This is a genomic window from Cohnella sp. SGD-V74, assembly GCF_003001675.1.
In the GTDB taxonomy this organism is placed as follows: domain Bacteria; phylum Bacillota; class Bacilli; order Paenibacillales; family Paenibacillaceae; genus Cohnella.
This window is the reverse complement of record NZ_PVYW01000015.1, coordinates 1-115,343: the sequence shown is the minus strand read 5'-3', so window position 1 is coordinate 115,343 and position 115,343 is coordinate 1. Positions and strand designations below refer to the sequence as shown.

At 53.9% G+C, this 115,343-nt stretch carries 94 protein-coding genes, 1 rRNA gene, 3 pseudogenes and 1 riboswitch; of the genes and pseudogenes, 82 read left to right on the top strand and 16 right to left on the bottom strand.

Annotated elements, in window-relative coordinates; all coding sequences use genetic code 11:
• The first annotated feature begins 31 nt into the window (after nt 1-31).
• From B0G52_RS21990 to B0G52_RS21800, 41 genes and pseudogenes are all read left to right on the top strand, one after another.
• Nucleotides 32-2,638 carry a hypothetical protein gene (locus tag B0G52_RS21990; protein WP_094047541.1) on the top strand — a complete coding sequence of 869 codons (2,607 nt, stop codon included), beginning with the start codon at nt 32-34 and terminating at the stop codon, nt 2,636-2,638.
• Nucleotides 2,635-3,735, top strand: a complete 1,101-nt coding sequence (glf, locus tag B0G52_RS21985) for a UDP-galactopyranose mutase (RefSeq protein WP_094047540.1) — start codon at nt 2,635-2,637, stop codon at nt 3,733-3,735. Before B0G52_RS21990 ends, glf begins: the two co-directional genes overlap by 4 nt.
• A gap of 37 nt (nt 3,736-3,772) precedes the next feature.
• Nucleotides 3,773-5,086: a metallophosphoesterase family protein gene (locus tag B0G52_RS21980; RefSeq protein ID WP_094047539.1), complete on the top strand. Its 1,314-nt coding sequence runs from the start codon at nt 3,773-3,775 to the stop codon at nt 5,084-5,086.
• Nucleotides 5,083-5,811 (top strand): glycerophosphodiester phosphodiesterase, encoded by a 729-nt coding sequence (locus B0G52_RS21975; RefSeq protein WP_094047538.1) that lies wholly within the window; start codon nt 5,083-5,085, stop codon nt 5,809-5,811. The genes B0G52_RS21980 and B0G52_RS21975 overlap by 4 nt, the downstream gene beginning before the upstream one ends.
• Entirely contained in the window at nt 5,801-6,649 is an 849-nt protein-coding gene (locus tag B0G52_RS21970) for a LicD family protein (protein WP_094047537.1), read from the top strand. The genes B0G52_RS21975 and B0G52_RS21970 overlap by 11 nt, the downstream gene beginning before the upstream one ends.
• Nucleotides 6,650-6,675: 26 nt before the next feature.
• A complete protein-coding gene (locus B0G52_RS21965) occupies nt 6,676-8,241 on the top strand; it encodes a hypothetical protein (protein WP_143762614.1) in 1,566 nt (521 codons plus the stop codon).
• Nucleotides 8,210-9,376: a LicD family protein gene (locus tag B0G52_RS21960; RefSeq protein ID WP_106359410.1), complete on the top strand. Its 1,167-nt coding sequence runs from the start codon at nt 8,210-8,212 to the stop codon at nt 9,374-9,376. Before B0G52_RS21965 ends, B0G52_RS21960 begins: the two co-directional genes overlap by 32 nt.
• Nucleotides 9,366-10,739, top strand: coding sequence for a glycosyltransferase family 2 protein (locus tag B0G52_RS21955; RefSeq protein WP_094047535.1), 1,374 nt, complete (start codon nt 9,366-9,368; stop codon nt 10,737-10,739). The genes B0G52_RS21960 and B0G52_RS21955 overlap by 11 nt, the downstream gene beginning before the upstream one ends.
• 48 nt (nt 10,740-10,787) lie before the next feature.
• Nucleotides 10,788-11,930, top strand: a complete 1,143-nt coding sequence (locus B0G52_RS21950; RefSeq protein ID WP_158223818.1) for an FkbM family methyltransferase — start codon at nt 10,788-10,790, stop codon at nt 11,928-11,930.
• Nucleotides 11,931-11,957: 27 nt separating this feature from the next.
• Nucleotides 11,958-13,178, top strand: coding sequence for a glycosyltransferase family protein (locus B0G52_RS21945; protein ID WP_094047533.1), 1,221 nt, complete (start codon nt 11,958-11,960; stop codon nt 13,176-13,178).
• 2 nt (nt 13,179-13,180) lie between these two features.
• The gene (locus B0G52_RS21940) at nt 13,181-13,966 is read left to right on the top strand and encodes an adenylyltransferase/cytidyltransferase family protein (RefSeq protein ID WP_094047532.1); all 786 of its coding nucleotides are present in this window, start codon (nt 13,181-13,183) and stop codon (nt 13,964-13,966) included.
• Nucleotides 13,963-14,334: pseudogene (locus B0G52_RS36260) on the top strand (adenylyltransferase/cytidyltransferase family protein); the annotation flags it as partial. The gene B0G52_RS21940 and the pseudogene B0G52_RS36260, both read left to right, overlap by 4 nt.
• On the top strand, nt 14,329-15,309 hold the full coding sequence (locus B0G52_RS21935) for a Gfo/Idh/MocA family protein (RefSeq protein WP_255407504.1): 981 nt from the start codon (nt 14,329-14,331) through the stop codon (nt 15,307-15,309). The pseudogene B0G52_RS36260 and the gene B0G52_RS21935, both read left to right, overlap by 6 nt.
• 36 nt (nt 15,310-15,345) lie before the next feature.
• Nucleotides 15,346-16,662 (top strand): glycosyltransferase family 2 protein, encoded by a 1,317-nt coding sequence (locus B0G52_RS21930; RefSeq protein WP_094047530.1) that lies wholly within the window; start codon nt 15,346-15,348, stop codon nt 16,660-16,662.
• Nucleotides 16,663-16,666: 4 nt separating this feature from the next.
• On the top strand, nt 16,667-17,914 hold the full coding sequence (locus tag B0G52_RS21925; RefSeq protein WP_143762613.1) for a glycosyltransferase: 1,248 nt from the start codon (nt 16,667-16,669) through the stop codon (nt 17,912-17,914).
• 30 nt (nt 17,915-17,944) lie between these two features.
• Nucleotides 17,945-19,306 carry a glycosyltransferase family 2 protein gene (locus tag B0G52_RS21920; RefSeq protein ID WP_094047528.1) on the top strand — a complete coding sequence of 454 codons (1,362 nt, stop codon included), beginning with the start codon at nt 17,945-17,947 and terminating at the stop codon, nt 19,304-19,306.
• Complete coding sequence (locus tag B0G52_RS21915; protein WP_094047527.1) at nt 19,303-20,757, top strand: hypothetical protein; 1,455 nt, start codon at nt 19,303-19,305, stop codon at nt 20,755-20,757. Before B0G52_RS21920 ends, B0G52_RS21915 begins: the two co-directional genes overlap by 4 nt.
• Nucleotides 20,758-20,902: 145 nt before the next feature.
• Nucleotides 20,903-21,874, top strand: a complete 972-nt coding sequence (locus tag B0G52_RS21910) for a TylF/MycF/NovP-related O-methyltransferase (RefSeq protein ID WP_198960700.1) — start codon at nt 20,903-20,905, stop codon at nt 21,872-21,874.
• Between the two features lie 163 nt (nt 21,875-22,037).
• Nucleotides 22,038-22,901 carry an N-acetylneuraminate synthase family protein gene (locus B0G52_RS21905; RefSeq protein WP_094047526.1) on the top strand — a complete coding sequence of 288 codons (864 nt, stop codon included), beginning with the start codon at nt 22,038-22,040 and terminating at the stop codon, nt 22,899-22,901.
• Nucleotides 22,886-24,064, top strand: coding sequence for an N-acylneuraminate cytidylyltransferase (locus tag B0G52_RS21900; RefSeq protein ID WP_094047525.1), 1,179 nt, complete (start codon nt 22,886-22,888; stop codon nt 24,062-24,064). The genes B0G52_RS21905 and B0G52_RS21900 overlap by 16 nt, the downstream gene beginning before the upstream one ends.
• A 36-nt stretch (nt 24,065-24,100) precedes the next feature.
• Entirely contained in the window at nt 24,101-24,763 is a 663-nt protein-coding gene (locus B0G52_RS21895) for a TylF/MycF/NovP-related O-methyltransferase (protein WP_094047524.1), read from the top strand.
• Nucleotides 24,764-25,020: 257 nt separating this feature from the next.
• On the top strand, nt 25,021-26,076 hold the full coding sequence (locus tag B0G52_RS21890) for an FkbM family methyltransferase (protein WP_158223817.1): 1,056 nt from the start codon (nt 25,021-25,023) through the stop codon (nt 26,074-26,076).
• Nucleotides 26,077-26,222: 146 nt separating this feature from the next.
• Entirely contained in the window at nt 26,223-26,420 is a 198-nt protein-coding gene (locus B0G52_RS21885; RefSeq protein ID WP_094047522.1) for a cold shock domain-containing protein, read from the top strand.
• 199 nt (nt 26,421-26,619) lie between these two features.
• A complete protein-coding gene (hpf, locus tag B0G52_RS21880; RefSeq protein ID WP_094047521.1) occupies nt 26,620-27,177 on the top strand; it encodes a ribosome hibernation-promoting factor, HPF/YfiA family in 558 nt (185 codons plus the stop codon).
• Nucleotides 27,178-27,361: 184 nt separating this feature from the next.
• The gene (gene rfbG / locus B0G52_RS21875; protein ID WP_094047520.1) at nt 27,362-28,441 is read left to right on the top strand and encodes a CDP-glucose 4,6-dehydratase; all 1,080 of its coding nucleotides are present in this window, start codon (nt 27,362-27,364) and stop codon (nt 28,439-28,441) included.
• Nucleotides 28,438-30,000 (top strand): lipopolysaccharide biosynthesis protein RfbH, encoded by a 1,563-nt coding sequence (gene rfbH / locus B0G52_RS21870; RefSeq protein ID WP_198960699.1) that lies wholly within the window; start codon nt 28,438-28,440, stop codon nt 29,998-30,000. Before rfbG ends, rfbH begins: the two co-directional genes overlap by 4 nt.
• A gap of 154 nt (nt 30,001-30,154) precedes the next feature.
• A complete protein-coding gene (locus B0G52_RS21865) occupies nt 30,155-30,373 on the top strand; it encodes a hypothetical protein (protein ID WP_094047519.1) in 219 nt (72 codons plus the stop codon).
• A gap of 151 nt (nt 30,374-30,524) precedes the next feature.
• Complete coding sequence (gene secA / locus B0G52_RS21860; RefSeq protein WP_094047518.1) at nt 30,525-33,038, top strand: preprotein translocase subunit SecA; 2,514 nt, start codon at nt 30,525-30,527, stop codon at nt 33,036-33,038.
• 97 nt (nt 33,039-33,135) lie between these two features.
• Nucleotides 33,136-34,255, top strand: a protein-coding gene (gene prfB / locus B0G52_RS21855) for a peptide chain release factor 2 (RefSeq protein ID WP_198960698.1) whose coding sequence is annotated in 2 segments (ribosomal slippage) — nt 33,136-33,213 and nt 33,215-34,255 — 1,119 coding nt in all. Because the reading frame shifts where the segments join, the coding sequence is not laid out codon by codon here.
• 239 nt (nt 34,256-34,494) lie between these two features.
• The gene (locus B0G52_RS21850) at nt 34,495-35,424 is read left to right on the top strand and encodes a YitT family protein (RefSeq protein ID WP_094047516.1); all 930 of its coding nucleotides are present in this window, start codon (nt 34,495-34,497) and stop codon (nt 35,422-35,424) included.
• A 219-nt stretch (nt 35,425-35,643) separates the two neighbouring features.
• Entirely contained in the window at nt 35,644-36,696 is a 1,053-nt protein-coding gene (gene argC / locus B0G52_RS21845; protein ID WP_094047515.1) for an N-acetyl-gamma-glutamyl-phosphate reductase, read from the top strand.
• Nucleotides 36,697-36,744: 48 nt separating this feature from the next.
• Nucleotides 36,745-37,974, top strand: a complete 1,230-nt coding sequence (gene argJ / locus B0G52_RS21840; protein ID WP_094047514.1) for a bifunctional ornithine acetyltransferase/N-acetylglutamate synthase — start codon at nt 36,745-36,747, stop codon at nt 37,972-37,974.
• Nucleotides 37,975-37,987: 13 nt separating this feature from the next.
• Nucleotides 37,988-38,779 carry an acetylglutamate kinase gene (argB, locus tag B0G52_RS21835; protein ID WP_094047513.1) on the top strand — a complete coding sequence of 264 codons (792 nt, stop codon included), beginning with the start codon at nt 37,988-37,990 and terminating at the stop codon, nt 38,777-38,779.
• Nucleotides 38,780-38,810: 31 nt separating this feature from the next.
• Nucleotides 38,811-40,001, top strand: a complete 1,191-nt coding sequence (locus B0G52_RS21830) for an acetylornithine transaminase (RefSeq protein WP_094047512.1) — start codon at nt 38,811-38,813, stop codon at nt 39,999-40,001.
• Between the two features lie 57 nt (nt 40,002-40,058).
• Complete coding sequence (gene argF / locus B0G52_RS21825; RefSeq protein WP_233162919.1) at nt 40,059-41,018, top strand: ornithine carbamoyltransferase; 960 nt, start codon at nt 40,059-40,061, stop codon at nt 41,016-41,018.
• A 124-nt stretch (nt 41,019-41,142) separates the two neighbouring features.
• The gene (locus B0G52_RS21820) at nt 41,143-42,381 is read left to right on the top strand and encodes an argininosuccinate synthase (RefSeq protein WP_094047511.1); all 1,239 of its coding nucleotides are present in this window, start codon (nt 41,143-41,145) and stop codon (nt 42,379-42,381) included.
• A 147-nt stretch (nt 42,382-42,528) separates the two neighbouring features.
• Nucleotides 42,529-43,944, top strand: coding sequence for an argininosuccinate lyase (gene argH, locus B0G52_RS21815; protein WP_094047510.1), 1,416 nt, complete (start codon nt 42,529-42,531; stop codon nt 43,942-43,944).
• A 147-nt stretch (nt 43,945-44,091) separates the two neighbouring features.
• Nucleotides 44,092-44,646: an Rpn family recombination-promoting nuclease/putative transposase gene (locus B0G52_RS21810; RefSeq protein ID WP_094047509.1), complete on the top strand. Its 555-nt coding sequence runs from the start codon at nt 44,092-44,094 to the stop codon at nt 44,644-44,646.
• A 24-nt stretch (nt 44,647-44,670) separates the two neighbouring features.
• Nucleotides 44,671-44,886, top strand: a complete 216-nt coding sequence (locus B0G52_RS21805; protein WP_143762612.1) for a hypothetical protein — start codon at nt 44,671-44,673, stop codon at nt 44,884-44,886.
• Nucleotides 44,887-44,998: 112 nt separating this feature from the next.
• Nucleotides 44,999-45,226, top strand: a complete 228-nt coding sequence (locus B0G52_RS36255) for an AbrB/MazE/SpoVT family DNA-binding domain-containing protein (protein WP_233162917.1) — start codon at nt 44,999-45,001, stop codon at nt 45,224-45,226.
• A complete protein-coding gene (locus B0G52_RS21800) occupies nt 45,223-45,621 on the top strand; it encodes a type II toxin-antitoxin system PemK/MazF family toxin (protein WP_094047507.1) in 399 nt (132 codons plus the stop codon). The genes B0G52_RS36255 and B0G52_RS21800 overlap by 4 nt, the downstream gene beginning before the upstream one ends.
• Before the next feature lie 30 nt (nt 45,622-45,651).
• On the opposite strand, the pseudogene B0G52_RS21795 reads toward B0G52_RS21800, so the two are convergent.
• Nucleotides 45,652-45,837: pseudogene (locus B0G52_RS21795) on the bottom strand (helix-turn-helix domain-containing protein); the annotation flags it as partial.
• A gap of 78 nt (nt 45,838-45,915) precedes the next feature.
• Here B0G52_RS21795 and B0G52_RS21790 point away from each other — a divergent pair.
• The 8 genes from B0G52_RS21790 to B0G52_RS21755 all read left to right on the top strand — a co-directional run bounded on the left by B0G52_RS21790 (nt 45,916) and on the right by B0G52_RS21755 (nt 55,464).
• On the top strand, nt 45,916-46,971 hold the full coding sequence (locus B0G52_RS21790; RefSeq protein ID WP_094047505.1) for a LacI family DNA-binding transcriptional regulator: 1,056 nt from the start codon (nt 45,916-45,918) through the stop codon (nt 46,969-46,971).
• Nucleotides 46,972-47,265: 294 nt separating this feature from the next.
• Nucleotides 47,266-48,339: a LacI family DNA-binding transcriptional regulator gene (locus B0G52_RS21785; RefSeq protein ID WP_094047504.1), complete on the top strand. Its 1,074-nt coding sequence runs from the start codon at nt 47,266-47,268 to the stop codon at nt 48,337-48,339.
• A 131-nt stretch (nt 48,340-48,470) separates the two neighbouring features.
• The gene (locus tag B0G52_RS21780) at nt 48,471-49,538 is read left to right on the top strand and encodes a Gfo/Idh/MocA family protein (protein WP_094047503.1); all 1,068 of its coding nucleotides are present in this window, start codon (nt 48,471-48,473) and stop codon (nt 49,536-49,538) included.
• A 15-nt stretch (nt 49,539-49,553) separates the two neighbouring features.
• Nucleotides 49,554-50,390 carry a sugar phosphate isomerase/epimerase family protein gene (locus B0G52_RS21775; protein WP_094047502.1) on the top strand — a complete coding sequence of 279 codons (837 nt, stop codon included), beginning with the start codon at nt 49,554-49,556 and terminating at the stop codon, nt 50,388-50,390.
• 101 nt (nt 50,391-50,491) lie between these two features.
• Entirely contained in the window at nt 50,492-51,673 is a 1,182-nt protein-coding gene (locus tag B0G52_RS21770) for a substrate-binding domain-containing protein (RefSeq protein WP_094047501.1), read from the top strand.
• A 94-nt stretch (nt 51,674-51,767) separates the two neighbouring features.
• Nucleotides 51,768-52,757, top strand: a complete 990-nt coding sequence (locus B0G52_RS21765) for an ABC transporter permease (RefSeq protein ID WP_094047500.1) — start codon at nt 51,768-51,770, stop codon at nt 52,755-52,757.
• A gap of 5 nt (nt 52,758-52,762) precedes the next feature.
• Complete coding sequence (locus B0G52_RS21760; protein WP_094047499.1) at nt 52,763-54,265, top strand: sugar ABC transporter ATP-binding protein; 1,503 nt, start codon at nt 52,763-52,765, stop codon at nt 54,263-54,265.
• A gap of 194 nt (nt 54,266-54,459) precedes the next feature.
• Nucleotides 54,460-55,464 carry a Gfo/Idh/MocA family protein gene (locus tag B0G52_RS21755; RefSeq protein WP_094047498.1) on the top strand — a complete coding sequence of 335 codons (1,005 nt, stop codon included), beginning with the start codon at nt 54,460-54,462 and terminating at the stop codon, nt 55,462-55,464.
• Nucleotides 55,465-55,571: 107 nt separating this feature from the next.
• Here the strand turns inward: B0G52_RS21755 and B0G52_RS21750 are convergent, their stop codons facing one another.
• A complete protein-coding gene (locus B0G52_RS21750; protein WP_094047497.1) occupies nt 55,572-57,119 on the bottom strand; it encodes a VanW family protein in 1,548 nt (515 codons plus the stop codon).
• Nucleotides 57,120-57,450: 331 nt separating this feature from the next.
• On the opposite strand from B0G52_RS21750, the gene ftsE reads away from it, so the two are divergent.
• From ftsE to B0G52_RS21715, 7 genes are all read left to right on the top strand, one after another.
• Nucleotides 57,451-58,137: a cell division ATP-binding protein FtsE gene (gene ftsE / locus B0G52_RS21745; protein ID WP_094047496.1), complete on the top strand. Its 687-nt coding sequence runs from the start codon at nt 57,451-57,453 to the stop codon at nt 58,135-58,137.
• Nucleotides 58,127-59,044, top strand: a complete 918-nt coding sequence (ftsX, locus tag B0G52_RS21740) for a permease-like cell division protein FtsX (protein WP_094047495.1) — start codon at nt 58,127-58,129, stop codon at nt 59,042-59,044. Before ftsE ends, ftsX begins: the two co-directional genes overlap by 11 nt.
• A 44-nt stretch (nt 59,045-59,088) precedes the next feature.
• Nucleotides 59,089-60,258, top strand: coding sequence for a murein hydrolase activator EnvC family protein (locus B0G52_RS21735; RefSeq protein WP_094047494.1), 1,170 nt, complete (start codon nt 59,089-59,091; stop codon nt 60,256-60,258).
• Between the two features lie 131 nt (nt 60,259-60,389).
• Nucleotides 60,390-61,856, top strand: a complete 1,467-nt coding sequence (locus B0G52_RS21730) for a S41 family peptidase (protein ID WP_094047493.1) — start codon at nt 60,390-60,392, stop codon at nt 61,854-61,856.
• A gap of 150 nt (nt 61,857-62,006) precedes the next feature.
• Complete coding sequence (locus B0G52_RS21725) at nt 62,007-63,434, top strand: PDZ domain-containing protein (RefSeq protein WP_094047492.1); 1,428 nt, start codon at nt 62,007-62,009, stop codon at nt 63,432-63,434.
• Nucleotides 63,435-63,473: 39 nt separating this feature from the next.
• A riboswitch (guanidine-I (ykkC/yxkD leader) is annotated at nt 63,474-63,583 on the top strand.
• A 123-nt stretch (nt 63,584-63,706) separates the two neighbouring features.
• Nucleotides 63,707-64,045: a DMT family transporter gene (locus tag B0G52_RS21720; RefSeq protein WP_094047637.1), complete on the top strand. Its 339-nt coding sequence runs from the start codon at nt 63,707-63,709 to the stop codon at nt 64,043-64,045.
• A complete protein-coding gene (locus B0G52_RS21715; RefSeq protein WP_094047491.1) occupies nt 64,045-64,365 on the top strand; it encodes a DMT family transporter in 321 nt (106 codons plus the stop codon). The genes B0G52_RS21720 and B0G52_RS21715 overlap by 1 nt, the downstream gene beginning before the upstream one ends.
• A gap of 20 nt (nt 64,366-64,385) precedes the next feature.
• On the opposite strand, the gene B0G52_RS21710 is transcribed toward B0G52_RS21715, so the two are convergent.
• The 5 genes from B0G52_RS21710 to B0G52_RS21690 all read right to left on the bottom strand — a co-directional run bounded on the left by B0G52_RS21710 (nt 64,386) and on the right by B0G52_RS21690 (nt 69,494).
• Nucleotides 64,386-66,047: an alpha/beta fold hydrolase gene (locus B0G52_RS21710; RefSeq protein ID WP_094047490.1), complete on the bottom strand. Its 1,662-nt coding sequence runs from the start codon at nt 66,045-66,047 to the stop codon at nt 64,386-64,388.
• Between the two features lie 34 nt (nt 66,048-66,081).
• Complete coding sequence (locus tag B0G52_RS21705; RefSeq protein WP_094047489.1) at nt 66,082-66,774, bottom strand: SdpI family protein; 693 nt, start codon at nt 66,772-66,774, stop codon at nt 66,082-66,084.
• Nucleotides 66,758-67,045, bottom strand: coding sequence for an autorepressor SdpR family transcription factor (locus tag B0G52_RS21700; RefSeq protein ID WP_094047488.1), 288 nt, complete (start codon nt 67,043-67,045; stop codon nt 66,758-66,760). Before B0G52_RS21700 ends, B0G52_RS21705 begins: the two co-directional genes overlap by 17 nt.
• Nucleotides 67,046-67,307: 262 nt before the next feature.
• Nucleotides 67,308-68,423 carry a TFIIB-type zinc ribbon-containing protein gene (locus tag B0G52_RS21695; RefSeq protein ID WP_094047487.1) on the bottom strand — a complete coding sequence of 372 codons (1,116 nt, stop codon included), beginning with the start codon at nt 68,421-68,423 and terminating at the stop codon, nt 67,308-67,310.
• Between the two features lie 15 nt (nt 68,424-68,438).
• Entirely contained in the window at nt 68,439-69,494 is a 1,056-nt protein-coding gene (locus B0G52_RS21690; protein WP_094047486.1) for an SPFH domain-containing protein, read from the bottom strand.
• Nucleotides 69,495-69,830: 336 nt separating this feature from the next.
• Between B0G52_RS21690 and uvrB the strand changes: the two genes are divergently transcribed.
• On the top strand, nt 69,831-71,831 hold the full coding sequence (gene uvrB, locus B0G52_RS21685) for an excinuclease ABC subunit UvrB (RefSeq protein ID WP_094047485.1): 2,001 nt from the start codon (nt 69,831-69,833) through the stop codon (nt 71,829-71,831).
• Between the two features lie 197 nt (nt 71,832-72,028).
• Nucleotides 72,029-74,887: an excinuclease ABC subunit UvrA gene (uvrA, locus tag B0G52_RS21680; RefSeq protein WP_094047484.1), complete on the top strand. Its 2,859-nt coding sequence runs from the start codon at nt 72,029-72,031 to the stop codon at nt 74,885-74,887.
• Between the two features lie 74 nt (nt 74,888-74,961).
• Here uvrA and B0G52_RS21675 read toward each other — a convergent pair whose 3' ends face one another.
• The gene (locus tag B0G52_RS21675) at nt 74,962-77,232 is read right to left on the bottom strand and encodes a beta-glucosidase family protein (RefSeq protein ID WP_094047483.1); all 2,271 of its coding nucleotides are present in this window, start codon (nt 77,230-77,232) and stop codon (nt 74,962-74,964) included.
• A 157-nt stretch (nt 77,233-77,389) separates the two neighbouring features.
• On the opposite strand from B0G52_RS21675, the gene B0G52_RS21670 reads away from it, so the two are divergent.
• From B0G52_RS21670 to B0G52_RS21640, 7 genes are all read left to right on the top strand, one after another.
• Entirely contained in the window at nt 77,390-78,511 is a 1,122-nt protein-coding gene (locus B0G52_RS21670; protein WP_094047482.1) for a helix-turn-helix domain-containing protein, read from the top strand.
• 122 nt (nt 78,512-78,633) lie between these two features.
• Nucleotides 78,634-80,400 (top strand): sensor histidine kinase, encoded by a 1,767-nt coding sequence (locus tag B0G52_RS21665; protein WP_158223816.1) that lies wholly within the window; start codon nt 78,634-78,636, stop codon nt 80,398-80,400.
• 2 nt (nt 80,401-80,402) lie between these two features.
• On the top strand, nt 80,403-82,007 hold the full coding sequence (locus B0G52_RS21660; RefSeq protein WP_094047480.1) for a response regulator: 1,605 nt from the start codon (nt 80,403-80,405) through the stop codon (nt 82,005-82,007).
• Between the two features lie 111 nt (nt 82,008-82,118).
• Nucleotides 82,119-83,630 carry an ABC transporter substrate-binding protein gene (locus B0G52_RS21655; RefSeq protein WP_094047479.1) on the top strand — a complete coding sequence of 504 codons (1,512 nt, stop codon included), beginning with the start codon at nt 82,119-82,121 and terminating at the stop codon, nt 83,628-83,630.
• Nucleotides 83,631-83,778: 148 nt separating this feature from the next.
• Nucleotides 83,779-84,678 carry an ABC transporter permease gene (locus B0G52_RS21650; protein WP_094047636.1) on the top strand — a complete coding sequence of 300 codons (900 nt, stop codon included), beginning with the start codon at nt 83,779-83,781 and terminating at the stop codon, nt 84,676-84,678.
• Between the two features lie 18 nt (nt 84,679-84,696).
• A complete protein-coding gene (locus B0G52_RS21645; RefSeq protein WP_094047478.1) occupies nt 84,697-85,584 on the top strand; it encodes a carbohydrate ABC transporter permease in 888 nt (295 codons plus the stop codon).
• Between the two features lie 22 nt (nt 85,585-85,606).
• Nucleotides 85,607-87,259 carry a sulfatase family protein gene (locus tag B0G52_RS21640; RefSeq protein WP_094047477.1) on the top strand — a complete coding sequence of 551 codons (1,653 nt, stop codon included), beginning with the start codon at nt 85,607-85,609 and terminating at the stop codon, nt 87,257-87,259.
• 89 nt (nt 87,260-87,348) lie between these two features.
• Here the strand turns inward: B0G52_RS21640 and B0G52_RS21635 are convergent, their stop codons facing one another.
• Both B0G52_RS21635 and B0G52_RS35645 read right to left on the bottom strand, forming a co-directional pair.
• Nucleotides 87,349-87,873, bottom strand: a complete 525-nt coding sequence (locus B0G52_RS21635) for a hypothetical protein (RefSeq protein ID WP_094047476.1) — start codon at nt 87,871-87,873, stop codon at nt 87,349-87,351.
• A gap of 81 nt (nt 87,874-87,954) precedes the next feature.
• Nucleotides 87,955-88,107, bottom strand: a complete 153-nt coding sequence (locus B0G52_RS35645) for a hypothetical protein (protein WP_158223815.1) — start codon at nt 88,105-88,107, stop codon at nt 87,955-87,957.
• A 247-nt stretch (nt 88,108-88,354) separates the two neighbouring features.
• On the opposite strand from B0G52_RS35645, the gene B0G52_RS21630 reads away from it, so the two are divergent.
• The 4 genes from B0G52_RS21630 to B0G52_RS21615 all read left to right on the top strand — a co-directional run bounded on the left by B0G52_RS21630 (nt 88,355) and on the right by B0G52_RS21615 (nt 94,388).
• On the top strand, nt 88,355-88,564 hold the full coding sequence (locus tag B0G52_RS21630) for a hypothetical protein (protein WP_094047475.1): 210 nt from the start codon (nt 88,355-88,357) through the stop codon (nt 88,562-88,564).
• 124 nt (nt 88,565-88,688) lie between these two features.
• Nucleotides 88,689-89,738 carry a S1C family serine protease gene (locus tag B0G52_RS21625; protein ID WP_233162915.1) on the top strand — a complete coding sequence of 350 codons (1,050 nt, stop codon included), beginning with the start codon at nt 88,689-88,691 and terminating at the stop codon, nt 89,736-89,738.
• Nucleotides 89,739-89,762: 24 nt separating this feature from the next.
• Nucleotides 89,763-91,688 (top strand): stalk domain-containing protein, encoded by a 1,926-nt coding sequence (locus B0G52_RS21620; RefSeq protein ID WP_094047474.1) that lies wholly within the window; start codon nt 89,763-89,765, stop codon nt 91,686-91,688.
• A gap of 174 nt (nt 91,689-91,862) precedes the next feature.
• A complete protein-coding gene (locus tag B0G52_RS21615; protein ID WP_094047473.1) occupies nt 91,863-94,388 on the top strand; it encodes a U32 family peptidase in 2,526 nt (841 codons plus the stop codon).
• A gap of 96 nt (nt 94,389-94,484) precedes the next feature.
• Here the strand turns inward: B0G52_RS21615 and B0G52_RS21610 are convergent, their stop codons facing one another.
• Together B0G52_RS21610 and B0G52_RS21605 are read right to left on the bottom strand one after the other, a co-directional pair.
• Nucleotides 94,485-94,910 carry a hypothetical protein gene (locus B0G52_RS21610; RefSeq protein WP_094047472.1) on the bottom strand — a complete coding sequence of 142 codons (426 nt, stop codon included), beginning with the start codon at nt 94,908-94,910 and terminating at the stop codon, nt 94,485-94,487.
• Between the two features lie 36 nt (nt 94,911-94,946).
• Nucleotides 94,947-96,317, bottom strand: coding sequence for a S1 family peptidase (locus B0G52_RS21605; protein ID WP_094047471.1), 1,371 nt, complete (start codon nt 96,315-96,317; stop codon nt 94,947-94,949).
• 288 nt (nt 96,318-96,605) lie between these two features.
• On the opposite strand from B0G52_RS21605, the gene B0G52_RS21600 reads away from it, so the two are divergent.
• Nucleotides 96,606-97,961 (top strand): UDP-glucose dehydrogenase family protein, encoded by a 1,356-nt coding sequence (locus B0G52_RS21600; protein ID WP_094047470.1) that lies wholly within the window; start codon nt 96,606-96,608, stop codon nt 97,959-97,961.
• 22 nt (nt 97,962-97,983) lie between these two features.
• Complete coding sequence (galU, locus tag B0G52_RS21595; protein ID WP_094047469.1) at nt 97,984-98,859, top strand: UTP--glucose-1-phosphate uridylyltransferase GalU; 876 nt, start codon at nt 97,984-97,986, stop codon at nt 98,857-98,859.
• Between the two features lie 80 nt (nt 98,860-98,939).
• Here the strand turns inward: galU and B0G52_RS21590 are convergent, their stop codons facing one another.
• The gene (locus tag B0G52_RS21590; protein ID WP_158223814.1) at nt 98,940-99,803 is read right to left on the bottom strand and encodes a helix-turn-helix transcriptional regulator; all 864 of its coding nucleotides are present in this window, start codon (nt 99,801-99,803) and stop codon (nt 98,940-98,942) included.
• A gap of 272 nt (nt 99,804-100,075) precedes the next feature.
• Here B0G52_RS21590 and B0G52_RS21585 point away from each other — a divergent pair, with 272 nt between their 5' ends.
• From B0G52_RS21585 to B0G52_RS21550, 7 genes are all read left to right on the top strand, one after another.
• Nucleotides 100,076-101,095: a Gfo/Idh/MocA family protein gene (locus B0G52_RS21585; protein WP_094047467.1), complete on the top strand. Its 1,020-nt coding sequence runs from the start codon at nt 100,076-100,078 to the stop codon at nt 101,093-101,095.
• Nucleotides 101,096-101,361: 266 nt separating this feature from the next.
• A complete protein-coding gene (locus B0G52_RS36680; RefSeq protein WP_106359408.1) occupies nt 101,362-101,583 on the top strand; it encodes an AAA family ATPase in 222 nt (73 codons plus the stop codon).
• Between the two features lie 108 nt (nt 101,584-101,691).
• On the top strand, nt 101,692-102,267 hold the full coding sequence (locus B0G52_RS21575; RefSeq protein WP_106359407.1) for an AAA family ATPase: 576 nt from the start codon (nt 101,692-101,694) through the stop codon (nt 102,265-102,267).
• A 415-nt stretch (nt 102,268-102,682) separates the two neighbouring features.
• Entirely contained in the window at nt 102,683-103,402 is a 720-nt protein-coding gene (gene pcrB, locus B0G52_RS21565; RefSeq protein ID WP_094047465.1) for a heptaprenylglyceryl phosphate synthase, read from the top strand.
• A complete protein-coding gene (pcrA, locus tag B0G52_RS21560; protein WP_094047464.1) occupies nt 103,392-105,833 on the top strand; it encodes a DNA helicase PcrA in 2,442 nt (813 codons plus the stop codon). The genes pcrB and pcrA overlap by 11 nt, the downstream gene beginning before the upstream one ends.
• 46 nt (nt 105,834-105,879) lie before the next feature.
• A complete protein-coding gene (ligA, locus tag B0G52_RS21555) occupies nt 105,880-107,898 on the top strand; it encodes an NAD-dependent DNA ligase LigA (RefSeq protein WP_094047634.1) in 2,019 nt (672 codons plus the stop codon).
• A 235-nt stretch (nt 107,899-108,133) separates the two neighbouring features.
• The gene (locus B0G52_RS21550; protein ID WP_094047463.1) at nt 108,134-110,668 is read left to right on the top strand and encodes an outer membrane protein assembly factor BamB family protein; all 2,535 of its coding nucleotides are present in this window, start codon (nt 108,134-108,136) and stop codon (nt 110,666-110,668) included.
• A gap of 77 nt (nt 110,669-110,745) precedes the next feature.
• Here the strand turns inward: B0G52_RS21550 and B0G52_RS21545 are convergent, their stop codons facing one another.
• Nucleotides 110,746-111,168 carry a DUF4395 domain-containing protein gene (locus B0G52_RS21545; protein WP_094047462.1) on the bottom strand — a complete coding sequence of 141 codons (423 nt, stop codon included), beginning with the start codon at nt 111,166-111,168 and terminating at the stop codon, nt 110,746-110,748.
• Between the two features lie 71 nt (nt 111,169-111,239).
• Nucleotides 111,240-112,100, bottom strand: coding sequence for an AraC family transcriptional regulator (locus B0G52_RS21540; RefSeq protein ID WP_094047461.1), 861 nt, complete (start codon nt 112,098-112,100; stop codon nt 111,240-111,242).
• A gap of 131 nt (nt 112,101-112,231) precedes the next feature.
• Between B0G52_RS21540 and B0G52_RS21535 the strand changes: the two genes are divergently transcribed.
• Entirely contained in the window at nt 112,232-113,191 is a 960-nt protein-coding gene (locus B0G52_RS21535; RefSeq protein WP_094047460.1) for a phytanoyl-CoA dioxygenase family protein, read from the top strand.
• Between the two features lie 94 nt (nt 113,192-113,285).
• Here B0G52_RS21535 and B0G52_RS21530 read toward each other — a convergent pair.
• Nucleotides 113,286-114,113: pseudogene (locus tag B0G52_RS21530) on the bottom strand (amidase family protein); the annotation flags it as partial.
• A gap of 150 nt (nt 114,114-114,263) precedes the next feature.
• Here B0G52_RS21530 and B0G52_RS36675 point away from each other — a divergent pair.
• From B0G52_RS36675 to B0G52_RS21515, 3 genes are all read left to right on the top strand, one after another.
• Nucleotides 114,264-114,383 carry a sporulation protein gene (locus B0G52_RS36675; protein ID WP_094047458.1) on the top strand — a complete coding sequence of 40 codons (120 nt, stop codon included), beginning with the start codon at nt 114,264-114,266 and terminating at the stop codon, nt 114,381-114,383.
• A gap of 50 nt (nt 114,384-114,433) precedes the next feature.
• Nucleotides 114,434-114,910 carry a sporulation protein gene (locus tag B0G52_RS21520; RefSeq protein ID WP_158223812.1) on the top strand — a complete coding sequence of 159 codons (477 nt, stop codon included), beginning with the start codon at nt 114,434-114,436 and terminating at the stop codon, nt 114,908-114,910.
• 340 nt (nt 114,911-115,250) lie between these two features.
• Nucleotides 115,251-115,343: ribosomal RNA gene (locus B0G52_RS21515) — 16S ribosomal RNA — on the top strand; the annotation flags it as partial.

Below are 115,343 nucleotides of genomic sequence, written 5' to 3'. Positions count from 1 at the left end.
AATACTACACTCATACTGGGGCGAAAGTTTGATGAGGGCATACCAAAAAAAACAGATTCTCGATCTCCTAACAACGTTGCATGAAGCGACGGATGAAATACATAAACAATTTGTCAATCGAAATATCCCCGCTGTAATTAACCTTTTGGTTGACTGCCAAAATGCGGCGGTACATATTGGCGAGTTTATAGAGAGTATAGAAGGTGAAGATACACGAACGGTTGAATTGTTAACCGAGTACCATGAGAGCCTTTACCAAATCGCTGTGAAAATTGAAACCACCGATGCGGGCTTCGTGAAGCAGCTAAAAAGAGAGCTTGTCACGATCGAAAGCTGCATTCAGGATGAACTCAAGCCCAACAAAATTGAGGTTGTACTTTTCCCTTATAAGGCTTCCATGTGGGACGCTCTTGAATCGATTTGGCTGGCTGCCAAAGCGGATCCGCAATGCGATGTTTATGTGGTTCCGATCCCTTACTTTGACAGGCTCCCCGGGGGCAGGCTGGGACAGATGCAATATGAGGGACATCAATATCCCGACTACGTTCCGGTTGTAGATTGGCAAAACTATAATCTGGAAGAACGTCGTCCGGACGTGATCTTCATTCATAATCCCTACGACGATGGGAATATCATTACAACGGTTCATCCGAATTATTACAGCAGAAATCTCAAGAAATATACAGAGTTGCTTTGCTACTCTCCTTATTTTGTGACCGGGAATCACATAGAGGAGCATTTCTGCACCGTGTCGGGAATTATCCATGCCGATCGCGTGTTCGTGCAGTCGGAGCAGATTCGCGAGGGCTACATCCACGCAATTGACGCGTTTGAAAAGGCGCGCAATTGCGTCGGCCTTTTCGGAAATGTCAGGGAGAAGATTGTGGCGTCCGGTTCGCCTAAGTTTGATAAGGTCATAAACTCCAAGCCAGATGATTTCACGCTATCCGACGAATGGGAGAAGTTGATTGAGAAGCCCGACGGTTCGCGAAAAAAAGTGGTTCTTTATAACACGTCAATAGGTCCCCTTCTGAGGGGAAATGAAAAGTATATTGCAAAGTTAAGGGCTGTATTTAGAACTGTTCGCAACCGCGACGATGTAGTCCTTTGGTGGCGGCCTCACCCTTTGAGCGAGGCGGCTTATGTCACAATGCGTCCATTCCTTTTGGAGGAATATTCACGACTGATTGAGGAGTACAAGCTCGAAGGATATGGAATCTATGACGATACGGCGGATCTGCATCGGGCGCTGAGCTTAAGCTCAGCTTTTTATGGGGACGCTTCTTCTCTCATGCCGTTGTATCAATGTATGAAAAAACCTGTAGTGGTTCAAAATGAACAGCCACAAGATCGTCTATTAGTTGGAGGCTTGTGGGATACGGAAGAGGATCTGTGGTTTGTAACGCTGGAGCTCAACGGACTATTTCGATTAAATAAGAATGCTCGAAAAGTGGAGTACATCGGGAGCTTTGCTCAGGAGAAAGCTTTAGATTGGAGGCTCTACCACACCATCCATCAAAGCGGAAATAAGCTTTATTTTTCTCCGAGCTCTGCGGGGGCCATAGCCATATATGATTTGATCGATTCCTCATTTCGATATGTTGAGTTGCCCTTGCCCAAACAAAAAGAATATAACGATCAGAGCAAATTTTCAAAAATTATCGAATGCGACGGCTCGCTCTATTTTATTCCTTTACAGTTTCCCGGTATTGTCAAACTGAATCTGGAAGATAACAGTACAGAAATTATAGACGAATGGATAAAGCCCGTCAAAAAGCTGATCTTTGACTCTGAACTCGGCTACTTCCTTAACGGTGTTTACGATGAGCCGCGGGGTTCGCTGGTTTTAGCATGTTTCAACGCCAGTGCTTTGATAGAAATTGATTTGAAAACGAAAAAGACAAAATGGAAAGCCTTGAGCAGCGACAAATGCGGATACTCGGATATTTTATTGATTGATGAAACCTACTGGTTATTAGCTTTGCATAAGTCAGCTCTAGTCAGCTTTAATAGGGCAGAGGAGACGATTGCGGAGTATCCAATTAATCTCGAAGGAATACCCGCAGACGGATTTTGGCAATTTCAAAAACTTATGTATTCCAATGATTCTTTGTATTTAGTGCCTGCTGATACGCAACGCTTGGTTAAATTCGAATTAATCGATCATTCGTTTTCTTATGTGGATGATTTCCGTCTTGCTAGTGAACAAAATGATGTTCCACTATCCGTAAGCAATCCTATTGGTTATTTTTCTGTGTCTTCTAATACTACAGATAGAATTTATCTCAATGACAAGCAAAGCAGAAGTTTTATTGAATACGACCTGATTAACGGCTCTCTGCGTCAAGAGAGTATCGTAATTACGGATGGCGACAACTTGAGGGACTTGCAGAATTTCTTAATTAGAGCACAAGGCAGTGGAGTTGATGACGCGAATAGCTGTGCATTTGGAGAACATACTTATGGCGCATCGCTTGAAGCACTGCTGGACATGATCACAAAGCCTGATCATGAGCCTTGGCTGGATAAGCTCCTGGATCGCCAAGTGGAGCTCCTTATGTCGGAAATCTCTCATCCTAATGGCCAAGCGGGAATAGAAATCTATGATACAGCGAAGAGGGCGGTGTTGAAGCCATGAAGTATGATTACCTAATTGTTGGCGCGGGACCTTATGGAGCGGTTTTTGCACATGAGGCTATGAAGTGTAATAAAAGATGTTTAGTGATCGATAAACGGGATCATATCGGGGGCAACATCTATACAGAACAAGTAGAAGGCATCAATGTACATAAATATGGAGCGCATATTTTCCATACGAATGATCGAGAAGTATGGGATTATGTCAATCAGTTTGCGACGTTTAATCGTTATACCAATTCGCCGATCGCGAAATTTAAGGATGAAGTCTACAATTTGCCTTTTAATATGAATACTTTTTACCAGCTATGGGGCGTGTCCGACCCGGCAGAAGCAGAGAAGAAGATAGAATCTCAGCGTTTGCAGTGTGAACAGCCTCAGAACTTGGAGGAACAGGCGCTTTCATTGGTGGGACGAGACATTTACGAAAAATTAATCAAAGGCTATACGGAAAAACAATGGGGGCGAAGCTGCAAGGACTTGCCTGCGTTCATTATCAAGAGACTGCCTGTTCGCTTTACTTGGGATAATAATTATTTTAACGACCAGTATCAAGGAATACCTGTTGGAGGGTATACGCTAATCATTGAAAAGCTGCTTGAAGGCAGCGAAGTCAGGCTGAATACGGATTATTTCGCACAAAGAGAATACTTCGACAGCCTTGCCAACAAGATTGTATATACAGGGATGCTGGATGAGTTTTATGATTATCGTTTTGGGCCGCTGGAGTATCGCACGCTGCGATTTGATTCGGAAGTGCTGGACAAGCCCAATTTCCAAGGCAACGCTGTCGTCAATTACACCGATAAGGAAACGCCGTTTACCCGCATCATCGAACATAAACATTTTGAATTCGGCACTCAGCCCAAAACAGTCATCACACGCGAGTATTCAAAAGAGCACGAAAACGGGGACGAACCCTATTATCCGGTTAACGATCAAAAGAACAACGCCCGGTATTTAAACTACAAGGAGCTTGCTGAAAGAGAAGAAAACGTGATTTTCGGCGGCAGGCTGGCGGAATACAAATACTACGATATGTGGCAAATCTTCAGAAACTCGCTCGATCGAGTGAGAAAAGAGCTGCAACAAGCTTGAGGTAATCGTTAGAAATGAGAATGCCGGAGGGGTGAGCTTGAAGATCTCATTGACGGGGCTAGCAGGGATGAAAATACGTGCAGGTGATGGCTTGCAAGAGCCGGGACATCCCGAAATGCTTAGCACCCCTCTATATTATTGGGCGCAGCCTGGCGATCGGCTGGTGCTCCTGGACTCGGGGTATAAGTTTAATGTTGCCACCTACGTGCCGGAGGTAAAGGAAAGCTGGATTTACACCTATGACTATGCTCCGAACGAAAGCTGGACGGCCTATCGGCACGATTTAAGCGGGGATAGTTACAGACAAGACGATTATATTTTTACGGAAGGCGTTTACTTTCGAGTATGTCTGCGGAAAATGAACGGCGAACCGTTTGACGGCTCCGAGGATATTAACCGTATTCTTGCTTTTGAACAGCATACAGCTCCTATTCGAGAAATCAAATCTTGGATCACGAATGAAGTGGAGCAGGTCGCGAAGCGCGTTCAGGCATTGCGGGAAGAAGGAGAACTCATCTGTGCTTTATTGACGGATACGCACTTTACGGTAAACGGAACTTGGGAAGAAACGGCAGCTTCCATCCAACAATTGCATCAGGCTCTAGGTTTTGATGGGATTGTGCATCTTGGCGATTTTACGGACGGAATGGTCACGCGTGAAGTAACCCGCTATTACTCAGAAAAGGTGCTGGCAGATCTAAAACAGTGTGAAGTTCCTGTATGGGTGACGCTGGGCAATCATGACACGAATTATTTTCGGAATAATCTGGATCGATTTTCCCTGGAAGAACAGTGCGAGCTTTATTTAGGGAGGGAAGAGCCGAGATATTCCATTGATTTTGAAACGCAAAAGCTGCGCTTTATATTTCTGGATTCCTTCGACCCGGACGAGACGCTGCGTTATGGTTACAATGCTTCGTGTATCCAGTGGCTAAAGGAACAACTTGAACATACAGCTGATGACTGGCAAATTGTGATTTTTTCTCACCTTTCACCTGTTAGCCGCTTACAGTATTGGGCAAAGGCGTTGCGTGGAGAGAAGGAATTAATGAGCGTGTTGAACCCTTATGCCGGAAAAATTCTGGCTTTTGTTAATGGTCACAATCATGCGGACTTATTGGATAATGCCGAGAGCTTTCCTATTCTATCTATCGTAAATTCCAAGTGTGAAGCCTTTACGGAGTATAAGACAGAAGGGTTTATCACTCCCGACCGCAAGCTGGGCACTCCTTCTCAGGAAGCATTTGACATTATGCTTATCAATACCGAGAAAAGACAGATACGTTTTGTGAGATTTGGTGCGGGGAAGGACCGGATCGTCACAAGCGGGAAGGCGGAATGGCTGGAATGAAAATATGGGGTCATCGAGGGGCCTACTCTTCCGCGCCGGAAAATACGCTCAGCGCATTTCAACTGGCAGCTCAAATGGGCGCAGACGGAGTAGAACTAGACATACAGCTTACAAGAGACGGAGAAATCGTCGTCATTCACGACGAAACGGTGGACCGAACAAGCAATGGCCAGGGGTGGGTCAAAGACTTCACGCTTTCTGAAATCAAGAAGCTTAACTTTAATAAAAGAGGAATCGCAGAGCCACTGCACATGGAAGTGCCGACGCTCGCGGAAGTGTTGGAACTATTGAAGCCGACGAGCTTGACTGTCAACATCGAGTTAAAGACCGGTGTGGTCTATTACGAGGGCATTGAACGTCAGGCATTACAATTAGTTGATCAGTATGGGATGGCGGACCGAGTAGTATGGTCCTCTTTCAACCATTATTCCGTTCAAAAAATTAAGCAGCTTGAGCCATCTGCCGGAACTGCGCTGCTATGCGGCGGGGGAATCCTGGTCACCGGGGAACAATGCGAGAAGGTTGGAGCTGAGGCTCTGCATCCTCACGTCAAGATGCTGCGCTACCCAGCGCTCGCGGAGGATTGTCGTAAACGAGGCATACTCATACGCACGTGGACGGTAAATAGTGATGAGGAGCTTGAACTTGCCATGAATCTCGGCGTAGATACAGTGATCGTTAACCGAATTGACTGGGCGAAGGGTGTTTTGGCGCATGGGAATTGAAAGGCAGTACCATAACGCGAAAAAAGGCCCTCTTTCCCCGGAGGATTTAAGGGCCGTTCAGCTCATACAGCTTGAAATGTTAGCAGAGGTGGATAGAATTTGCCGCTTGCATCACATTAATTACGTGATGATCGGTGGTACCATGCTGGGGGCTGTGCGTCATCAAGGCTACATTCCGTGGGACGATGATGCGGATATTGGATTGCTTCGGGAGGAGTATGAGAGGTTTCGCGAGGCCTGTGCGACGGATTTGGATACAGATCGATTCTACTTTCAAGACATTAGGGCCACTCCCGGTTATCGATGGGGCTACGGGAAAATCAGACGCAAGAATACGTATTTTCTGAGGGAAGGACAGGCTCACATGCCATACGAGTCCGGGGTATTCATTGATATTTTCCCTTTTGACAATGTGCCTGACGGGAAGTTGGCCGAGAAGATCCACAATCTTCATTGTACAATAATCCGAAAGATTTTATGGTCGGAAGTCGGCAAGAAAACGGATAAAAATCCAATCTTGCGTGGCCTATACTGGCTGCTCAGCCTGATTCCGCTTCGAATGATCTCCAATCACCTGCATCGTTTTGCTGATAAGTGGAACCGAAAAAATAGCCAGCGTGTAAGAACGATCACCTTCCCTGCTCCCGATCGGTACAGCGAGGGGAAGAATGAGTGGTTTCAACAGGTTGCCGAATATGCATTCGAAAATTTGATTTTATTCGGACATCGTGACTATGACGCTTACTTAAAGCATAAGTTCGGCGACTATTGGACACTTCCACCAGAGAATAAGAGAAAGTCGCATCCCGTTGCTTACTATAAATTATTGGACGAATAGCCTGGCAATAAGGGGGTGATTTTTTGTTGAAGGATGCACTAAGACAATACTACGATAACTCCCCATGGAAAGATTCCGTCTTATGTTGGTATCCCTTTGCCGACGGGGTGACCTATGAAGTGGTTATGGATCCAAAGGACTTCTCGGTTGAAGCCTTAGCAACTTATAAAGAAAAGTTGGGTTCTCACGGTCGCTTGCTTTTAGTGTATGAAAACCCGTTTGCATTACGGTATTGGGCTGGCCAACGGGCCGCGAATACAGGGCTGCCTTATGATACGCTATACGGGTATGGAAATCAACCTCTCCCAAGCAAAGCTGAACTGCAAACACGCTTGAAGCTTGCGGGCTTTGAAGGGCAGAAGTGGTTCTACCCGTTGACCGATCATTACTTTACAAGGGAGGTGTATTCGGAGAATTATCTTCCCGATGAATTTTTGAACCAACGCTTTATTCCGTACATCAGTGATGATATTTCCTTGCAGTTCGACGAACGCCCTCTCTACCGCGAGGTCATTCGCGGCGGAGCATTTGAGTTTATGTGCGGGGCATATTTTGTGGAAGCGCGGGTCTGTGCAGACGATCCTTCATGCATAGTAGATTATGCGGCGATCACGATTTATCGTGATCCCGCCAAACGCTTTGCCACAACGGTTCGGGCTGACGGTACGGTGCGCAAAACACCTCTGCATCCCGACGGCAAGGCCAGCCTATTGAAAATCTTGCGTAATCATGAGGAACTAAGCAGCTTGGGCGTTAATGTCATTAAAATGAAAATAGAAGACGATTCGTTGGTTATGCCGCGCTTGAACTTGCCAACATTGTGGGATTATTGGGCACAGAAGCTCTCGGATGGAGCATTTGATGCGGATGAGATGGTTTCCCAGTTTGACCGTATTCGAGATGCTATTATGATGGCAGCAAAGACCGGGAAATGCTTTTGGGAGTTGATTCCGGCGAATTGTCTTTATGATAAAGAAAATGACGAGCTGCTCTTTATCGACCAGGAATACTTCTGGGAAAACGCTTCGCCCGATATTGCTCTTACTCGGGCGTTGTGGGCATTGATCTATTCGCCAGCGTTCGGCAGGGATCCTCGTACAAGAGCATGGCTCGAACTGCTCAAAGAGCGGTATGGGATTTCAGAACGGTTTGAGGCTTTATCTGAACAAGCGGAATTCAAAACACGTACGGAAGTGTTCGGTGACATGGCGCTTCCGCTGGAGCTGGAAACGGTACTGTCCGCAGAGAGGATTATGGAGAGGCGTCGATATTATAAGTTTCTTCCCGCCGTTCAAAAGCTGCAGGATATGGGACTTAAGCGTCCGGCGATTTATGGATTCGGGTTGCGCGGGAAGACTTTGAAACGCGTTCTGGACGACTGTGGAATCGACGTAACAGCTGTTATGGATAAGACGCTGCAAAATAACGAAAATATCGAAGGTTTGATATCGGACTGCAACTGCGATGTGTTAATTGTCAGCATTCTCAATAGCGATGAAATCGAAAAAGAACTATGCGGGAAAGTAAGCATACCCGTATATACCTTGGGAGAATTAATTGGTGAACAAACTAAACGAGTTGCAGGCCGTTGAACTTGATATTCTTAAAGAATTTATGCGGGTCGCTAAGCGCGAAGGGCTAACCTGGTTCGCCATGTTTGGAACCCTTCTTGGCGCGGTACGCCATAACGGATTTATTCCTTGGGATGACGATATTGATATTGCTTTGCCGCGCAAGGAATATGATCGTCTCAGGCTTTCGCAACATTGGTTTAGCGAACCCTATTTCCTGCAAACCCCACAAAACGATCCTGCCGCCGCGCCGCATTTCATAAGATTGCGACGAAGCGATACGGCTATTCTCATGAACTTTCCTAATGGATACACTCGAGGCGGTCACATGGGGGCCTATATCGATATCCTTCCGCTTGATGATATGCCAAACGGCGATGTGGCTAAACGTGTTCAAGAAACCGTCGCGAAAATGCAAGTTCAAATGTTCGCTTCCGCCGCTCTTGACGAATGCGAAGGGGCTGAAATCCCCGAAGGCAAGGAGAGATTCTGCTACGGTGCCGGTGGAATATCGGGCCAATACGACTTTCTTGCCGGGCGGTATGAACGTTTCTGTTCGAAGTATTCTAACCAGCTATATTACTCTATTCCCGTTCTGGGAGGAGAGAAGGGGGGGAAGGTGTATGACAAGAAATGGTTTTCGGAAGGCGTTGAAATGGACTTTGAAAATCTGAAAATTCCTGTGCCTGTCGGTTATCAAGAAACGCTAATTGTATCCTACCCCAACGGACTCTACGAGCCGGATGTAAAAGACCGCAAGCCCAAGCAAAGGGATCATTGCATTGTAGATTTGAATCGCTCATACCAAGAGTACATTCGCCGCTACACAGACATGCTCTGCGATATTGAGAGTAAGAAAGTGTATATCTTCGGTGCCGGCGACAGTCTGCGGATTTGGATGGAACGCTATAGCCAAGGTTTGAATGTCGTTTGCGCGTTTGATAATAGAAAAGAAGCATGGGGTAGCTCTGCTTATGGCGTGCCTGTGCGTTCTCCTTCGGAATTGCCCGCGCTAATGGATGAAAATTCGCGGCTCATTATCTCCAGCATTTATCATAAAGAAATAGCCAAGCAGCTTGAAGTCATGAAAATATTCGATTACTACTTTTTTATTGATGGCTTTAAGTATACGAGGTGTGTAAACAATGCAAAGTAAAGTGAGCATGGTTGTGCCCTGTTACAACAAAGTTAAAGAGATCGGGGCAATGCTGGAAAGCGTAATTGCCCAGGTATGGAACAACCTCGAACTCATTCTCGTCAATGACGGCTCCAACGATGGCACTCGTGAAGTGATCTCCGAATACGAGCCGAAGCTTCGTGCTCGGGGATATGAGGTTGTCATTGTCGATCAAATAAACTCAGGATGCTGTGCGGCCGTGTATGCCGGTCTTATTCGGATGACAGGACAGTACTTCTGCCTGGTTGACTGCGATGACAACATTGAACCGGAATATGTATCCACTATGGCAGGCTGGCTTGACGAACATGAGGAGTATGAATGGACGGCATGTTCATACAGACCTTATCGGATTAGAGACGGCAAAGTAGAACCGCAAGCCGTAACCAGTGCCGCAGCCATGTCGAATAACGAGCAACTGCTCGAACGGCATATTTTGCGGAAAATCATCACAACCTCGTGGGTATACATGGCGCGAGTAAGCTATATGAAACGTTGCCGTTTGATAGAAGTGTTCTGCGTTGAACGCAGGAAAACATATGAACCGCTATTCGCGGTTCCGTTGATGCTAGGCGGCGGAAAGCTGAAATGCTTTGAAGAACCGCTGTACCGCTTCAATCGGTTCGCTAGCGATATGTATTCTTTCGATACCTACGAAAAGGTTGAAAAGTACTATAGCGACTACTTTTATCTGTACAATTGGGCGATCGAACGTACGGATTTATGCCAAGACGACAAAAATAGATTATTCGCATTAGTTAAGCTAGGTAAAGCCAAGGACTGCTTATACCATCTAAACGATATGGACCCAATCGCACAAGCTGTAAGTGACAGGGAGCAGTATATAAATGAAGTTGCTGCAAGTACGACTGTTTTAATCGATGAATTATTTGGCCCGCCTCTCCGTTTAAAACCTGCCGTATTCAAATCAAAGCAGTACATGGAGATCATGAATTATCTAGACAAACTGATTCTAGATCCGGATAAGTTAACCGATGTTCAACTAAGCGAGGGCTCCAAGGTCATCGCGTACGGGGCGCTTGGGAAAATAGCAAGCTCTGTGCTTCCTCAGCTCAGGGGAACGGTCTTGGAACCAGAGCTTTTGTGGGATATTGGTGCCGAATCGGAAAACGAGATTGGAGGTCATGTCGTCATGAAGCCTAAGTTCGACGAGCTTCAAAAGGAGGATATTGTGCTTGTTTTACCGAAATCCGCCGAGGTATTGCGGTTCGTGCAGCAGAACTGCCCTGGTGTTAGGACAGTGGGCGTAGAGTTTTTACGAGAATTTATTATCCGGAATAGGTATTCTGGAATCAAGCCCGATTGCAAGTTTGCTTATTGATATGGACCATAGGGGCACTTGATTGCAATGCGGAGAGGAAGCTCTAATATGATATTTGAAACTAAACTGAAAAGCCTTTTGGATACGCCGATCGGTTTTCTTATTGCGCCTGCATTACTTCATTTGACCAGAAACGCATTTTCGGACGAAAAACAAATTGCGTTATATGGTGCGGGAGAGTGGGGGATTAATTGGCTTAACTATTTTCGTCATAATGGAGTAAAAATCGACTTCTTTATTGACGCCGGAATTGGCGGTAAGGACGTTGTACGCGAAGGACTCCCGGTCTATCTCCCCAACGAGACAGTTAAGTCCAATGTTTTACTTTTCGTTACTCCTGCAGTGCTTAATCAAAACCTTCAGGTGAGAAAAAAATTTCTCAATGAAATGGTGGAAAAAGGGTTTGCCGCAGAGGATGTCCTTTTTGTTCCTTTTGAGGTTTCTAGAGCGCTTGAGATAGGCAATTCATGCATAACAAACGCTTCAAAGTGCATAGAGGTCATGTCTATGCTGCAAGATAATTTGTCCAAATGCTGCTATTATGATTTTATCGAAAGCGGATTGAAAATAAAGCCATTATCAGCTCCATGGATGGATGTGAAATGGCAATATATCGCACCCGAGTTGTTCGAGCTTACAGAGTCTGATTATGTAGTCGATTGCGGAGCATATACAGGCGATACGGTTCTGCAGTTTGCTGAGATGTATCCGAATCTGCGCGGAATGACTGCGTTTGAGCCGGCGCCCGAGACGTTTGAAGCCTTACAAAACTTAATCGGGAAAGTGAGCATTCCGGTTCACGCCATCAATAAAGCTGTAGGAGACGTTTGCGGTTCGACGTTCTTGTATCTGGGAGATGACCCTCTTGGGTATCGGATTACCGATTGCACCAGCGAGGTTACCATTGAGATTTGTACCTTGGACAGCGAATTAACCGGTAGTGCTCCTACGTTCATTAAGATGGATGTTGAAGGGGCCGAGCTTGCGGCTTTACGCGGCGCACAAGAGGTCATTCAGAGGAACCGGCCGATCTTGGCGATTTGCATCTATCATAAAGGGGAAGACCTCTATGAGATTCCGTTATATTTACGAGAGCTTGTAAACGATTATCACTTCTTTGTTAGAAAATATACGGATACCGCATTTGAGTTGGTATTCTATGCCGTTCCTTTGGAGCGGTTGCTGAGTTAGACAAATTGTTGACTAGGGGCCAAGCATATGGAGAGTTTTTATAAAAAAGGGGAAACCATAAGCGATATTTCTTCAATTAAAAACAAGAAAGTTGTATTGTTCCCCGCGGGAAGCTACACCAAGCTACTATTGCAATACCAGAAACCGAATAATATATTTTGCATTTGCGATAACTCGAGTGGGATGCAGGGGAGAACAATCAGCGATATTCCTATTGTCTCTCCTCAAAAGCTTAGTGAGGAAGAGGGCGATTTTTGTATAATTGTAACATCGCCTAATCTCGAGAGAGATTTTACCAGGCAATTAAAGGAGCTTAATCTGATAGATCGCTGCGAGTTCATTGTTTGCAATTGGGGCTCAGTTACCGCTCCCCAATTCTACGACCCTTTTACATTTGAAGATAAGCGCAAAAACCATACAAAAACGCTGCTTGTTCTTGCGGGCTACAAACAAAAGCTATGGGATATTGTATTCAAGCGCATTAAACGGTTTGTTCCCAGCGATATCGATGTTTGTGTGATGTCGTCAGGGAAGTATGTTCCCGAACTAAGCCAAATCTGTCGCGACAACAATTGGTCCTATCTATCAACTCAAAAAAACAACTTATCTTTAATTCAAAATATAGCCATAAAGCTTCATCCGAATGCGGAATATATCTATAAGCTCGACGAAGACATGTTTATCTGCGAAGGGTTTTTCGACGGTTTACTTGAAACGTATAGGGATGTTGAAAAAAACTCCCGTTATCGAGTCGGTATGGTCGCGCCGTTGATTCCCGTTAATGTACATGGAAGCATTCGTTTTATGGAGAAGATGAACTGTCTCGAAGAGTTCGAGGACAAATTCGGCAAAGCCTATTATGATTTCCACACTCATTTCGAGGGGAAGACCGGAGAAACGCTGTTTCTCTGGGAGCATACCCTACCTTTGGACGAAACTTCAAAAAAAATACGTAGCATGCCATACTCCTATTTCGTTTGCCCCCATCGGTTTTCAATTGGTGCGATTTTATTCAAACGAACCACTTGGGAAGAAATGGGCGGGTTTAAAGTTAAAGAAGGTTCCGGCTTAGGGAGTGACGAATATGATTTCGCTGCGTTCTTCTTAACCTTAGCGAATTTTTATTCCTTCATCATCGCTGAAAATGTGTTAGCCGGCCATTATAGTTACGGGATGTTGAACAACCCGGCATTAATTGACGATTTTTACTATCGAAACAAAGAGCATTTCGATCTTTTGGAGGCGTAAAGATGTTAGCCACGGATACGGATAAACATTGGAATATCGGATATATTTCGGGTGCATTCGACCTGTTCCACATGGGGCATCTCAATTTAATCCGTCGGGCAAAAGAACGATGCAACAAGCTGATTGTTGGCGTTCTTACAGATGAGCTGATCATGAAGCGCAAAAATAAATGGCCGACTATACCGCTTAAAGATCGTGTAGAGATCATAAGTGCGATCAAATACGTTGACGAGGTTGATATCACGACGGAGCCTTTGATCTATAAATTTAATGCTTTAAAGAAATACGGATTTGACGCCATGTTTAGCGGAGACGATCACATAGACGATGGTTGGGGGCATGATGAAGAAGAGCTCAAAGCAGTAGGTGTTAACTTGGTATTCTTTCCCTATACGAAAGAAGTATCCACCAGCCGTTTACAAGAAGCCATTTTTCCTCCCAAGGCTGAACATGCGGATAAAGCAAGAAGAATAGAAGATGGAGTTCATTATCTATTTCCCTTCGATAAGGTGAATAAACATGAGCGTATCCTGATCTATGGCACCGGAAACGTCGGCAAACAATATGCCCGGCAGCTTTCGGCGTTGGACTTCTGCGAAATTGTCGCATTTGCGGATACATACGCAAAACCTGGCGATCAGTTCGAGGGAAAACGCTGCCTGACCCCAGAGGAGGTTCGTGTTTTTGAAAAGGAACTTGATCGTGTTGTGATTGCTTCTGCTGTCTATCATTCACAGATTTTATCGCTTTTACGGTCATTAGGAATCGAACCGGGGAGAATAATATGAAAAAAGTGATCACTTACGGAACGTTTGATTTATTCCACGAAGGTCATCGCCGGTTGCTAGAACGTGCCAAGGCTCTCGGCGACTATCTTATTGTCGGGGTTACCACAGAGCAATATGACATTCAACGGGGCAAGATGAATGTGGTGGATTCCTTAATGCGTCGCATCGATAATGTACGAAGTTGCGGTTACGCCGATGAGATTATTGTGGAAGATCATCCGAGTCAGAAGATTGGGGACGTTCAAAAGTATAACATCGATATTTTTGTTGTCGGGTCCGATTGGCGCGGCACATTTGACTATTTAAAGGAATATTGCGAGGTTGTCTATCTTGAGAGGACAAAGGATATTTCAAGCACGGATTTGCGAATTGAACGGAACAGGAGCATTCGGCTTGGCATCGTTGGCAGCGGCCGTATCGCTGAGAGAACGCTGTCTGAAGTGAAATTCGTAAGCGGCATCTCTGCGACATCGGTTTTTAACCCCCGTCTAAGCAGTGCCAAAGCATTTGCGGATCGATTTGAATTGGCTAGGGCCTTCGATAAATACGAAGACTTTCTCGACAATGTTGATGGTGTATATATTGCTTCGCCTCATGAAACTCATTATGAATATGCCCGTCTGGCTTTGTTGGCAGGAAAACACGTACTTTGCGAAAAGCCGATGGTTTTGTACGAAAATGAAGCGCGAGAGTTGTATGAATTGGCACAGCAAACGGGTCTTGTATTAATGGAAGCCATCAAAACAGCTTATGCACCCAGCTTTCTCAACCTCCTTGCAACTGCCAAAAGCGGACGAATCGGTAAAATATATGATGTGGAAGCCACATTCACAAAGCTTGTCCCTAGCGATTCCAAGGCTCGGGAATATTCCCCCGTTGTCGGTGGCAGCTTTACGGAACTGGCGAGTTATAATTTGTTGCCCATCGTGAAGCTGTTGGGAACCAAATTCAATGATCCGCGGTTCGAAATTTTTAAAGACAATACCGAAGTGGATATCTATACGAAAGCCTACTTCCGCTTTGAAGATGCGATAGCCACCGTGAAAACCGGCATAGGCGTTAAAAGCGAGGGGCAGCTGCTTGTTTCCGGCACAAGAGGATATATCCAAGTTAAATCGCCTTGGTGGTTAACTAGAACCTTTGAGGTATGTTACGAAAATCCGGACGATAATGAAAGCTTCTACGCGCCGTTTCCCGGATATGGAATGCGTTTCGAAATCGCTGATTTCGTTCGCAATATCAACGAACCGGCGAGGCGCAACTACAAGCTGACAGTTGAGGAGTCCATCGCAATGGCGAGGGTTATGGAGAAATTTTTGCAAGTGAGAAAGGGAAAATCCTAGCGTTGGCGCAGAATCTCTTGGAAGGAAGGGTACCCTATGCAAGGCAAAGTAAGTATGGTTATGCCATGTTATAATAAAGTGAAATATATCGGCGCAATGTTCGAATCCATTCTCGCGCAGGAATGGGATCACATTGAGCTTATTCTGGTGAATGATGGTTCAACCGATGGTACCCGCGAGATTATCTCTGAATATGAGCCCAAGTTTCGAATGCGCGGATTTGAGGTTGTAATTGAGGACCAAAAAAATGCCGGCGTATGTGCCGCTGCCAAAGCAGGACTTGCGCTAGCTACCGGGGATTATATCTGCATGATAGATAGCGATGACGAGTTGGATCCCAAGTATGTATCGGTAATGGCCGGCTGGCTGGATGAACATGCGGAATACGATTATTGCATTTGCGATGCGGCCCTGTATACAGGCAGTGGAGAAGGCAAACAATATAAGCCACTTAAGTTCAGTGATCTCCAAAGCGAAGAGCCACTATATACCGAGCGCTATCTTCTGACGGATATTCGTTCAGAGGTATGGGTTTATTTAGCGAGAACGGAGTACATTAAGAAGTGCAATATTATCCAAACCTATTTTACAGATACGAAAGGTTCCCATGAACCAGGGTATATCGTTCCCCTTACTATGTATCAGGGAAAATATAAGTATTTTCCTTTGGCACTGTACCTTTTTAATGTTGGGGACATCGGACATTCCCATCATGTTAAGTTCGAACAGGCGCAGCGATTTTACGATGAATATGAGCGGCTCTGTAAAATCGCGATAAACAACCTGCCGGACAACATTGTCGATTCTAAAAGGAAACAGCAATTGATTCATGTCTCGTTAATGGCAAAGCATATTAACCTGTATCGGCATGCTAAGGGATTACCCGACGGTTATTCCTACTTGGATCAGGCTCTTGAACAACTCGTAGAAACGATAAATACGGTTTGTGGAAATGCAGCTTCAATTACGAAAAACGATATAGTCGGAAAAGAAGAACTATTTATTCAAGCGGCAAAAAATAAACTGCTTGGTGTTGCGCCAACTCCAATGTCCATTGCACCGGATGGCCGCATGATTGGATATGGAGCCCTAGGCAAGCTTGCCGTATCCTGGATTCCATTGTTGAAGAATACTCCGCTTGAGCCAACGGAGCTATGGGACATCTCAGGTGATGGGGAAAGCGTCAAAAGGCCCGACTTTGGTTCGCTGGGCAAAGACGACACAGTGCTTGTTTTTCCCAAAGCAGAACAAGTTCTAAGCGAGATTAAAGCATGTTCGTCATGTGTCGTATTCAGTTCCAACGATATTAAAAACTATATCTCTCATTCTATTGCAGAAAAATACTTGAGTTAAGGTTGTGAATGCTTTGGCCACTAATCATACGAAGTTAAAAATGCTGGTTCTCTATACCTCCTTTAGAACTTGCGGTGGCATCGAAAGATTTCTGCTCAACTTTTTTGAGCTGTTTCCTGTCGAGGAGTATCAAATTGACCTTGTGCTATTTGATGACGATCAAGATGATGCGAAGATGTTCGACATGATTCCGGAGCACGTTAACGTACTTCCTTTCTTAAAGCAATATTCAAAATGGTCTTCTAAGCTTATGGAAGAGCTTGAAGCTTCCGGCCAAACCGAAAGCGCAAAAGCAAGGAAATTCATTCATGCCCGCAATCTTGACTCGGAGTTTAATAAGCAATCGGTGGGTCAGCGCCAAGAAGAAAACTGGAAGGTGCTGAAAGCCCTGTGTCCGGAATATGGGTGCTATGATATCGGCATAGCTTTTACAAACACATTACCCTTGAAAATATTGGCGGAAAAGGTCTCCGCAAAAAAGAAATTCGTTTTTCTGCATCTGGATATCCAAGCCGCTATCGCGTTAAAAATGCAAGAAGAGTCATTCTATCGCCATGAAAAAAAATGTTACGAAGAGATGGACGGCATTGTTTGTATTGCCAATCAAAATGCCCGGTCCTTTTGCGCGCTCTTCCCTGACTTATCCAATCGGGTTCAAGTGCTGATTAATATTAACAATAAAGCGCTTATGTTGCGACAAGCGGAAGAATTTTATCCTGAGGAGTATCGGAAAAGCGAGAATAATCTGTTAACCGTCGCAAGAATTCACCCGCAAAAGGGAATCGAATTACTAATAGAAACGGCTGGGAAATTGAAAGAGGCCGGCATGGACTTCCGCTGGTTTGTTCTTGGAAGTTACCATGCAGAATCTTACACTGCAAAATGCCAGAGCCTGATTGAGAAGATGAATCTTCAAGATCGTGTTTTCTTTCTAGGTGAAACACCGAATCCATTTCCCTATTACAAAAACTGTACGTTATACGTTCAAACGTCTGTTTTTGAAGGCCGGCCGCTTGCAATAGAAGAAGCGATGAGCTTGAATTGTCCCATCGTGACGACGGATTTTTCTTCCGCTAGAGAGCAGATTGAAGATGGAGTTAACGGAAGGATATGCAGCTTTGACGCTGAACAAATGGCGAGCGTAATTGCGGATTTGCTTCAAAATACCGAGAAACGTATCAGATTTTCGGATAACAATTCCAAGTATGACGGCACCGATGGTGTTAATAAGTATTTAGAATACTTCAGGTAAGGTCGAATCCTTGCAGGAAGGAGTAGACGAATGCAGCCCAAAGTCAGCATGGTCGTTCCATGCTATAACAAAGTTAACTATATTTCCGAAATGCTTGATTCTGTCCTTGCACAGAAGTGGGATAACATTGAAATCATTTTGGTCAACGACGGCAGTAACGACGGGACTAGAGAGGTCATTGCCCAATATGAGGGGAGACTGCAAGCCCGAGGTTATCAGGTCATTGTCATTGATCAAGAAAATCAGGGCGTAGCCGCAGCAGTTAGAAATGGTTTAAAGCTTGTATCGGGTGAATTTGTATGTATACCAGATTGCGATGATTTACTACATGAAGAATACGTTTCAGCCATGGTAAATGCACTGCATCAATTTCCTGACGTAAATTGCGTTGTTTGTGATGAGGTCAGAAATCGATGGGATATGGGCTTTGCTCCGAAACGGGATGTCTCAGAGATTACTCTGGTGCCGAATCATAATCAGAATTTATTAACAAAATTTATTATGAAGAAACTTATGACTTCAGTGGCGATAATTATGCTTCGAAAGGCATTAATTGATAAATTATGCTTAGTTGAACGTTTTATTACTCATCTGAGCCATACTCAGGAGGAGCAGATTTGGCTTCCGATCTTAGCTTCGGAGGAAGTCATTATTCACCTGCGAAGACCGCTATACTCTTACATTTTGCGTGAAAACTCTATCATAACATCGCAAACGGACTTACAAAAAATTTACCAATATGCAGAATCCAAATGTTTTTTGTCCCAAAAAACGTTAGAAGATTGTATTGACTCATCAACCAAACTTGATTTTTATTGCAAGCTAACTGTTATAAGCAAATGTAGATATGTGGTAAGACAGATAAGTCGGAACTCTGGCTTAGAAAGTTATAAAGATTACTATTTTAAAAAATTTGTACGTGCTATGAATGAGATCTCATCTTCTAAAATAAGTGAAGAACGCGTTGAAAGGACCGGAATTTCTGTAGCTTTTTGTGCGATAAGCAATTGCACTACTCTGTTTGCAGCAGAAAAAAAAGATACACTCTCTGTAATTCGGAGAACACAAGGTCGCTTAATCGCGTATGGCGCTGGTCTTGTAGCGAAGAGTACGTTACAGGATTTTATTAAGTGCAATATTGTCCCCTACGAAGTGTGGGATATCAAAGCAAAACAAGATGAAAGTCTTTTTAATATTCCTCTTGTGCAACCTGATTTTGATTCGCTTACAAGGGAGGATACGGTAATCATATTTTTGAATGGCAATTCAGATGTGGAATATAAGCTGCGTGGAACGAATTCGAACATATTTTATTATCAAGATGCGCTAAATGACTTGAGTGCAGAGTATTTTCCAGAATTAATTGTGCACGAAGTGAGGTGCGGTGAGTGACACCATCCAAGTATTACCCATTTCCGATAAAAGCTTTGAAGCATAATATGCCTTTGGTTATTTATGAAACTGGGATCATTGCTGAGCAATATATAGATCAGCTAGAAGCGCTAGGTATGCGGGATCGGATTCAATATTGTGCCGACACCTTTCCTTCTAAACGCAAGCAATTCAGAGGGATTCCGGTACTAGATCAACAACAGATCGCTCAACTTTCTAATAAACAAGAGATGATTTATGTCGTCGCGTCCTATTGGGCATCATTTTCGATTGCAGATACGCTTCGAGCATGCGGCATTGATGACATTCATATTGTTATGCCTATGGCGATGGAAATTGAGGGACAAACTGTCCACTTTCCGCTCCATAAGCGTGCTATACGTCATATTGTTATTTATCCGTTCATTGAAACGATTGAAGAGCATGATGATATGGAGGCGAGACTGAATTGGTTTCTGCCGAATAGACAGAATCTACATGTATACATACCTCAAGACCTGCCAGGTGATGAGGTATGGCAAAGTGAAATGGATGCTTGCGATGTCCTTCTCGTATGGAGGCAGTCCAGCTTGAATGATGCGTTATTACGGCCCTATCGAGCGAAAATAGGATGTGTTGATCCGAGTTATATGGAAACCCCGGAATTGCCACTATATGCAAGATTATACTACCGCACACTTGAGTTTGAAGAACGAGCAGCATTGCTGAAACAGTCGATGTTTAACTTCGAGCGATTGCAGGCGCTGGTCGGTAAAGGGCAGCCTGCTTATGTGTTTGGGTCAGGCCCTTCGTTAGAGACGGTACTGAATATGCAGCTCATACCGGGAGTAAAGATTATATGCAATGCAATTGTACAAAGTGAGAAGGTGCTCGACCGGCTGGATCCAGATGTGCTTGTTGCTATCGATGCGCACTTTTTCAGTCATACGATATTTGGTCAACAATATAGAGAAACGATTAAGCAGTTTCTTGACCATTCTTCGCGTTACTGCATCGTTCCTGAGATGTATGCGGCATTGTTGTTTGCTCAGTATCCGGAGCTGCGTTACCAGATCATTGGAATGCCTATTACAAGTACGATTTATCATTTCCCCGTGTTAGATTCGTTCTGGGTAAAATCATTAGCTAACGTAATTACAACTTTAGCTATACCTATAGCTTCATCGCTTGCAGATACAATTCTGATTGCAGGCTGTGATGGATCATCCAATTTAGAAGAGCCTTGGGACCACAGTAAGATAGCACAATGGGACGATACAGTGAATGCAGCACACGAGGCCCATACTTCCTATAGGCTGATAATCAATAGCAGGGAATCATATCATGAGCAGCATAATCGCAACATTGAGGAACTAATCGCGCTCGGTGAGCAATGCGGGAAAACATATCATTCGATTACGCCCTCGTTTATTCCTGCATTAGCTAGGAGATTTAAGAGATTGGAAACGTGAAGTGTCCCAAAGCCAGATGAATAAAGGGGATTTCAGGAAACGATTTTCACTGATTAGTGTGCATATATGGGGACACTCGAAGCATCTGTTGAATACTCTTATTATTATATTGATATTATACATATAAATATAAGGCGGTGTTCTTTTGAAATTATCTGATATTAGAAATACAAAAAAAAAGATTGTTATTTTTGGTGCGGGCAACGATGGTACTAAAATTTCAAGTGAAAAACAATTTGTTGTTTCGTACTTTGTCGATAATGATGTTGAAAAACAAAATAAATATATTGATGGGATATTAGTAAATAATCCTTCTATTTTATTGAAGGAAAAGAAACATGATCTACTAATAATAGTCGCAAGTTTATCTTGTTATAGTGAAATAGCGCTTCAGCTTAAAGAGATGGATTTTAAGGAAGCAGAGCATTTTTTCATATATGGAATATCAATAGTAGATAGCTATTATGAAAAAAATGAACCTCATGCTTCTTATGCTCCCTGGAATGAGGACAATTTATTTTTGGCTACTTATCGAACCATAAAACAAAATACATTGGTTGATAAATATAGATGCTTTGAACTATGGTCAATAATAGAACAAGTGTCCAATTTAAATGGCGCATTAATCGAGATTGGAGTTTGGCGTGGAGGAACTGGTGCATTGATAGCAACAAAAGCCAAGCTTTGTGATATAGAAGATACAGTATATCTTTGTGATACTTTTACGGGGGTTGTCAAAGCAGGGAGTAATGATTCATTTTATATAGGTGGGGAGCATAAAGACACGAGTATAGAATCAGTTGAATCTTTACTTGGTGAAATGTCGTTGGAAAATGCTCAAATTTTAAAAGGAATTTTTCCTGATGATACAGCAGATCTCATAAATGAAGAAGTATTTAGGTTTTGTCATATTGATGTGGATGTTTATAATTCTGCGCAACAAATATTTGATTGGATTTGGGGTAAAATGGTTGTTGGTGGCATTATAGTTTATGATGATTATGGATTTAGTAAATGTGATGGTATTACCAAACATGTAAATCAGTTAAAAACTAGAAGTGATTTGATTTATATTCACAATCTAAATGGACATGCTTTGTTTATTAAAATAAGCTAATTAGTTGAAGTAAAGTGACTGAGGAGGCGGTTCCTTATGCAATATAAATTTGGAGAAAATGAACAGATATTAGTGTGGAGGTCCTGGTCGAGTCTGATTCTTGTTTGAAGATATTTGTTTAAAGTGGAGTTAACTATAAAAGTGCGCGAAGAGGAGGCCCATCATGAAACCGAGAATTGTAGCTGAAATCGGATGTAACCATATGGGTAATATGGATATTGCAAAAGAAATGATTACTACGGCAGCGATATTTTGTAAGGTAGATGCAGTTAAATTTCAAAAGAGAAATAACAAAGAATTACTTACACCGGAACAATATAACGCGCCTCATCCAAACCCACACAATTCTTATGGGGAAACTTATGGCGAACATCGAGAGTTTTTGGAGTTTGATCTTGATCAGCATCGTCAGTTGAAGAAATGGTGCGAGGAAGCGGGGCTTGTCTATAGTACATCTGTGTGGGATATGACTTCTGCTAAAGAGATAGCGACCTTGAGCCCTCACTTTATTAAGATCCCTTCTGCCCTGAATTTACATTATGAAATGTTAGGTTTTTTGTGTGATGAGTTTCACGGTGAGATTCATCTGTCATTAGGTATGACGACGAAACAGGAAGAAAAGGAGGTAGTTGAATTCTTTATTAAGAATAAGCGTGCCAAGGATCTGGTGTTGTATAGCTGTACTTCTGGATACCCTGTTCCTTTTGAAGATGTATGCTTGCTGGAAATATCTAGACTGGGCCAGGCCTACGGGCGGGATGTTAAAGAAATAGGATTCTCGGGGCATCATAATGGAATTGCAATTGATATCGCTGCATTCACTCTAGGAGCTACTACAATAGAACGCCATTATACTCTCGATAGAACATGGAGGGGCACGGACCATGCTGCCAGCCTAGAACCGGATGGATTGCGGAGGTTAGCAAGGAATTTAGAAGGCGTTCAGAAAGCACTAACATATAAAAAAGAAGATCTCCTCAATATTGAGGTTGTGCAAAGGGACAAACTTAAATGGAAAAAACACTAAAAACGGTAGCATTCATTCCTGTTCGCGGCGGTAGCAAAAGTATTCCATTGAAGAACATTAAGGATTTCTGTGGTAGACCATTAGTATATTGGTCGATAGTTGCGGCAACTAAATGCACGGAGATAGACGAGGTTTTCGTTGCAACTGATGATATTCGTATCAAAGAAACGGTGCTGAGTTTTGGCTTTTCTAATGTGAACGTTATCGAGCGTAGCGCTGAAAGTGCTCATGATCAGGCTCCGTCTGAGACGGTTTTATTGGAGTTTGCAAATCGTATAAAAGCTGAGCGCATTGTGTTTATTCAGGCCACATCTCCATTACTAGAAGCAGAGGATTTAACAGAAGCATTACGCAAATTGGATGATGTTCAAGCCGATAGCCTCGTTTCGGTTGTGCGGCAGAAACGCTTTATATGGCAAGAGCACGAAGGTGAGGCTAGTCCTCAAAATTATAATCCACTGTCTCGTCCTAGAAGACAAGACTGGGAAGGCTACCTTGTTGAGAATGGTGCTTTTTACATCACGAGCAGGGATCAATTGCTATCTTCTAAATGTAGAGTTTCTGGTAAGATTGCCTTATATGAGATGAGCGAGGATACTTATTTAGAATTGGACGAACTTACGGATTGGGCTATTATTGAAAAAATAAAAGAAATGAAGTTGGAGTCGCAAGCGAACCGCGATATCGCATGGCCTTCGCTGAATCTATTTATATCTGATGTCGATGGTGTGCTCACCGACGCTGGTATGTACTATTCTACGGATGGACAAGAACTGAAGAAATTTAATACCCGAGATGGTAAGGGGATTGAACTTCTTAGAAGAGCGGGCATCAAGGTAATGTTCCTTACAGCGGAAGACATCGAGGTTGTGCGAGCGCGTGCGAAGAAGTTAAATGTGGATTATTTATTCATGGGTATCAAAAATAAAAAAAAGTTTTTAGCTGAATTTTTTGAGGCAAATCCCCAATTTGCATTCCATAAAACCGCCTATATAGGCGATGATGTGAACGATCTTGAGTGCTTACAAGCGGCGGCTTTCTCGGCTGCACCTCAGGATGCTCATTCGAGTGTCAGGAGAGAAGTCGACTACGTTTGTTCGCTCAGTGGTGGACATGGTTGCGTGAGAGAAGTGAGTGACTTCTTGTTAACTAAAAGAAATTAGATATTAAATAGTGATCTCAGGAAGGGAATGGGCGTTATGATTACATTGCCTGATTTCAGTAAAGCATTTGAATATGAAAACCAATTCTATCTATCTTGCGATATTACACGAATCAGCAAGATGCTGGCACATTATGAGTTGTTTAAAATGGTTATGGATTTACCGGGAGCGGTTGTTGAGTGCGGGGTGTTTAAAGGGGCGTCACTATTGAGATTTTCCATGTTCCGAGAGCTTCTGTCTTCGACGTATTCTAAGAAGATCATCGGGTTTGATATCTTCGGAAAATTTCCAGAAACGAATTTTGAAGAAGATGTTCGGTTTCGAAAGCAGTTCATTGATGGGGCTGGAGAGAATAGTATTGCGGTTGAACAGTTGCAAGAAGTACTTGATCGGAAAGGGATTAATAAACAAATAGAATTGGTGAAAGGAGACATTACAGAAACAGTTCCCGACTATGTGAGGAAGCATCCTGAATTGAAAATATCATTGTTGAATTTAGATACTGATATTTATGAGCCCTGTACAGTGATTTTGGAGCATCTGTATCCGCGGCTAGTAAAAGGCGGAATTCTTATTATAGATGATTATGGGACATTCCCCGGCGAGACAAAAGCGATTGATGATTATTTCAAAGGGAAAGATGTAATAATTAGAAAGTTTCCATTTGCAATGACACCCTGTTACTTAATTAAAATTTAAAAAACATATCCTCAAATATGAAGTTAACGATGAGTGAATGTTAAAGTAGATAAGTGGCGGAAGGTTCGCTTGATAAGAATGCGTGTCGCGATCTGCTCGTCATTACGGGAATTGTATTGCTGCATAGCAACGAGAATTGTACGTTTATGAATAGTGATTGTGACTGTATTCATCGACCCGCAGTATCTTTAACGCTTTGAAAGGCAGGATAGTTAGTGGGGCTATAATGGAAACTAATGGTAAGGGAGCCGAAAGGAATGGATATTAAATTGAAAACAGTTGTTCATAGAATCTATAACCATTTAGCAGACAAGCAGTCACAAGATATATTCCAAAGCAGAATGATGTACAGTCTGACGAATGATTATAGATTTATTATGGATGTCGTAAATATGCTCCCGCAAAGCCAGCAGTTGAACACATTAATCTCAACGATCCCGGATATTTCTTCCGAATTAATCATGTATGGAGCAGGAAGTGAATTTAATAGAATTATATGCGCGTTCCCTCAAATTAAGTTTAAATGCTTATGCGATAAGAACCCAGAAAAGCAGAAAATCGGTTGGCATGGATATGACGTGATTTCGCCGCAAGAGTTGTTTGAAAATTATAAAGATAGCTATGTCATGATAGTTTCATCAAAATACTGGCGCGAAATATATGAGGAACTTACTTCAGGTGGAGTTCCTGAGGGGCAGATTATTAATGTTGGAAAGATTTCAGCCGAGCTGCTGGATCTGCAATACTTTGACACAGATATTGTTAGGCCTGCTCTAAATGAGATATTTATAGACGCGGGTTGCTTTGATTGTGAAACAGATCTCTCATTCAGAAAATGGTGCGACGGAGCATACGAAAAGATCTATGCATTCGAGCCGGATATACAGAACTATAAAAAGTGTCAAGTGATTATTGAAAGAAAGCGGATTGAGAACATTTACTTGTTTCCAAATGGACTTTGGGAAGAAAAGAAAACCCTTAATTTTAGTATGCAACAAAGTCAACGTTCTAAGGTAATAAATAAGGGGAACGAAAGAATTGTCACGATTGAGGGAGTCCCGTTGGACGAGATCGTTGGCGAAGATAAGGTTACTTTCATAAAAATGGACGTTGAAGGTTCTGAATTGGAAGCTTTGAGGGGGGCGAGAAATACAATCAGACAAAATCGTCCTAAATTAGCAATATCTATCTATCATAGAGACAATGACATATTTGAAATACCGGATTATGTGCTTTCATTGCACTCAGATTATAGACTGTATATCCGTCATTATTCTTTAGGCCCGGAGGAAACGGTTCTTTACGCAATTTAGGGCGTATACAAATTATACACGCCATTTGACACCGCTTACAAAAAAATCATTGACACCAATCTTTACCTGATGTTATATTCGGGATGTGGGCTGGGTATAGATGCCTATGTCTAACGTCATTTGAATATGAAGGGAATGTTTAACACATGCAAGGTAAAGTAAAATGGTTCAATGCAGAAAAGGGTTACGGTTTCATTGAAACCGAGCAAGGTGGGGACGTGTTCGTTCACTTCTCGGCTATTCAAATGGACGGTTACAAAGCGCTTGAAGAAGGCCAATCGGTGGAATTCGACATCGTACAAGGCGCAAGAGGTCCTCAAGCGGCTAACGTTACCAAACTGTAATCATCCGGCGCGATCGCGCCTAACTCACATAAGAACAACGCACCGCTTCCCTGGAGCAATCCAGGGTTTTTCTTTTCCCGATTCGACGATTCACAGCAATAATTTAAGTTTTCAAAAAATTCAAAATTATTAACTGAATGTTTTGAATAGCCCATCTCAAATGTGATATGATGTAGGTAAGCAAAGGAGGAGTTGCCCCATGAAATACAACATTCGAGGTCAGCGCATGGAAGTCACAGATGCTTTAAGAGAGTACGTGGAGAAGAAGCTGAGTCGTCTGGACAAGTATTTTGAAACGCCTCCGCAATCCGATGTCAATGTAACCTTGAGCGTTACCAAGGGCCACCAAGCCATCGAGGTTATGATTCCTCTTCCGGGAGCGATGCTTCGCGCCGAAGAGAAGCGTGACGACATGTACGCTTCGATCGACTTCGTAGTGGACAAACTGGAAAGACAAATTCGCAAGCACAAGACGAAGATCAATCGCAAATTCCGCGAGCCGGGATCTGCCAGAGCTTTGTTCAAAGAAGACTTCGGCAACGGAAGCGTGTCGACGTTGGCTCGCGAAGAAGACGAGAACCTGGAGCTCGTTCGGACCAAGCGCTTCAACCTGAAGCCGATGGACGTCGAGGAAGCGATTCTGCAGATGAATCTCGTCGGACACAACTTCTACGTGTTCGCGAATACCGACACGAAGGAAGTGAATGTCGTTTACCGTCGGGACGACGGCAAATATGGGCTGATTGAAGCCCAATAATCCCTATCGAACAATCCAGCCTCGGCGATCTCGCCGGGGCTTTTTAGTGTCTGCGAATCTGCGCAGCTGGCTTACCCCAAGACATCTGCCTCTTCTCTCGAAGTACAAACCTTCCCGACTTCTCTCCAATATGATGAAGAATGAGGGTATCAAGGTAGCTACGGCAGCAGAGGAGGCGTGAAGGTTGAGCAGTTTCTGGAACGGCCGCAAAGTGTTGATCACCGGCCACACAGGGTTCAAGGGGAGCTGGCTTGCGCTGGCGCTGTCACGGCAAGGAGCGATACTGAGCGGTTACGCACTAAGCCCTCCAACAGACCCGAGTCTGTACCATCTAAGCAAGATCGGCAAGGTTTTAGATGACCGTTATGGAGACGTCAGGAGTTTAGACAATCTGAGAAAGGCCGTCCTTCAATCCGAACCGGAAGTCGTATTTCATCTTGCCGCCCAGCCTCTCGTTCGCCGTTCATACGCAGATCCGACCGTGACATTCGACACGAATGTGATGGGAACCGTTAATCTGCTAGAATCCGTCAGAAACTGCCCTTCCGTTCGGGCGGTCGTCATAGCGACGACGGACAAAGTTTACGAGAATCAAGAATGGATATGGGGCTACCGGGAAAATGAACGTCTTGGCGGCAAGGATCCCTATTCGGCTTCGAAGGCGTGCGCGGAACTGGCGGTTCGTGCTTATGCGGAGTCCTATTTTCCGGAGGACCGTTATCCGATTCACGGGGTGGCGATTGCGACCGCGCGAGCGGGTAACATTATCGGCGGTGGAGATTGGTCTGAAGACCGCCTCGTTCCGGATTGCCTGCAAGCGCTGCAGGAAGGGCGGGAGATCGTCCTTCGGCATCCGCTGGCAACACGCCCATGGCAGCATGTGCTTGCACCTGTAGAAGGGTATATGCGATTGGCGGAATTTCTATACAAGGAGGGCCCTGCGTACGGAGGTGCGTGGAATTTCGGTCCGGGGGACCGCGATGTCCAAAGCGTTGGCCGTATCGCGGACCAGCTTCGGCGGATATGGGGAACGGACGCAGCCGTCTCCGCACCGGATCAGTCGATCCAGAGCTGGCCGGAAGCCCGCATCTTAAAACTCGACAGTTCTAAAGCCGCAGTCCGACTCGATTGGCATCCACGCTGGGATTTAGGCACATCGCTCCTCAAGACGGTAGAGTGGCACAAAGCCTATTTGCAGGGAGAAAATATCGCCGACCTGTGTCTCCGCCAGATCGCCGAATACGAGGAAGGAGAGTCGACATGACGATTCAACCGGGCTCGATATGGGAGGTCAACTGGAGAGGGGAACGGCGCACCGCGATTGCGTTGACCGGCAGCGACGAAAGCGGACAGGCCCAGTTTATGATGCTGAATTACGAAGCGGACCCGGATAACGTGACCGCTGCACAAATCGCCGCAGACAAAACTTACACGATCCACATTGATCAAACCGAAAACTTCCTATCCCAGGCCGACAACCGACTTCTAGAATCCCTTCTAAGAAATCGAATACTCATCGAAACAACTCGTCATTACCGGATCAAGCACGCAGCCAAACCTCCTTTTTCACCTGGACGGCCGATATCCTATGGGGGACGCTTCTACGATGAACGTGAAGTGCTCAACCTGGTCGATTCGTCGCTGGACTTCTGGCTGACAGGCGGCAGGTACGTGGAGCGCTTCGAGCGAGAACTCGCTGCATTTCTCGGAGTCCGATATGCGCTGGTCACGAACTCTGGTTCCTCCGCCAACCTGCTCGCTTTCATGGCGCTGACCTCTCCGATGCTGAAGGACAGGAGAATAAGCAAAGGCGACGAGGTTATTACGGTGGCGGCTTCTTTTCCGACGACGGTGAATCCGATCGTGCAGTTCGGAGCTGTGCCCGTGTTCGTCGACATCGATCCGGAGACGTACAACATCGACGTATCGCACTTAGTGGCCGCGCTGAGCGACAAAACGAAAGCCGTCATGATCGCTCACACGATGGGCAACCCGTTTGATTTGCAGCGCGTTCGAGAGTTTTGCGACAAGCATCGGCTATGGTTGATCGAGGATAATTGCGATGCACTCGGCTCAAAGTATTTTTACGACGGACAGTGGCGCTTGACCGGAACGATCGGCCATATCGGCACATCCAGCTTCTATCCTCCGCACCACATCACGATGGGGGAGGGTGGCGCCGTATACACGAACGACCCTCGGCTGAAGCGGGCTGTCGAGTCGTTCCGGGATTGGGGACGGGATTGCTGGTGCGCTTCAGGCAAAGACAATACGTGCGGAAGGCGCTTTTCTCAGAAGTTCGGAGAGCTTCCGGAGGGTTATGATCACAAGTATGTATACACTCACTTCGGATACAACCTCAAGATTACGGATATGCAGGCTGCCGTAGGCTGCGCGCAGCTTCAGAAGCTCCCCGGGATCGTCGAGGCCAGAAAAAGAAACTGGACGATGCTGTACGAAGGTTTGCTGCCCTTGGCGAATCTGTTCCAACTGCCCAGAGCGACCGACAACTCCGATCCTAGCTGGTTCGGGTTCCTCCTGACCGTACGGGATAACGCGCCGTTCACGAGAGAGAGGATCGTCCGTCATCTTGAAAATAAAGGCATTCAAACGCGCATGCTGTTCGCGGGAAATCTGCTGAGACAACCCTTGTTCGACGAGATGAGAGCATCCGGCACAGGGTATCGCGTTGTCGGGGAGCTGACGCATACGGACAACGTTATGAATCGTTCTTTCTGGCTTGGCGTATATCCAGGCCTGGGAGCAGAGGAGATTCGGTTTATTGTGGAGGAAATTCGTCGATTTGCGCTGTCAAATTTCTAATTTGATCGCGGAGCCTGTCCATGGTATGATGAAGGCATACAAACAACCGGACGCGAAGCACGCGCCGCTCGACTTCCTCGCGGAGAGTTGGGCGGCGCGTTTGCTTCCGCAACATCGATCGACATACCAACCATAGAGAGGGAGGAAAAGTAAAATGGACGAAACAAAGGAAATTCTGCTCGCAATTAAACACAGCGTAGAAATGATGGACGCCAAGATCACCAGAATCGAGCACGACATCACGGGACTTAAAGCGGATGTATCTGATCTCAAGAAAGGCCAGCTTCGTCAAGAACGCCTGCTCGAGACATTGTGTCTTCGTTCCTTGGAGCAAGAAAACATCGTGCGGGATCTTCAATTGAATCAGCCATAATTTCATCTGTCCCTCCGCTGCCTGCCTGGGCAGCATTTTTTTTATGTCCGAATGACTTCCATTTCCAGTCCGGCTTCCTTGCCCCAATACCCCCGAACTGATAAAATGTAAAGATATAGTTAGCCCGCGAGAGAGAGGGGTACATTCGATTATGATGGGACTTGTCAAAAAAATATTCGGAGATGCCAATGAACGAGAGGTGAAACGGCTTCTCAAGACCGTCGAGCGAATCAACGGCCTGGAATCTTCCGTTTCCTCGCTAAGCGACGATCAGCTTCGCGCGAAGACGGACGAGTTCCGCGGACGCATCGCCAAAGGCGAGTCCTTGGACGATATTCTGCCCGAAGCGTTCTCCGTCGTGAGAGAAGCGTCCAAGCGCGTGCTCAACATGCGCCATTTCGACGTACAGCTCATCGGGGGCATGGTGCTCCACCATGGCAAGATCGCGGAGATGAGAACCGGCGAAGGGAAGACGCTGGTCGGAACGCTCTCGGTTTACTTGAACGCCCTGCAAGGCGAAGGCGTCCATGTCATTACGGTCAACGATTACTTGGCTCAGCGCGACAGCGCGCAGATGGGTCAGATTTATACGTTCTTGGGCATGACGGTCGGCTGTAACCTTCACGGGCTTTCCCATGAGGAGAAACAGGCGGCTTACGCGTGCGACATCACCTACGGCACGAACAACGAGTTCGGCTTCGACTATCTGCGTGACAACATGGTCCTGTACAAGGAGCAGATGGTTCAGCGTCCTCTTCATTACGCCATCATCGACGAAGTCGACTCCATTCTTATCGACGAAGCGCGTACGCCGCTCATTATTTCCGGACAAGCGCAGAAATCGACCGAGCTGTACTACGCGGCCGACCGCCTGGTCAGCAAGCTGAAGGAAACCGAAGATTTCACTGTCGACATCAAGCTCCGCACGATCTCGCTTACCGAGACCGGCGTGACGAAGGTCGAGAAAGCCTTCAACATCGACAACCTGTTCTCGCACGAACACGTAACGCTTAACCATCACGTGAACCAGGCGCTGCGCGCCCGTTATATTATGAAGCGGGACGTCGATTACGTCGTTCAGGAAGACGAAGTCGTCATCGTCGACGAATTCACCGGGCGTCTGATGGCCGGCCGCCGTTACAGCGAAGGCCTCCACCAGGCGATCGAAGCGAAAGAGCAGCTCACCGTCCAGAACGAGAGCATGACGCTCGCAACGATCACGTTCCAGAACTACTTCCGGATGTATCGCAAGCTTGCCGGCATGACCGGTACGGCGAAGACGGAGGAAGAAGAGTTCAAGCGCATCTACGGCCTTGAGGTCGTTCAGGTGCCGACGAACCGTCCGATGGTCCGCAACGATATTCCGGACGTCGTGTACAAGTCCGAGAACGGCAAGTACAAGTCTGTCGTCGAAGAGATCGTCAAGCGGCACGCAACGGGTCAGCCGGTGCTCGTCGGCACCGTCTCGATCGAGAACTCCGAGCGCATCTCGGAGCTGCTTAAGAAGAAGGGCGTCGCGCACCAAGTGCTTAACGCCAAGTATCACGCCGAGGAAGCGGCCATCATCTCCAACGCGGGTCAGTACGGCGCGGTCACGATCGCGACGAACATGGCCGGACGCGGTACGGACATTTTGCTGGGCGAAGGCGTGGCCGAGAAGGGCGGCCTTCACATCATCGGTACGGAGCGCCACGAGTCCCGCCGGATCGATAACCAGCTCCGCGGCCGTGCCGGCCGTCAAGGCGACCCGGGCTCCTCGCAGTTCTACCTGTCGATGCAGGACGAGCTGATGAGAAGGTTCGGCGCCGACAACATTATGGGCATGATGGAACGTCTCGGCTTCGACGAGGAGTCTCCGATCGAGAGCAAGCTGATCACGCGCGCGATCGAATCGGCCCAGAAGCGGGTTGAAGGCAGCAACTTCGATACCCGCCGGATCGTCCTTCAGTACGACGACGTCATCAACCTGCAGCGGGAGAAAATTTACGGAGACCGCCGCGCGATTCTGAACGCCGAAAACATCCGCGACATCGTCTCCGGCATGATTCGCTCCGTCATCGCCAAGTCGGTGGAGAATCACTGCTCCGACAACGACGTGCCGGAGGAATGGGATCTGGACGGCTTGGTCGCCTATGCTCATTCCCACTACTTGCCTGAAGATCGCTTGACGAAGGACGATCTGTGGGGCAAAGAGAAGGAAGAGATGATCGAGCTGCTCGTCGGCCTGGTCGACAAGCATTACGATGAGCGCGAAGAGTCCATCGGCGTAGAGACGATGCGCGAATTCGAGAAAGTCGTCGTCCTGCGAGCCGTCGACAGCAAATGGATGGATCACATCGATTCCATGGACCACCTTCGCCAAGGCATTCACTTGCGCGCGTACGGCGGCAACGATCCGCTCAGAGAATACCAATTCGAAGGCCACAACATGTTCCTCGCCATGATCGAACGGATCGAGGAAGAGGTCGCCTTGTATATTACGAAGGCGCAAGTGCAAGCCGCGCCTAAGCGCGAAGCGGTCGCGGAAGGCCAAGCCGTCGACACGAAGGCGGAAGCCGGCCCGAAGAAGCCCAAGACCCGCAGCGCCGCAACCGTCGGCCGCAACGATCCGTGCCCTTGCGGCAGCGGGAAGAAATACAAAATGTGCCACGGGCGCATAGAATAGTAAGCCGCCTGCAGCCGTCGCGCCTGAGCCGAAATCCGGTTCGGGACGGCGGCTCGGTCGGCCCGCAGTTCCAAGATCTCAACGAGGTGATTCAACGATGTTTGAGCTAGACGTATCCGATAAGCAAGACCTTCGCGCCAACGCGAAGCGATTACAGCAACTTAGGGGGTCTCTTTGACTTAGATCTGAAGAAGGAACAGATCGAGAACTACGAAGTCAAAATGAGCGAACCGAATTTCTGGGACGACAACGAGAAGGCGCAAGCTCTCATCGGAGAGATGAACGCTGTCAAGTCGGTCGTCGATCAATACGAAGGCTTGGCGAATGAGTGCCGGGATCTGGAAGACATGCTCGAGATTCTCGAAGAGGAACCCGACGAAGCGCTCGGCACGGAATGGGCCGAGAGCGTAGGCAAGCTGTCGGCCAAGGTCGACGCTTTCGAGCTGCAGCTTCTGCTTAACCAGCCTTACGACAAGCTGGATGCGATTCTCGAATTGCATCCCGGCGCGGGCGGAACCGAGTCGCAGGACTGGGCGCAAATGCTGTACCGCATGTACACGAGATGGGCGGAGAAACGCGGCTTCAAAGTCGAGTTGCTCGACTACCTTCCGGGCGACGAGGCGGGCATCAAGAGCGTCACGATCCAGATTCGCGGGCATAATGCCTATGGCTATCTGAAAGCGGAGAAAGGCGTGCACCGGCTCGTGCGGATCTCCCCGTTCGACGCATCGGGAAGACGGCACACTTCCTTCGTTTCCTGCGATGTCGTGCCGGAGATCAACGACGAGATCGAAGTCGAGATTCGTCCCGACGACTTGCGCATCGACACGTACCGTTCCAGCGGCGCGGGCGGCCAGCACATCAACAAGACGGACTCGGCTATCCGAATTACCCACTTGCCGACCGGCATCGTCGTGGCCTGTCAGACGCAGCGCTCCCAGATCCAGAACCGGGAGAAGGCGATGCAGATGCTCCGCTCCAAGCTCTACGAGCTGAAAATCCAGGAACAGCAAAAGGAACTGGCCGAGGTTCGCGGAGAGCAGATGGAGATCGCCTGGGGCAGCCAGATCCGTTCTTACGTGTTCCATCCGTACAGCATGGTCAAGGACCACCGTACGCAGGTGGAAACGGGCAACGTCGGCGCGGTCATGGACGGCGATCTCGACTCTTTCATCGACGGCTACCTGCGAAGTCAGATCAAGCAGGAAGCGCAATAACGAAGCAACGCGATCGGCCCTACACTTCTTGCGCGCGAGCGGCGCGCAGGAAGTTTTTTTGTACGAATCAGCAAGTATAAAATCCGCTATCCGTATCCGTATCTGAATCGTCTCCGACAAACCGCGTTCATCGTCCTGAGGACGCCGAAGGCGGTTTTGCTTGGAGAAAATCTTCATAGGAGAGGCCGTTCGGTACATAATGAATCTAAGCGTCGAATAAAGCGAGATGAGGTTCCATCATGTCCACCACCACTACCGCCGACACAACCGGCAACAAATCGTCGGATTTGCCCTCGTATCCGAATAAAAGGAAAGGTCCGCGTTTCTCCAAACGGACAAGAACGGCGTTCAGCTATGCCGCGATGCTGGTCGGGGCCTTCTTCATAGCGGCCAGCTTTAATCTGTTTCTGCTGCCTAACCGGATCGCTTCCGGTGGGGTGTCGGGGATTTCCATTATCCTGAATACGCTCACGCACATTCCTCCGGCGTATACGCAGTGGGCGCTGAACATCCCGCTGTTCATCGCGGGTTTGCTCGTACTGGGCAAACAATTCGGAGTGAAAACGGTCGTCGGCTCCGTCGTGCTCCCCTTGTTCGTTCTTCTGACCTCGCATTGGGCGCCTCCCACGAACGATCCGCTGCTGGCCTCCATCTACGGAGGGCTGGGCGTCGGGATCGGCTTGGGGCTCGTATTCCGCGGGAGGGGCTCGACGGGAGGGCTGGACGTTGCGGCGCAAATTCTCCACCGGGTGCTGGGCATCAGGCTCGGACTCGCGGTGGCCGCGCTGGACGGTCTCGTCATTTTATCCGCGGGATTGTTCATCTCCCTTGAGAACGCGCTCTATGCATTGATCGGCCTATTCACGACAAGCAAGACGATCGACGTTATCCAGACGGGCTTCCAGACGTCCAAAGCCGCCTACATAATTTCTCGCGATCCCGAACGCGTATCGGCGGCGATTCTGCATGAGCTCGACCGGGGGTTGACGCGATTGCAGGGGACAGGCGGATTTACGGGCGACGATCGCCCGGTGCTGCTTACCGTGGTCGGGCAGAACGAGGTGCTAAGGTTGAAACTGCTTGTCCGCGATGCCGACCCGGACGCTTTCGTCATCATTACGAACGCGGCGGAGGTGCTCGGCGAGGGCTTCCATGACGATCGAATGTGACCATTGCATAAATAATACTTTAAATGTATAATAATACACAACCACATCGAACGAGCGACGGAGAACGCCTCACAGGAACATCTTTCATTCCCTAGCGTAATCCGTTACAATTGAGAATGTTTACGCGGGATGCCAACGCCTTCCGCAACCTAAGTCCTGACAACGGCGCGAGCCGTTTCTTGGCGATTCATCCTTTTCTAAGCTATGGAGGATACTATTATGAATGCTAAGCAAATCCGCGCGGCCATTGTCGGGTCCACCGGCTACGGCGGCGTCGAACTCATCCGTTTATTGGAGTCTCATCCCAACGTGACCGTAACGTCCGTCATTTCCTCGTCGAGCGCGGGCGCTCCGATCGCCGACGGTTATCCTCATCTGACGGAGATCCGCACCGATCTGCTCGACGATCTCGATATCGAACTGATCCGCGACAAAGCGGATGTCGTCTTCCTGGCTACGCCGCATGGCGTCAGCCTTAAGCTGGCCCCTCAGTTTCTGGAGGCGGGGTTAAAAGTAATTGACCTCTCTGGGGATTTCCGGCTGAAGTCGGGAGATGCGTACAGACAATGGTACAAACATGAGCCTGCTGATCAAGCTCTCGTAGACCGCGCGGTATACGGTCTGTCCGAGGTGTACGGAGATCTGGTGAAACAGACTGATTTCGTGTCCAACCCGGGCTGTTTTACGACGACGTCCTTGCTCGGTCTCTATCCGGCGGTGAAAGCCGGCTGGATCGATCCGAACAGCATCATCATCGACGCGAAATCCGGCGTGTCCGGAGCGGGACGAGGGCTGAACTTAAGCGCTCATTATTCCGAAATCAACGAAAACTTTAAGGCATACAAGCTGAATAAGCATCAGCACACGCCCGAGATCGAACAGGTGCTGTCCGAAGCGGCCGGCCGGCCGGTCGTGACGACGTTTACGACGCACCTCGTGCCGATGACCAGAGGCATTATGTCGACGATGTACGGCACGCTGACGGAGAAGCGCACCGATGCGGAGTTCGTCGAATTGTATCGTCAGTTTTACGAAGGGCGCAAGTTCGTCCGCGTTCGCCCTGCCGGACATTGGCCGGCGACGAAGGAAGTGTACGGCACGAACTATTGCGATATCGGCTTCTCGGTCGACGAGAGAACCGGGCGCGTGACGATTATCTCCGTTACCGACAACCTGGTGAAGGGCGCGGCAGGCCAGGCGATCCAGAACTTGAACCTGCTTATGAACTGGGACGAGACGCTTGGACTTCAGTTTACGCCGGTTTATCCCTAATAGAGAGCATAAACTTTACTTACGGACGAGAGGAACGGACCGAATATCATGGGAAAACAAAGCTACGTTATCGTGGAAGGCGGAGGCGTTACGACGCCGAAAGGCTTTAAGGCCGGCGGGCTGCACTGCGGCTTGAAAAAAACCGATCGCCACGATCTGGGAGTCATCGCGTGCGAGGTTCCGGCTTCGGCCGCCGCCGTGTATACGACGAATCTATTCCAGGCGGCTCCGCTGCTGGTGACGCGGGAAGCGCTGGCCAGCGGCGGCTTGCTTCGCGCGGTCATCGTGAACAGCGGCAACGCCAATGCGTGCACGGGAGCGCAAGGGGAAGCGGACGCGCGCACGATGCAGGCGAACGCGGCGGAAGCGCTCGGCGTGAGCAAGGATCAGGTGGCTGTGGCGTCCACGGGCGTGATCGGCGAATTGCTGAAGATGGACCGCGTGAACGCGGGCATCGAGAAGCTTCCGGGGCGGCTGCGAAGCGACGAGCAGGGCTCCGACGACTTCTGCCAGGCGATTCTGACGACCGACCTCGTGAAAAAAACAAGCTGCGTGACGCTGACGGTCGGCGGCAAGCAAGTAACGGTCGCGGGAGCGGCCAAAGGTTCGGGAATGATCCATCCGAACATGGCGACGATGCTCGGCTTCGTGACGACGGATGCCAAAATCGGCTCCCCGCTGTTGCAGGAGCTTCTGCGCGAAGTGACGAACGTGAGCTTTAACATGATTACGGTGGACGGCGATACGAGCACGAACGACATGCTTGTCGCACTGGCCAGCGGGCTTGCGGACAACGATGAGTTGACCCGGGCTCATCCCGACTTTGCGGCATTCGTTGATGGATTGCGGCACGTCTGCACGGAACTGGCCAAAGCGATCGCCCGCGACGGCGAAGGCGCGACCAAGCTCATCGAGACGACGGTCGTCGGCGCGGACAGCGACGATGCCGCGCAGGCGATCGCCAAGACGATCATCGGCTCCAGCCTGGTGAAGTCGGCCGTGTACGGAGCGGACGCCAACTGGGGGCGCATCATCGCCGCCGTCGGCCGCGCGGGCGTGCCGGTGAACGTGGCGACGGTCGACATTCGTCTGGGCGACATCGTCGTATTGGAGCAGTCCCGTCCGGTTCCTTTCGACGAAGAGATAGCATTGGAATACTTAAAAGGCGATACCGTCGGCATCCATGTAGACCTCAACATGGGAAGCGGCAAGGCGACGGCGTGGGGCTGCGATCTGACGTACGATTACGTGCGCATCAACGCCGCGTATCGGACGTAAGGAGAGCAGGCGCATGGGCAAACAGCGATTTGTGATGAAATGCGGCGGGAGCACCTTGGCGGCGCTGCCGGATGTTTTTTTTGAGGATTTGCGGAGCTTGCAGGAGAGCGGCGTCGAGCCGGTTATCGTGCATGGAGGCGGTCCCGCCATTAACGAGACGCTCGGCAAGCTGGGCATCGAGAGCCGATTCGTGAACGGGCTGCGCGTCACCGACGAGGCGACGCTTGACGTCGTCGAGATGGTGCTGGCGGGACGCATCAACAAGGAGATCGTGCGCAAGCTGCAGCAGAACGGGGCGCAGTCGCTTGGCTTGTCTGGAACGGACGGCAAGCTAATTGTCGCGAAGCCGGTCGCCAATGCGGATGAGATCGGTCATGTCGGCGACGTCGTCGGCGTGAACGCGGCGCTGGTCGAAGGCGTCATCGGGCTCGGCTACCTGCCCGTCATCGCGCCGATCGGCATCGACGAGAGCGGACAGCGATACAACATCAATGCGGATACGGCCGCTGGAGCGGTCGCTTCCTCGCTCGGCGTCGAGACGATGATCGTCGTGACCGACGTGCCGGGCATTATGCGTACGGTGAACGGGGAGAAGCGGGTTCTGCCCGTCGTGACTTTCGCGGACATCGAAGAGATGATCGCCAGCGGCGAAATCTACGGCGGCATGATTCCGAAGGTCAGAGCGGCCATGAGCTGTCTGCACGGCAACGTCAAGGAAGTTCGGATCGTGGACGGCGCGGCGGAGCGGGTGCTCAGCCGGGCGCTGACGGAGGGCGACATCGGAACCCGGATCGTAAGGGCGTAAGGCCACACGGGTGAAAAAAGGAGAGATCGGTATGAGTGACAGCGCGTTGTTCTCGACTTATGCGAGATATCCCATTACTTTGGTGAAGGGGAAGGGCAGCCGCCTGTGGGACGATCAAGGCAAGGAATACCTTGATTTCATGAGCGGACTTGCGGTAACGAATCTCGGCCACGTGCCGGACGCGGTCAAGAACGCGTTGATCGGCCAGCTTGACCAGCTGTGGCACGTCTCCAACCTGTTCCATATCCCGGGACAGGAGAAGGCGGCCCAACTGCTCGTAGACAACAGCTGCGCCGATGCGGTGTTCTTCTGCAACAGCGGCGCGGAGGCGAACGAGGCGGCGATCAAGCTCACCCGCCGTTATCATCAGAAGCTGAAGGGCAGCGACCGCTACGAGATCGTCACCTTCACCCAATCGTTCCACGGACGCACGCTTGCCACGCTGACCGCGACCGGGCAAGACAAGGTGAAGGAAGGCTTCCTTCCGCTTCCGGAAGGCTTCGTGCACGTGCCTCTGCACGATCTGGAGGCATTGGAAGCGGCGATCAACGACAAGACGGCCGCGATCATGCTTGAGCTCGTTCAAGCCGAGGGCGGCGTTATCCCCGTCGATCAGGACTTCCTGAGGGAAGTGCGCGCGCTGTGCGATCGTCACGGCATTCTGCTGATCGTCGACGAAGTTCAGACGGGTATGGGACGCACCGGCAAGCTGTTCGCCTACGAGCATTATGACGTCGAACCGGACATTTTCACCTTGGCCAAGGGCATCGGCAGCGGTTTCCCCGTCGGCGCGATGCTGGCCAAAGCGCATGTGAAGCCGGCGTTCGTACCGGGCGCTCACGCGACGACATTTGGCGGTACGCCGATCGCGATGGCGGTCGTCGCCGCTACGATTGAGACGATGCTTAAGGAGAAGGTCGCCGACAAGGCGGCCGAGGCTTCCGAATATTTGATCGGCCAGCTTCAGGAGAAGCTTGCGGGCTTGCCGAACGTTGATCAGGTGCGCGGCAAAGGGCTGCTGATCGGCATTTTGTGCCACGCTCCTGCGGGCGAAGCGATCGCTGAGCTGCACAAGCGCGGATTGCTCGTCGTGCCGGCCGGGCCGAACGTCATTCGGCTGCTGCCGAACCTGCTCGTTACTCACGATGAGATCGACGAGGCGGTCGCGCTGATCGCAACCGTGCTTACGGAGCAGGCCGCTGCAAAGACGACCAATTCGTAATTCCAACAAGCTGCGGCGCCGGCCGCGGCTTCGCAAATAGAGAAGGAGGGTTTGCCCTTGACTACGGCAGCGAACCTGGAACAGATTGCAGCACAACTGAAAGGCCGCGATTTTCTTGGTCTGGTGGACTACTCGCCGGAAGAAATCCGGTACTTGCTCGATCTCGCGATCGAGATCAAGCGCAAGCACAAAGCCGGAGAAGTGTACCAGCCGCTGAAAGGCAAATCTCTTGGCATGATTTTCGAGAAATCGTCTACGCGCACGCGCGTATCCTTCGAAGTCGGCATGTACCAGCTCGGCGGCCAAGCGCTGTTCCTGAGCCGCAACGACATTCAGATGGGCCGCGGCGAGACGATTCTCGACACCGCTCAAGTCATGTCCCGGTATCTGGACGGCATGATCCTGCGGACGTTCGGGCACCGCAACGTCGTAGAGCTGGCGCGCGGAGCGACGATCCCGGTCATCAACGCGCTGTCGGACCAATCCCACCCTTGCCAGGCGCTGGCGGATTACCAGACGGCTTTGGAGCATAAAGGCAAGCTGGAAGGGCTGAAGGTTGCCTACATAGGCGACGGCAACAACGTGCTTCACTCGCTGATGATGGGCGCGGCCAAGCTGGGCATGCACTTCTCCAGCGCTTCCCCGGAAGGCTACGATCCGTCCGAGAGATCCGTCAAGTCTTCGATCGAGGCGGCGGAGGAAACCGGAGGCAGCGTGCGTATTCTGCGCGACCCTCGCGAAGCGATCGAAGGCGCGGACATCGTCTACACCGACGTATGGGCGAGCATGGGCTTCGAAGAGGAGCAGAAGGAGCGCGAGAAGGCGTTCGCGAACTATCAGGTAAACGAAGAGCTCGTGAAATACGCGAAGCCGGACTACCTGTTTATGCACTGCCTGCCTGCTCACCGCGGCGAGGAAGTGTCGGAGGGCGTCATCGACGGCCCGAACTCCGTTATTTTCGACGAAGCTGAGAATCGCCTGCACGCTCAGAAAGCAATCATGGCCGCGGTCATGTAGGTGACGCTCCACGGAGCTCCAAGCCAAGCATCGTCGATCCCCTAATCGTAACGGCTCGCGCCGAACGAATGTTGAAATCAATCATGCACTTCTATACTCGAGTTCAAAGGAGCTTCCAATTTCCATGGCAAAGAACAAAATCGTGCTGGCCTACTCCGGCGGGCTGGACACCTCGGTCATCCTGACGTGGTTGAAAGAAACGTACGACGCCGAGATCATCACTTTCACCGCCGACATCGGCCAGAAGGACGAACTGGACGGCCTTGAGGAGAAAGCCCTCAAGACCGGCGCGTCCAAAGTCTACATCGACGATCTTCGCGCCGAATTCGCGAAGGACTTCATCTTCCCGATGTTCCAGGCAGGCGCCCTCTACGAGGGGCAATACCTGCTCGGCACGAGCATCGCGCGTCCGCTGATCGCCAAGCGCATGGTCGAGATCGCCCTTGCAGAAGGCGCAACAGCCATCGCGCACGGCGCTACAGGCAAAGGCAACGACCAAGTCCGCTTCGAGCTGACGGCCGCCGCTCTTGCTCCGAACATCGAGGTCATCGCGCCTTGGCGCGACGAGGCGTTCCGCGCCGCGTTCCCGGGCCGCGCCGAGATGATCGCCTATGCCGAGAAGCATGGCATTCCGGTTCAGGCTTCGGCCGCCAAGCCATATTCGACGGACCGCAACCTGCTGCACATCAGCTTCGAGAGCGGCATGCTGGAGGACCCTTGGTTCGATCCTAGCGCGCCGGAAGTCGAGGAAATGTACGTGCTCAGCGTCTCCCCGGAGAGAGCCCCGGACGAAGCCGAGTATATCGAGCTTGACTTCGAAGCAGGCGACTGCGTAGCGATCAACGGCGAACGCCTCGATCCGCTCGCGGTTATGGAGAAGCTGAACGAGGTTGGCGGCAAGCACGGCATCGGCCGCGTCGATATGGTGGAGAACCGCTTCGTCGGCATGAAGAGCCGCGGCGTGTACGAAACCCCCGGCGGGAGCATCCTATTTACGGCACATCGCAAAATCGAGTCCCTGACCATGGATCGCGACGTCATGCACCTGCGCGATTCCTTGATCTCCAAATACAGCTCTCTCGTGTACAACGGCTTCTGGTTCGCGCCGGAGCGCCTGGCCATCCAAGCGCTCGTGAATGAGAGCCAGAAGAACGTGACGGGCACCGTCCGTCTCAAGCTGTACAAGGGCAACATCATCGCCGCCGGACTGAAAAGCCCGGTCAGCCTCTACAACCCGCACATCGCGACGATGGAGGCCGATCCTACGCAAGCGTACGATCAAGGCGACGCTACCGGCTTTATCCGCCTGAACGCTTTGCGCCTGAAGGTATCTTCCGGCGTCAACGGAGCTTCCGGCATTTAATCGATAAAGTGCAAAAGGGAGAACCGCGCCCGAAGCCTGCCGAACCATCCCCCGCAAGGCGGGGCCATGACGGGAGGCACCTTCGCCGCGCGGCGCTCCCCTTTTGCCGTTCAGAGCGGGTTACCAGAAGAGAGGGGAATTCGGATTATGAGCAAGCTGTGGGGGGGCCGTTTCACGAAGCAAACGGACCAACTGGTGGAAGAATATACGGCATCGATCACGTTCGACAAGGAACTGGCCGAGGAAGACATTCAGGGCAGCCTGGCACACGTGACGATGCTCGGCAAGTGCGGCATTCTCCCGGCGGAGGACGTGGAGACGATCAAGGCCGGCCTGTTGAAGGTTCGCGAGAAAATCCGCAGCGGCGAGCAGCAGTTTCTGATCGCCGACGAGGATATCCATATGAACATCGAGAAAGCGCTGATCGAAGAAGTCGGCCCGGTCGGAGGCAAGCTGCACACCGGACGCAGCCGCAACGATCAGGTAGCGACCGACATGCACCTGTATCTGCGCAAGCGCGTCGTCGAGTTCGTCGAGATGCTGCGCAAGCTCCAGGCGGCGCTGATCGGACAAGCCAAGCAGAACCTCGACACGATCGTGCCGGGCTACACGCATCTTCAGCGGGCGCAGCCGATCCTGTTCGCGCATCACCTGATGGCTTATGTGTCGATGTTCGGCCGCGATATCGAGCGTCTGCAGGACAGCTACAAGCGCATCGACGCGCTGCCGCTCGGGGCAGGCGCGCTGGCCGGTACGACGTTCGCGATCGACCGTCATTTTACGGCCGAGCTGCTTAACTTCGGACGCGTCTATGAGAACAGCCTCGACGCCGTCAGCGACCGCGACTTCATCGTCGAGTTTCTTGCCGGCGCTTCGCTGATCATGACGCACTTGTCGCGCCTGAGCGAAGAGCTGATCCTCTGGTCGAGCACCGAGTTCCAGTTCGTCGAGCTCGACGACGCCTTCTGCACCGGCTCCAGCATCATGCCGCAGAAGAAGAACCCCGACGTGCCCGAGCTGGTTCGCGGCAAGACCGGCCGCGTCTACGGCAACCTAGTCGGCCTGTTGACCGTGCTGAAGTCGCTGCCGCTCGCGTACAACAAGGATATGCAGGAAGACAAGGAAGGCATGTTCGACACGGTCAAGACGCTTCAAGGAGCGCTCCAGTTGTTTGCCTCCATGATCGAGACGATGAAGGTGCGCAAGGACCGGATGCGCCGCGCCGTCGATCAGGACTTCTCCAACGCGACGGACATCGCCGACTTCCTCGTTGGCAAAGGTCTGCCTTTCCGCCAAGCGCATGAAGTCATCGGCAAGACGGTGCTGTATTGCATCCAACAGAACAAGTTCCTGCTCGACCTGACGCTGGACGAGTTCAAGCAGTTCTCCGACTTGTTCGACGATCGGATCTACGCCGTGCTTCAGCCGGAAGCGGTCGTCAACGCCCGCGACGTCTACGGCGGTACGGCGACTCCGCAGGTGGAAGCCGCTATCTCGCGCGCCGAAGCTGAGCTGTCCCGTACGGCGCAATGGGTCGAGGAGTACGAGCAGAAAAGCCAATAAAAATAGGCCTGTTCACAGGCACCGGTATCCGGTAATATGGAGTCAATACAAAGATACGGCCGTGAAGCACACGCCGCTTGTTCCCTTTAACGAGGGAGCGGGCGGCGTTTTGTTTTGAACGGACCACGAAGAAGGTGAGGAATACGGATGAGCGAGAAAAAAGCCAAACCGCACGACGAAGCGCTCAAGAAATTGCTTCAGACGTTTTTCGCGGAGTTTATCGAGCTCTTTTTTCCGGAGCTAAGCTCGTTGCTGGATCATCGCCATACCCGCTTTTTGATGCAGGAGCTGCTCGTGGACGTCGTCGGCGAAGAAGCCAAAACGCTCGATTTGCTGCTGGAAACCCGCTATAAAGCGCTCGACGCCTACATCCTCTTGCATATGGAACCTCAGTCGTATCGTCAGAAGGACTTTCATGAACGGATGTTTATTTACTTCAGCCGCTTGTTCGAGCGCCATCGCAATCAGCACCGGCTCATTATTCCGATTGCCATTTTCACGGCGGAGGAAGGGGCGGAGGACCCGGATACGTTCGTCATGGGCATTCCCGATCACGAGATCGTCCGTTTCAAGTTTCTGAAAGTCGAGCTGAGAACGTTGGATTGGAGACGGTTTATCGCTTCGGAGAACCCGGTGGCTGCTGCGCTCTTGGTCAAAATGGGATACAATGAGAAGGAGAAAAGAGAAATGCGTTCGGCTTAAGACCATCCGAAGGAAAGGGTGAAATTGATGGAACTGATGCCTGCATGGAGGCGCTGGGGATACGAGGACGGAATCAAGGAAGGCTTGGAAAAGGGGAAGGCAGAAGGCAAAGTCGAAGGGAAAGCCGAAGAACGGGCAGCGATCGTCCGTCGGATGCTCGCCAAAGGTTTTACTCCGCAACAAGTGGCGGACACCCTAGAAATTCCGTTAACTGAAGTGGAGCAACTCGGAAAGCACTGAACGTAAGAAGGACGGGACAGAAGATGCCCGGCACGCGAGATCGCAACCTGTCCGCATCCGGGATGAGGTCTTCTTTTGTCACGCAAAACCTTATAACAAGGGCGTGGAACAAATGACGGTACTCGATGCACCAATAGGACGGGGAACGTTAGGAAAATGGGGGAATAGTGTCGGCATTCGAATCCCTTCCGAAGTCGTGCTGCGTCCGAAGCGAGAATCCGGCTTATCGGAGCAGGAGCGCCTGAGAGCCTTGTATTTGGAATTGGCCGCTCAAGTGACTCCGTATACGGAGGGCCATAAAGAAGACTGGGAGCCTATGGGGGATGAAAATTTCGAATGAGCGTCCAAGGCGAAGGGGTGCGGGGCTCGATCATTTGGCTGAAGCTGCTGCCCAAAGTCGGGAATGAGCAGGCCGAATATCGGGCTGCAATCGTTGTTTCGGATGGGTTTATTCGGTCGTTCTCGAATTCCAGGCTCGCATTTATCGTTCCCATTACAACGAAAGTGAAAAACACCCCGTTCGAGGTCCCCGCTCCAACCGGTTCAGATGCGATTCCACTCGATGGAGAGCTGGCCGAACACCCGGAAATTTCCGTTCTGGAGGGCGTTGCGCTGCCGGATCATGCCAAATCGGTTGATCTCCACGCAAGGGACGCCGTCGTCATCGGACGGATAGATCCGACTTCGCCATTTTATACTCGCGTTGCCGATTACGTAAAAGCGATTCTGGCCTGACGCGAGAACCGCTTTTTAGCGCACCTTCACCTAAGCCTGAAGGCGGCGGTACTGCTGCGGAGAGCTGCCCGTAATTTTCCGGAACAGGCTGTGGAAAAACTTCATGTCGCTGTAGCCGACCTCGTTGGCCGTCTGCTGCACCGATTTGTCGGTCGTCGCAAGAATGCGGCAGCATTTGGCGATCCGTACGTTCTGAACATAATGATTCAACGTCTGGCCGGTCTCTTGCTATTTTTAAGATGAAAATACGTTATAATACTAGAATAGACGACTCGGCAGACCGGAGGATTTTTCATGGTTAATAACGACAAGAAGGAATACACCATCAAAGATGTCGCGATCCTCGCTGGAGTATCGACTGCCACGGCCGGACGCGTGCTCGGCGGTTATGGGAGCGTTTCTAGCAAAACCGCCAGGTCTGTGATGGAAGCGGCTCAAAAGCTGAACTACATTCCCAACGCGATCGCGCAAAGCATGAAAAAGAGAAATACGAATACAGTCGGCTTGATCGTGGCGAACATTTGCAATCCTTATTTCAGCACGATCGCCAAAGCCACTGAGGAACATTTGGCCAAGCATGGATACCATGTCATTATCTGCAATACGGATGAAGATCTGGACAAAGAAATTTCCTATATCAAAACCCTCTATGAGAAGCGAATAGACGGATTGATGATCGCCACCGCTTTCAAAGGAAATGAGAAGATTTCCGAAGAAATCGGCCGGATGTATGACGGTAAAATCCCGACCCTGATCATAGACCGTGAAATAGCGGGGTTATCCCTCCCGACGGTCACTTCCGATAATTTCAGAGGCGCTTACGACGCGACGAGCCACTTGATCCGGCTGGGTCACAAACGAATTGGAGTCATTGGAACGACAATCAGCACTTTGTACCAAAGGGTCGACGGCTATAAGAAGGCTTTGACGGATAACGGAATTCCGCTGGATCAGGATCTGATCGCGAACAAGGGTGTTCCCAACCTCCAGGCAGGGGACGTAAGGGAAGGCAAAGAAATCGCGATCCACATGCTGACCTCCTCGAAAACGAAAGTGACGGCCATCCTGGCATTAAATAATTTGTTAACCTTCGGCGCCTTGCAAGCCATCCGCGAGTTGGGTTTGAAAATCCCGGACGATGTCGCATTTATCGGCTGGGATGATTTTGAGCTGGCTACTGTCATGAATCCCCCGATTACGGTGGTTAATCAATCGACCGGCGACATCGCCGCCATCGCTTCCAGCCGGTTGCTTCAAATGATGGATGAACCGGCTCAGGATGAGGCCGACAGAAATCGAAAAGTCGTGCTCGCCACGCAGCTGATTGTCCGGGGATCTTGCGGCTCCTGAACGGATTCCAGATATTTCCCCTAAATCATTTTTCGGAAATCACTTGACTTTGCATACTTCACGAAATATTATAGGCATTAGAAAGAGAACGTTCTCAATCCTCATGAAAGTACACACGTCATACCAGCCAGCAATAATTGCCCGTTCAGTTGCATTAATATCCAAGTTTCAAATCATTTTTTTACTCAAAAAAAGAGAACGTTATCAATTTTGAAAGCCATTTTGAAAACGCTGCTAAAGTTCGCGGTTTCAGCTTGTCCGTTCGAATGGTGTTAGGGCATAGGAGTTGAAAGTGTGGAAGGAGCTTTAAACAAGGAATATACCATCCGGGATGTCGCTAATTTGGCAGGAGTTTCTACCGCAACAGCGGGGAGAGTGCTCGGGGGATACGGCAGCGCATCCCAAAAGACGATCAAAGCCGTTCTGGAAGCCGCTGAAAAACTGAATTACATTCCCAATGCAATCGCGCAAAGCATGAAAAAGAAAAACACCTATACGGTCGGCTTGCTGATCGCGAATATCGCCAACCCGTTTTACAGCACCATTGCAAGAGCTTTAGAAGAGCATTTGATGAAGCAAGGCTATAACATGATCATCTGCAATACGGATGAAGATCTGGACAGGGAAATCACCTATCTTAAAACGTTGTACGAGAAACGGATCGACGGCCTCATCATCGCCAGTGTCCTGAAGGGCACCGAGATGTCGAAAGAGGAAATCCACCGGGTTTATAACGGGAGCATCCCTACGATTATTCTGGACCGCGAGGTGCCCGGTTTGGAGCTGCCGACGGTCACGTCGGACAATTTCGGAGGCGCGTATGAAGCGACCAGCCATTTGATCCGGCTGGGGCACACCAGGATCGGGATTATCGGTACGACGATCAGCACGCTGAGCAAGCGCGTGGAGGGGTACAAGAAAGCGTTGGACCATCATAACCTCCCCTTTACGGAATCGTTCATTTTGGATCAAGACCTTACGGATATCCAGGTTGGAGAGGTGAAGGAAGGTTATAACAAAACGATCACGATGCTGACGAAAAACAGGAAGAAGCCGACCGCGATTCTGGCCTTGAACAATTTATTGACGTTCGGCGCGTTGCTCGCGATCAAGGACTTGGGTCTGGAAATCCCGAAGGACGTGGCGATCATCGGGTGGGACGACTTCGACCTGGCGCCGCTGCTGGAGCCTCCTTTGACCGTGGTCAGGCAAAACCCGTTCAACATTGCCAGCATTACGGCGAATTGGCTTCTAGATTTGATCAACGGTGTCGGAATGCAGGACGGTTCGGATCCCAAAATCGTGCTCTCCACGCAGTTGGTCGTCCGGGGGTCATGCGGTCAGCCGATTGAAAGGCGGTGGTCATGATGTGAGAACCATGGAGAAGACCCCAAACGGGGGTTGACTTTAAACTGAAATGAGAACGTTCTCACATTCATTTCAATGCCAACCTGCAGTTCATTAAAAAAACAAATAAAATCGGAAACGGAGTGTTGAACATGATGAGAGTGATTCAAATCGGAGCCGGATTCTGGGGCGGCGGATGGACAAGCGTCCTCAAAGAATCTCCTTATACGGAATTGGTGGCGCTTGTAGACCTGAATGAACAAACCTTGCATGGAGTCGGCGACGAAGTCGGACTTCCGAAAGAGCGCAGATTCACGAATTTCCAGGAAGCGCTGAAAAACGTGGAAGCCGACGCCGCCCTGGTGGTCACGCCTCCCCCTTTTCACGAATCCGTGGCGCTTGAAGCGCTCGAAGCCGGTCTCCACTGCATGGTCGAGAAGCCGATCGCGGATACGCTTGCCGGCGCGGACCGGATCGTCCGCAAAGCGAAGGAAAAAGGCTTGTACGTCATGATCACGCAAAGCCACCGGTTCAAGAGAGGGCCTCGCACCGTTCGTCGTTTGATCCAGCAAGGGGCGGTGGGCAAGATTGAAGCCCTATACGGCCGTTACAGAAAAGCGCCGATGTTCACGGGATTTCGTGCGGAAATGGATGAGCCGCTGATCGTGGACCAATCCATCCACCATTTCGACTATATCCGCGGCATTTTCGGCCTGGAACCGGATTATGTCCGCGCCCGGAGCTTCAACCCAAGCTGGTCGTACTTCAAGGGCAATGCTTCGGCCTTCGTCGAGTTCGAATCTAAGGATGGCACGATGGTTTCTTACACGGGTTCTTGGGTGGCCCGCCGCCCGCATACGCAATGGGACGGATCCTGGGAAGTTCACGGTACTTACGCATCGCTTTATTGGGATGACAACCGCGTCTTGATTTATCCGCACGAGAACGTGATCGGCGACACCGTATTCTACAAAGGCGCCATCGAGAGAGCGAACGATATTCTCGAAGTTCCGCTCGACAACGTGGAAGCGGAAGAAAGATACGGCACGCTTAAGGAATTCACGTCATCAATCAAGGAAGGCCGGCAGCCGGAAACGTACGGCGAGGACAACATGCGCAGCTTGAACCTGGTGCTGGCCGCCGTCGAGTCGACCAAAAGGGGAGGAGAGCGCATCGACCTGAACGAGTTTTTCCAGTCCAACATTCAAAAAAACGGCTAAATAGGGGTGCCACGCATGAAAATCTCATTCAATACTTGGGCATACAGCAGTTTTCCGGTTTGGGTGCCTTCTTATCCGCTGGAAGTCGTGATCGAACGGCTCGCCTCCATGGGCTACGACGGAATCGAGATCGGCTGCGCGAATCCGCACGCATGGCCTGACCATGTCTCGCCGGAACGGCGCAAATTTATACTTCAACATTTGAAAAAGAACAACCTGGCCGTTTCGTCCATGCTTCCGGCTCCGGGCGGCGGATCGGGCAACAACCCGAGCTCGTTGATCAAAGAGGAGCGCGAATTCGCGGTCAAGCACTACAAGGACGTCGTACGCCTGGCTCATGAGTGGGAGTGTCCCACGGTCATCTGGGTTGCCGGGTGGGCCTCGTTCGGAATGCCGCAGAAAGACGCCTGGAACTACAGCAGGGAAGGCCTGGCCGAAGTCGCGCGTTACGCGAAAGAACTCGGCATCACGATGGTTGTCGAGCCCACTCCGGTTGACAGCAATCTGATCGAAACCGCGGACGATGCGCTCCAACTGGCCGAAGAAACCGGCGAATCCAACGTCAAAGTGATGTTCGATACGATCCATGCGCTGTACCGGAACGAAGTGCCGAGCGACTATGTTTACCGGATGAAAGACAAGTTGCACCACGTCCACATTTCCGATAACGATCGTTTGCCTCCGGGGCAAGGCTACGGTAACTTCGACACGGTTCTGAAAGCCCTTAATGAAATCGAATATCAAGGCTACCTTACCATGGAAGTCGGATTCCATACGAGAAAAGCGGATCCCGATTGGTATGCCCAAACGTCCATCGACTTCCTGCGTTCCAAACTGGCTTCGCTGAAGTGAAGGGAGGTTGCCCGGTCGGGCAACCCATTCATGGCCCGATGTAAGCGCTCTATTGGCGGCAGCTTCACAAAAATTCAATTATTTATTGGGGGAAAAGAACGATGTTCAGGAAATTGTCGGCAGTATGCTTGACGGCGTTACTCGTGTTCGTGCTCGCTGCATGCGGATCCAGCAAATCGGGCGATGGCGGGGAATCCTCGGCGCCGACCGCTTCCGAAGGCGGCAGCCCAGCCGCTTCTGGAAACGCGCCTGCCGGGCAGGAAGTCAACCTCAACCCGACCTCGGTTGAAGGCGTTGGTCCTAACGGCGAGAAGGCGGAGCTGCCTTCCGTCCTCACCCTGACGGACGAAGAGAAGCAAAAACTGAAAGACGGCAATTTCACGGCTGCTTTCGTTTACCACATGCAAAGCAATGATCATAACCAGATCAAGCTCGCAGCCGCGAAGAAAACCTTGCAAGATCTCGGGGTAAAAGTGGTTTCCACCACGGACGCCAACTTTAATGCCCAAACGATGATCGGCCAGATCGAAAGCACGATGGCGCTGAAGCCGAGTGTCATGATCGCGATGCCCGTCGACCCGGATGCGACCTCTTCCGCGTTCCGCGAAGTGCAAAAAGCGGGAACCAAGCTGGTGTTCATGGAAAACGTTCCGGCCGGTTTCAAACCGGGCGAATATACGAGCCTGATCAACTCGGACAGCTACGGCAACGGCAAAGCGGCAGCCGAAATCATGGCTCAGCAAATCGGTTACAAAGGCGAAGTCGCCATGGTGTACTACGATGCGGTATTCTTCGTCACCAACGAACGCGACCGCGGTTTCAAAGAAACGATCCAGAAGTACCCGGACATCAAGCTGGTTGCCGAGTCCGGATTCGCGGACCCGAACAAAGTCGGCGAAGTGGCGGACGGTCTGTTCGCCCGTTATCCGGATCTGAAAGGCGTCTATGCCAGCTGGGACGTGCCGGCTGAAAGCATTATCGCTTCGGCGAAGTCCATCGGCAAGAACGACGTCATTCTCACGACGGTCGATTTGGGTCTCAATACGGCCCGCATGATCGCGGAAGACGGATTCATCCGCGGCACGACGACCGCCCGTTCCTACGACCAAGGCGTTGCGGAAGCGATGGCGGCCGCTTATGCCCTGCTCGGCAAAGAAGCTCCGTCCTATATTTGCCCGCCGGCCCTTCCGGTCGTGAAATCGAACGTGCTTGAAGCGTTCGAGACGGCATACCATAAAGACGCTCCTAAGGAAATCGTGGATGTCGTCAACAAAAACAAGTAAACGATAAGCTTCCGGCTTCGTTAAGCGGCGTAAGCCGCTTAACGGGGGCTCTGCTTCAAAGATTGGAAATCGAACCATACACGGGGTGTGACACATGCAAAACAACCGATCGCTGCTTGGCATTCCGCAGGGGGCGAAAGTGAAATTCAACTTCAGCAATTACATGGTTTACATCATTTTCGTGATCGTTCTGCTGATTTTCGCCCTGTGGCACGGCGAGAAATTTTTCTCCGCCAACAACATTCTCAACATCACCCGGCAAACGGCGATGATATCCATCATGGCCGTGGCCAGTACCTTCGTCATTGCGGCCGGACAAATCGACCTGTCCATCGGTTCCATCGTGGCATTGTCATCGCTAGTCACCGCTCTCGTCCTGCAGAGCACGGACAACATGTTCCTGGCCATCGGATCCGGCCTGGTGACGGGCGCGGTAATCGGTTTGTTCAACGGGTTCTTCGTGGCCAAAATCAGGATCCCCGCGTTTCTGGTCACCCTCGGAACGCTTAGTCTCGTCAAGGGCGCGGCTATGTGGGCAACGAACACTTCGGCCGTACCGATTACGAACGAAACGTATACGCAAATATTCGGCCTGGGAACGATCGGCCCGATTCCGATTCTGTTCGTCTGGACGTTGATCGTGGCGGCCATCGGCTATTTTGCTTTGACCAAGCTGCCATTCGGCAAAAAAGTGCTTGCGACCGGGGGCAATGAAACCTCGGCGAAATACACCGGTATTAACGTAGCCCGTACGACGATGGCGGTATTCGTGCTTTCCGGCATTGCGGCCGCATTCGCCGGCATGCTTTATGCAGGGCGGGTGCAGACCGCACGGTACACGTTCGGGGAAGGCGACGAACTTTCCGTTATCGCGGCCGTCATTCTCGGCGGCACCAGCATGGCCGGCGGCGTAGGCACGGTCATCGGATCCGTGGTCGGTTCCTTGCTGATGGGCGTGATCAACAACGGGCTGATCATCGGCGGCCTGAGCGTCAGCCAGCAAATGATGGTGCGCGGCGGGATCATCATTTTGTTCGTTACGCTGAGCATGCTTGCCACTCGGGGTAGCGCATTTAAGAGGTGAACGATATGAGCGAGTATATTCTCGAGATGGACGGCATCAACAAATCGTTCAACGGCGTCAAGGTTTTGAAGAACGTAGGCTTGAAAATCAAGAAGGGCGAAGTGCATGCGCTGGTGGGCGGCAACGGCGCCGGGAAGTCCACCATGATGAAAATTCTGACCGGAGTGTATACGGCGGACTCAGGAACGATCCGGATCGGCGGTGACCCGGTGAAGTTCGATTCCGCGCAGGATTCCAGCCGTTACGGGATCCGCATGATCTTCCAGGAACTCAGCTTGGTCCCGACGATGACTGTGGCGGAAAACATCTTCCTGAACCAGAAGCCGAGAGCCAAAGGTTTACCCATCATCAACAACCGCCAAATGGAGAAAAAAGCGGCAGAACTGCTTCGCGAATTCGAAATCGATCTGGATCCTTCCCGGGTAGTCAACACGCTTGGCGTAGGGTATTGCCAACTGGTCGAAATCGCAAAAGCTTTATCCCAGGATGCCAAGATACTGGTCTTGGATGAACCGACGGCGTCGCTTACGGAAACGGAGACCCAAATCCTGTTCGGCATCGTCAGGAAACTCAAGGCCAGAGGCGTCACGATGGTCTACATTTCCCACCGGATGCATGAGATTTTTCAGATCACGGACTCCATCACCATCATGAGAGACGGTCAGCATATCATCACGGACGACACCAACAACTTCAGCATGGACTCCATCATCCATCACATGCTCGGCAGCACGACGGTCGAAAAGGCGTTCAAAAGAATGCACCGGGAGAGAAAACCGTCAAACGCCAACGTTTTGGAAGTCAAACACCTGCACATTAACGACAAACTGAAGGACGTCAGTTTTGAGCTGAAGAAAGGCGAAGTGCTCGGCTTCGCCGGATTGATGGGTTCCGGAAGAACGGAAATCGCCGAAGCGATCTTCGGCATCAACCCCGCGAAAAGCGGAGATATTATCGTGGATCATAAGCCCGTTAAAATCCGGAAGGTGAAAGACGCCATCGATGCCGGCATCGCCTTGATCCCCGAAGACCGGAGAAGACAAGGCCTTGTCTTGATCCACACGGTGAAGGACAACATGATCTTGCCCGTCGTGGACAAGTTGAAGAAGGGTCTGGGCTTGGACAAAAAACGCGTGGAAAACATTGTTCAATCCAAAATCGGTGAACTTGCCATAAAAACAGACAACAGCAACAAAGTCATCTCCCTCTTATCCGGAGGAAACCAGCAGAAAGTCGTCATCGCCAAATGGCTGGAAACCGGGCCGAAAGTGCTGATGATGGACGAGCCCACCGCGGGCATCGATATCGGCGCCAAAGGCGAGATCATCGACATGATCCGGCGGCTGGCCGATCAAGGGAACAGCTTTATTCTGATCTCTTCGGAACTCAGCGAACTCATGGCGATTTGCGACCGCATCATCGTGCTCAAGGACGGCCGGATCACGGGAGAACTGAACGGAGACGACATCCCGTCCGAGGAAATCCTGCAGCATGCCATTCAACAGTAAACCGGTCTGACGGAGATGGAGGGAAGCGCTGAAAAGCATGATCCCGAACGTCGAGAACGAGGACGGCCTTACACGAAACGATTGATCGCCAACCTGTCGGAGCTTCTGGCCGAAGAAATGAAAGTTACCCATTACGAAGAAATCGCTTCGATCAAGCGATAACATTCCGTCTAGGAAATTCAGGGGGAGAACGCATGAAGAAGCTTCGCTGGGGCATTTTGGGATGCGCGCAAATCGCGGTAAACGACATCATTCCGGCCATCCGGCAATCCGAGCTTGGAGCGGTTGCGGCCATAGCCAGCCGGGATGAGTCCAAAGCTGGGCGGACTGCGGAGTCTCTCGGCATCCCGCAGGCTTACGGCAGTTACGAAGCGCTGCTGGCCGACGACAGCATCGACGCGGTGTATATCCCGCTGCCGAATCACATGCACCACGAATGGACGATCCGCGCGGCGGAAGCAGGCAAGCATATTCTCTGCGAAAAGCCGCTCAGTTTGAACGTCCGCGAAGCGGAGCAAATGGTCGATGCCTGCGGGAAGCATGGAGTAAAGCTTGCCGAGGCGTTCATGTATCGTTATCATCCGCGCTATGATCGGATCCTCGAGATCATCCGTTCCGGCGAAATCGGCGAGTTGCGGGGTTTGCAAGGCACGTTCACGTTCAATATCGGTCCCGCTTCGGATAACATTCGGTTGAAAGCCGATATGGGAGGAGGGGCCCTGTACGACGTCGGATGCTATTTAATCAGCGCCGGCAGGCTGCTGCTCGGCCGGGAGCCAAAGGCCGCAACCGTTCGTTCGCTGGTTTCTCCGGATTATGGCGATGTTGATTTGATGACGGCTGGGCTGCTGGAATTCGGCGACGGGCTGAACATGACCTTCCAGTGCGGGATGAGGGCCGAATTCCGCGACACGGTGGAAATCATCGGCACGGATGGGCGAATCGATATCCCGGCTGCCTTCCTTCCATGGCCGGGCTTGACCGCGAATTATTCAGTTACGGTGAAGGGCGAGCGGAGGGAAGAACAGGCGGAAGCCTTGAACACCTATCGCCTGCAGGTCGACAGGTTTGCCCGCAGCATTCTGAACGCAGAGCCGCTTGCCTTTGATCCGACAGATGCCGTTGCCAACATGAAGGTCATCGGCGCGTGTTTGCAGTCTGCAAAAGAGGAAGCCCGTGTCGAGCTTCCCCAGGGATAAGCAACGGAGGGCTTTGTTACGATCATGATGAAAGGCGTCATATTTCCTGGTGACAAGTAGAGGTCCGGGAATTTCCGGTTCCCGTTCCCGGAGCGGGCGAGGTACGCTCACACCGGCTCCACGAGAATGCCGTCCTCGATGCCGTCGCCGGGAATCGGGGTCTCGTTCGGTGCCGGAGCGTCCGGAGCCGATCCAGAACCCGAGCCGGATCCCGATTCGCCCGGAGCTTGACCGGCGCCCGGAGGCAGCAGCCGCGGATCGTCCGGGTGCACGGCGATGAGCGTGTCCTGCGCGCGGTACGTGTCCTTGGACAGCTTTTTGCGCTCCGCGAATTTGCCGTCCACTTGCTTCACCAGGAAAGCCTCGACGACATAGCCGTTCTCGCCTTTCTGCAGCAGCGTCTGCTTGCCGAGCGCGACCTTCGGGTCGGCGACGTAGACCGTTTTCGGCGGGTTCACCTTCAATTGGGCCGTTTCCGTCTTGTAGATCACCTTGTCGTCCATCGTTCCGAACAGCTTGACCGTAACCGTCTTGTCGGCTACGACGGTGCGGATGAGCAGCTGCTTGCCGGTCGAGTTGCGGAACTTGAAGTTGACGTAGCCGTCCGCGAACGTGGCGTCGAGCCCGCGCGGCAAGTAGCTGACCGGCAGCGAGTGGTTGCGGCGTTCGACGATCTCGAGCCCGGCCAGCAGCGCGGCGTTGTACAGCGTGCTGGACACCTGGCAGATGCCGCCGCCGATGCCCGGCGTCAGCTTGCCCCGCAGAATGACAGGGGCTTCCATATAGCCGTATTCCTTCTCGGCCTTGGAGACGATTTTGCCGTATTCGAATACTTCCCCGGGCTGCAGCAGCGTATCGTTAAGCGCCAGGGCCGCCGCGGTGACGTTGTGCGAGCGTCCTTCGCCGCTTGTGGAGAACGACGTCGTGAACTCGACGATTTTGCGTTCGAGCCCATCCTCCTTCAGCTTGGCGACGGTAATCTCCGGAGGCGTCTCCACGATTCCGGCCGGCACGAGCCGCGCTTCACCGGCCGATCCTGTCAAAGAGGACGGAGTCAGCTTCCGGATCGCTTCGATCGCGGGACCCAGCTCGATTCTTCGGCCAAGCTTCTCGGGCGTGTAGACGACATTGTCCCGTTCGTCGATCGTTCGGCTCGCATCGGCCCCCTCTTCCTGAATCAGATCTCCCCAAGCTTGCTTAGCGGCTTGCTCCAGCCGCTCCGAATCCCATGTCGCGTCGATGCCGTAGGCAGCGCCCCGTTCGCCGTACGCGCGCAGCTTGGCCCGTTCCCACCAAGAGTAATCGAGATGGCGCTCGATCGCTTTGACTGCCGCGTCCGCCGTAATACTTAAGCCGAGCTCCCCGAGAGTCACAGCCGGAACGCCCGCGCTTGCGCTCGTTCCTTCGGCGGCAACTGCTTTGACCGGGCCGCCAAGGCTGTTCGGATCAAGCGACACCTGCACGGCCTGCGCTTCGGAGATTCGCGCCCGAATCGTTTCCAAGGCCGCCTCCGGAGTTCTTCCTCCCAAGTCAAGCCCGCCCACGCTGAAGCCTTCCGGCAGCGTCTCGTCGCTTCCGTAGCTCATCGCGCTTCCGACGCCGGCCCCGATCAGCAAGAAAATCGCGATAAGAGCAATCAATCCTAACTTTTTCATCCTTCGGCCCCTCCCCTTGCCATTGCTATCCGTCGAATCGATGATTTCTCTTACCTACAGCGTCTGCGGGATCGCCGTTTTCTACCCGCCGCAGCGACGGGAATGACGATGCGCGCGTCTGTAAAATGTTTCTAATCAGTTATACTTCGATTTCCCCGATTCGTTCTTGCCAAAAATTAAAAAATTCTAAACAAATAACGAAAGCCCAAGCGCGGCAAGGCCCGGAGCAGGAAACTTCGACAGATTTCCCGGGCAATTGATCGACAAAGAGAGGAAAATCGGGCATGATGTCGAAGTATCTAAAGTCTGAATCTTAACAGGAAGTGATACCGTGATCGAAATGCAGGACATCTGGAAGACCTATGCAGACGGCACGACGGCTCTTCAAGGCATCAACGTCGTGATCGATCGGAACGAATTCGTTTACATCGTGGGTCCGTCCGGCGCGGGTAAATCCACCTTCATGAAGCTGATCTACCGGGAGGAGTACCCGTCGAAGGGGCAGATCTCGGTTAACGGCTTTAATATAGGAAAGCTGAAGCATCGCAAAATTCCGTACGTCAGGCGCAACATCGGGGTCATTTTCCAAGACTACAAGCTGCTCCCGAAGATGACGGCGTTCGAGAACGTGGCGTTCGCGATGGAAGTCATCGAGACGCCGCGCCGGCTCATTCGCCGCCGTACGATGGAGGTGCTTGAGCTCGTCGGACTGAAGCATAAGGCGGGCAGCCTGCCGGCCCAGCTGTCCGGGGGAGAGCAGCAGAGGGTGGCGATCGCCCGGGCGATCGTGAACAATCCCGCCGTAATCGTAGCGGACGAGCCTACGGGCAACCTGGATCCCGAGACGTCCTGGGGCATTATGAACCTGCTGGAGGAGATCAATTTTCGCGGCACGACCATCGTCATGGCCACCCACAACAAAGAGATCGTGAACACGATGCGCAAGCGCGTTATCGCCATCGAGCGGGGAACCATCGTTCGCGATCAGGCGAGAGGGGAATACGGCTATGAGATTTAGCACCATTCTCCGCCACATCCGGGAGGGCTTCAAGAACGTCGGCCGCAACGGCTGGATGACTTTCGCTTCCATGAGCTCTATCGCCGTTTCCTTGTTCATTCTCGGCGTTTTCATGCTGCTGGCCATGAACGTCAGCAAGCTGGCGGATCAATTGGACAGTCAGGTTCAAATTAACGTCTATTTGCAGACCGATACGACCGAAGCGAAAGCGCAGGAGATCGAGAGGCTGCTCAAGCGCATTCCCGAGGTCAAGACCGTTACTTTCGTCAGCAAGGCGGAAGGCCTGGAGCGGTTCCGGGACAGCATGGGCGAGGAAGGGCGGGCCGCCCTCGACGGCTACGACGCGGAGAACAATCCGCTGCCGGATTCCTTCGAGATCGAAGCGTTCGACCCGCAGCAGATTTCCTACATTGCCAAGCAGATCGAAGCGATCAACCTGACCGATCCCGAGAAGTCGATCGAGCGGGTCAAATACGGCAAAGACACGATCGAGAAGCTGTTCAGCATCACGAACGCGGTCCGCAACATCGGGATCGTCATCGTGCTCGGCCTGACCGTGATGGCGATGTTCCTGATTTCGACGACGATCAAGATGACGATTATCGCCAGACGCCGGGAAATCTCGATCATGAAGCTGGTCGGAGCGACGAACAGCTTTATCCGTTGGCCGTTTTTCATCGAAGGGGCGATCATCGGATTTTTCGGTTCGCTGCTGAGCGCGGCGATCCTGATGTTCGGCTATTCGCAGCTGGTAGAGTCGACCAGTGCGACCGTAGGCTTGTACATGATCCAGTTCGCCACGATGGATGAAGTCATGAGCAGCGTCGGCGGTTCGATCATCGGCTTGGGAACCGTGCTCGGGATATTCGGAAGTACAATCTCGGTTCGCAGATATTTAAGGGTATAAAACGATAATGGGAAAATGCCTACGCTTTCCGGAGGAGGAGCCTTGTGAACAAGAAGCTGTTGGTACTGATCGCGATGCTGTTGGTTGTCGGCCTGGTCGGCAGACCCTATGAAGGACAAGCCCAGTCGGAGCTGGATAAGATCGAGCAAGATCTCAAGCAGCTCAAGAAGGATATGGACCGAGCGTCCAACAACCAGAAATATGCGGAGAAGACGGTTCAAGAGCTGACGGGCAAGCAGGAAGCGACGAAGGCGGACATCGAGAGCCTGCTGGCAAGAATCGAGACGGTACAGGTCAGATTGCAAAATACGCAAAAGAAAATCATGGATGCGGAAGAGAAGCTTCTTCAGACCGGAGTCGAGCTGGAGAACGCGATCAAGCAGCGCGACAACCGCGACCAACTGATGGCTTCCCGGGTCAAGATGGCTTATACGGCGGGGCCGGTATCGTTTCTGGACGTGCTGCTGAGCGCGGCGAACTTCTCCGATTTCCTCGATCGGTTCGACGCGGTGGAAGCGATCGCCGCCCAAGACCGCAACATTCTCGATGAGAAGAAGAAGTACGCGGACGAGGTTGCCTCCCTTAAGCTGCAGAGCGAGCAGGAGCTTGAAGAAATCCGCAAGCTTTATGAAGAGATCGAGCTGCATAAGGCGTCCTTGGAGCAGGAAGAGAAGGACAAGGAAGTGCTGATCGCCAAGCTGGCGGTAGAGATCGAAGAGCTGGAAGAGATCAGCGAGGAATCGGCCAAGCAGCTCACGGAGCTTGCGAAGCAGGCTTCGGCGCTGGAAGCGAAGAAGAACCGCATTAAGACTTACTATACGGGAGGCAAGTTGGGCATGCCTTTGAAGTCGGAATACCGGCTGTCTTCCCCGTTCGGCTATCGGATTCACCCGATTACGGGTTCCAAGAAGCTTCACGCCGGAATGGACATGGCCGCGCCGAAGGGAACGCCGATCTATGCCGCCGAGACGGGCGTTGTGATCGTGGCCCAGTCCTGGAGCGGGTACGGCAACTGCGTCATCATCGACCATGGCGGCGGCTTGTGGACGCTGTACGGGCACATGAGCGAAATTTTGGCCAAAAAAGGCGACACGGTCAAACGCGGAGAAAAAATCGGACTTGTCGGATCGACGGGACAATCGACAGGCAATCACCTGCACTTCGAAGTCCGCAAAAACTCCGAGCCGGTCGATCCGGCGCCTTATTTGAAGTAAACGGACAAGGGGCAGCCGAACGTCCGACGATTCGTCGGGAATCGGCTGTTTTCTTTTATTGACGGCATTCGTCTAAATGAACTAAGCTTGTCATAATCTAACCATAAGGCGAATTTCGGGGAGTGGGGTACGTGTGGTTCAGAGGTCGCACAGTCGCGGCGATGTTGGCGCTAACGGCAGTGGCCGCTTGCGTCGCGACCTATGCCGTCCTTGAATTTCCGGGGTGGAACTGGATGTCGAAGGGCGCGTTGGCAGACGGCGGAGCCGGCCAGGAGCAAGAGGGCCTTCGTCAGGACGAAGTCGACAAGCTCAATAAAGCCATGTCGCTGATCGAGAAGCGCTACCTGCTTCCTGCCGACCGCAAGAAGCTTCTTGACGGAGCGGTGCAGGGCATGGTCGAATCGCTAAGCGACCCTTATTCGGTGTATAAGCCGGAAGACGAAGCCGAACAGTATATGGATGCGCTTCAAGGCGCATTCACCGGCATCGGTGCCGAGCTGAGAATCGAGAACGGAACCGTCGTCGTCGAATCGCCGATCCGGGGATCTCCCGCGGAGAGAGCGGGACTGCAGCCGCGGGACGTGCTGCTGTCCATTAACGGGGAGAGCTTGTACGGCTTGACTCTGAGCGAGGCCGTCACCAAGATCAGAGGGCCGAAGGGAACGAAGGCGAAGCTGAAAGTGCAGCGGGCGGGCAGATCTGAGCCGCTGGACCTGGAGCTTGTTCGCGATCGGATCGATCCGGAGACGGTAAGCTCGGAGATCGGGGCGGACGGCATCGGACATCTGTTCATTAACCAGTTCACGAACGAGACGTCGGCGCAAGTGGCCGAAGAGCTCGCGGCGATGGAGCGGCAAGGGCTGAAAGTGCTTGTGATCGATGTGCGGAATAACCCGGGAGGTTATCTCCAGTCGGTGGTCGAAGTCGCGGATCTGCTGTTGGAGAAAGGCAAACCGATCGTGCAGTCGGAGTACCGGGACGGGCATCGCAAAGTGGACGTCGCCGAGCACGGGGCCAAAAACGGCAAGCGGTATCCGATGGTCGTGCTGATCAACAAAGGCAGCGCCAGCGCCTCGGAAATTTTGGCGGGAGCGCTCAAGCAGTCGGCCGGAGCGTTGCTGGTCGGCGATACGACGTACGGCAAAGGAACCGTCCAGGTGCATTTCAACGGAGAGCTGGGCGACGACAGCCTGATCAAGCTGACGGTGTACAAGTGGCTGCTTCCGGACGGAACGTGGATCAACGAGGAAGGGATCGAGCCGGACATCCGGGTTGCCCAGCCGGATTACTTCCTGGCGTGGAGGCTGCCGAGAGACCGGGTGCTTAAGCCGGACTCGACCGGCGGGGACGTCGAGAATCTGCAGACGATTTTGTCGGGCGTAGGTTATCCGGCCGATCGTTCGGACGGTTACTACAGCCCAAAAACGAGAGAGGCCGTCGAACGTTTTCAGAAGGACGAATCACTGCCGCCCACGGGAGAGGTCGATGCGGAGACGGCTCAGCGGCTGGAGGAGAAGCTGTACGCGGCCCTTCAAGACCGCGCGAACGACGCCCAGTGGCAGAGGGCGCTCGCCGAAGCCGCCAAGCTGCTGAAGTGATCGAATAACCATAAAACGGCATGCTCCGAGAGCAAGACGCGAGAAGGATTTTCCCGCCCGCCGTCGAATACCAATTAGGAGGTTGACTCTAGGTCAACTTCCTTTTTCATGTTGGGGCGTGTTTTAGTCGTAAGAAAGAGGAGAGTCGCGATGGATGATCTTCTGAATGTGCTTGAGGAAGCGGGACAAGCCGCGATCGGCCTGTTCGCTTTCCCTTATTTCTATATTGCGATTGCGCTCGTATGGTGGCATGCCCGTCATACGGTTACGCTGCAGCGCAGGCTGTATCACGTTCGTCTCTACGGAGCGCCGCGGTTGACGTTTGCGAGAACGGCGGCGGGACTGGCGGCCGGATTGGCGTTATCCTTGATCGGAATGGGAGCCGGCGCCGCACTGAACGGCGAGACGCTGATGTTCGTCTGGATCGGGATGGGCGTGCTGGCGGTGTTTCAGCTGCGCTACGTATGTCTGGCGTACGCCGCGGGCGCGATCGGCTTGCTGCAATACGCGGCGGAAGGGACGGGCTTCGGTATCGCCGAAGGTCCGGCCGCCGAAGCGTTGCGTATGCTCCTTGCGATCGACGTTCCCGCGCTGCTCTTCATAGCCGGGCTTCTCCATATCGCGGAAGGCCTCCTCGTTCGGCTGCAGAGCAAGACGCTTACGATCCCTCTGTTCCTCCAGGGAAAAAGAGGCAAGCCGATGGGCGCTTATGCCATCGCCGGAGTATGGCCGATTCCTCTGCTATGGCTTGTTCCTTCGTCGGACGGCGGGTTCGCTCTGCCTTGGGCGCCTCTGTTCGGCGGCGACGCGGCCGCCTGGAGCTTCCTCGCATTCCCGGTTCTGATCGGCTTCAGCGACCGGACGGCGGCTTACTGGCCGGAACGCAAGGCGAAATTTTCGGGTAATCTGATCATGCTCTACGGGGCAATTATTGCCGGCTTGGCTGTCTGCGCCATCTACTGGCCCTCGGTTGTCGTGGTCGCATCGGCGGCGGCATTTCTGCTGCATGAAGGCTTGCTCTGGATCGGCCGAAGCAGGGAGAGAGGCAAGGAGCCTTTGTATTCCCAAGACGGCACGGGCGTAAAGGTGCTGGCCGTGCTCCCCGGTACGCCGGCGGCGGAGCTCGGGCTGCAGGCGGGGGAAGTGATCAAGAAGGTCAACGGGGCCGTCGTGCGCAACAAAGAGGAGCTCCATGCCGCATTGCAGCTTCAATCCGCTTATTGCAAGCTGGAAGTCGTCAATCGGGAGGGCCATGTCAAGTATCTGCAACGGGCGCGTTACCAAGGCGAGCATTACCAGTTAGGGCTTATTCCGGCGCCGGACGACGACGTCGAGTTCGTGGCTTCGCCGCGTTCCGCGTCGATCTGGCAGGGGCTGAGGGAGGCGGGGGCGCGCCGGCTTCGCAATTCTCCGACGATGAGGCATCAGGAAGCCCGCCGTGAAGCGGAGCTGGCCGCCGCGGAACAGGCCGCCGCCGCGCAAGCCGCAGCGGAGGCGTTGGCGCAGGCCGAGAGGAAGAAGGCCGAAGAAGAGGCCGGGCTGCCGCCTCGGGCATCTCATGCCCGCATGAAATCTTGACAACCGCGTAGAGGTTTAGTATTTTATTGGTGATCATCAGGAATAGGCCCCTAGGGTTCCACGGCGCGTCGAGCGCCGGTTCGGTCCGAGAGGGGCGCATCCGCCCTTAAGAGGCAGGATGGACACGGAGGGATAAAAGCCCGGGAGTATCGATGACGACCCGCGACGCCAGCTTGGCTCGCGACGGTCCTGCGATGCTCCGGGCTTTTTTGTCGTTCGGCAAGGAGCTCGGGCGAAGGCGGGGCACACTACATTCGGAGGTGCATGGAATCATGAATCGTTCTTGGTTGCTGCTGCTTGCGGCAGGGGTATGCGAAGTCGGCTGGGTGGCCGGTTTGAAGCATGCGTCGAATGCGGGAGAGTGGGCGCTGACCGCGTTCGGGATCGTCCTCAGCTTCGCGGGACTGCTGCGGGCGACGCGGGACTTGCCCGTCGGAACGGCTTACGCGGTGTTTACGGGGCTCGGCGCGGCGGGTACGGTGTTGGCCGAATCGTTATTTTTCGGAGCCGAGTGGAATGCGGTCAAATTGCTTCTGGTAGCCGTGCTGATCGTCGGCATCGGCGGCCTGAAAATGACGACGGACGTCAAGCCGAAGGAGGCGAGCGCGTAATGGCATGGGTTGCGCTTGTTCTGGCGGGGATGTTCGAAGTCGTAGGCGTGCTGGCGATGAACCGGCTAAAACAGAAAAAAGACAAGCTGAGCGTACTCCTGCTTGTCTTGGGATTTATCGTCAGCTTCGCTCTGTTGTCCGTAGCGATGAAAACGATCTCGATGGGCACCGCCTACGCGGTGTGGACCGCGATCGGAACGGTCGGCGGGACTCTTGTCGGCATGCTTCTGTACGGAGAGTCCCGCCAGCCCCTGAGAATTTTTTTCCTGGCGCTGGTCGTCGCCGCGGTCGTCGGACTGAAGGCTCTCGGGAACGAATAACCTCTTCTCTTCGACCGTCTCTAGCGCTTGTTGATCCAGTCGGCGATATCCTGGATGACCTGCGATTCCACTTTGCCGTCCGCACTTTTGGCGAAGAAGTGGTTAAGGCCCGGATACAGCTTGAAGGATGCTTTATCGTTGTTCTTCAACGTTTCTTTCCACTGCACGTAATCTTTATCCGCATAGACTTGAACGTCGGCTTCGCCTTGCAGCACGAGCACCGGTTTGGTCAGCTTGGCGGCGATTTGATCGGCTCCGCGGCTGTCCATTTCTTTGAAGTAGTAGGCTGGAATGCCGAACAAGGTTTGCGCCTTCGCTTCGTCGTCGGTCAGGCCGGCAAGGCTTTTCGCTTTCTCGACTTCGGCGGCGACGAGCGCCTCGCTGGCCGACTTGGCCGGGTTGCCGTCTTCCATCGTGGCGATAATCGCCGCGTTCTGATCCGCGATGATTTCCCACAGCGTACGGGGGGAACCGGCAAGGACGGCAAGTCCGGCGAAGTCTCCGCCGTCGGCGTCGATGCGCGGAGCGAGCATGCCGCCCAGGCTGTGGCCAACGATGTAGACGTTCGCTGCGTCTATCCGTTTATCCGCCTTCAGCAGCTTCGCCGCCGCGATCGCATCGTCGACCGTTTCGTCTTTGACGGTAAACGACGCCAGCATGTCGGGAGTGAAGCTTTGACCGTGGGCGTAGGTTCTCTTGTCGTAGCGCAGGACGGCGATGCCTTGCTCGGCGAGTCCCCATGCGAGATCGCGGAACGGCTTGGCCAGGCCGACCGTTTCGTCCCGATCGTTCGGACCGGAGCCGTGCACGAGAATGACGGCCGGGAGGGGACCGGAGACGTTCTTAGGCAGCGTCAGCGTGCCCGGAAGCGGGTATGTCGTGCCTGCCCCGACAACGATCTCTTCTTCGATCAGGCTGTCCGGGGCGGGCAGTTGTTCCGCGATCGGCTTCAACCACAATCCGGTCGCTTGATTGTCGGCGTTCAGGGCGAGCGTTAACGCTATCTTCGCCTTGGAGAAGGTAAGCAGAGCGACGAATTGTTGCTGGTCGGGAGAGGCGGAATTCGCCTGGATCGCTTCGATACCGTTGAATGTTCCGGCTAATGCGACCGTTTGCTCCCAGACGGCTTTCAGCGTATCTGCCGGCACCGTTGCTTTCAACTCATCATGGAAATACATATCGGACAGCTGTTGATATTGTCCCGAGACCAGATGTTCGACGATCGCTCGCACGGCGTCTTCGTTGTGCTTGGCCGTGAAGATGGAAGCCGTCGAGGTATCTTCGTGAACGGCCGTGCGCAATCCCAGAGCGCGTTCGAAGAAGGAGAGCGGGACGAACATGCGGTTCGACTTGACGGCCGCATCGGCTCCGAACGCCACGTTGGCTGCGCCCCCGATAAGGGCCTGGTTGCTGCCGGGCTTCACGGTTGCCGTTCCGGCAGGGCCGGAGATCGCGGCTTCCTTGGAAGCGGGAAGATATTCAACCTTGAGACCGAGCGCTTGCGCGGTCTGGCGCAGCGGGAGCATGACGTCTTTGCCGCTCTTGTACGGCTGGGCGTCGGAGAATTGAACCGTTTGTCCGTCGACGTTCAGCTTAAACGTTGCCGCGGCGGATGCCGCTAGCGGAATCGCGGATAAGAGCAGGGCGGACGCGGTTGCGATCAGGGCGATCTTTTTTTTCATGGTATACCTCCGTAAGATGGATTGGGGCGTGCGGTTAAGCTTCGGTTTTTTTTCTGTAGATCAGATAAGAATAGACGGCCGGCACCAGAGCGCTTAACAGGGCGCAGGCAAGCAGAACGCCGACCGTCCAGCCGGCGGGAATCAACCAGGAAGACAGAAACATCAGGATGCCTGCGATAACCCAGAGGCGGCCGGCCAGGCGATGGGTCAAACGCCAGTTGCGATCGTCCATCAGCGCCCAAGGGGTGCGGATGCCGATAAAAAAGTTGCTGCGAACTTGCCCCATTCGGTTGCCGACGACTATCCACAGCAATCCCATTCCGCCGAACACCAGATTGAGCATCGGCAGTTTGTGGCCCACGTTGTCCAGGATGACGATAAGCAGCACCGAGTGGAGGAACAGGCTGATCGTCCAGCGTATCAAATAGTAATAATCCTGGAAGCGAGCATAGTTGTTTTTACGCGGATCGACGTAGCGCATGACGGACAGGAGCGCCGGCAGCGCGACCGTGAGCGCGGCGTTCATGAGCCAGAAGCTCCACTTGGCCATCGTGCGGTCGGCTTCTCCGTTGATGTTGTAGTGGGAAGCGACGATGTCGGGAAGCCGGTGGTTGAAGGTCAGGAACAGCGCTATGAAGATCGCGGCGTTCGTCGCGAGCAGAAGCCAGTCTTTTTTCGACCAGACGCCCGCAGTTTTTTCGTTGTTGTTGTCAGCGTGATTCGTCATGGGGGTTCTCTCCTTTGGTTCCGATCATGCCGAGAAACCAGCTCATGGCTTCTTGCATCACGGACATATTGATGGAGTAGATGATGCTTTGGCCGTGCCTTTCGTCTTGAACGAGCTGAGCTTGCTTTAGAATGTTCAAGTGATGGGAGATGCTCGGCTTCGAAATGTCGAAATGCTCGGCGATGTCGCCTGCGGACAGGTCTTGATCCTTCAACAGTTGCAATATTTTTCGCCTTGTCGGATCCGACAGCGCCTTGAAGGCGTCGTTCATGGAGCTGATCCCTCCTTCCATGAAGGGGTGATGAGTATTTGATTTGATATTTAGATAAATATCTAAATCTTATATTTAGATGATAAGCTAAATATTAAAATGAGTCAATACCCTCTGGTGTCCTCCATCTCAAAAGTCGTCTGCCTGAGTGAAGTGCAGATAGGGCGGGGGAGAGGGATTGGGGGGAACAAAAAAACGCGAAACTCGGTCTTTGAACCGAATTGCGCGTTTAACGGGCGATTGCCCAGGGACGGTAGACGGATTATGACGAAGCGAATAGTTCCGGGTGGCTGGCGATGAACCAGACGACGGCGCCGGCGATGCCCAGGCAGAACAGCGTGAACAGGGTAATTTTGAAGGCGCTGCGGGGGACACGGCCGGAGACGGTGCCGGTCTGGCCGTTGACCATATAATAGTATGTCTTCGATTTGTAGACGTAGTTGGCGTTCCACACTGGAAGCAGCAGATGCTTGTAGGTGACGTTATTGTAGGTGGTCCGAATGCGCAGGTTGCGGATTTCGTCGCCGCCGATCACGTTCCGGACCTCCGCTCGGATCGTTCCGTCGGCCACGTTTTGCGCCTTCTCCCAGCCTTCCTCGCGGGTGACGGAATAGCGTTCCGAGATATGCCCGCTTAGATACTCCGGCTTGTAGCCGTGAAGCTCGCCCAGACGAAAATCTCCCAGCTTCTTCAGCAAATCCGCGTCGTAGTGTCCGGAGGCCGGGATCAGAATGTCGTCGAAGCTTCTGCCGTAATCGCCGCGGGCAGGGTGCCAGACGGTATATCTCTCGGTGGCGGTGTACGTTTCCGTTTTGCCGTTCACAACCCTGGTCTTAGTCACCGTACGGTAGTGATAGATGCCGACTTCCGCCGAGTAGACGGAATACGTATTCGTATCATAAGTCCAATAGGGGATGTAGATCCCGTTCAGTTGGGAGTCGACATCCGCTTTCTTGAAGTCGCCGGGCATGAAAAATCGTTTCTTCTTCCATCTTGCGAACGATTTGAGCGCTTCGTCCCGCGACACCCGGAACGGGATGACGGATTCCGGCCGGATGCTGCGCACGTTGTCTTGGCTCAGCACTTTGGGGGAGCCGCAGAAGACGCAGGTGGACGTCGTCTGTCCAGCCGGGATCAGCGTTTCTCCGCCGCACGCTTCGCAATGGATCGCCTGCTGCTGCGTTCCCCAGTCCTGCAGGCGATCCAGGTCCTCGGCCCGACCGTGAAAAGGATGCTCCACCGGCTCGTCGAGCACCTTCTCGATCTGCCGCTCCGCGCCGCAATATTGGCATTTCAAGTTTTGGCTTTCCGCGTCGAAGACCATCGGTCCCGCGCAGCTCGCGCACGGAAAACGAATCGCGGTCGTAGCGTTGCTCATCAGGTACGCCTCCGGCTAAATTTTACTTCCGCATTCAGAACAGAATTTCGCGTTCTCGTTCAGCCGGCTGCCGCATTCGGAGCAGAATTTCTTCCCGCCCGCCGCTTGGCCCTGATCTTGCGCCGCCGAGCCTTGACCCGCAGCTCCAGGCGCGGCACCCTGTCCCGCAGAGGCCGCCGTCCCGGGAGCCGAGCCCGGCTGCTGCTGGCTGTTCATCTGCTGGAACATCTGTCCCATCATCTGCCCCATGGCCATGCCCGCGCCCAGCTCCGCTCCGGCTCCCGCCGCGCCTCCGCCCGGCTTGTTGGCGGCTTCGCGAAGAGCCTCGGCCGTCTGATACTTCATATATTGATCCAGGTTGCCGGCGATGTTCATCGACGATTTGCGGTCGATCATCTGCTCCACTTCCGGCGGCAGCGACAGGTTCTCGATCGTCACGTTCGTCAGCGCGAGGCCGATCGCCGCGAAATTCGGCTGCAGCTTCTCCGCCGCCATCCGTCCGAGCTCGTCGTAGGAGCTGGCCAGATCGAGCACCGGAATTCGCGCTTCGCCGACCAGGTCGCTGATGCCGGATACGACCGCGGCCTTCAGGAAACCGGTGATGCCCGCCGTCGTAAACTCCTTCTTCGTGCCGAATATATCCCGCAGAAACACGACCGGGTCCTGAACGCGGAAGGAGTAGTTGCCGAATCCGCGCATGCGGATCATGCCGAACTCGGGATCGCGCATAATGACCGGGTTCGTGGTGCCCCATTTCTGATCGGTAAATGTCGTCATATTAAGGAAGTAGACGTCCGATTTGAACGGGGAGTTGAATGCGTGTTTCCATGAATTAAGCGCCGTGAGCACCGGCAGGTTTTGCGTGCTTAACGTATAGGTTCCGGGGCCGAACACGTCGGCGATCTGTCCTTCGTTGACGAAGATCGCGGCCTGGGACTCGCGGACGATGAGCTTGGCGCCCATCTTGATCGCGTTGTCGTAGGCGGGGAAGCGATAGACGAGAATCCCCCGATCGTCGAGCCACTCGATTACTTCGATAAATTGTCCTCTAATGAAATCAAACAATCCCATGCGCCACTCTCCAGTCTGCCGCCGACGGCGGACGGCGAATTGTTAACGATGCGAATCGTTAGCGTCCATAAACGAAGCTCCGCCTGCCTCGGAAGAGAGGCGCGAACCGTTTATGCGTATGCCCCTATCGTATCATAAAAAGGCGAACGTCTGCCGCATATTCGTCAAAATCCGCGCTCTGCGGCGGGTCTCCAGACCCTTTTGACGGTGCGCGGGCAAACCGATATAATGGATGGGAACACACATTCTGATGACGGAAAATGACGATCCGAACAGCCGAGCGAATCGGGACGCCCGATCGGGCAAGGCCGCGGATGCGAAAGGGGCAGAGAGCAGATGGCAGAAACGGAATTGTTGAACAAACCGTTTAAGCTGGTATCCGAATACTCGCCTTCCGGCGACCAGCCGGGAGCGATCAGCCAGCTGGCGGAGGGCATATTGGCCGGGAAGAGGCACCAGACGCTGCTCGGGGCGACGGGGACGGGGAAGACGTATACGATCGCCCAGACGATCGCTCAGGTGAACCGTCCGACGCTTGTCATCGCGCACAACAAGACGCTGGCGATGCAGCTGTGCAGCGAGTTCAAGGAATTTTTTCCGGAGAACGCGGTGGAATACTTCGTCAGTTACTATGATTACTATCAGCCCGAGGCGTATATTCCGTCCACGGATACGTATATCGAGAAGGATTCCAGCATCAACGACGAGATCGATAAAATGCGGCACTCCTCCACGGCGGCGCTGTTCGAGAGAAGAGACGTCATTATCGTGGCCAGCGTCTCGTGCATCTACGGTCTCGGTTCCCCGGAGGAGTACCGGGATCTTCGGCTCAGCCTGCGGGTGGGCATGGAGAAGTCGCGCAACGCGATTTTGCACAAGCTGATCGACATTCAGTACACGCGCAACGATCTCAACTTTGTTCGGAGCACGTTCCGCGTGCGCGGCGACGTCATCGAGATTTTTCCCGCATCCAGAGGAGATTCCGCGATTCGGGTCGAGATGTTCGGCGACGAGATCGAGCGGATTACGGAGATCGACGTGCTGACGGGCGAGATTACGGCCGAGCGGGAGCACGTCGTTATTTTCCCGGGATCCCACTTCGTAACCGGCGAGGAGAAAATGAAGCGCGCGCTGGTGAATATCGAACGGGAGTTGGAGGAACGGCTGGCCGAGTTAAGGGAGCAAGGGAAGCTGCTCGAGGCGCAGCGGCTGGAGCAGCGCACGCGCTACGATCTGGAGATGATGGCGGAGATGGGCTTCTGCTCCGGCATCGAGAACTACTCCGGACCGATGACGTTCCGCGAACGCGGAGCGACTCCGTATACGCTGATGGACTTCTTCCCGGACGACTTCGTCGTCGTCATCGACGAATCGCACGTCACGCTGCCGCAGGTCCGGGCGATGTACAACGGGGACCAGGCTCGCAAATCGGTGCTCGTCGACCACGGTTTCCGCCTTCCGTCGGCCAAGGACAACCGGCCTCTCCGATTCGAGGAATTCGAACAGAAGGCGAAGCAGCTCGTCTACGTCTCCGCGACGCCGGGTCCTTACGAGCTGGAGCATTGCCCGACCGTCGTCGAACAGATCATCCGTCCGACCGGTCTCATCGACCCTATTATCGAGGTACGCCCGACGAAGGGGCAGATCGACGATCTGCTCGGCGAGATCCGCGACCGGATCGCCAAGGACGAGCGCGTGCTCGTAACGACGCTGACCAAGAAAATGTCCGAAGACTTGACCGATTATATGAAGGAAGTCGGCATCAAGGTCAGCTACTTGCACTCCGACGTCAAGACGCTGGAGCGGATGGCGATTTTGCGCGATCTGCGTCTGGGCACGTACGACGTCGTCGTCGGCATCAACTTGCTGCGGGAAGGCCTTGATTTGCCGGAGGTCAGCCTGGTTGCGATTCTGGACGCCGACAAGGAAGGCTTCCTGCGTTCGGAGCGCTCGCTCATCCAGACGATCGGCCGCTCGGCGCGGAACGCGGAAGGACGCGTCATTATGTACGGCGACAAGATCACCGATTCGATGGAGCGGGCGATCGGCGAGACCGAACGTCGCCGCAAGATTCAGCTCGCCTACAACGAGCAGCACGGCATTACGCCGCAGACGGTCGTCAAGAAGGTGCGCGATCTCATCGAAGCGACGAAAGCGGTGGAGTCGAAGCGTTCCTATCTGACGGGCGCCGAAGATCTGAGCAAGCTGTCGAAGAAGGATCGCGCTTCCGTCATCGAGCGTCTGGAGTTCGAGATGAAGGAAGCCGCGAAGGGCCTGCAGTTCGAACGCGCCGCGGAGCTCCGCGACGCTCTGCTCGAGCTGAAGGCGACCATGTAGCTGACTCTGCTTCTGCAAGTTCCTTACAAGTGCGTGTTCATGAAGCCGGCTTTTTGAACATCCTCTCAAATGTATTTGCAAGGCTGCCCGCAGTCCGGTATAATGTACGGGAACGTACATTCCTATTCGGAGTGCGACTGCGGACGGCCAAGCTGGAAGAGCAGCCCCCGCCTTGTCGCGAAAGGGGCTTTTTCGTTTTGGCTAACGAGAAGATCGTCATTAAGGGCGCACGCGCCCATAACTTGAAGAATATCGACGTTACGATTCCGCGCGACAAGTTCGTCGTGCTGACCGGGCTGTCCGGCTCGGGCAAGTCCTCGCTTGCCTTCGACACGATCTACGCCGAAGGGCAGCGCAGATACGTCGAGTCCTTGTCCGCCTACGCCCGGCAGTTTCTCGGACAGATGGACAAACCCGACGTAGATTCCATCGACGGCTTGTCTCCGGCGATCTCCATCGACCAGAAGACGACGAGCCGCAACCCCCGTTCGACCGTAGGCACGGTCACGGAGATTTACGATTATTTGCGTCTCATGTACGCCAGAGTCGGCAAGCCTCATTGTCCGGACCACGGCATCGAGATTACGTCCCAGACGGTCGAGCAGATGGTCGACCGCATTATGGAATATCCCGAGCGCACGCGCCTGCAGATTCTCGCGCCTATCGTATCGGGCCGCAAGGGCGAGCATACGAAGCTGCTGGCCGACGTTCAGAAGCAAGGCTACGTTCGCGTTCGCGTGAACGGCGAGATCCGGGATCTGTCCGAGAAGATCGAGCTGGAGAAGAACAAGAAGCATTCGATCGAAGTCGTCGTCGACCGGATCGTCGTCAAGGATGACGTGCAGACGCGGCTCGCCGATTCGCTGGAGATGGCGCTGAAGCTGTCCGGCGGACAAGTGCTCGTGGACATCATGGACAAGGAAGAGCTGATGTTCAATTCCAATCTGGCCTGCCCCGAGTGCGGCTTCTCGATGGATGAGCTGGCGCCGCGCATGTTTTCCTTCAACTCGCCGTTCGGCGCGTGTCCGGAGTGCGACGGCCTCGGCGTCAAGATGATCGTCGATCCCGAGCTTCTCGTTCCTGACCGCTCGAAGAGCATCGAGGACGGGGCGTTCGAAGCCTGGGCGGGCAGCACCTCCAATTACTACCCGCAATTTCTGAGCGCGGTGTGCGCGCACTATGGCATTCCCACCGACGTGCCGGTCGAGCAGCTGCAAGACAAGCACATGCAGATCATTTTGTACGGAACGGGCGGGGAGCGGATTCGCTTCCGCTACGAGAACGAGTTCGGCCATACGCGCGACGCGCAGGTGCCGTTCGAAGGCGTCGTTCACAACCTGGAGCGCAGATACCGCGAGACCGGCTCGGAAGGCATTCGCGAGTTCATCGAGGTGTATATGTCCGCCAAGCCTTGCGGCAAGTGCCGCGGACAGCGCTTGAAGAAGGAAGTGCTCGCTGTTACGGTGGGCGCCCAGAATATCGCTCACGTCACCTCGTTGTCGATCGGCGATGCGCAACGTTTCTTCTCCGGCCTAGAGCTGACCGAGAAGGAGCTGTCGATCGCCAACCTGATCCTTAAGGAGATTAACAACCGGCTTGGCTTCCTGGTCAACGTCGGTCTCGAATATTTGACGCTCTCTCGCGCGGCGGGCACGCTGTCCGGCGGCGAAGCGCAGCGGATCCGGCTTGCGACGCAGATCGGCTCCAGCCTGATGGGCGTGCTGTACATTCTGGATGAACCGAGCATCGGCCTGCATCAGCGGGACAACGACCGGCTCATCCAGACGCTGAACCATATGCGAGATCTCGGCAATACGCTGATCGTCGTCGAGCATGACGAAGATACGATGATGGCCGCCGACTGGATCATCGACATCGGACCCGGAGCGGGCAAGCACGGCGGACAGGTCATCGCTGAAGGCACGCCGTCGGAAGTGATGGACAACGAGAGCTCGCTGACCGGCGCTTACTTAAGCGGCCGCAAGTTCATCCCCGTTCCTCTGAACCGCCGCAAGCCGAACGGCAAATGGGTGGAGATCAAGGGCGCGAAGGAGAACAACCTGAAGAACCTGAACGCCAAGTTTCCGCTCGGCGTATTCACGGCGGTGACCGGCGTATCCGGCTCGGGCAAGTCGACGCTCGTCAACGAGATTCTGTACAAGACGCTGGCTCGCGACTTGAACAAGGCGAAGACGCGCCCTGGTCAATACAAGGAATTTATCGGCCTGGAGCATCTGGACAAGGTCATTGACATCGACCAGTCTCCGATCGGACGGACGCCGCGCTCCAATCCGGCGACGTACACCGGCGTATTCGACGACATCCGTGACGTGTTCGCGATGACGAACGAAGCCAAGGTGAGAGGCTACAAGAAAGGCCGGTTCAGCTTTAACGTCAAGGGCGGCCGCTGTGAAGCGTGCAAGGGCGACGGCATTATCAAGATCGAGATGCACTTCCTGCCGGACGTCTACGTGCCTTGCGAAATCTGCAAAGGCAAGCGATATAACCGCGAGACGCTGGAAGTGAAGTACAAGGGCAAGAACATCGCCGAAGTGCTGGAGATGACGATCGAGGACGCCACCGAGTTTTTCGTCAATCTTCCGCGCATCCACCGCAAGCTGCAGACGCTGATGGACGTCGGCCTCGGTTATATGGATCTGGGCCAGCCGGCGACGACGCTGTCGGGCGGCGAAGCGCAGCGCGTTAAGCTTGCGGCCGAGCTGTACCGCCGCAGCACGGGCAAGACGCTGTACATCCTCGACGAACCGACGACCGGACTTCACGTCGACGATATCGACCGGCTGCTGCAAGTGCTGCACCGCCTCGTCGATTCCGGAGAGAGCGTTCTCGTCATCGAGCACAACCTCGACGTCATCAAGACGGCGGATTATCTCGTCGACCTCGGACCTGAAGGGGGCAGCGGAGGCGGCACGATTATCGCCACCGGAACGCCGGAGGATGTGGCCAAGGTCGAGAAGTCGTACACGGGCAGATACCTCGGCCCGGTACTGGAGCGGGATCGCGCCCGCACGGAAGCGGCCATGTCGAAGGCGTAGATTCAGCCGAACGTACCTGACGCCAACATAAAGAAGACGAATCTTCCCGGACGGAGATTCGTCTTCTTTATGTTCTACTTGTTCAGCTCCGCAAGCATATGATCCAGCATTTCGTCGGTCAAGGCGCCCTGGCTGAACGAGACGAGCGCCCGCAGCGGCATATATCGCATCATTGCCGCCACCATCTCGGAGCCGTCTTCCTGAAGCATGCCGAGGGTGTCGTTGGCCGCGCTCATTTTTTTCATCCATTCGCCGACCAGCTCCGCCCGCTCAGGATCGCTCATCAGATCGCCGATTGTCGAATTGCGGGTCGCCTTGATGCGCACCGTTACCGACGACTCTACGCGAACCGTTTCCTGCAGAACGATATCGGCGGACGAGCGGCCGACCAGAATGCGGAAGTCTCCGCTTTCCACGTGCCAATCCTTCAGCTCCGTATTGTAGTAGGCGAAGGCGCGCTTATCGAGAACGAAGCTGACCGTTTTTTCTTCTCCCGGCTGCAGCTCTACCTTCTCGAAGCCTTTCAGCTCCTTGTCCGGACGAATGACGCTGCTCTGCACGTCGTTGACGTACAGTTGAACGATCTCTTTGCCGGCGAGGCTTCCCGTATTTTGTACTTTGACGCGAACGGTCAGCGACTCCTGATCGCTAAGCGTTTTTTTATCGACCGCAATGTCCGTATATTCGAACGACGTATAGCTGAGTCCGAAGCCGAACGGGAACAGAGGAGCGAGCTCCTTCTTATCGTAGTAGCGATAGCCGACAAACAGTCCTTCCTTGTACTCGACCCGGTCGCCTTCGCCCGGGAAATTCAAATAGGAAGGATTGTCGCTGAGCCGGACCGGGAACGTTTCCGCGAGCTTGCCGCAAGGATTGGCGTCCCCGAACAGCAGATCGGCGATAGCGCCGCCCAGCGCCTGCCCGCCCAAGTAGGCTTCCAGCACAGCTTTCGCTTGGCCCAGCCAAGGCATCTCGATCGGTGCGCCGTTGCTCAAAACGACGATCAGACGGCTCTGCGTTTGAGATACTTCTTCAATCAGCTTCCGATGATTGTCCGGGATCGACAGATGGACCCGATCGTAAGCCTCCGACTCATAGCGATCCGGCAAGCCGGCGAACAGGATCGCCACGTCTGCCTGCGCGGCCGCGGCGGCCGCTTCCCGAAGCAGCGCATCGTCGATTTCATCGGTATCCGGGGAATAGCCCGGCGCATAAGTAACGACCGCCTCGTGACCGGCGGAACGACGGATCTCCTCCAGAACGTTCTCCAGCCTGGTCGGGCTGACGTGGGAGCTTCCCCCGCCCTGGTATCTCGGCTGCTCGGCGAACGCCCCGATGACGGCAATCGTTCCTTTCTTTGCAAGCGGCAGGATGCCGTCTTCGTTTTTCAGCAGCACCATGCTTTCCCGCGCCACTTCTCTGGCCAGCCGGTGATGGGCTTCGCGGTCGTACGAGGCGTCCGGCCTCCGGTTGTCGACCGCCCGGAAGATGACGGTCAATATCCGTTCTACCGCCCGATCTAACGCGTCCTCGGACAGTTCTCCGCGTTTGACCGCTTCGACGATTTTACGGTCTCCGAGTCCGTGGCTCGAGGGCATTTCCAGCTCCAGACCCGCGGCCAAGCCTGCGGCCCGCTCGTTCACCGCGCCCCAGTCGGATACGACAAACCCTTCATGTCCCCATTCGTTCTTCAGAATGTCCGTCAGCAAATAGCCGTTCTCGGAGGCGAACGCGCCATTGACCTGATTGTAAGCGGACATGACCGTCCAAGGCTGCGCCTGCTTCACCGCGCCTTCGAAGCTGGCCAGGTAGATTTCCCTCAGCGTGCGCTCGTCCACGATCGCGTCGATCGTCATTCTGCGATGCTCCTGGTTGTTGACGGCGAAATGCTTCAGCGAAGTGCCGACGCCTTGGCTTTGCACGCCTTTAATATGGCTTGCCGCCATTTCCGAGGAGAGGTAAGGGTCTTCGGAGAAGTATTCGAAGTTTCTGCCGCAGAGAGGCGAACGCTTGATATTCGCGCCGGGACCGAGCAGCACGGCCACCTCTTCGGCCTGGCATTCCTCTCCGAGCGCAACGCCTACCTGCTCGATCAAGCTGCGGTCCCAGGAGCAGGCCAAGCCCGCCGCCGACGGGAAGCAGGTAGCAGGCACGCTGTTGAACAGACCGACATGGTCGCTCTCTCCCTTTTGCTTGCGCAGTCCGTGCGGGCCGTCCGTGACCATAACCGACGGAATGCCGAGCCGCTCCACCGCTTTGGTCCGCCAGAAGTCGAGCCCCGAGCAGAGCCCGGCCTTTTCCTCCAACGTCATTTGCGAGATCAGGGCTGGTATGTCTCTTGTCATCTTGATTCTCCTCCTCGTTCTCTTGTCCGTAATCGCTTTCATTTTGATTCGAGCTCATTTTAACGAATTTTTTGACGGTTTTATGGTATTAAATTTATATTAATTGTAGATAACCTATATTTACGGAATTCTATTCAACCATCGGGAGGGGTCGACAATGCGGGGACGCAGCTTCAACGCGGACGATATCCGTTATATTTGCAAGCTGATGTACGACAATTTTCATATTCCCATTCGTTATCACGACCGGGACGGAGCGCTTGCCGCCGGATATCCGCCCGGGCAGCCTGCCGTTCCTCCGGAAGAGCGCGACGAATCGGTTCCTCCGGACATTCCGTATGCCGCTCCCGCATTAAGCGCAGCCGACGGGTTGGCAAGCTGTCTGACCCTCCGTCTGGGCTCGGCCGGACAACCGCTCGGGGCCGTCATCATGGGACCTACGGTCAAGAACAAAACCGATCTGCTGAATGCCGGCGCGCTTCTGTATTATCTCATCCACGGCAGCAAGCTGGACATGGCCGATGTTTATCAGCCGAGCCTAAGCAGCGAACTGCCGGCCGTTCCCGCCCAGGATGTCGATCTCGATTTGTCGGACCGCCGCGAGAACTTCGTTTTCCATCACGATCCGATTTTGGAGAAGCGGATGCTTCAATATGTGAAAGAAGGCCGCAAGGAGGAATTGGCCGATCAGCTCGATCTGATCCCGAGAGAAGGCGTAGGCGTGCTATCGAAGAGAAGCCGGCTGCGGAACGAGAAAAATCTCGCGATCTGCCTTATTACGCTTGTCACTCGGGCCGCTATCGACGGCGGGCTGTATCCGGAGACCGCGTTTACGGTCAGCGATCTGTATATTCAGCACATTGAAGAACTGCAGGACGCCGAGGAGGTAGGCCGGGTCGGCCAAGAGGCGCTGCTCGACTTTGCCGGGCGGGTTCGCAGCCAGAAGAGCCGGCGTTATTCCAGAGCGATCGCGGCTTGTCAGAACTATATTTTCAACCATCTGTACGAGGACATTACGCTGGCGCAGCTTGCGGACGCAGCCGGGCTTGCCCCCGGTTATTTGTCGCAATTGTTCCGGAAGGAGACCGGCATCACCGTCAGCGAGTATATTCAGCGCGAGAAGATAGAGGAAGCCGGGAAGCTGCTGATTTATACCGACGATACGCTGCTTGCGATCAGCTCCAGACTGAATTTTCACGATCAGAGCCATTTCATCAAGGTGTTCAAAAAGCATACCGGCGTTACGCCGCGGCAATACCGGAACCGTCAGCGGGAATGAGCGGAACAGGTCGACAATAGGCAACAAGGAAGTCGAATACGGAGCATAAGCGAATGCTATAATCGATAATCAATCATCGCTGGACGACCCGGTTGAATCTGAACCCCATGAGGTGCCCGACAATGACTAATCCACTCGGCAGATTAACGCGCATTTCATGGAAGTCGCTGCGCATCAAGCTGATCGCGGGAATCGTACTGCTGGTCGCTCCCTTGATCGGATTGCTCATCTACTCCAACTTGTATGCCGTCAAGGTCGTTCGCAGCCAGGTGGCCGATTCGAACAAAAACTTAATGTCCATGTGCATGGACCAATTCGACAGAAACCTGCAAAATGCCGACGATTATTTGCTCGGCCTGATCGGCGCCGGTCCCGAGCTGGAAGAGCTGGATTCCGGGACCGACTTCGAACGGTACAGCGCCGTTCGCCGGCTGTCGGCGAACGTATCCGGGATGCTTCCCTCCCTTCAGGCGGTGGACGGGCTCTTCGTCTACTCCGCTGTACGGGACGAGTACATTCCGGCCCACAGCACCAGAACGACGATGGACGAACGGCAGTTCGTCCGCGACTACGTGGAGGAGACGGCTGCTCGCGGCCAGACTGCCAAGGAGCTGTTTCATAAAAGGTGGCACGTCCGGCAGCTCGGTAACGCTCATTACCTGATTCGGCTAATGAAGTACGACAGAGTGTATCTCGGCGCCTGGATCAACATCGACCGGACGGACATTCCGCTGGAGTTCATTCATATCGGGGCCGAAGGAGCGGTGCTGTTCGCGGACCTGCAAGGTATGCCGCTGTCGAATGAAGCGTTCGTCGATCGTACGGGCGCAGCCGTCGCGGAAGACTTGAGCCATTACTACCTGACGGGGAGCGACGACCGGTTTCTGGCCGTAGGAGACCGCTCCTCCAAAGGCGACTTCAGCCTGATCGCTTTTATTCCGGAGGAGAAAATATTGGAGAAGCTGCCGCAGCTGCAAAGGCTGGTGGCGCTCATTACGCTCGGAGCGATCGCGCTTCTGCCGCTGGGCTTGTACTTTCTCCGCAAGGTGCTGCTCGTTCCCCTTAACCGGCTGCTGCAGGCGATGAAGCGGATCGGAGAGGGCAATCTGGAGACGCGTATTCCCCGATTTCCGACCTCCGAGGAGCTGGCCGTCGTCCGAGATACCTTCAACGGGATGATGTCCCAAATTCGCGAGCTTCGGATCAGCGTATACGAAGAGAAGCTGAGCAAGCAGAAGGCCGAGCTCCAGCACTTGCAGCTTCAGCTTAATCCCCACTTTTTTATCAATTCTCTCAATATGGTGCACGTGCTGGCCCGTACGAAGAACAACGAGCTGGCCGAGGAAATCTCGCTTTGCCTCGTTCATTACTTTCGTTACATGCTGCGGAGCAACCTTACCTTCGTTACGCTCGGGGAAGAGCTGGAGCATATCCGGAACTACGTCCGCATCCAGGAGCTGAGATACTCGGAGAACTTTCGCTGCGAACTTCAGGCGCCGGACTTCCTGATGCGCACGCCGATCCCGCCGCTGCTGCTTCACACATTTGCGGAAAATACCGTTAAACACGCGATTACGCTGGATGAGCCGACTCTGCTCGCCATGATCATCGATCTGGAAGCCGGAGAAGCGGACGACGAGGAGTGGATTCGCATCGCGATACAGGATAACGGCCCGGGGTTCAGGCAGGAGGCGCTGGAGGAAATCAGCCGGGGCAACCGGGTCGTCGACGAAGAAGGAGAGCATATCGGCATATGGAATGCGCGGCGGCGCCTGCAATTATTGTACGGACAGCGGGCTTCGATCCGGTTCGGCAAAACCGAGCCGCACGGCGCCAAGGTCGAGATCAGGCTGCCGCTTCGACCGGCAGCCTGGAGCGAGGAGGACTGAGTATGCTGCAAGTGCTGGTCGTAGACGATGAGCGCTGGATGGCCGAGTCGGTAAAAGCGGGACTTCGCTGGGAGGAGCTCGGTATCGGCGAGGTCCATCTGGCTTACAATGTCCGGCAGGCCAAGGAAGCGTTCGAGGAGCGGACGATCGACCTGATGATCTGCGATATCGAGATGCCGCAAGGAAGCGGCTTGGAGTTGCTCGCATGGGTGAAGGAGCGGTATCCGCTGACGGAGTGCGTCTTCATGACCTGCCATGCGGATTTCAAGTACGCGCAGCAGGCGATGCAGCTCGGCAGCATCGATTATTTGCTGAAGCCGGTTTCGACGGGAGAGCTGGAGCAGGCGGTCTTGAAGGCGACGCAGAAGATCCGCAAGGAAACGAAGCTGCTCGAGTACAGCCGATTAGGTCAATTCTGGAGCAAGCATCAGCCTCTGCTCGCCGAGCGCTTCTGGCTGGACATTATTCGCCATGCCATTCCTTCGCATCCGGAGGCGATCCGGTCGGCGGCGGACGAGCGCAACATTCCGTTCGCTCCGCAGATGCGACTCGTTCCGATTCTGATCGAAGTCCAGCGGTTCCATAAAGAGCTCAGCCAGAGGGAAATCCGAATGATCGAATACGCGCTAAGAAACAGCGCCGAGGAGACGCTGCTGAACGACGGCGGAGGCCAGATGGTCGCGCTGGAGCCGCCGAGGCTGCTGCTGGCGATCGTGCCGGCGGACGAGCCGAGCGGCAAGAAGGGATCGGAGCCGCTCAGGCAGACGTGCGAGGGATACATTCGTGCTTGCAACGACTACTTCTACTGCGATATTTCGTGCTACATCGGCGAGGCCGTATACAGCCATCAACTGGCGGCTGCCGTGCAGCAGTTGACGCTGCTGTCCGAGAATAACGTCGCATTCGCCAACAGAGCGTTTCTGACGTCGGAGCCGCGGCCGAGCGCGCGCGTCTCGCTTCCGGAGATGGAGCTGTGGCCTGTCATGCTGATGGAGGACTCGGCGGATAAGGTGCTTGCGGAGGCGGAGCAGTTTCTTCAGAGGTCTGTCGACCGGGAAGGGGTGGACGCCGAAGCGCTGAACCGGTTCCAGCATAATTTCATGCAGATGGCGTATTATGCGCTCAAGCTGAAAGGGGTCCACGCCCATCAGCTGTTCGGCGATCCGGAATCGGTCAGACTGACAGCCAAATCTGCAGACAGCGTAGTGGACATGCTCGTCTGGGTTCGGCATCTGGTCGCCAAGGCGGTGGCTTATGCAGGTCAAGGCGGGCAATCGCAGTCGATCGTGGAGAAGGTGAAGGCGCACGTTGCCAAGCATCTCGAGTCCGAGGATTTGTCGCGCGAAACGCTGGCGAATCACGTTTTTTTGAACCCGGACTATTTGGACAGGCTCTTTAAGAAAGAGGTCGGCATGTCGGTTACCGATTATGTCGTGCGAGAGCGGATGCAGCTTGCCAAGGAGCTTCTGGCCAAGACAAATATGCCGATTGCAACGATCGCCGGCAGGGCCGGCTATGCGAACATTTCGCATTTCTCCAGAAGATTCAAGAAGCTCGTCGGTGTCGGTCCGAACGACTATCGTCGGCAGGCCGGAGGTCGAAAATAGACAACGAGCGGGTCGATAACGGAGCGGATACGATTCCCGGCATCGCCTACAATGAAGTCAGATCGAATCCGGAGCGATCGAGCATCATTCCTAGAGGTCTGGAGGCTAACCATGAAAAAAAGAACGGGTTGGGTCGGGGCGCTGCTGGCGCTTATGCTGCTTGTATCCGCATGCGGCGGCAACGGAGATTCAGGCAAGAAGCCAGGCGGCGAAGCGGCCGAGGGACAAGCTTCTCAGGCAAGCGGCCAGGAGCCTTACGAGGTGGTCATGGCGTTTTACATTTTTGGCGAAGTGCCCCGGGATTTGCAACTGGTCCAGGATGAGATTAACAAGATCAGCAAAGCGAAGCTTAATACGACGGTCAAGCTGCTGCCGATCAACATCGGCGCATGGAAAAACCAGATGAACCTGATGATGACAAGCGGAGAGAAGCTCGATCTGATCGTGATCAACGAGTACAGCAACGACGTGACCAAAGGGCGGCTGCTGCCGATCAACGAATTGCTGGAGCGGCACGGTCAAGGCATCCTGGAAGCGGTCGGGCCGGACTATTACAATGCAACCAAGGTGAAGGGAATCAGCTACGGCGTTCCGAGCATTCGCGATCTCGCCGCGGACTACGGCCTCGTCGTGCGCAAGGACCTGATCGATAAGCACGCGATCGATGTCAGCGGAGTGAACGCGCTCGAAGACCTGGAAGGCGTATTCCGGGAACTGAAGGACAACGAACCGAATCTGGTGCCGATTACAAACAAGACGAACACCTCGGTGCTCGGTACCTTCAGCACCCGGGATTCGCTTGGAGACGATTTCGGCGTCCTCGTGAACAACGGCCAAGACGATCTTAAGGTTGTGAACTGGTTTGCTACCGAAGAATACGCCGAGCAGCTCAGAACGGTCCGGAAATGGTACGAAGCCGGCTATGTGCTGAAGGATGCGGTGCAAAATCAGGAGGCGGACGTTGCGATGGTCAAGGCAGGCAAAGCGGCTTCCTTCCTGGGGCACCAGAAGCCCGGGTACGAGGCTCAGCAGAGCCGCGCCACCGGCATGGAGATGATGACGATCAAGCTGGGGCCTGCAGTGGCCAAGACAAGCACGGTAACCAACAATATGTGGGGCGTGCCGAGCGGCGCAGAGAAGCCGGAACGCTCGATCCAATTCCTCAATTTGATGTATACGGACAAGGACATCGTCAATCTGCTCGATTGGGGCATCGAAGGCAAGCACTATGCGATCGCCGAAGACGGCCTGATCGACTACCCGGAAGGAATCAGCGCGCAGACGACCGGATACGGCTTGAACATGGGATGGATGTTCGGGAACCAGTTCCTCTCCCATGTGTGGAAGGGCGACAATCCGGACGTCTGGAAGGAGATGGACGAGTTTAACCGGAACGCCATTAAATCGAAGGCGCTCGGCTTTACTTGGGACCCGACTTCGGTCAAGGCCGAGGTGACGGCCGTCTACAATGTCGCCGACCAATACAGAAGGGGGCTGGAGAGCGGCGTGCTGGATCCTGACAAGGAGCTGCCGGCGTTTCTCAACAAGCTGGAAAGCGCGGGCATCAACAAGATTATAGCCGAGAAGCAGAAGCAATTGGATGAGTGGGCGCAGACCCAATAACAGCCGCGGCAGCAATCCAATCGGCGAACAAGTTGATTGGATTGCTTTCTTTATATATATCGATCAGGAGGGAGTGGCTTCGATGGAGCAGGCTGCGAGCAAGATCCGCATTCGGCCGCGCCCGGGCAAGGCGGGGTCGCGGTGGAGCATGGCGAAGAAGTTTTGGCCGCTATACTTGCTGATGCTGCCCGGCGTCGTCTACATGATCATCAATAATTACTTGCCGATGTTCGGTATAATCATCGCCTTTAAGGACATTAACTTCGCGAAGGGCATCTTCGGAAGCGATTGGGTCGGCTTCAAGAACTTCGAATATTTGTTCAAAACCGAAGACGCTTACATTATCACGAGAAACACGATTCTGTACAATGGAGCTTTTATCGTCACCCATACCGTACTGGCGATTGCCTTCGCGATTTTGTTGAACGAAATCAGGAAGAAGTTTTTCACCCGTCTGTATCAGAGCATTATTCTGCTCCCGTATCTGATGTCCATGGTGATCGTCAGCTACCTCGTGTACGCCTTGCTGAGCATGGAAACCGGTTTTCTGAACAAGACAGTTTTGCCGCTTCTCGGCATCGAGAGCATCTCATGGTATACGGAGACGAAGTATTGGCCGGCCATTCTGACCATCGTGCACAATTGGAAAGGCATCGGGTTCCTGTGCGTGATCTATCTCGCGTCGATTATCGGCATTGATCCGGAATATTATGAAGCCGCCACTCTGGACGGAGCATCGAAGCGGCAGCAGATTTTCTCGATTACGATTCCGCTGATCGCGCCCGTAGTCATCTTCATGACGCTGCTGGCGATCGGCCGGATTTTCTATTCCGACTTCGGCCTGTTCTACCAGGTGCCGATGAACTCCGGTCCGCTTCTTGAAGTGACGAACGTAATCGATACGTACGTCTATCGCGGGCTGATCTTCCTGGGCGATCTCGGCATGTCTTCGGCTGCGGGGGCCTATCAGTCGCTCGTCGGCTTCGTGCTCGTCATCCTGTCCAACTACGTGGTCCGCAGACTCAGCAAAGAGAACGCCTTATTCTAGCAAAGGGAGCTTATGCGTATGACCTCAGATAACAAGCAGATGCAATGGATTGCGCATGCGGCGCTGATCGCTTTCTCGATTGCCTGCGTCGTTCCGTTCCTGCTGCTCGTCATGTCCTCCGTATCCAGCGAGCAGACGATTCTGAAGCACGGCTACTCCTTTTTTCCGAAGGAGTTCAGCCTGAGCGCCTACCATTATCTGTGGTACAATTGGCAGAGTTTGGGCAGAGCGTACGGCATTACCGTGCTGATTACGATCGTGGGGACGTCCGTCAGTCTCGCCATGACCTCGATGTTCGCTTATCCGATCTCAAGACGGGATTTGCCGTGGCGGAACTTCTGGACCTTCTTCGTCTTCTTCACGCTGCTGTTTAACGGCGGACTCGTGCCGGCCTACCTGATCTATACGAAACTTTTCGTGATCAAAAATACGATCTGGGCGCTGATCGTTCCGGGGCTGCTGATGAACGGGTTTAACGTGCTGCTCGTCAGAACGTTTTTTGTCACCTCCGTTCCTCCGGCGTTAATCGAGGCGGCGAATATCGACGGCTGCGGGGAGATCAAGGCGTTCTATAAAATCGTGCTTCCGCTGTCGCTGCCCATCATGGCGACGATCGGTCTGATGCAATCCATTTTATATTGGAACGATTGGTTTAACGGAATGACCTATGTGACCGATTCGAAGCTGTTCAGCATCCAGAACATTCTGAACAGAATGATGACCGAGATCCAGTTCCTGAGCTCCGATCCGAACATGTCGACGTCGGCCAGCGAGACGATCGCCCAATTGCCGAGCGCGACGGTTCGCATGGCGATCGCCGTCGTCGGAGTGCTGCCGATACTGGTCGCCTATCCGTTCTTCCAGAAATACTTCGTCAAGGGAATTACGATCGGCGCGGTCAAATAACGAACCGAAAGGATGAGCGAGAATGCAATCGTCGGCTGACAGGCCTAATATCTTATGGATTTCCCTGGAGGATACGAGTCCGAGATTCGGCTGCTACGGAGACTCTCTGGCTCGTACGCCTCATATCGACAGGCTGGCGGAGGAGGGGACGATGTTCCCCAACGCCTTCGCCGTGGCAGGCGTCTGTTCCCCGAGCCGGTCGGCCGTCATTACGGGAATGTATCCGACGTCGATCGGAACGCATCATATGCGCACAGAGCATACGAATCCGCATACTCCCGAGCTGCCGACCCCGTATTCCGCCGTGCCGCCGGCTCATGTCAAGACGTTTACGGAGTATTTGCGGGCCGAAGACTATTTCTGCACGAACAACTGGAAGACGGATTATCAATTCGCTTCGCCGCTGACGGCTTGGGATGAGGACGGGATGGACGCCCACTGGCGCCATCGCGACCCTGAGCAGCCTTTCTTCGCCGTATTCAACCATATACTGACGCACGAGAGCGGCATGTGGGGAGATATGATCCGCAAGTGGATGAACCCGAACGCGGCGGACGAGCCCCGTCCGCTTGTGACCGATCCGGACAAGGTGAAGGTGCCTCCTTATTTGCCCGATACGCCGAAATCGCGCGAAGCGCTTGCCCGATACTATGACCTGATCGCGGAGGCGGACGAGTACGTCGGGCGGCTTCTTGGTCAGTTGGAGGAGGACGGGTTGGCCGACAATACGATCGTTATTCTGTGGAGCGACCACGGAGAAGGTCTGCCGCGCGCCAAGCGCTGGCCTTACGACGCGGGCATCCGCGTGCCGCTCCTCGTCCGCTGGCCGGGCAAGGTGCCGCCGGGGGCTGTCGACGACCGATTGGTCAGCCTGATCGATCTTGGTCCGACCGCGCTGTCGCTGGCGGGAGTTCCCATCCCGCGGCATCTTGCCGGACAACCGTTCCTCGGGCCGGACGAGCGGCCCAGAGACTATGTGTACGCGACACGGGACCGCTATGACGAGGCGTACGACAAAGTTCGCGCGGTGCGCGACAAGCGGTTCAAATATATCCGCAACGATTACCCGAATCAGCCGTACTTGCAATGGATTCCGTTCAGCCATCACCATCCGATGTTCCAGGAGCTGTGGAGATTGGAGCTGGCGGACGAGCTTAAGGACGAGCAGCGGCTGCTGCTGCGGGGGACACGACCAGCGGAAGAGCTGTACGACTGCGGCGAAGACCCGTATGAGATACGAAATCTGGCCGCCGATCCCGCTTATCGCGACACGCTGGAACGGCTTCGCGGCGAATTGGACGTATGGTGCGGAAAATACGACGTCTGGGGCGACGTTCCGGAGGAGCGGATGGTGGCGGAGATGCGGCCCGGAGGCGTTCAGCCTCAAGCGGCCGCGCCGATTTTCGTGCCGATCAACGGCAGCCGGCCGGGCGTCGAGCCTTCCGCGCAGGGGGAATATGAGGAGCCGACGGCGATTATGCTGCATGCCGCTACGCAAGGGGCTTCCATCGCCTATACGACGGAGGAAGGCGAGAAACCGCGCTGGCGGCTGTACACCGGGCCGATTCCGCTTCGCGAAGGGAGCGTCTTCATCCGGGCCAAGGCCGTCCGCATCGGCTACAAGGACAGCGAGGAGGCGCAGGCCTCCTACACGGTCAGACTCGCGACTCCGTAAACCTGGGCCATTTTGTGTAAGGAATAAGCATATGGCCTGCAACCCGCCGTTCCGGGGAGAACGGGAGGGAGCAGGCCATGCTCGTTTTCCTACGATTGAGCGGCAGGAGTAATCAACGCGATAAGCTGCTTCTGCAGCTTGACGATGTTTTGCTGCTTCTCGAGAATTTGCCGCTTCTGCTTCAGAATCTCTTCCATATCGGTTTTGGCGGCAGCCCATTGCTTCTTCTCGGCATGCTCGTGGAAGCTGTCCCACGATTCGTGCTTGCGGTCGCGCATGTCGCGAATCGCGTCCTTGGAGGCCCTCATTTTTTCGACCAACTGCTTGGCGGGCTTCTTAAGGGAATTCCGCTTCTCCGTCGTCAGGGTCTTGCTGGCTTCCCTGATTTGCTGATTCTGCGATTTCATCTGGTGGAACAAGCTTTTCTGCTCCGTTCGAATCTGGTCGAGCTGCGTCTTCAACGCTTGAATATCGGCAGGCAGCGCGCTCCAATCGATGTTAGGCTTCGCAGGGTGCTCGTGGCGGTGATGTTCGCCGGGATTGGCGGAAGCGAGCGCCGGGACGGCAACGGCCAGCGCGGTAAGCGTCAGCAAGGCATACAGGAAACGTTTCATCTCGTGTTCCTCCCATTTCGTGGATTCTCCACTAGTATGGTCAAAACGGCGCTTTCCATTCTTTGGAACGAAGACATTCCGTTATCCTTTCGAAGCCGGATTTTCTTGACCAGCCTCGTACGCAATCAGACTGATCGTGTGGCCCGCACTCTCGGACAGCTTCTGCTCCATGTTTCTAACTTCTTCGAGCTCTTCCGGCTCCAGATCGGCGATCGTAAAATTCGGCTGCGGCATCAGATAACCTCCCGTTTTTTTTGAATGTAGTATGAGACAACGAAATGGGTTTCACTCGTCTATCCGGATCTGGGAATACGAACCGGTTATTTTACGAATACTAACGGCAACTCCGGACGGACGAATCGGAGGATCGGAATGTGTGACAAACTTGTTACGACGCCAACTTCGGACTTGCAACGGAGACGTTCAGAGGCTAACATAGATAAAGATGGGTTCATTAGGTCAGATAAAGGAGGTCCCCTTTATGTTTCTAGCCGAAGCGGCAACGGAAGCTGTGGAGAGCACATACTCGCATTTCGACATTTTCATGCTGATTTTCACGGTTCTCATTGCAATCGGTTTAGTGCGTCTGCTGATGCAGAGGCCTCGCAAGAACGTGCTGGCAATCGGATTTGCCGCGGTCTGTCTTCTCGTATTCCTGGCGGCGGATTACAAAATGATCAGCGGCTGGTAATCCGAATAAGACTATACATAAACAAGCCTGAGCGACGTCTCGGGCTTGTTTTTTTGTCGTTTTCTTCCATATGAATTTATGATAGAGTAAGTCTGTGACTAGAAAAAGTTGGGAGAGGAAGTCGTTGAAAGGAAATTGGGGGCGGAAATTCGGGGGCGTGCTGACCGCGGGGCTTTTAGCATGTCTTCTGGCAGCGGGCGGCGCATGGGCCGCTGGAAGCAAGGGAGGATCGGCGACGCGAGTCATTGACGGCGAATTGTATGTCAAAGCCTCGCTCGTGCCCGACGTCATCAAGGAGGTGTCTCCTTCAGTCGTGGCGATTATCGGGAAACCGGCCGACGAGAAGAACGCGAGCCGATTCGCGTTGTCGCATGGAACCGGCGTGGTCGTCAAGAGCGACGGATGGATCGTTACGAACGCGCACGTCGTTCAGAACATGGAACGGATCGTCGTCGTGACGGCGGACGGCAAGGAATACTCGGGCAGCCGCAAGCAGGTCGACGCGGCAAGCGATCTGGCCTTGGTGAAGATCAACGCGAAAGGCCTCAAGACCGCCAAGCTCGCCGCGGCTCCGCTGAAAGTCGAGGTCGGAGAGACGGTCATCGCGATCGGGACTCCCGTATCCTTCTCGCTGCGCAATACGGCTACGGTGGGCGTGATCAGCGGGATGAACCGGTCGGTCTCCTCCGATTACAACCTGCTGCAGACGGATGCGGCGATTAATCCCGGCAACAGCGGCGGCCCGCTCGTAAATCTGAAGGGCGAAGTAGTCGGCATCAATTCGATGAAGTTCGTCGATGTCGACATCGACAGCATGGGTTTCGCCATTCCTGCGGATACGGTGCGGTACGTGCTCGAGCACTTCGATAAATACGGCAAAGTGAAACGGGCTTCCTTGGGCTTGGAGCTGGAGGAGAGCTGGTCGGCGGTAGTCGGGCTGCCTACGGAGGAACCGATGACCGTGCTCTCGACGACTTCGCAGAATGCGAGGAAGATCGGCATAGCCGCGGGAGATCAGTTATATGCCGTGAACGGCAAGCAGGTATCGACGATCGTCGAGCTGAATGAGCTGCTGAAAGCCTTCTTGCCGGGACAGACGGTCAGCGTTACGCTGCTGTCGGATGGGGACCTGGTTACCCGCAAGCTGGTGCTGTCGGAGTACGCGGCTCATTAACAACAGGAGAGGGGTTTTACCGGAATGAGATTTAAAGGAAGAACGATTGTAATGTTGGCGCTGGCGGCAATATTGATGCTTGTCGGCTCGATCCCCGCATACGCGGACGACGCGGGAAACAAAATTGAAATTCGCCTTAAAGTCGACAGCAAACAAATGAAGATCGACGGCGAAACGGTCCAAATCCAACCGCCGTATCAAACGGCCGGCACCGTGATGGTTCCGCTCAGCGTTTTTACGAACAAGCTGGGGTTCGGGGCTAAAGTCCAGTTAACGGACAACAAGATCATCAAGCTGACGTACGGTACGCATACGATCGTGATTACGCTGGGCAGCAAGACCGCGACAATAGACGGAAAGAAGACGACGCTTCCCGTCGCTCCGGCCAGCAAGCAGGGGGTAACGATGGTCCCGCTCGCGATCTTGGCCAAGAGCTTCGGGGCGACGCTGGCGAAGGATGCGGCGACGCAGGAGCTCGTGCTGAAGTTCGTTCCCGATGCGAATAAGGGCGAAGGCGGCAACAGCATCGATGCGGACGCGGGCAAGTCCAAGATCGGAGACAGCTACTACGGCTGGTCGATGAATTATCCGACGGGCTTGACGATGACCAATCAGACGCAGGACGGCGATTTCGTCGTATTCGAAGACGTGAAGAAGGAATACTACCTGGCCGTCAGCGTCGAGGAAGAAAAACAGGAATTGACGATGGAAGAGAAGCGGGACGAGATGTACGGCTATTTTGATGAAGGCGAGAAAATCGTCGACAAGAAGACGGTCGGCAGCGGAAGCCAATCTTACGAGCGGCTGATCACGAAGGATAAGCGCGGATTTTTCTACGAATACCGGGGCATTCAAGCGAACGGCTATCTTTATATCGTCATCTACGGCAAGAAGGTGAAGACGGCCCAGGAATTGGCCAAGTCCACCGGGTTGCTGGACAGCTTCGCTCCCTCGTTTAACCGCACGGACGTATCGATCAAAGACCTGACGCGGATTGTCGACGGATTCAAAACCTTTACCGACGATGATTACGGTCTGGCCGTCAAGCTTCCGAAGGAATGGAAAGCGGACGAGGAAGCTTCCATCCCTTGGTTTTACAGAGAGGACGGCGGTTATCTGTATTTGGAAGTGACCTCCGTCGCCGCGGGAGACACGATGGACGAATGGATCAAGCGCAAGACGGTCCGCTTCGAGCAGGCGTTCGCTCCCGCGTATCGGAAGGCGCCCGAGATCCGGAATATTTTCTGGAACGGGATTGCGGCTAAAGCGATGAAGCTCTCGTATTCGTGGGATACTGAGACCTGGTGGGAGGAATACGAGATATTCGCGATTCGGGGCGATTATCGTTACTATACCGAGCTGGCTTATTTGCCGGGCAAAGATCCGAATTCTTCCAAGCTGTACGACACGACGATTCGCACGATGAAGACGGACTTCTCCGTCGTCGAGAACAATTTTGGCGAGATCGCCGACGACTACGACAATGCCGATCGCAGCGCCGTCGTGACGAGAACGAGCGAGAAGTACGGGTATCGGATCACGCTGCCTCAATACTGGACGGGTTTTAAGAAAAACTTCGAGGAACCGTCGGTGGATTACGGAGGTACCGGGGTATCGGTCGGAGTGATTTATTCGGAGGAAGTTTCCTTCACGTTCGGCGAGCTCTCGTCGAGCATCGACGCCTATTTTAGGGACAAAGCCGCGCAATCCTCCAAATACCGGATCGTCGAGAATACGACCGTTCAATTCGCCGGCTACACCGCGAGGAAAGTCGTTACCGAGGATACGACCGTCAGCAAGGACTCTTCTCCGTACAGAGTCACGAACTATTACGTGTTGAAGGGCGACAAGCTCTACAACGTGTGGGGTTACTGCGCCCTGGCCAACGCCAGCGATTTTAACGTGAACAACATGGAGAAAGCGTTAAGCTCGTTCGCCTTTACCCGTTAATTCGAAGCGCCGATCGCTAGAGGCCGTTCCGTCGTCGTTCCAAGACGATACGGAGCGGCCTCTTCGCCGCGCCGGGAAGATGGAAACCCAATTTCCTTGACCTGTCCCGCCTTAAGCGCAATAATGAGAACAGTGAATGCCGCTTGACAGAAGCGGTTTGGAGGTTAGGATTGCATGAAGGACAAAGCCGCCTTGCGGCGTGAAGATATCGAATTGCTGGCTCCGGCCGGCGACTGGGAGTGCATGAGAGCTGCGGTGGCCAATGGGGCCGACGCGGTGTTCTTCGGCGTGGAGAAGTTCAACGCCCGGGCTCGCGCCCACAACTTCCAGACGAACGAGCTGCCGGAAATTATGGCGTTCCTGCACAAGTACGGCGTGAAAGGTTTTCTTACCTTTAATATTCTCGTGTTCGAGGACGAGCTGCCGGAAGCGCGCAAGCTGATCGAAGCGTGCATCGACGCCGGGGTGGACGCGGTGATCGTTCAGGATTTGGGTCTGGTGAAAATGATACGCGAAATTTCTCCGGACTTCCCGATTCACGGTTCTACGCAGATGACGATTACTTCCCCGGAGGCCGTCGAATTTACGAAGCCGTTCGGGATGGAGCGGGTCGTGCTCGGACGGGAGAACAACCTGAAGCAGATTCGGAAGATCGGCGAGCAGGCGAAGCTGCCGATGGAAGTATTCGTGCACGGCGCCTTGTGCGTCTCCTACTCCGGACAATGCCTCACCTCCGAGGTATGGGGCGGCCGTTCCGCGAACCGGGGCGAATGCGCGCAAGCTTGCCGTCTGCCCTACGATCTGATGGTCGACGGCGTGCAGCAGCCGATGGGAGACATCGCGTATTTGCTGTCCCCCAAAGATTTGGCGGCGATCGACATCGTGCCAGAGCTGATCGAAGCGGGCGTCGAGTCGTTCAAGATCGAAGGACGCTTGAAGAGCCCCGAATACGTCGCGAACGTGGTCAGCAAGTACAATAAGGAAATCGACAAGTATTTCGAAGGGGACGAGACCGGACCTTCGAAGGAGGAAGTGCGGGAGCTGCAGCAGAGCTTCTCGCGCGGCTTCACGCACGGCTTCCTGGAAGGGACGAACAACAAACAGCTCGTGGAAGGAACGTTCCCGAAGAGCCGCGGCGTCTACTTGGGCAAGGTGGAGAAAATTTTGCGCGACGCGGTCGTCTGCAAGCTGGAAGCTCCGCTGAAGCGCGGCGACGGCATCGTCTTCGATGCGGGCGATCCGACGAAGAAGGAAGAGGGCGGACGCGTCTACGACGTGCGGGTGTCGGGAGCCAAGCTGGAGGGAGAAGCGGCCGAAGGGCTGCGGATCGAGATCGTGCCGGGCCGCAACGACATCGACTTGAACCGGGTGCACGAAGGCGACCGGATCTGGAAGACGAGCGACCCCGCGCTGGACAGGCGTCTTCGCGCCAGCTTCGAGACCGAGAAGCCGTATCGCACGTTCCCGCTCGCCGTATCCGTATTCGGCCAGGAAGGCGTGCCGCTGCGCACGATCTGGACCGACGTTCGCAAGGGAACGACGGTGGCCGTGGAGTCGGAGATGCCGCTGGAGCGCGCGGAGAAGCGCCCGCTCGGCCATGAGGTGTTGAGCGAGCAGCTCGGCCGTCTCGGCGGAACGCTGTACCGGCTCGATCAGCTCGAAGTCGGGCTGAAGGGCGACGTCATCGTGCCGAAGAGCGAGCTGAACCGGATGCGGCGCGAAGCGGTCGAGCAGTTGGAGGCGATGCGAGAGCTGCCGCCGAAGTACATCAAGCGGCAGATCGACGAGTTCGCCGACGCGTTCGATTCCGATGCGGCGGACGTAAGCGTTCAGCCGAGCGAAGTGAAGCTGACCGCGCTGTGCCGGACGCTGGAGCAGGTGAAGGCGGTCGTGAAGACGGAAGTCGAGTTCATCTATGCCGACTTCGAGTTCATCAAGCAGTTCCCGGACGCGATTCAAGTGTGCCGCGAAGCGGGCAAGCGGATCGCGCTCGCCACTCCGCGCATCCATATGCCGGGAGAGAACGGCTATCACCGCAATATTCTGAATCTGAAGCCGGATGCGGTGCTCGTTCGCAATACGGGAGCTTTGTACTACTATTTGAAAGAGCGGATGGAGAAGCCGAACGAGACTCATCCGCTGCTGATCGGGGACTTCTCGTTGAACGTGGCGAACCACAAGACGGTGAACCTTTTCCGCGAAGCGGGCCTCGATTGGGTGACGCCTTCCTACGACCTGAACATTCAGCAGATGGTCGACATGCTGCGCCGCGCGGACACGTCGCGTCTGGAGATGGTCATCCACCAGCACATGCCGATGTTCCATACCGAGCATTGCGTCTACTGCACGTTCATGAGCGAAGGCACGAACTACACGAACTGCGGTCGTCCTTGCGAGGAGAAGCGGGCGTCGCTGCAGGACCGGATCGGCATGTCCCACCCCGTCCGCGTCGACGAAGGCTGCCGCAACACGGTGTACAACGCGATCGAGCAGTCCGGCTCGGAATACTTGGACCTGTTCATGGAGCTCGGCGTACGCTCCTACCGCGTCGAGTTTCTCGAAGAGAGCGCCGACAAGGTGCACGAGGTGCTCACCCTCTACCGCGCCGCCATCGACGGCCGCATCTCCGGCTCCGAAGTGTGGCGCAAGCTCAAGGCGATCAACCAGCTCGGCGTCACTCGCGGCCAGTTGGTGAAGTAAAATGAGTGAAGCCCCGCTTTCCTACGCGATGTAGGAGCGGGGCTTTGCTTGGTCGATAGATTTCCTTGCTTAGTGGACGTCTTGGCGGAGGATCGTCTAACGTATGTCGATTTCCAAACCGATGCTTCTATCTTCGCCGTTTACCCTGAAAACAGCTAGGGCATGAAGTTTTTTCTGGGTACCTTGTAATTGTTCCGGCGGGTCGTACGAATAGGATTCGTCTTGAGTTAAAGTTTTGTTTATTTCGACAGCGCTAATAGCGAATTCCGGGTTGGTCTTATCTCCTTGCTGCAGAGAGACGAGAGGAATTCCGTGCGTGATTTGAACAGGTTCGTTGCCGGTATAGATGAGTTCTCGCAGGACCACAGTTTTGTTGTTGTCGTCGTTTTCCACTTTCACTCGAAGGATGAAATCACCTGCAGACGTTTCCTTGCTGACCGGAGTATGCGTTTTTTGATCACATCCCGTTCCCACTAGTAAACAGACTACGACGAAAAGGGCGAATCGTAATTTTCTCCGCATTGGAAGTCCCCCTCTTCCTCTTTCTTCTCTCACAAATCAATAAGAGACATGCTCAGTCAACACTTGTCCTTCCGGACCTAGAATGCTGAATACACCCTTGACATGAGAGTAATACATACCAACGGTCGTATAATTGGCATTAATATCTCCAGTATACAATATGCCTGATAAAACGCCATGAACCATTCTCTTTTCAGGAGGGTCGCTTGCTCTTCTTTCAAATACGGTGGCTCCGCTGTCACCCAATTTCGCTTGGGAATGATTCGTTTTTCTCATATTAAATAATGATCCCGGAGCATAGGTGAGACTATCCAAGGTTCCGCATGTGGAACTGGTGAAATTTTTGCCTGACTGGCAAACATATGTGCCGATAATATCCGTAGAATTAATGGCCGTTATATTGACTGTTGCTAACGGTGCCGTATTGGAATTGTATATTTGATGGCCGACGTTGGCTCGGGCAGTCTCGATGGCGAGCATATCGACGCTTCCGCTGTTTTGCTTTACGAATACGGTCCCAATGCTTGAGCCTCCTTGAGAAGCATTGTCGTCCCAAGTTCCGCAATGACCTGCCGTAATATAGTAATACTTATAAGTATTGTCGGGCAAAAGTCTTCTTGCTGAGAATGCACCCGTACATCCCGATGTACCGACGGTAATGGCAAGGCCTCCTTTAAGAGGTCGCGTGTAAGCGGTTTTGCTTAAAGATTGGGTCTTAATCGAATCAAATCGGATTTCAATATTTTGGGGATCCAGACGGGTGATAAGTTCGCTATCGAATATCTCTTTATATTCTTCTGGCAGCCCGACAATGACCTTGTTCTCTTGGATGCTGCCGTCCGTATATTTGATAGGGTATATCGTTTTCAATTCGTTGACTTTACTTTGTAAGCTAAGAAGGTCTGTCTCGCTGATATCCGTATCATAAAATAAAACTCTGGACGGGTATGAAAAACTTTCCTTTAATTTTTCTGCAACGTTTCTGTTCTTCTCTAAGTTTACTACCCCGATTTTAATAGCACCGTTTTCATGGTGATCAAGATAAACACCTGCAAAGATTGGCCTCCAATGATTATTGGTTGCAATATTATCTTGCTTTTCTTTTAACTCGGGATATATGGATTCCTTGAGAAGCGCGGCTTCCTTGATTAGCGTATCGCGTACGATCAGTTCTTTTAACTCGTCATCAGTTAGAACTATCCCAATTTTGTCGGCAGTCGATTGAAGTTCCGGCGATGAGTTGATTTTCCTTACATAATCTTTATCTGCGTTTAATCCGAGCAATGCCCTTACTCTTAAGCTTTCCGCTAGTGCTTCATTACTGTCATTTTCTGATGCTCCCGCTGCAAAAGGTAAGCTACTAAACATAAACACAATAATTACGATTAGAAAAAATGCCTTCTTCATCATAAAACCTCCAATTTATATATTTCAATAACTTAAACATCCTTATTTTACAATTAAATACATTCGTATAAAATGAGTGAAAAGGCATATATTTATGTTGGGTTTTGGCGAATGATGAAGATTTTTAGAATTAAAGGGATATTTTCATGTGATTAATCTCGATCCTCATCTCACACAATTTACACTCCCCTAACACAACTCTAACTGTTCGTTTTCACTTCGATGATACAATCGGTTTCAAGAACATAGCTGCGCTTGGGCGCGATTGATATAGAGGAGGCTCGAAGCATGAAAATAGCGGTTGTGGGAGCGGGAGTGGCCGGATTGACGATAAGCGCGGGGTTCGCGGAGCTCGGGCATACGGTGCGCTGTGTGGACGGCGATTCGGGTAAAATAGCGCAGCTGTCTCAGGGGATCGTCCCTTATCGCGAGCCGGGCTTGGAATCGCTCGTGCTGAGGAACGTCGCCGCGGGGCGTCTCGGGTTCGGGAACGAGCCGTCGGGATTGCTGAACGAGGCGGAGCTGCTGTTCATCGCGGTCGGAACGCCTGCGGACGAGCGGGGGGATATGTCGCTGGCCGCGCTGTGGAAAGTGATCGATCGTATCGAAGCCTGGCCGGGGGACGGCCGGAAGAGGCTGATCGCAATTTCGAGCACCGTGCCGGTCGGCACGGCGGAGCGGGCGGAATCCCGGCTGCGCGGCCGGCTGACGGGACGCTGCGAGGCGGAGGTCGTGTCCATCCCGGAGTTCATGCGGGAAGGAAGAGCGGTTCGCGACTTCTTCGAGCCGACGCGGATCGTGATCGGAGCAGTCAGCGCCGAAGCCGCGGATCGGCTGACGCAGCTGCACCGCAGGCTTCCCGGACCGATCGTGACGACCGATCGCCGAAGCGCCGAGCTCGCCAAGCTCGCGGCGAACGCTTGCCTCGCCGTCAAAATTTCGTTCGCCAACGAGATGGCCGCTTTCGCGGAGCAGGTCGGGGCGGACTATCCTTCGGTGGCACAGTCGCTTGGTCTCGATCCACGGATCGGACCGTATTTTCTCGAAGCGGGTCTGGGCTTCGGCGGTTCCAGCATGCCGAGGGACACGCACGCGCTCGTCCGCATGGCCGACGATGCGGGCGCTCCGCAGACGCTCGTGGAAGCCGCCGTCCGCGCGAACGCGATGCTGCCGCTGCGGATGGTGCGCAAGCTGGAGGCCGCACTGTCCGATCCGGGCCGCCGCAAGGTGGCGCTGCTCGGCCTGGCCTGCAAGCCGGGGACGGACGATATGCGCGACGCGCCGTCTCTGCGCCTGGTCGCGGAGCTGAGCCGCCGTCATCCCGGCATCGGGCTGACCGCCTACGATCCGGAAGCGGGAGCCGCCGCCCGCAAAATACTGCCTGCTTCGGTCGCGATCTGCGAATCGGCCGAGGACGCTCTGCGCGGCGCCGACGCCGCGATCGTGGTTACGGGTTGGAGCGAATTCAGGCAGATTCAGGCGGAAGACTTTAAAAATTGGATGAGCCGCCCTATAATTATGGATGGAAGAAACGTGCTGGACGCCGCGGGCCTGAATGCGCAGGGAGTTGTCTGCATCGGGGTCGGGCGGCTGCCGTCCATTCCCGGGCCGTCCTCTCGCAGGGCGGGCGAGCTCGCATTGTGATCGTAGAGAGGGTGCCTGTAAGATGAAAATTCGCAAGGCGATTATTCCGGCAGCGGGGCTAGGGACGCGTTTCCTTCCGGCGACGAAGGCGATGCCGAAGGAAATGCTGCCCATCATCGACAAGCCCGGAATCCAGTATATCGTGGAAGAAGCGGTCGCAGCCGGCATCGAAGACATCCTGATCGTGACGGGCAAAGGCAAGCGCGCCATCGAGGACCATTTCGACAGCTCCTACGAGCTGGAGCAGAATTTGCTGAGCAAGGGCAAGCTGGACTTGCTGTCGGAGGTTCAGAAGCCGTCCGAATTAATCGACATTCATTATATCCGCCAGAAGGAGCCGAGGGGACTCGGCCACGCGATCTGGTGCGCGCGCAAGTTTATCGGAGACGAGCCGTTCGCTGTATTACTCGGGGACGACATCGTCCAATCGGAAGTGCCGTGCCTGAAGCAGATGATGGACGTGTACGATCGGGTGCAGGGGTCGGTGCTCGCCGTGAAGAAGGTGCCGGATGAAGAAGTATCCCGGTACGGCATCGTCGATCCGGATCCGTCGGGAGGCGACGGAGATCGGATTCTGAAAGTTCGCGGCGTCGTGGAGAAGCCTGCTCCCGAACGCGCCCCTTCGAATGTGGCCATTATTGGACGTTATATTTTGACGCCCGCGATTTTCGATATTTTGGAGACGCAAGACGTCGGAGCGGGGGGAGAAATCCAACTGACCGACGCGATCTACCGCCTCATGCGCGACGAATCCGTCTATGCGTACAAGTTCCAGGGAACGAGATACGACACGGGGGAGAAGCTCGGCTACTTGAAGACGATTATCGACTTCGCGCTCGAACGCCCGGATCTGAAGGACGAGATCCGCGCTTATCTCGACGAGAAGCTGGGGCGTTGATCTTGGCCACGCAGTGCTAATATGCGCTTATCAGCAACAAGCCGGCGGACGAGAACCGCCGGCTTGTTCGCTGTGCGCATTCATGAACGGTTCGCCGACCGGGTGCGGATTTGCGAAGGGGTCGCGTTGCGGATTTTTTTGAACACGCGGCCGAAATAGGTGATGTTGGAAAAGCCGACCTGCAAGGCGATTTCCGCGACCGGACTGGCAGATTCGAGCAGCAGCCGTTCGGCCTCCCGGACGCGCAGCAGGTGCACGTACTCGATCAACGTCTTGCCGGTTACCCGCTTGAACATGCGGCAGAAGTAGTTGGGGCTCAAGTTGACCATTCGCGCCGCCTGCTCCACCGTAATCGTCTCCCGGTAGCGGCTGCGCAATTCCTGGAGCAGTCCGGAGAAGTCGTAAGCTTGCGGCGGCGCGGAAGGACGTCCCAAGGAGGCAGACTGCTGGGCATAGCGGAAGTATTGGCCGAAGATGCGGAGAAGCTCGGCTTTGACGATGAGCTCGTAGCCGGGGCGCTTCTGTTCGAATTCAAGCACGAGCCGGGCGAAGGCCGCGCCGATCTCCTCCATCTCCGGCTCGTCCGCGCGAATAAAGCCGGGCCATTTCTGACGTTGGATCAAATAGGGTTGGAAGTAGTTGTTTTCCGTAATGTCGAGTCCGCTCCCGCGCACGAGCGCTTCGTTGAAGACGATGCAGACGAGCTTCGAGCCCGGCGCGATAACGGTTGCCGCATGCAGCTGCCTCGAATTGACGAAGGCGAGCTCCCCCTTTTCGAGAACCTGGCAATCGGCGTCGATCTGGATGCGGGCTTGTCCCTCCTTGACGAATATCCATTCGATATGATCATGCCAATGAAGCGGTATGTGATGGACAAAGAAAATATTGATCGGGAACGTGCGGTCGGGGAGCCAAGTGTTTTCTTTGCGGGGACTGACCGTCATTTTCCGAACCCCTCCTTCTTCCCGGGTCGCTGCGCAATTCATACGATTCTCTCGAAGCGGCGCAATAAGGAACGCCAAATCGGCGATACTTTCATTATAGAAGGCGTAAGATTGTGCGAATAGAGGTTAATTTCGTTTCTGGCGCTGCTTGCGGAACTGCGCTACGATAGGGGCAGCAGTCAAGGCTGGAATCACGGCGGCAGAGGCGGGAGATTTCCCTCCGAATCCGCTGCAGATTTGCCGGGATCATGAAAACGGGGGAGTGGCTGAACATGGCCAAACAGCACAAAATTATCGTAGCCGGCTGCGGCGGCATGTCGCAGGCGTGGATCGCGGATGCGGTCGCGCGGGAGAACGCCGAGATCGTGGCATTGGTGGATTTGTTCGAAAATACGGCCAAGGCCGCGGCCGAACGCCATCGCTTGGACGTGCCGATCTTCGCCGATTTGGGCGACGCGCTGGCGGCGACCGATGCGAATTTGGTGTTCGACGTGACGATTCCGGCCAGCCACAAGCAGATCGTGACGACTGCTTTGCGGGCAGGGGTCCACGTGCTGGGAGAGAAGCCGATGGCGGAATCGCTGGCGGACGCTGAAGAGATCGTGCGCGTTAGCAAGGAGACCGGCAGACGTTACGCGGTGATGCAGAATCGGCGATATATGAAAACGATACGGGCATATCGCGATCTGGTGCGATCCGGAAAGCTCGGAGACATCGGCTCGATTCACGCGAGCTTTTTCCTCGGGCCGCATTTCGGCGGTTTCCGGGACGCGATGGACAGTCCGCTGATCGTCGACATGGCGATCCATACGTTCGATCAGGCCCGGTTCATTACCGGAGCTGATCCGGTGTCCGTCTACTGCCACGAATACAATCCGCCGGGCTCGTGGTACAAGGGGAACGCTTCGGCCGTCTGCATTTTCGAGATGGATAACGGCATCGTGTTCAGCTACAACGGCTCGTGGTGCGCGGAAGGGCTGAACACCTCGTGGGAGGCCGATTGGCGGGTGACCGGCAGCAGGGGGAGCGCCGTCTGGGACGGAGTGAACCTGCCAGTCGCCGAGGCGATCGACGAAGCGGAATCGGGCGGCTTCATGAACGCGTTCAAGCGGCTGGACGTTCCGGCAAGCTACGAGGGCCGCAGCGGACATGAGGGCTGCCTGGACGAAATGTTCGCCAGCCTGGAGAAAGATCGTCCCGCGGAGACGGATTGCCGCGACAATATTAAGAGCATGAAGATGGTTTTCGGAGCGGTGGAGAGCGCGCGGACAGGCAAGAAAGTTTTGCTGTAAAACGATGTGTGAAAACGACATGCGGAACGACGAGAGAAACGGCGGTATCGGAGCGAAGCTCCGGCCGTCGTTTTTATTTTGCCGTCCGGTGCGGGCTTAAAAATTGACAATCCGATCTTAAGAATGTTGTCTGTCTGGCGCAAGCCGGGGAAGGTAAGATGGATAGCAGGAGGGAAACGAACATATGAATCGAATCTTAACGATAGGGATATGCGATCGGCTGAGCGGGCAGGATAATTAGTAGATTAGCGAAACGAGGTGCCATTATGGATGTGGCTATTACGATAAAGAACTTCAAGTCTTTATCCAATATTACATTGGAGCCTGGCAGGGTGAATGTATTTATCGGAGCCAACGGGACGGGGAAAAGCGCTTTGTTGGAAGCGATCGGCGTTCTTAGCGCGGCAATCTCGGATAAAGTCGACGATGCCGGGAGTATCATTCAGAGTCCTTGTTTGTCAATGAAACGAAAGTGTTCGGACGTTTAAGGAACTCGAGGTATAAATTAGAGAACTTTCCGGAGATAGAAATAGACGCTTACGGATCCGCTTCAACGGGAGCCCGTCGGACTGCTCGGAGGCAGGCTGCCGGAGGCGGTGGACGATCTGCTGGATACCGAAGAAGAAACCTTCGGATCGATGGATCTGTATGATTTGCTGGATTTGCTTGACTGGACGAAGGCAATCGGCGTCGGAAAGCCGTCGAAAGATACTGTATCCCCGAACATTCCGATGACGGCCAAAACGATACGATTTACGGATCGCTTCATGCGGGAGGGGAGAAGCGAACTGACGCCTTACGATGCAAGCGAAGGATCGCTGTACGTGCTTTTCTTGCTCGCGTTGGCGATGCATGCCAAGTCCCCCAACATGTTTTCCATAGATAATTTCGACCAAGCTTTGAACCCGCGCTTGGCGAGGAGCATTACGAAAGTGTTCTGCGATAGAATCATTGAGGCTAACAAAACCGCATTCATTACGACCCATAATCCTCTTGTGCTGGACGGGCTTAATCTGGGCGACGATAGAATCAGGCTGTTCACCGTAGATCGCAATTTGAACGGTCATACGCAAATTAATCGAGTCGTCGTGAACGAGAAGCTGCTTGAAACGGGCAACAGCCTATCCAAGCTATGGGTCATGGGAATGCTGGGCGGTGTTCCGAATTTATGAGGAATTATACGTTCGGAATCGTCTCCGAAGGACCGACCGATTTTCAAATGCTCACGAGCATCATCGCGAAGCTGGTGCCGGGAGAGCACAGGTTTAGACTGATTCAGCCGGATCTTTCGGAGACTCCGGGGCTGGGAGCGCCCCCTCGGGATTACGTCAGGAGTCGCTGCATGCAAGCAGAAAAGTTTCACAAGAGCATCTTGCAATTATTATAGCCGGTTTTAAGTAAGGCAAGTTCTCCAGGTCAGCCGCGCGGGCTGGCTTTTTCTATGAGAAGGAAAGGCGAACGTTTGTTTTCCTGTTTCCTCTTGGAAGTATGGTCAAATTCCTGTAGACTATTAACTAGCGGATCTGTCCGGCGCAAGCGCGGGGCTGTCCGACCACTGACATTAATCTGTAGATTACCGGAGGCAACATGCGCCCCTCATTTTATAGCGGTTGGAAACATGTGTTCAAGCTCGATCCCGACAGGGAGATCGGCGACGAAGCGCTGGAGGCGGTATGCGCCTCGGGCACGGACGCGATTCTCGTCGGCGGCTCGAGCGGGGTAACTTTCGACAATACGGTTGAACTGATGTCCCGCATACGCAGGTACGAGGTGCCGTGCGCGTTCGAGCTGTCCGATCCGGCGTGCGGTGTGCCGGGATTCGACGGCTATTTTATTCCGAGCGTACTTAACGCGAAGCGCGCCGAGTGGCTGATCGGCCATCACGCTGCGGCGATCAAGGATTACGGTCATCTGATGCCTTGGGAATCGATCGTCGGCGAAGCGTACCTAGTGCTCAACCCGGACTCGACCGTAGCCAGGCTGACGGAGGCGGACGCCCGCATCGGGCCCGACGAAGCCGTCGCCTACGCCCAGGTGGCGGACCGGTTATGGAACGTGCCGGTGCTGTACGTGGAGTACAGCGGAACGTTCGGAGATATGGAGCTGCTGGGCCGCATTCGCGCGGAGCTCAGGCAGGCCCACCTGTTCTACGGCGGGGGGATCGACGGTCCCGAGAAGGCGGCGCAAGCGGCGCTCCGGGCGGATACGGTCGTCGTCGGCAACGTCATTTACGATAACTTGGACGCTGCGTTGACGACGGTTCAGGCGGTTAACCAAGCGGCAAAGGAGCGGAATTATGTTTTTTGAGAGAGATAACGCGAACTCGATCGACATCGACGATTCGATCAATAGGCTGAATCCGAGTCAGAAGGAGGCGGCGGTCACGACCGACGGCCCGCTGCTCGTCATGGCGGGAGCGGGAAGCGGCAAGACGCGGGTGCTGACGCACCGCATCGCCTACATCATCTCCAAGCGTCTGGCGGCGCCGTGGAGCATTCTCGCCATCACGTTTACGAACAAGGCGGCGCGCGAGATGCAGGAGCGGGTATCCAAGCTTGTCGGCCCGTCCGGCCGGGACATCTGGGTCAGCACGTTCCACTCCATGTGCGTGCGCATTCTGCGCAGGGACATCGACAAGATCGGCTTCGGCTCCAACTTCAGCATTCTCGACTCCGGCGATCAGCTGTCGGTTATTCGCAATATCATGAAGGACAACAACCTCGACGTGAAGAGGTTCGAGCCGAAAGCCGTTCAAGCCGCCATCGGAGCGGCGAAGAACGAGCTGGTATCCCCGGAGCAGTACGATCAGCGGCAGGGGGACTACTTCGAGTCTATCGTCGCCAAGGTATACACGCAGTACCAGAAGCGGTTGAAAGCGAACAACTCGCTCGACTTCGACGATCTGCTGCTGCTGACGATCCAACTGTTCAAGGACGCTCCGGAAGTACTGGATTTTTACCAGAACAAATTCAAATACATTCACGTCGACGAATACCAGGATACGAACAAAGCGCAATATACCCTCTGTAAAATGATGGCCGACAAGCACCATAACATCTGCGTCGTCGGCGACAGCGATCAGTCGATCTATCGCTGGCGGGGCGCGGACATCACGAACATCCTCAACTTTGAGAAGGACTACCCCGAAGCGCGCAGCATTTTGCTGGAGCAGAACTACCGGTCGACCTCCAACATTTTGGACGCCGCCAACTCGGTCATCAAGAACAACATCGGCCGCAAAGCGAAAAATCTGTGGACGGACCAAGCCGGCGGGGAAAAAATTACGGTGTACCAGGGCGATTCGGAGCATGAGGAAGGGTACTTCGTCGCAGGCGAGATTCGCAAAAATCGTCAGAGCGGCCGGCGCTACGACGATCACGCCATTCTGTACCGGACCAACGCGATGTCGCGGGTTGTCGAGGAAATTCTGATCAAGTCGGAAATCCCGTACCAGATCGTGGGCGGCATCAAGTTCTATGATCGCAAAGAGATCAAGGATATTCTGTCCTACCTGCGTTTAATCTCTAATCCGGATGATGACAACAGCTTGCTGAGAATCGTCAACGAGCCCAAGCGGGGGCTTGGCGATACGACGATGGCGAAAGTGCAGGCGGAAGCGACTCGCAAAGGCATCTCGATTCTGCGGTTGCTGAACGAAGGGGACGGGTTGCTCGGCGACGGTCTGTATCACCTCGATATCCAGAATCGTGCTAAGGCGGCGCTCGGCAGCTTCCGCGATTTGATCCGTAACCTCAGCGCGATGACCGACTACTTATCGGTAACGGAGCTGACCGAGAAGCTGCTGGAAATGTCCGAGTACCGGCTGGAGCTGCAGCGCGAGAATACCCTTGAGTCCAAGGCCCGGCTGGAAAACATCGAAGAATTCCTGTCCGTTACCCAGGAGTTCGAGAAACGCAACGAAGACAAGTCGCTGCTCAGCTTCCTGACGGAGCTGGCGCTTGTCGCGGACATCGATTCGATGGACGACGACGGGGAAGACGGCGGCGACGCTGTCGTGCTCATGACGATGCACAGCGCCAAAGGGTTGGAATTTCCGGTCGTTTTCATCGTAGGCATGGAAGAGGGCGTCTTCCCGGGAAGCCGCTCCCTGATGGACAACGAGGAGATGGAAGAGGAGCGGAGGCTTGCCTACGTAGGCATTACGCGGGCGGAGAAGAAGCTGTACCTGACCTGCGCGCGGATGCGGCTGTTGTACGGGCGCACGAACTCGAACGCGCCTTCCCGATTCCTCGGAGAAATTCCGAACGAGCTGAAGGATGCGGTCGCTTCGGCGGGAGGCGGGCGTTCCGGCTCGTACGGAGGCTACGCCTCGCGAACAGGCGGCAGTTCGTCTTACGGGGGCTCCTCCTATGGGGGTTCGTCCTACGGCGGCGGCAGCTACGGCAATTCGCGCGGTTCCGGCTCGGCAACGGGAAGCGGAGGCGGCGGTTATCCGCCTTCCGGGTTCGGAGCGCGTCCGACCGTCTCTCCGATGAATGCCTCGGCAGGGGGCGCTTCGTCGGTCGTCCGACCGCAGACGACGCCGTCCGCGGCCAAGCCGGTCGGAGACGGCATGGCGATCGCCGCCGGCGACAAGGTGCAGCACGCCAAGTGGGGCGTCGGAACCGTCGTCTCGGTCAAAGGAACAGGCAACGACGCTGAGCTGCAGATTGCGTTCCCGGCGCCGGTGGGCGTCAAGCGATTGCTTGCGGCGTTTGCTCCAGTGACGAAGATCTAGGTTAGGATTATTCAATTAAAAAGCGAGGTTAACGTGCATGGCGCAAATGGATTCGCTGGAACGGATGCGGAAGCTCGTCGACGAGTTGAACGCGCATGGCCATCGTTACTACACGGAGGATAATCCGACCATCAGCGACAAGGAGTACGACGCCCTCTACGACGAGTTGACCGCTCTCGAGGCGGAGACCGGCACGGTGCTGCCGGATTCCCCGACGCGCAGAGTCGGCGGCAACATTCTGAAAGGCTTCGAGCCGCATCGCCATCTGTCCCGGCTGTGGAGCTTGGACAAGGCGCAGAACGTAGAGGATTTGATCGCGTGGGCGACGAGGGCGAACAAGCTGATCGCCGACTACAACGCCAAAAATCCGGAGCAGCCGCTGCCCGATCCCGAGTACGTCGTTGAGCTGAAGTTCGACGGGCTGTCCCTTAACCTGACCTATAGCGGAGGGGAACTGGCGCAAGCTGCTACCCGGGGGAATGGAGAAGTGGGCGAAGGCATTCTGGCTCAAGTTCGCACGATCCGCACCGTTCCGCTCACGATCGGATATGACGGCGGGACGATCGAGGTGCAGGGAGAAGGGTTCATGAGGCTGTCCGTGCTGGAGAAGTACAACGAGACGGCCGCCGAGCCGCTCAAGAACGCGCGCAACGGCGCAGCGGGGGCGCTGCGCAACCTCGACCCCAAGGTGACGGCTTCGCGCAAGCTGGACGCGTTCTTCTACAATGTCGGCTATTCGGACCGGCTCCCGTTCGCCAACCACCGCGAGATGATGGCGTTCTTAAGGGAGAACAAGTTTCCGGTGAACCCGTATATCGCTTATTTCTCGAACGTCGAGGATCTCGTCAAGGAGCTGGAAGGGATCGTCGCGCGCCGCGGCGAGCTCGACTACCTGATCGACGGAGCGGTCGTCAAGCTGACCGACATGAGGACGCGCGAGGCGCTTGGCTATACGGATAAATTCCCGAGATGGGCCGTCGCCTTCAAGTTCGAGGCGGAAGAAACAACGACCGTGCTCGAGTCCGTATCCTGGGAGCTGGGGAGGACGGGCAAGGTGACGCCGCTCGCACGTGTAGAGGCTGTCGAGCTGGCGGGCGTGACCGTTCAGAACTGCACGCTCAACAACATCGGCGACATCGAACGCAAAAATCTGCTGAACGCCCTCGGAACGCGAGTCTTCATTCGCCGCTCCAACGACGTCATCCCGGAAATTTTGGGCAAAGCGGACGACGAGGAGGGCGGACCGATCGTTGCGCCGACCGAATGTCCGGGGTGCGGATCTCCGCTGGAGATGCGCGGCGCCCACCTGTTCTGCAACAACCGGCTCGGCTGCAAGCCGCAGATCATCGGACGGATCACCCATTTCGCTTCGCGCGATTGCATGGACATCGAGACGTTCAGCGGCAAGACGGCAGAGCAGCTCTACGAGGAGCTCAGCGTTCGCGAGCCGGCGGATCTGTACGGCCTGACTCTGGAGCAACTCGTCGGATTGCAGCGGTTCGGGGAGAAGAAGGCGTCCAATCTGCTCGACGCGCTGGAGAAGTCCAAGTCGCGCGGACTCGCTTCTTTCTTGAACGCGCTCGGCATTCCGAATACGGGCAAGGCGACGACGAAAATGCTGGCGGACCATTTCGGGGATCTGGACCGTCTGATGGCGGCGGAAGTGGAGGAGTTGATCGGCTTGCCGGACGTCGGCGGCATCGTCGCCGAGAGCATCAACCAATACTTCCGCGATCCGCTTAACCAAGCGAGCATCGCCCGGATGCGCGAGCTCGGCGTGAAGCCGGAAGCTGCCGCTCCGGCAGCCGCAAGCGCGGATGCGAGCCATCCTCTGTTCGGCAAGACCGTCGTCCTGACCGGTACGCTCACGTTAATGACGCGGGACGAAGCCGCGAAGAAGCTGGAGGCGCTCGGCGCCAAGGTGTCCGGCAGCGTATCCAAGAAGACCGATCTCGTCATCGCGGGCGAGAGCGCCGGCAGCAAGCTGACCAAGGCTCGCGACCTCGGCGTTCCGGTGCTGGAAGACGAAGAGGAACTGGTTCGTCTTCTCGGCGGCGCAGACTAGACCCAAACGACAACAGCCTCTACGGCCACTTGGAACAGTGGAGTAGAGGCTGTTGCGTTAAGTATGCGGTTGGATATTCGCGAATAATTATATTCTGATAGGCGCAAAAGGCCATAAGGCACAAACATTTCGAGTTATCGATGGTCGTGCGGGGGTTGCGGAATCTGGATAAAGTTAGAAACTTTAGATGCCGCCAAGCGTCTAACTATTAAAGAATAGAAAAGGGGAGTTTTCCATGCTCGGTCGGTCGCTCGGATTCAAAGGCGCGGCAGCCGCGGCGATGCTGGCGGTATTCCTATGCTCTTGTTCGAATGACGGGGCGGAGGAGACAGCACTGCCGACGTCTTCTTCGCTTCCTTCTCCGGTTGCTTCTTCCGTATTCGTTCCCGAAGCGTCCGCACCGTCCGACCCCCGGTTTCAACCCGAGCTGGCCAGAAGCGGCTTAACGGCGAAGCTGACGCAGGACGAAGCGGCGGAGCTGCTGGGAACGGATTTCAATGCCGAAACCTCGTCGCTCTATTGGAATTCGGATTGGATACGGACTCGGGTATGGACGTACCAGAACGAAGCGTCGTCCTCCCGTTTGCTGCTTCATTGGTCGGAAGAAGGGCGGCTGCTGTATGCCGTTCTGTACGACCGGGACCCGGAGGGAAACGAGAGAAGCTATATTCCGACCATCGGCGCTCTGACAGCTTCCTCGTCCGACGATAACCAGCTTGCGGCGGAGAACGGCATACGCATCGGGCAGACGGTCGCGGTGAAGGCCGGCACCGCCGCATACGATATGATCAGCTCACGCGAGCCGCGAATCTCCTACTTCGCCTTGCCCGCAAGACCCGTGACCATTTTAAGCCTGACGGATACTTTCGCCGAAATCGACGATGACGGAGTCCGATCTTGGGTGCCGATCTGGTATTTGACGAACGAGTCCGAGGGCGCGGGGGACATCGCTCCTTCGAAGGTGAGCATAGCGCCTGGCAGTTCTCTGTACTGGTATCCGAATGCCGGCAAGGAGGCCGTGACCGTAATCGGAGCGGAGACGGCCTATGCGCTCCGCGTCTTGGGAGACTGGTACGGCGTGGCGTTGCCGGACTCCGCAAGCCGCCATGGATTCGGACTGCTCTGGGTGCATAAAGATCAGATAGACGACTTCCAAACGGAGTGGAAGCCGGTATTTGAAGATTCCGGCATCTCGCCGGAAGCGATCGCGGCCGTCGCGCGCTCCGCTCTCCGAGTCGGCAGCCTGTCCGTCACGGCCGCGGAGACCCTGTTCGGTCGCCCTCAATATCTCGAAGCGTCGGGCAACGTCGAGCCGCCTGGCAAGCTGAAGACGCTGCCGGTATGGAGGTACGAGAACGCCGACGCCCAATTGGTTCTGACATGGTCGGACGATGATCGGCTGCTCAATTATCGTTATCGCGACAGGAGCGGGAAGTACGACATCGGCAACGAGGGCCAGCATACGCTGGAACAGCCGGTCATCCTGAAGGCCGTCGAAGGCGCGCGATTCCCGTTCGCGAGATCCGAGGCTGTCGACTACGATTGGCGGATAGAGACGGAGCTGCCCTTCAACTACTTGGTCGGAGAAGCGGGACGCACCTTGCTGATCGCGGGCGAAGACGGCGGAATCAGCGGCTTTCACGAAGCCTCCCATCTGTACGGAGTGGATAAGGTCACCGGAAGAAAGCTGTGGAAATACGATTTCGGCTACGACATCCACTTGTTCGCCTTGTCCGAGGCTCGGCAGACGATTATCTTCTATCGGCCGCTCGAGCGGGGAGAGGGAACCTCGTCGTATCGATTGATCGCCATGAATACGAGAGACGGCAAGACGCGTTGGGAGCGGACGCTCGAAATCCAGGAGGACGTATGGGAGCTTAGCAGCGAAGCCTCGGGGGATGTAGCCGTTCTCGCGCTTGCGACGGGCGACGAGGAGCAACTCACGACCCGGCTGGAAGCGAGGGACGTTCGGACCGGTCAAGTCGTCTGGTCGGCAAGTCTGGAAGGGAGCGGGACGCTGCTGCCGAATCCGCAGCGGGCGCCGGTCGTGATCGTGCAGTCCGGAGGCCCTGCCCTTGCGGACAAGAAGCTGACGGCGTTCGATGCCCGAACCGGCAAGATGAGGTGGGAGCTGAAGGGAAGATCCGTCGATTTGACGAGTGGCGGTCTTCTTGCCGCGGAAGGCCGTCTAAGCAGTCGCGGACCGGCCGGCTTCTGGGCGAGAGACGAGGAGAAGCTGATTCTTGCCGATCCGACGACCGGAGCGGATAAGCTGTCCTTGCCGATCAGCTTCGAGTACGGCACGCATTACGAGGCGATCGACGAGCGGTATATGCTCAAGCAGCAATCCGAAGACGGCGAGAGGCTGTACGACAGCGCAGACGCGACAAGCTCGCTGATCGACTTGCAGACCGGAGAGACGCTCTGGACCGTGATCGGAAAAGCGGATAAGGGGATTATCATGGACGGGGTACTTTACTGCCGTCTGGACGGGAAGCCGAGGGCGGTCGATATCGCGGACGGAAGGACGATCTGGGAGGCGGAGTTCGAGGCGTGGGGAAGCTTGCATGCGTTCGGAAACCGTCTGCTCGTAGAAGGGATCCCCGACGTATACGCGCTGAACCCGATAAGCGGAAGAGCGGAAAGCCGTCTGCACGACGTGCGCATCGGCTACTACGAACTGATCGACGGCGATATGCTTGCCGTGAGAGATGGAAAGCTGTACGCAGGTTCCTCTAACGGTTACTTCGGAAGAGTATCCGTTAAATAGAGACTAAAAAGGGCGAAGCGATAAGCCGACGTAAGTTCATTACGTTCAGGAGCTTATTGCCTCGCCCTTCTTAAAACCTACGGTTGAGTCCTGCGGAACCGGCCCGCGCGAATCTGCTTGATCCAGAAGTAGACCGTGCAGCCGATGCAGAAGCCGATCAGTGCGGCTCCGGCCGCCAGCAGCAGCATCGCGGCGAAGGCGTATCCGACGATCTCCCAGCCGAGAGCGAAGGAGACGAGCGCCAGCGTCAGGAACAGTACGGCCAACGTATTATTGAAGCGTTGGAGCTCGACCGCCTGCGTCTCTTCTCCCTTATTTTTAATCACCCGCTTGGCAATTTGCACGAATACGTTCAACTTTCCCTCGGTAAGCAAGCCGCCCAATTGAATCGCCCACAGAGCCGCCAAAATCCAAAATTGATGAAACAGGAAAAACAAAATAACCGACAGCACGATTCCGGCCTGATTCGCCTTCACATAGCGCATGGGAACTTCGCGCACTCTAATCACCTCAATATCGATGAACTTACTTGTAATTAATCGTAATCGATTAAGGGCGCAATGGCAATAGGTCAGATCATTCGTTTTCGGGAACGATACGCGCTCGGAGACAGGCCGGACAGGCGTCGAAACCATTTGCAGAAATAATGAATGCTGCCGAACCGAAGCGCATCCGCAATCTCCGTCACCGTCAACTCCGTCGTTTCGAGATAGCGCTGCGCAGCCTGCAGTCTCATTCTCTGATGATCGGCATGGGGGGATCGCCCGACGATTCCTTTGTAGGTTTTCGATGCGTAATCGTGACTGTAGCCCGTCATTTCCTCCAGCCACTCCATGCGATAGTCTTCTTCCGATCGCGCTTCGAGCGCTGCGCGAATCCGTTCCACGATGGCGTTCTGCGGCATTGGAGCAACGGTTGTTCTTCGCAGGCGCACATAAAGCCGGATCATTGCAGCGCGGAGAGCGAGCGGCGCATACTCGTCCTGACGATTGAATTCCTTAACCAACTCTTCGAAAAAAGGAAGCGCCCACGACCCGATAAGCGAGCATGGAGGGATCAGGGCGTTCGGAACGTCGTCCGGTACGGAGAGGCTTTGGTGAGACTGCGGAGGAAGCTCGATATTGCGGACGGAGGGAGGATGCGGCCGGGCGGCGGATTCGGATGCATCGGGGGCGAAGTGCAGGCCGAAGAGGACGAACGGATCGTCGGCGTCGGCGGTAATCCGGTGCGGAACCTCGGGACCGTATCCGAACAGGCAGCCCGATTCCGCGGAATAGACCCGGCCGTTAATCATGATCTCTCCTTTTCCCGACTCTACGTACAGCCACTGATAATCGTCGATCACTCTTGGACCGAACGTCTCCCCCGGCCGGCAAGCGAGCCGGTTTGCGTAATGAACGGCGGGGTTGAATCTGAACTCGATATCGGACATGGCGCTTCCTCCCGGGTATAAGACGGTGAAACCGATAAATGACAAATACGACCCGGCTGCCGCTAAATCCTTCTATATGCTCTGCATGATAATATGGCTTCAAAATCGTTGTTCCGAGGAGAGATGAGCATATGAACGAATTACCGGTCAAGGACAATAACTCAAGTCCGATCTCTGGGGCATTTTCGGATTCTTCGCCGCTGCTCGGACTGCCGGAAGCGCTTCGGGAACGTGCCGAACAGGATGGCATGCTTTTCTTCAAAGGCCTTATTCCGCGGGAGACCGTGCTTGCGCTTCGCCAGGACGTCTTGAAGATTTTGGAGAGCCGGGGCTTGACCGATTCCCGATATGCGCCGATCGACGGCATGGCCGATGTGGAAGCGGTCAACCGGATTCCGGACGAAGAAATTCGCTGGAACGGCGTCGGAGTTACGCATGACATTTATCTCGCGATTCAGAGGCTGGAGAGTTTTCATGCGTTGGCCCATCAGGAGAAGCTGCTGTCCATGTACCGCGAGCTGTTCGGCTGCGAGGTCTTCCCTCACCCGAGGAACATCGCCCGGGTGATGCTGCCTCATCGCGATACCAAGGTTACGCCTTCTCACCAGGATTTTCTTCATATTCAAGGCGAGACCGAGACTTGGACGGCCTGGATTCCGCTTGGCGACGTTCCCCGGCGGTTGGGCGGCCTTGCCGTGCTGAAGGGGAGTCATAAAGCCGGATTGCTGGGCGTCACGGAGGCGCCGGGAGCGGGAGGGCTGGAATCGATCCTGTGCGGTCTCGACTACGAGTGGCAGACGATCGACTACGAGGCGGGAGACGTGCTTACCTTTAACAGTCTCACCGTTCACAAGTCGATGCCCAATCAGGTGCCGGGACAAATTCGGCTGTCGTGCGATTATCGCTACCAGGCGCTCAGACCTGGCGCGGTGATCGAGCCTCGTTCGCTGCTGCCGCACGGTCCCTTTGCATGGGAGGAGCTGTACGAAGGCTGGGAACGAAAGGAACTGCAGCGTTATTGGGAGAACGTCGGATTCAGCTACTCGGAATTCGACGAATCGATCCGTTGGCAGAAGGAGAAGATTTGTTAAAGGTTTATGCTGCGAATATAAGCGAAGAGGCTGCTCCGAGTCGATGTACGACTTTTTCGGAACAGCCTCTCTACTTATTCGTTTGGAAACGCGCTTACCGTTTCTCTATCAAGACGGGCGCCTTCCGGTATTTCGTTGCCTGTTCGTAGTCGAAGGCCATGCCCAGCAAGTCGGCTTCGCTCCACATCTTTCCGAAGAAAGCGAGAGAGAACGGCGAACCGCTCTTGTAATAGCCGGCAGGAACGGTCACGAGCGGAACGCCGGCCACGTTGATTTCAGAAACCGTCGTCGCGCCGATGTTGTCCTCGCTGGAAAGGAGCGGCGTTTCCTTGAACATTTGAGGGAAGACGAAGCCGTCCAGATCGTGTTTGTCCATAACATCGTTGACGATTTGGAGCAGCTTCGTCCTGACGGCGACGAAGTTCGAAAGGTCGGCGACGGAGGTCGGATCGGGCAGATCGTCGTTGTAACGGTTGAAAATGGACGGCTTCTCGCCCGTTTTTTCCAGCAACTCCGCTACCGAGGTGATCGCGGCGTTTTTGCCGAGCCGTTTCAAGTAGGCTTCCATGTCGTAGATGACGGATTCGATGCCGACGGAGCCCGAGGCTTTGAAGTACTCCGCGAATTCCGTTCCGGCAAAAGGATCCGGAATGACGACGGCTCCCTGTTCCTTCAATTCTTTGATCGCGCGATCGTACAGCGCCTGCGTTTCCTCTGTCAAATCCTGATCGCGCCAGCCCGGGCCGTACAGTCCAATTCGCTTGCCTTGCAAGGCATTCTTGCTGAGTTTGGAAGTATAGCCTTTACGCGGAATGTTACCGATTGAAGCGACCGTCTTCGGATCTTCGAAGCTGTAGCCGGCAATGACGTCCAGCATGACGGCCGCATCCCGAACCGTTCTGGCGTGCGGTCCGATGACATCCCGGGTGCTTCCGCCAAGGGGGACGACTCCATTAAATTACATTAATGTGACGAAGGTTGAGGCGGTGGGGATTTGTTGCTGGGTTGAATCCCGTATCAATGTGGTACATATAAGTTATCGAGCAATTCAAACGTGGAAAGCTGGGATGGGATGTCGTTTTTCGGAAGAATGTTAGCGAGCGTAGGTATCGGTTCGGTCAAAGTGGACACTGTGTTGGGGAGGGCGACCTACGCTCCGGAGGAAATCGTGCGGGGGGTTGTCCGGATTTAAGGAGGCACGGTCGATCAACAGTTGGACAGTATCTCTTTATCGGTGGTGGGGTGACTCCGCTTACGATCGCCCGCGCTTCGGTATGGATCAAGACAAAGGCGGACATTCAGGCGGCGCTGGATCCGTCGGACGAGGATCGCATTCAAGTTTTCCCGTCTGCTTCCCAACGCCTGGTTTTGGAAGCGATAGAAAGCCTGGGCTTCAGGATGAGGCAGACGGAAACCGTGTATTCGCCGAAATTGAAAGGTTCGCTGCCGTTCGTGCAGGAACTCGAGTTCGTGCCGATCGGAGGGCGGTATCGTGGTAGGTTGGAGGAATTAGAAATCGTGTTTTTAAACGCTTGTCCGGAAGAAATCGAACTGCTGCTGCAGATTGACCGCAAAGCGAGCGGGATCCTGGGCCGCTTCGCGGAATCTTCGGATATAGATGAAAGTTTCGTGCGAGTCACGCTGGGGGCGAACGACCTGAGTGATGACATTGCCTGCGTCGCCGAAACGTTGGACTCTATTCTTATTAAATACACATAACATTGGCGACTCCGAGGCCGCTTTGCGACGCTGGGGTTTAGCCAACGCTTATGGGAGGGGATTGGAATATTTTAACGGTTGCAACCGCATTGGAGGCTATGGTATATTCTAATTCCTGTCGCCGAAACGAAGCGAACTTGAGAGAGTCGCTGAGGTCGAACAAACTCGAAAATTATCGTAACTGGTAAAAATTGAGGGTTGCAACGCGGTGCGGGATGCGGTAAGATAAAGACCTTGCGCCGGAAACGGGGCAGGCGAGAAACACCGATTGTTCTTTGAAAACTGAACATTGAGCGTAAGAAACAACAAGCAATACCAGCAGTGAATGAGCTAATCAACTTTCATGGAGAGTTTGATCCTGGCTCAGGACGAACGCTGGCGGCGTGCCTAATACATGCAAGTCGAGCGGAGTTAGGAGGGAGCTTGCTCCCAA

What these genes read in the sequence shown, in the direction of transcription:
- B0G52_RS21760 (WP_094047499.1), top strand. Translation starts at nt 52,763, where the DNA reads ATGAGCGAGTATATTCTCGAGATGGACGGCATCAACAAATCGTTCAAC.
- B0G52_RS21725 (WP_094047492.1), top strand. Translation starts at nt 62,007, where the DNA reads ATGGATGATCTTCTGAATGTGCTTGAGGAAGCGGGACAAGCCGCGATC.
- B0G52_RS21755 (WP_094047498.1), top strand. Translation starts at nt 54,460, where the DNA reads ATGAAGAAGCTTCGCTGGGGCATTTTGGGATGCGCGCAAATCGCGGTA.
- B0G52_RS21665 (WP_158223816.1), top strand. Translation starts at nt 78,634, where the DNA reads ATGACTAATCCACTCGGCAGATTAACGCGCATTTCATGGAAGTCGCTG.
- B0G52_RS21650 (WP_094047636.1), top strand. Translation starts at nt 83,779, where the DNA reads ATGGCGAAGAAGTTTTGGCCGCTATACTTGCTGATGCTGCCCGGCGTC.
- B0G52_RS21865 (WP_094047519.1), top strand. Translation starts at nt 30,155, where the DNA reads ATGGACGAAACAAAGGAAATTCTGCTCGCAATTAAACACAGCGTAGAA.
- B0G52_RS21800 (WP_094047507.1), top strand. Translation starts at nt 45,223, where the DNA reads ATGAGCGTCCAAGGCGAAGGGGTGCGGGGCTCGATCATTTGGCTGAAG.
- B0G52_RS21550 (WP_094047463.1), top strand. Translation starts at nt 108,134, where the DNA reads ATGCTCGGTCGGTCGCTCGGATTCAAAGGCGCGGCAGCCGCGGCGATG.
- ligA (WP_094047634.1), top strand. Translation starts at nt 105,880, where the DNA reads ATGGATTCGCTGGAACGGATGCGGAAGCTCGTCGACGAGTTGAACGCG.
- B0G52_RS21920 (WP_094047528.1), top strand. Translation starts at nt 17,945, where the DNA reads ATGCAGCCCAAAGTCAGCATGGTCGTTCCATGCTATAACAAAGTTAAC.
- B0G52_RS21975 (WP_094047538.1), top strand. Translation starts at nt 5,083, where the DNA reads ATGAAAATATGGGGTCATCGAGGGGCCTACTCTTCCGCGCCGGAAAAT.
- B0G52_RS21695 (WP_094047487.1), bottom strand. Translation starts at nt 68,423, where the DNA reads ATGAGCAACGCTACGACCGCGATTCGTTTTCCGTGCGCGAGCTGCGCG.
- B0G52_RS21955 (WP_094047535.1), top strand. Translation starts at nt 9,366, where the DNA reads ATGCAAAGTAAAGTGAGCATGGTTGTGCCCTGTTACAACAAAGTTAAA.
- B0G52_RS21970 (WP_094047537.1), top strand. Translation starts at nt 5,801, where the DNA reads ATGGGAATTGAAAGGCAGTACCATAACGCGAAAAAAGGCCCTCTTTCC.
- galU (WP_094047469.1), top strand. Translation starts at nt 97,984, where the DNA reads ATGAAAATTCGCAAGGCGATTATTCCGGCAGCGGGGCTAGGGACGCGT.
- B0G52_RS21770 (WP_094047501.1), top strand. Translation starts at nt 50,492, where the DNA reads ATGTTCAGGAAATTGTCGGCAGTATGCTTGACGGCGTTACTCGTGTTC.
- rfbH (WP_198960699.1), top strand. Translation starts at nt 28,438, where the DNA reads ATGACGATTCAACCGGGCTCGATATGGGAGGTCAACTGGAGAGGGGAA.
- argJ (WP_094047514.1), top strand. Translation starts at nt 36,745, where the DNA reads ATGGGAAAACAAAGCTACGTTATCGTGGAAGGCGGAGGCGTTACGACG.
- B0G52_RS21630 (WP_094047475.1), top strand. Translation starts at nt 88,355, where the DNA reads ATGTTTCTAGCCGAAGCGGCAACGGAAGCTGTGGAGAGCACATACTCG.
- B0G52_RS21605 (WP_094047471.1), bottom strand. Translation starts at nt 96,317, where the DNA reads ATGAAGAAGGCATTTTTTCTAATCGTAATTATTGTGTTTATGTTTAGT.
- B0G52_RS21620 (WP_094047474.1), top strand. Translation starts at nt 89,763, where the DNA reads ATGAGATTTAAAGGAAGAACGATTGTAATGTTGGCGCTGGCGGCAATA.
- B0G52_RS21790 (WP_094047505.1), top strand. Translation starts at nt 45,916, where the DNA reads ATGGTTAATAACGACAAGAAGGAATACACCATCAAAGATGTCGCGATC.
- B0G52_RS21585 (WP_094047467.1), top strand. Translation starts at nt 100,076, where the DNA reads ATGGCCAAACAGCACAAAATTATCGTAGCCGGCTGCGGCGGCATGTCG.
- B0G52_RS21950 (WP_158223818.1), top strand. Translation starts at nt 10,788, where the DNA reads ATGATATTTGAAACTAAACTGAAAAGCCTTTTGGATACGCCGATCGGT.
- pcrA (WP_094047464.1), top strand. Translation starts at nt 103,392, where the DNA reads ATGTTTTTTGAGAGAGATAACGCGAACTCGATCGACATCGACGATTCG.
- B0G52_RS21990 (WP_094047541.1), top strand. Translation starts at nt 32, where the DNA reads ATGAGGGCATACCAAAAAAAACAGATTCTCGATCTCCTAACAACGTTG.
- B0G52_RS36680 (WP_106359408.1), top strand. Translation starts at nt 101,362, where the DNA reads ATGGATGTGGCTATTACGATAAAGAACTTCAAGTCTTTATCCAATATT.
- B0G52_RS21610 (WP_094047472.1), bottom strand. Translation starts at nt 94,910, where the DNA reads ATGCGGAGAAAATTACGATTCGCCCTTTTCGTCGTAGTCTGTTTACTA.
- B0G52_RS21765 (WP_094047500.1), top strand. Translation starts at nt 51,768, where the DNA reads ATGCAAAACAACCGATCGCTGCTTGGCATTCCGCAGGGGGCGAAAGTG.
- B0G52_RS21750 (WP_094047497.1), bottom strand. Translation starts at nt 57,119, where the DNA reads ATGAAAAAGTTAGGATTGATTGCTCTTATCGCGATTTTCTTGCTGATC.
- B0G52_RS21675 (WP_094047483.1), bottom strand. Translation starts at nt 77,232, where the DNA reads ATGACAAGAGACATACCAGCCCTGATCTCGCAAATGACGTTGGAGGAA.
- B0G52_RS21895 (WP_094047524.1), top strand. Translation starts at nt 24,101, where the DNA reads ATGATTACATTGCCTGATTTCAGTAAAGCATTTGAATATGAAAACCAA.
- B0G52_RS21930 (WP_094047530.1), top strand. Translation starts at nt 15,346, where the DNA reads ATGCAAGGCAAAGTAAGTATGGTTATGCCATGTTATAATAAAGTGAAA.
- B0G52_RS21635 (WP_094047476.1), bottom strand. Translation starts at nt 87,873, where the DNA reads ATGAAACGTTTCCTGTATGCCTTGCTGACGCTTACCGCGCTGGCCGTT.
- B0G52_RS36675 (WP_094047458.1), top strand. Translation starts at nt 114,264, where the DNA reads ATGTCGTTTTTCGGAAGAATGTTAGCGAGCGTAGGTATCGGTTCGGTC.
- B0G52_RS21535 (WP_094047460.1), top strand. Translation starts at nt 112,232, where the DNA reads ATGAACGAATTACCGGTCAAGGACAATAACTCAAGTCCGATCTCTGGG.
- B0G52_RS21775 (WP_094047502.1), top strand. Translation starts at nt 49,554, where the DNA reads ATGAAAATCTCATTCAATACTTGGGCATACAGCAGTTTTCCGGTTTGG.
- hpf (WP_094047521.1), top strand. Translation starts at nt 26,620, where the DNA reads ATGAAATACAACATTCGAGGTCAGCGCATGGAAGTCACAGATGCTTTA.
- argC (WP_094047515.1), top strand. Translation starts at nt 35,644, where the DNA reads ATGAATGCTAAGCAAATCCGCGCGGCCATTGTCGGGTCCACCGGCTAC.
- B0G52_RS21700 (WP_094047488.1), bottom strand. Translation starts at nt 67,045, where the DNA reads ATGAACGACGCCTTCAAGGCGCTGTCGGATCCGACAAGGCGAAAAATA.
- B0G52_RS21655 (WP_094047479.1), top strand. Translation starts at nt 82,119, where the DNA reads ATGAAAAAAAGAACGGGTTGGGTCGGGGCGCTGCTGGCGCTTATGCTG.
- B0G52_RS21640 (WP_094047477.1), top strand. Translation starts at nt 85,607, where the DNA reads ATGCAATCGTCGGCTGACAGGCCTAATATCTTATGGATTTCCCTGGAG.
- B0G52_RS21720 (WP_094047637.1), top strand. Translation starts at nt 63,707, where the DNA reads ATGAATCGTTCTTGGTTGCTGCTGCTTGCGGCAGGGGTATGCGAAGTC.
- B0G52_RS21820 (WP_094047511.1), top strand. Translation starts at nt 41,143, where the DNA reads ATGGCAAAGAACAAAATCGTGCTGGCCTACTCCGGCGGGCTGGACACC.
- B0G52_RS21900 (WP_094047525.1), top strand. Translation starts at nt 22,886, where the DNA reads ATGGAAAAAACACTAAAAACGGTAGCATTCATTCCTGTTCGCGGCGGT.
- pcrB (WP_094047465.1), top strand. Translation starts at nt 102,683, where the DNA reads ATGCGCCCCTCATTTTATAGCGGTTGGAAACATGTGTTCAAGCTCGAT.
- B0G52_RS21690 (WP_094047486.1), bottom strand. Translation starts at nt 69,494, where the DNA reads ATGGGATTGTTTGATTTCATTAGAGGACAATTTATCGAAGTAATCGAG.
- B0G52_RS21600 (WP_094047470.1), top strand. Translation starts at nt 96,606, where the DNA reads ATGAAAATAGCGGTTGTGGGAGCGGGAGTGGCCGGATTGACGATAAGC.
- B0G52_RS21615 (WP_094047473.1), top strand. Translation starts at nt 91,863, where the DNA reads ATGAAGGACAAAGCCGCCTTGCGGCGTGAAGATATCGAATTGCTGGCT.
- B0G52_RS21885 (WP_094047522.1), top strand. Translation starts at nt 26,223, where the DNA reads ATGCAAGGTAAAGTAAAATGGTTCAATGCAGAAAAGGGTTACGGTTTC.
- secA (WP_094047518.1), top strand. Translation starts at nt 30,525, where the DNA reads ATGATGGGACTTGTCAAAAAAATATTCGGAGATGCCAATGAACGAGAG.
- B0G52_RS21905 (WP_094047526.1), top strand. Translation starts at nt 22,038, where the DNA reads ATGAAACCGAGAATTGTAGCTGAAATCGGATGTAACCATATGGGTAAT.
- B0G52_RS35645 (WP_158223815.1), bottom strand. Translation starts at nt 88,107, where the DNA reads ATGCCGCAGCCGAATTTTACGATCGCCGATCTGGAGCCGGAAGAGCTC.
- B0G52_RS21715 (WP_094047491.1), top strand. Translation starts at nt 64,045, where the DNA reads ATGGCATGGGTTGCGCTTGTTCTGGCGGGGATGTTCGAAGTCGTAGGC.
- B0G52_RS21850 (WP_094047516.1), top strand. Translation starts at nt 34,495, where the DNA reads ATGTCCACCACCACTACCGCCGACACAACCGGCAACAAATCGTCGGAT.
- B0G52_RS21710 (WP_094047490.1), bottom strand. Translation starts at nt 66,047, where the DNA reads ATGAAAAAAAAGATCGCCCTGATCGCAACCGCGTCCGCCCTGCTCTTA.
- glf (WP_094047540.1), top strand. Translation starts at nt 2,635, where the DNA reads ATGAAGTATGATTACCTAATTGTTGGCGCGGGACCTTATGGAGCGGTT.
- B0G52_RS21810 (WP_094047509.1), top strand. Translation starts at nt 44,092, where the DNA reads ATGAGCGAGAAAAAAGCCAAACCGCACGACGAAGCGCTCAAGAAATTG.
- B0G52_RS21780 (WP_094047503.1), top strand. Translation starts at nt 48,471, where the DNA reads ATGATGAGAGTGATTCAAATCGGAGCCGGATTCTGGGGCGGCGGATGG.
- ftsX (WP_094047495.1), top strand. Translation starts at nt 58,127, where the DNA reads ATGAGATTTAGCACCATTCTCCGCCACATCCGGGAGGGCTTCAAGAAC.
- B0G52_RS21890 (WP_158223817.1), top strand. Translation starts at nt 25,021, where the DNA reads ATGGATATTAAATTGAAAACAGTTGTTCATAGAATCTATAACCATTTA.
- B0G52_RS21645 (WP_094047478.1), top strand. Translation starts at nt 84,697, where the DNA reads ATGACCTCAGATAACAAGCAGATGCAATGGATTGCGCATGCGGCGCTG.
- argB (WP_094047513.1), top strand. Translation starts at nt 37,988, where the DNA reads ATGGGCAAACAGCGATTTGTGATGAAATGCGGCGGGAGCACCTTGGCG.
- B0G52_RS21940 (WP_094047532.1), top strand. Translation starts at nt 13,181, where the DNA reads ATGTTAGCCACGGATACGGATAAACATTGGAATATCGGATATATTTCG.
- B0G52_RS21705 (WP_094047489.1), bottom strand. Translation starts at nt 66,774, where the DNA reads ATGACGAATCACGCTGACAACAACAACGAAAAAACTGCGGGCGTCTGG.
- B0G52_RS21670 (WP_094047482.1), top strand. Translation starts at nt 77,390, where the DNA reads ATGCGGGGACGCAGCTTCAACGCGGACGATATCCGTTATATTTGCAAG.
- B0G52_RS21660 (WP_094047480.1), top strand. Translation starts at nt 80,403, where the DNA reads ATGCTGCAAGTGCTGGTCGTAGACGATGAGCGCTGGATGGCCGAGTCG.
- uvrB (WP_094047485.1), top strand. Translation starts at nt 69,831, where the DNA reads ATGGCAGAAACGGAATTGTTGAACAAACCGTTTAAGCTGGTATCCGAA.
- B0G52_RS21830 (WP_094047512.1), top strand. Translation starts at nt 38,811, where the DNA reads ATGAGTGACAGCGCGTTGTTCTCGACTTATGCGAGATATCCCATTACT.
- B0G52_RS21945 (WP_094047533.1), top strand. Translation starts at nt 11,958, where the DNA reads ATGGAGAGTTTTTATAAAAAAGGGGAAACCATAAGCGATATTTCTTCA.
- B0G52_RS21590 (WP_158223814.1), bottom strand. Translation starts at nt 99,803, where the DNA reads ATGACGGTCAGTCCCCGCAAAGAAAACACTTGGCTCCCCGACCGCACG.
- argH (WP_094047510.1), top strand. Translation starts at nt 42,529, where the DNA reads ATGAGCAAGCTGTGGGGGGGCCGTTTCACGAAGCAAACGGACCAACTG.
- B0G52_RS36255 (WP_233162917.1), top strand. Translation starts at nt 44,999, where the DNA reads ATGACGGTACTCGATGCACCAATAGGACGGGGAACGTTAGGAAAATGG.
- B0G52_RS21540 (WP_094047461.1), bottom strand. Translation starts at nt 112,100, where the DNA reads ATGTCCGATATCGAGTTCAGATTCAACCCCGCCGTTCATTACGCAAAC.